This window comes from Clostridium sp. C105KSO13, assembly GCF_001517425.1.
Classification (GTDB): Bacteria; Bacillota; Clostridia; order Lachnospirales; family Lachnospiraceae; genus Muricomes.
Window position 1 is genome coordinate 1 of the sequence record NZ_FBWL01000161.1, and the last position, 84,422, is coordinate 84,422.

73 protein-coding genes, 1 other RNA gene, 2 pseudogenes, 1 CRISPR repeat array and 1 riboswitch are annotated in these 84,422 nt (G+C 44.3%); of the genes and pseudogenes, 12 read left to right on the forward strand and 64 right to left on the reverse strand.

The window, feature by feature from the left end; genetic code table 11:
* Positions 1-349: 349 nt before the first annotated feature.
* From BN3456_RS16460 to BN3456_RS07140, 32 genes are all read right to left on the reverse strand, one after another.
* Entirely contained in the window at positions 350-478 is a 129-nt protein-coding gene (locus BN3456_RS16460) for a hypothetical protein (RefSeq protein WP_255601781.1), read from the reverse strand.
* Positions 479-714: 236 nt separating this feature from the next.
* On the reverse strand, positions 715-894 hold the full coding sequence (locus BN3456_RS06990) for a hypothetical protein (protein WP_002594660.1): 180 nt from the start codon (positions 892-894) through the stop codon (positions 715-717).
* Positions 891-2,276: a zinc-ribbon domain-containing protein gene (locus BN3456_RS06995; protein WP_089983489.1), complete on the reverse strand. Its 1,386-nt coding sequence runs from the start codon at positions 2,274-2,276 to the stop codon at positions 891-893. The genes BN3456_RS06990 and BN3456_RS06995 overlap by 4 nt, the downstream gene beginning before the upstream one ends.
* Positions 2,277-2,450: 174 nt before the next feature.
* Positions 2,451-3,185, reverse strand: a complete 735-nt coding sequence (locus BN3456_RS07000; protein WP_089983427.1) for a MerR family transcriptional regulator — start codon at positions 3,183-3,185, stop codon at positions 2,451-2,453.
* Between the two features lie 295 nt (positions 3,186-3,480).
* Positions 3,481-5,451 carry a lysine--tRNA ligase gene (lysS, locus tag BN3456_RS07005; RefSeq protein ID WP_089983428.1) on the reverse strand — a complete coding sequence of 657 codons (1,971 nt, stop codon included), beginning with the start codon at positions 5,449-5,451 and terminating at the stop codon, positions 3,481-3,483.
* Positions 5,452-5,525: 74 nt separating this feature from the next.
* Entirely contained in the window at positions 5,526-6,011 is a 486-nt protein-coding gene (gene greA / locus BN3456_RS07010; RefSeq protein WP_089983429.1) for a transcription elongation factor GreA, read from the reverse strand.
* A gap of 155 nt (positions 6,012-6,166) precedes the next feature.
* Positions 6,167-7,126, reverse strand: a complete 960-nt coding sequence (gene dusB / locus BN3456_RS07015; protein ID WP_089983430.1) for a tRNA dihydrouridine synthase DusB — start codon at positions 7,124-7,126, stop codon at positions 6,167-6,169.
* 10 nt (positions 7,127-7,136) lie between these two features.
* Complete coding sequence (locus BN3456_RS07020; RefSeq protein WP_089983431.1) at positions 7,137-7,910, reverse strand: type III pantothenate kinase; 774 nt, start codon at positions 7,908-7,910, stop codon at positions 7,137-7,139.
* Entirely contained in the window at positions 7,894-8,235 is a 342-nt protein-coding gene (locus BN3456_RS07025) for a DUF6145 family protein (RefSeq protein ID WP_089983432.1), read from the reverse strand. The genes BN3456_RS07020 and BN3456_RS07025 overlap by 17 nt, the downstream gene beginning before the upstream one ends.
* Before the next feature lie 68 nt (positions 8,236-8,303).
* A complete protein-coding gene (locus BN3456_RS07030) occupies positions 8,304-9,287 on the reverse strand; it encodes a biotin--[acetyl-CoA-carboxylase] ligase (RefSeq protein WP_089983433.1) in 984 nt (327 codons plus the stop codon).
* Between the two features lie 84 nt (positions 9,288-9,371).
* Positions 9,372-10,364 (reverse strand): ornithine carbamoyltransferase, encoded by a 993-nt coding sequence (argF, locus tag BN3456_RS07035; protein WP_089983490.1) that lies wholly within the window; start codon positions 10,362-10,364, stop codon positions 9,372-9,374.
* A 1-nt stretch (position 10,365) separates the two neighbouring features.
* Entirely contained in the window at positions 10,366-11,184 is an 819-nt protein-coding gene (locus tag BN3456_RS07040) for a TrmH family RNA methyltransferase (protein WP_089983434.1), read from the reverse strand.
* A 3-nt stretch (positions 11,185-11,187) separates the two neighbouring features.
* Positions 11,188-11,880: a response regulator transcription factor gene (locus BN3456_RS07045; RefSeq protein WP_089983435.1), complete on the reverse strand. Its 693-nt coding sequence runs from the start codon at positions 11,878-11,880 to the stop codon at positions 11,188-11,190.
* Positions 11,873-12,928, reverse strand: a complete 1,056-nt coding sequence (locus tag BN3456_RS07050; protein ID WP_089983491.1) for a sensor histidine kinase — start codon at positions 12,926-12,928, stop codon at positions 11,873-11,875. Before BN3456_RS07050 ends, BN3456_RS07045 begins: the two co-directional genes overlap by 8 nt.
* A 209-nt stretch (positions 12,929-13,137) precedes the next feature.
* A complete protein-coding gene (gene metK / locus BN3456_RS07055; protein ID WP_089983436.1) occupies positions 13,138-14,325 on the reverse strand; it encodes a methionine adenosyltransferase in 1,188 nt (395 codons plus the stop codon).
* Between the two features lie 140 nt (positions 14,326-14,465).
* Positions 14,466-14,563: riboswitch (SAM riboswitch) on the reverse strand.
* Between the two features lie 145 nt (positions 14,564-14,708).
* Positions 14,709-16,001 (reverse strand): UDP-N-acetylglucosamine 1-carboxyvinyltransferase, encoded by a 1,293-nt coding sequence (locus BN3456_RS07060; RefSeq protein ID WP_089983437.1) that lies wholly within the window; start codon positions 15,999-16,001, stop codon positions 14,709-14,711.
* Positions 16,002-16,132: 131 nt separating this feature from the next.
* Positions 16,133-16,672: a shikimate kinase gene (locus BN3456_RS07065; protein WP_089983438.1), complete on the reverse strand. Its 540-nt coding sequence runs from the start codon at positions 16,670-16,672 to the stop codon at positions 16,133-16,135.
* A gap of 83 nt (positions 16,673-16,755) precedes the next feature.
* Positions 16,756-17,304 carry a hypothetical protein gene (locus tag BN3456_RS07070; protein ID WP_089983439.1) on the reverse strand — a complete coding sequence of 183 codons (549 nt, stop codon included), beginning with the start codon at positions 17,302-17,304 and terminating at the stop codon, positions 16,756-16,758.
* Between the two features lie 147 nt (positions 17,305-17,451).
* A complete protein-coding gene (locus BN3456_RS07075) occupies positions 17,452-18,111 on the reverse strand; it encodes a V-type ATP synthase subunit D (protein WP_089983440.1) in 660 nt (219 codons plus the stop codon).
* A 30-nt stretch (positions 18,112-18,141) separates the two neighbouring features.
* A complete protein-coding gene (locus BN3456_RS07080) occupies positions 18,142-19,515 on the reverse strand; it encodes a V-type ATP synthase subunit B (protein WP_089983441.1) in 1,374 nt (457 codons plus the stop codon).
* On the reverse strand, positions 19,516-21,282 hold the full coding sequence (locus BN3456_RS07085; RefSeq protein WP_089983442.1) for a V-type ATP synthase subunit A: 1,767 nt from the start codon (positions 21,280-21,282) through the stop codon (positions 19,516-19,518). It abuts the gene before it with no gap.
* A gap of 20 nt (positions 21,283-21,302) precedes the next feature.
* Positions 21,303-21,623 (reverse strand): V-type ATP synthase subunit F, encoded by a 321-nt coding sequence (locus BN3456_RS07090; RefSeq protein ID WP_089983443.1) that lies wholly within the window; start codon positions 21,621-21,623, stop codon positions 21,303-21,305.
* Positions 21,616-22,587 carry a V0D/AC39 family V-type ATPase subunit gene (locus BN3456_RS07095; protein WP_089983444.1) on the reverse strand — a complete coding sequence of 324 codons (972 nt, stop codon included), beginning with the start codon at positions 22,585-22,587 and terminating at the stop codon, positions 21,616-21,618. The genes BN3456_RS07090 and BN3456_RS07095 overlap by 8 nt, the downstream gene beginning before the upstream one ends.
* Positions 22,584-23,174, reverse strand: coding sequence for a V-type ATP synthase subunit E (locus tag BN3456_RS07100; RefSeq protein WP_089983445.1), 591 nt, complete (start codon positions 23,172-23,174; stop codon positions 22,584-22,586). The genes BN3456_RS07095 and BN3456_RS07100 overlap by 4 nt, the downstream gene beginning before the upstream one ends.
* Positions 23,175-23,237: 63 nt before the next feature.
* The gene (locus tag BN3456_RS07105) at positions 23,238-23,714 is read right to left on the reverse strand and encodes a V-type ATP synthase subunit K (protein WP_089983446.1); all 477 of its coding nucleotides are present in this window, start codon (positions 23,712-23,714) and stop codon (positions 23,238-23,240) included.
* Positions 23,714-25,729: a V-type ATP synthase subunit I gene (locus tag BN3456_RS07110; RefSeq protein ID WP_089983447.1), complete on the reverse strand. Its 2,016-nt coding sequence runs from the start codon at positions 25,727-25,729 to the stop codon at positions 23,714-23,716. The genes BN3456_RS07105 and BN3456_RS07110 overlap by 1 nt, the downstream gene beginning before the upstream one ends.
* A gap of 24 nt (positions 25,730-25,753) precedes the next feature.
* On the reverse strand, positions 25,754-26,062 hold the full coding sequence (locus BN3456_RS07115) for an ATPase (RefSeq protein WP_089983448.1): 309 nt from the start codon (positions 26,060-26,062) through the stop codon (positions 25,754-25,756).
* A 160-nt stretch (positions 26,063-26,222) separates the two neighbouring features.
* A complete protein-coding gene (locus BN3456_RS07120; protein ID WP_089983449.1) occupies positions 26,223-26,720 on the reverse strand; it encodes a tRNA (cytidine(34)-2'-O)-methyltransferase in 498 nt (165 codons plus the stop codon).
* A gap of 5 nt (positions 26,721-26,725) precedes the next feature.
* Entirely contained in the window at positions 26,726-27,895 is a 1,170-nt protein-coding gene (locus tag BN3456_RS07125) for an aminotransferase class I/II-fold pyridoxal phosphate-dependent enzyme (RefSeq protein WP_089983450.1), read from the reverse strand.
* Entirely contained in the window at positions 27,895-28,377 is a 483-nt protein-coding gene (locus BN3456_RS07130; protein ID WP_347457973.1) for an Lrp/AsnC family transcriptional regulator, read from the reverse strand. Before BN3456_RS07130 ends, BN3456_RS07125 begins: the two co-directional genes overlap by 1 nt.
* Before the next feature lie 31 nt (positions 28,378-28,408).
* Positions 28,409-29,425, reverse strand: a complete 1,017-nt coding sequence (locus BN3456_RS07135; protein ID WP_089983452.1) for an AIR synthase-related protein — start codon at positions 29,423-29,425, stop codon at positions 28,409-28,411.
* A gap of 306 nt (positions 29,426-29,731) precedes the next feature.
* Positions 29,732-31,438 (reverse strand): B12-binding domain-containing radical SAM protein, encoded by a 1,707-nt coding sequence (locus tag BN3456_RS07140; protein ID WP_089983453.1) that lies wholly within the window; start codon positions 31,436-31,438, stop codon positions 29,732-29,734.
* A gap of 56 nt (positions 31,439-31,494) precedes the next feature.
* Between BN3456_RS07140 and ffs the strand changes: the two genes are divergently transcribed.
* Positions 31,495-31,757: signal recognition particle sRNA large type (ffs, locus tag BN3456_RS07145), an RNA gene on the forward strand.
* Positions 31,758-31,764: 7 nt separating this feature from the next.
* On the opposite strand, the gene tadA is transcribed toward ffs, so the two are convergent.
* Complete coding sequence (gene tadA, locus BN3456_RS07150; protein ID WP_089983454.1) at positions 31,765-32,247, reverse strand: tRNA adenosine(34) deaminase TadA; 483 nt, start codon at positions 32,245-32,247, stop codon at positions 31,765-31,767.
* 126 nt (positions 32,248-32,373) lie between these two features.
* Between tadA and BN3456_RS07155 the strand changes: the two genes are divergently transcribed.
* On the forward strand, positions 32,374-34,476 hold the full coding sequence (locus BN3456_RS07155; protein WP_089983455.1) for a hypothetical protein: 2,103 nt from the start codon (positions 32,374-32,376) through the stop codon (positions 34,474-34,476).
* Positions 34,477-34,580: 104 nt separating this feature from the next.
* On the opposite strand, the gene BN3456_RS07160 is transcribed toward BN3456_RS07155, so the two are convergent.
* From BN3456_RS07160 to BN3456_RS07240, 16 genes are all read right to left on the reverse strand, one after another.
* Positions 34,581-34,775 carry a glycine betaine ABC transporter substrate-binding protein gene (locus tag BN3456_RS07160; protein ID WP_089983456.1) on the reverse strand — a complete coding sequence of 65 codons (195 nt, stop codon included), beginning with the start codon at positions 34,773-34,775 and terminating at the stop codon, positions 34,581-34,583.
* A 75-nt stretch (positions 34,776-34,850) separates the two neighbouring features.
* Positions 34,851-36,263 carry a deoxyguanosinetriphosphate triphosphohydrolase gene (locus tag BN3456_RS07165; RefSeq protein WP_089983457.1) on the reverse strand — a complete coding sequence of 471 codons (1,413 nt, stop codon included), beginning with the start codon at positions 36,261-36,263 and terminating at the stop codon, positions 34,851-34,853.
* A 34-nt stretch (positions 36,264-36,297) separates the two neighbouring features.
* Entirely contained in the window at positions 36,298-37,032 is a 735-nt protein-coding gene (locus BN3456_RS07170) for a helix-turn-helix domain-containing protein (RefSeq protein WP_089983458.1), read from the reverse strand.
* Between the two features lie 128 nt (positions 37,033-37,160).
* Positions 37,161-37,967, reverse strand: a complete 807-nt coding sequence (locus BN3456_RS07175; protein ID WP_089983459.1) for a M15 family metallopeptidase — start codon at positions 37,965-37,967, stop codon at positions 37,161-37,163.
* Positions 37,964-38,590: a 4'-phosphopantetheinyl transferase family protein gene (locus BN3456_RS07180; protein WP_089983460.1), complete on the reverse strand. Its 627-nt coding sequence runs from the start codon at positions 38,588-38,590 to the stop codon at positions 37,964-37,966. Before BN3456_RS07180 ends, BN3456_RS07175 begins: the two co-directional genes overlap by 4 nt.
* A gap of 13 nt (positions 38,591-38,603) precedes the next feature.
* The gene (locus tag BN3456_RS07185) at positions 38,604-40,223 is read right to left on the reverse strand and encodes a bifunctional diguanylate cyclase/phosphodiesterase (RefSeq protein ID WP_089983461.1); all 1,620 of its coding nucleotides are present in this window, start codon (positions 40,221-40,223) and stop codon (positions 38,604-38,606) included.
* Positions 40,224-40,430: 207 nt separating this feature from the next.
* On the reverse strand, positions 40,431-40,844 hold the full coding sequence (gene atpC / locus BN3456_RS07190; protein WP_347457958.1) for an ATP synthase F1 subunit epsilon: 414 nt from the start codon (positions 40,842-40,844) through the stop codon (positions 40,431-40,433).
* 6 nt (positions 40,845-40,850) lie between these two features.
* Positions 40,851-42,248 (reverse strand): F0F1 ATP synthase subunit beta, encoded by a 1,398-nt coding sequence (atpD, locus tag BN3456_RS07195; RefSeq protein WP_089983492.1) that lies wholly within the window; start codon positions 42,246-42,248, stop codon positions 40,851-40,853.
* A gap of 64 nt (positions 42,249-42,312) precedes the next feature.
* Positions 42,313-43,203 (reverse strand): ATP synthase F1 subunit gamma, encoded by an 891-nt coding sequence (gene atpG / locus BN3456_RS07200; RefSeq protein WP_089983463.1) that lies wholly within the window; start codon positions 43,201-43,203, stop codon positions 42,313-42,315.
* A gap of 1 nt (position 43,204) precedes the next feature.
* Positions 43,205-44,722, reverse strand: a complete 1,518-nt coding sequence (gene atpA, locus BN3456_RS07205; protein WP_089983464.1) for a F0F1 ATP synthase subunit alpha — start codon at positions 44,720-44,722, stop codon at positions 43,205-43,207.
* Positions 44,719-45,255 (reverse strand): ATP synthase F1 subunit delta, encoded by a 537-nt coding sequence (gene atpH / locus BN3456_RS07210; protein WP_089983465.1) that lies wholly within the window; start codon positions 45,253-45,255, stop codon positions 44,719-44,721. The genes atpA and atpH overlap by 4 nt, the downstream gene beginning before the upstream one ends.
* Positions 45,233-45,739 carry a F0F1 ATP synthase subunit B gene (gene atpF, locus BN3456_RS07215; RefSeq protein ID WP_089983466.1) on the reverse strand — a complete coding sequence of 169 codons (507 nt, stop codon included), beginning with the start codon at positions 45,737-45,739 and terminating at the stop codon, positions 45,233-45,235. Before atpF ends, atpH begins: the two co-directional genes overlap by 23 nt.
* A gap of 32 nt (positions 45,740-45,771) precedes the next feature.
* Positions 45,772-45,990 carry an ATP synthase F0 subunit C gene (atpE, locus tag BN3456_RS07220; protein WP_089983493.1) on the reverse strand — a complete coding sequence of 73 codons (219 nt, stop codon included), beginning with the start codon at positions 45,988-45,990 and terminating at the stop codon, positions 45,772-45,774.
* A gap of 59 nt (positions 45,991-46,049) precedes the next feature.
* Positions 46,050-46,760, reverse strand: a complete 711-nt coding sequence (locus tag BN3456_RS07225) for a F0F1 ATP synthase subunit A (RefSeq protein WP_242862826.1) — start codon at positions 46,758-46,760, stop codon at positions 46,050-46,052.
* Positions 46,761-47,925: 1,165 nt separating this feature from the next.
* Positions 47,926-48,801 carry a hypothetical protein gene (locus tag BN3456_RS07235; protein WP_089983468.1) on the reverse strand — a complete coding sequence of 292 codons (876 nt, stop codon included), beginning with the start codon at positions 48,799-48,801 and terminating at the stop codon, positions 47,926-47,928.
* 45 nt (positions 48,802-48,846) lie between these two features.
* Positions 48,847-49,431 (reverse strand): Maf family protein, encoded by a 585-nt coding sequence (locus BN3456_RS07240; protein WP_089983469.1) that lies wholly within the window; start codon positions 49,429-49,431, stop codon positions 48,847-48,849.
* 492 nt (positions 49,432-49,923) lie between these two features.
* Between BN3456_RS07240 and BN3456_RS07245 the strand changes: the two genes are divergently transcribed.
* Genes BN3456_RS07245 through BN3456_RS07270 form a run of 6 tightly spaced genes read left to right on the forward strand, consistent with a single transcriptional unit; the run spans position 49,924 to position 55,422 of the window.
* Positions 49,924-51,588, forward strand: coding sequence for a propanediol/glycerol family dehydratase large subunit (locus BN3456_RS07245; protein WP_089983470.1), 1,665 nt, complete (start codon positions 49,924-49,926; stop codon positions 51,586-51,588).
* Positions 51,589-51,599: 11 nt separating this feature from the next.
* Positions 51,600-52,286: a propanediol/glycerol family dehydratase medium subunit gene (locus tag BN3456_RS07250; protein ID WP_089983471.1), complete on the forward strand. Its 687-nt coding sequence runs from the start codon at positions 51,600-51,602 to the stop codon at positions 52,284-52,286.
* Entirely contained in the window at positions 52,287-52,679 is a 393-nt protein-coding gene (locus BN3456_RS07255) for a diol dehydratase small subunit (RefSeq protein WP_089983472.1), read from the forward strand.
* Positions 52,676-54,493 carry a diol dehydratase reactivase subunit alpha gene (locus BN3456_RS07260; protein ID WP_089983473.1) on the forward strand — a complete coding sequence of 606 codons (1,818 nt, stop codon included), beginning with the start codon at positions 52,676-52,678 and terminating at the stop codon, positions 54,491-54,493. The genes BN3456_RS07255 and BN3456_RS07260 overlap by 4 nt, the downstream gene beginning before the upstream one ends.
* Positions 54,490-54,822, forward strand: a complete 333-nt coding sequence (locus BN3456_RS07265; RefSeq protein ID WP_089983474.1) for a glycerol dehydratase reactivase beta/small subunit family protein — start codon at positions 54,490-54,492, stop codon at positions 54,820-54,822. Before BN3456_RS07260 ends, BN3456_RS07265 begins: the two co-directional genes overlap by 4 nt.
* Positions 54,823-54,852: 30 nt before the next feature.
* Positions 54,853-55,422 (forward strand): cob(I)yrinic acid a,c-diamide adenosyltransferase, encoded by a 570-nt coding sequence (locus tag BN3456_RS07270; RefSeq protein WP_089983475.1) that lies wholly within the window; start codon positions 54,853-54,855, stop codon positions 55,420-55,422.
* 41 nt (positions 55,423-55,463) lie between these two features.
* On the opposite strand, the gene BN3456_RS07275 is transcribed toward BN3456_RS07270, so the two are convergent.
* The 5 genes from BN3456_RS07275 to BN3456_RS07295 form a co-directional block, all read right to left on the reverse strand.
* Positions 55,464-56,060: a VanZ family protein gene (locus tag BN3456_RS07275; RefSeq protein WP_089983476.1), complete on the reverse strand. Its 597-nt coding sequence runs from the start codon at positions 56,058-56,060 to the stop codon at positions 55,464-55,466.
* An 85-nt stretch (positions 56,061-56,145) separates the two neighbouring features.
* Positions 56,146-60,552, reverse strand: a complete 4,407-nt coding sequence (locus BN3456_RS07280; protein WP_089983477.1) for a hypothetical protein — start codon at positions 60,550-60,552, stop codon at positions 56,146-56,148.
* Positions 60,545-61,261: a DUF6063 family protein gene (locus BN3456_RS07285; RefSeq protein WP_089983478.1), complete on the reverse strand. Its 717-nt coding sequence runs from the start codon at positions 61,259-61,261 to the stop codon at positions 60,545-60,547. The genes BN3456_RS07280 and BN3456_RS07285 overlap by 8 nt, the downstream gene beginning before the upstream one ends.
* Before the next feature lie 21 nt (positions 61,262-61,282).
* Positions 61,283-62,914 (reverse strand): hypothetical protein, encoded by a 1,632-nt coding sequence (locus tag BN3456_RS07290; RefSeq protein WP_089983495.1) that lies wholly within the window; start codon positions 62,912-62,914, stop codon positions 61,283-61,285.
* An 18-nt stretch (positions 62,915-62,932) separates the two neighbouring features.
* Positions 62,933-63,931, reverse strand: coding sequence for a Wadjet anti-phage system protein JetD domain-containing protein (locus BN3456_RS07295; protein WP_089983479.1), 999 nt, complete (start codon positions 63,929-63,931; stop codon positions 62,933-62,935).
* A gap of 231 nt (positions 63,932-64,162) precedes the next feature.
* Here BN3456_RS07295 and BN3456_RS07300 point away from each other — a divergent pair, with 231 nt between their 5' ends.
* Positions 64,163-64,432 (forward strand): FeoA family protein, encoded by a 270-nt coding sequence (locus BN3456_RS07300; RefSeq protein WP_089983496.1) that lies wholly within the window; start codon positions 64,163-64,165, stop codon positions 64,430-64,432.
* A complete protein-coding gene (feoB, locus tag BN3456_RS07305; RefSeq protein ID WP_089983480.1) occupies positions 64,410-66,392 on the forward strand; it encodes a ferrous iron transport protein B in 1,983 nt (660 codons plus the stop codon). The genes BN3456_RS07300 and feoB overlap by 23 nt, the downstream gene beginning before the upstream one ends.
* 15 nt (positions 66,393-66,407) lie before the next feature.
* On the opposite strand, the gene BN3456_RS07310 is transcribed toward feoB, so the two are convergent.
* Positions 66,408-67,757, reverse strand: coding sequence for an MATE family efflux transporter (locus BN3456_RS07310; protein ID WP_089983481.1), 1,350 nt, complete (start codon positions 67,755-67,757; stop codon positions 66,408-66,410).
* Positions 67,758-68,124: 367 nt separating this feature from the next.
* Between BN3456_RS07310 and BN3456_RS07315 the strand changes: the two genes are divergently transcribed.
* Together BN3456_RS07315 and BN3456_RS07320 are read left to right on the forward strand one after the other, a co-directional pair.
* The gene (locus BN3456_RS07315) at positions 68,125-68,493 is read left to right on the forward strand and encodes a demethoxyubiquinone hydroxylase family protein (RefSeq protein WP_089983482.1); all 369 of its coding nucleotides are present in this window, start codon (positions 68,125-68,127) and stop codon (positions 68,491-68,493) included.
* Between the two features lie 36 nt (positions 68,494-68,529).
* The gene (locus BN3456_RS07320; protein WP_089983483.1) at positions 68,530-69,345 is read left to right on the forward strand and encodes a family 1 encapsulin nanocompartment shell protein; all 816 of its coding nucleotides are present in this window, start codon (positions 68,530-68,532) and stop codon (positions 69,343-69,345) included.
* Positions 69,346-69,748: 403 nt separating this feature from the next.
* Here the strand turns inward: BN3456_RS07320 and BN3456_RS07325 are convergent.
* The 9 genes and pseudogenes from BN3456_RS07325 to BN3456_RS07375 form a co-directional block, all read right to left on the reverse strand.
* Positions 69,749-70,345, reverse strand: a pseudogene (locus BN3456_RS07325) (IS256 family transposase); the annotation flags it as partial.
* 170 nt (positions 70,346-70,515) lie between these two features.
* The gene (locus BN3456_RS07330) at positions 70,516-70,839 is read right to left on the reverse strand and encodes a DUF6618 family protein (protein WP_089983484.1); all 324 of its coding nucleotides are present in this window, start codon (positions 70,837-70,839) and stop codon (positions 70,516-70,518) included.
* A 10-nt stretch (positions 70,840-70,849) separates the two neighbouring features.
* Positions 70,850-71,656 (reverse strand): ExeA family protein, encoded by an 807-nt coding sequence (locus BN3456_RS07335; protein WP_242862827.1) that lies wholly within the window; start codon positions 71,654-71,656, stop codon positions 70,850-70,852.
* A complete protein-coding gene (locus tag BN3456_RS07340) occupies positions 71,653-72,186 on the reverse strand; it encodes an integrase core domain-containing protein (protein ID WP_347457969.1) in 534 nt (177 codons plus the stop codon). Before BN3456_RS07340 ends, BN3456_RS07335 begins: the two co-directional genes overlap by 4 nt.
* A gap of 148 nt (positions 72,187-72,334) precedes the next feature.
* Positions 72,335-73,378: a tyrosine-type recombinase/integrase gene (locus tag BN3456_RS07345; protein WP_089983485.1), complete on the reverse strand. Its 1,044-nt coding sequence runs from the start codon at positions 73,376-73,378 to the stop codon at positions 72,335-72,337.
* On the reverse strand, positions 73,368-74,324 hold the full coding sequence (locus BN3456_RS07350; RefSeq protein WP_089983486.1) for a tyrosine-type recombinase/integrase: 957 nt from the start codon (positions 74,322-74,324) through the stop codon (positions 73,368-73,370). The genes BN3456_RS07345 and BN3456_RS07350 overlap by 11 nt, the downstream gene beginning before the upstream one ends.
* Complete coding sequence (locus BN3456_RS07355; RefSeq protein ID WP_089983487.1) at positions 74,317-75,552, reverse strand: tyrosine-type recombinase/integrase; 1,236 nt, start codon at positions 75,550-75,552, stop codon at positions 74,317-74,319. Before BN3456_RS07355 ends, BN3456_RS07350 begins: the two co-directional genes overlap by 8 nt.
* Positions 75,553-75,652: 100 nt before the next feature.
* Positions 75,653-76,375, reverse strand: coding sequence for a helix-turn-helix domain-containing protein (locus BN3456_RS07360; protein ID WP_347457971.1), 723 nt, complete (start codon positions 76,373-76,375; stop codon positions 75,653-75,655).
* Between the two features lie 790 nt (positions 76,376-77,165).
* Positions 77,166-77,797, reverse strand: a pseudogene (locus tag BN3456_RS07375) (transposase); the annotation flags it as partial.
* Between the two features lie 124 nt (positions 77,798-77,921).
* Positions 77,922-84,270: direct repeats of the CRISPR family, unit length 33 nt; unit sequence GTTTCAATCCACTTCCTCCAAGCGGAGGAAGAC.
* The last annotated feature ends 152 nt before the right edge of the window (positions 84,271-84,422 follow it).

An 84,422-nucleotide genomic window follows, 5' to 3' on the forward strand; every position in this document is an offset into this window, starting at 1 on the left:
TGGTATAATCGCCAGAGGATTCACAGTGCACTTGGATATAAAACACCTCAGCAAATGGAGGATGAAGCTATTCAGGTTGCATAAAAAAAGTTCAACTTTTTGTGTCCAATGTATTGACATAGGTCCATTCCGACTCCGCCTTTCTGGTTACATACGGAAATCGTTTTGCAGTTTGACACTTCTTTTTGCCCTCCTTTCTGAAAATTCATAGCCACCGCATTATGGCTATGTACCTGACCGACTCATTTCCTAATCGGTCATAGCAATATTTGTTCTCAACACCCCTTGCCAAGCAAAATGCTTATGGGAAGTCACTAAGGAACAGACTGCTTATCTGTATCATAGGATTCTAACCTCTGCCGGGTACTCCGCCAGCTCCGTAGAGAAGTATCATTATCATTCTGACTGTCATCGCCATATCAGGAGCAACCTGATACTCATAACCGGAGTTCTCGCTATTCTGAAATACAGAAATCACGGCGTACCTGCTAAAGTGGCTATCATCAGAAATAAAGTCTTAGTGAATGACTTATTCAATTTTCAAGCGAAAAGGCTTCCGTTTTTGCTATCCGGAATGAACCCCTTCACTCATTTGGACAAAGGGGTATGAAATGCACACCCAAAATCTCCGCTTTTCCAAAAATTTTTTAAAAAAATTTTTTTGGAATAAAAAAGCCGCCTGCTCCGGTTATGAAACAGACGGCAAAACACGTTCTAAATGTATTCAATTTTCAATTTCTTTTTCTTTGCTTCAAGCACTTTACATAGAACATCATCTACTGCATCGGTGTATCGTCCCTGAGCTGCTAAATTGTTCTTCAGTTCGATGAGCGATTGTATCACTCGGCTTCGTTCTTCTTCATTTAAGTATAGATGATAGGTTTTCTCTCTCATTGGCTGTCCCTCCATCTTTCAAATGTATTTTTGATTATCTCCACATCTTCCTCTGTATCAGAAGAAATAAATATATGTACGCTCTGAAAAGCTTTCTTTAAGCTATTGGCATAATCCAGTTCTGTGCCTTTCATCGGCAACTTAATCAGCCTTATTCCTCTTTGCTTGCACATATATGCTTTCATTATTTCTATATTCTCATCGGTACTTCCTGACTCAATAGCCAACTTTTCTGAAGGTATGTATGTTTCAAGCGGAACTCCAAGCAATCGGTCAGAACCAAGTTCTGCTTTCAAGCCTTTCTTATTAGAATAATAGCTGACAGCCAAAGCAGGAAATAATGACAAATACTCCTGTTCACAAATTCGGCAGCCTTTATTCAATATCGTTCTTTCATTTATTTTCATACTCCACGAATGACCGTGCCTGCATTTCCACCACGCTCTCTTTGCTGAAGTTCGTGATACTTGTGTCGGTTTCAATTTATTCTGTTCATAATCCCATTCGCTGAGAAGCTGACTGTCTGTTGTCGCCAAATCATTATATCCGGCAAGGACTTCTCTCTCTGCACAAACGGGGCATACCGTACCTTTCACACGAGCATTGATAACTGATTTCCACTCGTTACCGCATTTTCTGCACTTCCACCAGACATTTTTCCTCGACTTTGCATTTACTTCATCAGGCTTCAATGGCAAGTTCTTCTCCGACCACTCCGAAGCAATTTCAGGGTGTGTTGTCTGCAAATCGTTAAACCCTTGCAGGAATATGTACCCACTGCAATACGGGCATTTACTGCCACCGGAACGTGTAGAAATAAGGGTGTTCCACTCCCTGCCACAATCCTTACATTTCCACCAAGCCTTACGATTGGCAAAGACCGTAACCTGAGTTGGAAGTATCGGATAATTTCTGTCCGACCACTCGGCAGCTATATCCGGCAGAAGCGTTGCAAGGTCATTAAATCCTGCCAACACTTTATTGTGGGAGCAATACGGGCAACCTGTTTTATTTATTGTCCTGCTCTTAACGGCAGCTTCCCACTCGTGTCCTTTCTCACATCTCCATATCACTTTCTTATGAGAACCAATAGAAACCTCTGTCGGTTTTATCTTATTCTTTCTCGACCACTGCTTTACCAGTAGCGGCTCTAATGTCGCCAAATCGTTAATTCCTGCAATTACTCTTACACCAGAGCATATCGGGCATTTCTCTCCATTGGAACGAGCCTTAACGCTTGTCTTCCATTCGTGACCACAAGCACCTTTCCACCATACTTTTTTATTTGAACCGAAAGTAATGTCATCAGGCGTAAGCGTTAAATTCTTTTCCGACCATTCCATAATAAGCTCAGGGTGTACTTCTGCTAAACTGTTATTCATAGCCAAACCTCAACCTCCTTGTGCTTAGAGTATATGAAGTTTTAGCTTTATCTTGTAGTTTGCGAATATCCGTATAAATAGAAAAAGCCCTTTGAGAAAAGGATTTTCTCCTCTCTCAAAGGGCAAGTTCAAAACTGGATTTATCGTGTACATTACATAAATAAAAATTCAATTTTACTCTGCATTATCACAATATATCTCTATTGCATCTGCTACAAATATTGCTGTACCTTCTCCACCATATGCATCAATATTTGTTGTAAAATCTCCACCTCCTGAATACATTTTTCCTAATCCACGCAAAATCTTATTTGTACAAGTATATAAGTTTTGGGTAATATAATCCTGTAATCTTCTTACAAGATTCTGTGCATCATCAGATGCTGGATTCATATTCTTCATCTCTCCGGCTTCTTTAAAAAAAAGCATAAATCTATCTGCTAAGATTTTCTCATCTTCTTCAGTTCGATTCTTTTGCTTTTCTTCCATCTCCTTATATTCTGGTGTATTACCGTATAATTCCTTTGCCTGTCTGCTATATTCATCTAATTTACTTCTATCAAAAGCCTTAAAATCCATGTGTTTCACTCCTAACAATTTTATTCCAAGAGCAAAGTTCATTAAGTTCTCAATATGTTCCTTTTTAAGCCTAAGCAGCTCTATTTGTTGTTCTAAAGCTTTGCTTCTGTCAAAATCAGGACTATTAACAATCATCTTAATGTCTTTAAGAGGAAACTCCAATTCTCGAAACAGCAGAATATGTTGAAGGCGTTCCAAATCTGCATCGTCATACAATCTGTAACCCGCATCGGTGTATCCCGTCGGATGTAAAAGACCAATCTTGTCATAATATTGTAGAGTGCGTATACTCACTCCGGCAAGCTTACTCACCTCATTTACTGTCATCATCATCATTTCCTCCTCTCTCGATAAATATACTTTAAACCATTACGCAACGTAGGAGTCAACAGTTTTTTCAAAAAATATTTTATACAAATTCCCGATTTGTATTTCTGTTTGTTTTAAAAATGGGCAATCCCGATTGGAATTGCCCACTCACTGCACTAATTATGCGATTTTTTCTTGCTTGCACCGATTTATGCATCAATTGATGTAAGTTTGATGTAAATCGCTGTTTTTTCAGTTTTTTATCAAATGAAGTACGTCCCGTTTATTTTGTAAAACGGTACATCTTTACATCATCTTAATAGAGCTTTGCACCTGCTGGAATGTGGTCATCAACCATCAGAAGATTCAGCCCTTCGTGACCGTCTTCCTCGTGTACTGCTGAAATCAGCATACCCTCGGAATCAATTCCCATCATCTTTCTTGGTGGCAGGTTCACGATAGCAATTGCTGTCTTACCAACCAGTTCTTCCGGCTCGTAATAGTCGTGAATACCGCTTAAAATCACACGGTCTTTGCGTTCTCCGTCATCTAATGTAAACTTCAGAAGCTTCTTTGACTTCGGTACTGCTTCACAAGCTAAAATCTTAACTGCTCTGAAATCAGACTTACTGAATGTATCGAAATCTACCATTTCTTCAAAGATTGGCTCAATCTTCACATTAGAGAAATCAATCTTTTCAGACTCAGTTTTTACATTTTTTTCAGGTGCTTCAGAAGCTGTATTATTTACATCATTTTTCTTATTTACACCATCTAAGGACTTCATTGTCGGGAACAGCAATACATCTCTGATCGCCGCCGAGTCTGTCAGCAGCATGCACATTCTATCTATTCCGAATCCAATTCCCCCGGTAGGCGGCATTGCAATTTCCAGTGCATTCAGGAAATCTTCATCTGTTGTATTGGCCTCTTCATCTCCCTGTGCCAGCAATGCTTCCTGTGCCTTGAATCTTTCTCTCTGATCAATCGGATCGTTCAGCTCTGAGTAGGCATTTGCCATCTCCCAGCCGTTCATAAAGAATTCAAAACGTTCTACATGCTCTGGATTCTCGGGTTTCTTTTTTGTCAGCGGTGATATCTCTATAGGATGATCCATGACAAAGGTAGGCTGAATCAGATGTTCCTCAACATACTCTTCAAAGAGCATACTCAAGATATCTCCCTTCTGATGCCTATCCTCAAATTCGATACCTTTTTCCTTTGCCAGAGCTTTTGCTTCCTCTGTAGTCTTAATTTCATTAAAATCAATTCCTGCGTACTTTTTCAGAGCGTCTACCATTGTGATTCTTTCAAAGGGCTTACCCAAATCCATTGCGACTCCGTTGTACTCAATGGTTGTGGTTCCCAGCACTTCCTGTGCCACATAGCGGTACAGGTTCTCTGTCAGATCCATCATGCCATGATAATCTGTATATGCCTGGTACAGCTCCATCAATGTGAATTCCGGATTGTGTCTTGTGTCCAGACCCTCATTGCGGAATACCCGGCCGATTTCGTACACGCGCTCCATACCTCCCACAATCAGTCTCTTCAGATATAACTCCAGAGAAATACGGAGTTTAAAGTCTTCGTCCAAAGCATTAAAGTGTGTCTCAAATGGTCTTGCAGCAGCACCGCCTGCATTGTTCACCAGCATGGGAGTCTCTACTTCCATGAAGCCTTCGCCGTCCAAGTATCTTCTGATAGCGCTTAAAATTCTGGAGCGTTTGATAAATGTATCTTTTACTTCGGGATTCATGATTAAGTCCACATATCTCTGGCGGTAACGGATATCTGTGTTTGTAAGACCGTGGAATTTCTCAGGCAGAATCTGAAGGCTCTTGGAAAGCAGTGTGACAGATGCCGCATGGACAGATATCTCACCTGTCTTTGTCTTAAATACTTCACCTGTGATTCCTACTATATCACCCACATCCATTTTCTTAAATGCTTTGTAGGCCTCTTCTCCGATGCTGTCTCTGGCCACATAGGACTGGATGTTTCCTGCCAGATCCTGTACGTTGCAAAAGGATGCCTTCCCCATGACACGCTTAGACATCATGCGGCCCGCAACGGATACTTCTTTCCCCTCCAGTTCCTCAAAATTATCCTTCAATTCCTGGCTGTGGTGGGTCTGATTATATTTTGTAATAACAAATGGATCCTTTCCATTTGCCTGTAAATCTGCCAGCTTTTCACGGCGGACCTTTCTCAACTGGTTCAGGTCAGGCTCCTGTGCATTTTTCTGCTGCTGGTTTTTCTGATTATTTTTCTGCTGTTCGGACAATATTTTCTCCTCCCTTTATATGCGAATTCAGACCCCTGGTAAATAAGGGGTCTGGACGATGCTTTAATTTTCTGTTACATGGAACGGCTGATTTCAAGTACTTTATACTGAATCTGACCGGCTTGTGTTTCTACGTCTACCAGCTCTCCGGCCTTCTTGCCGAGCAAAGCCTGCCCTACCGGTGATTCATTGGAAATCTTGCCTTCTAAGCTATTTGCCTCTGTGGAGCCAACAATTTTGAATTCCATTTCCTCATCATACGTTACATCAAATACTTTGACTTTACATCCTACGTTAATTTTGTCAAAATCTACTTCATCTTCAACTACTACTTCTGCATTCTTAAGGATGCCTTCCAATTCTTCGATGCGAGCCTCAATATCGCGCTGCTCATCTTTCGCTGCATCATATTCTGCATTCTCAGACAGGTCCCCCTGTTCTCTTGCTTCCTTAATCTTTGCAGCGACTTCCTTACGTTTGACGACCTTCAGATTCTCCAGTTCGTCTTCCAGCGCCTTGAGGCCTGCATAAGTAAGTAATCTTTTCTTTGCTTCTGCCATTGTTATTTGCTCCCTTTCTTTTCTGTTTCTTCTCCGTATTTTAATCTCTTTATACTAGCACAGCAGGCTGCTCCTTTTTGATGACAGTATGCCTCAGCCTTAATACACGTCCTGTTTAAATTTATATTTCACAATTTCAATATTATAACCAATACCTATAGTGATGTCAAGATATTTTCAAGGCCTTCATAAGTCTCTGCCTTATTTATTTCATCTCTCAGTCTTGCAGCACCATGAAGGCCCTTCACATACCATGCCACATGCTTTCTCATCTCACGGATCCCTAAATACTCTCCCTTATATTGAAGCTGGAGTCTTGCATGCCGCAGCATAGTATTCTTGATTTCATCTTTCGTTGGTCTGGGGGCCAGCTTTCCTGTTTGCTCATACATTGTCAGTTCAGAAAAAATCCATGGATTCCCCTGAGCGCCCCGGGCTATCATGATTCCGTTACAGCCGGTTTGTTCTTTCATGGCAATTGCCTTTTCGCATGATGTTACATCACCATTACCGATGACGGGAATGGATACTGCTTCTTTTACCTGACGGATAATGTCCCAGTCCGCTTTGCCGGAATAATACTGTTCTCTCGTTCTCCCATGAACCGCCACAGCTGCGGCACCGGCACTTTCAATGATTTTAGCTATCTCCACTGCATTGACATGCCCGTCATCAAAACCTTTTCTGATTTTTACAGTCACCGGATTTTCAATAGCCTTTACAACAGCACTTACAAGCTCATACACCAGCTTCGGATTCTTCATAAGTGCCGAACCTTCGCCATTTTTCACCACTTTAGGAACCGGGCATCCCATGTTGATATCCAGAAATGTAAAGGGGCGTTCTTCTATTCTTTTAGCCATTTCGCTCATGATCTCCGGATCGGAGCCAAAAAGCTGCAGGGATACGGGAAGCTCTTCTGGGTGAATTGTCAGAAGGCTCTCTGTATTTTTATTGTGATACATAATAGCCTTGGCACTTACCATTTCCATACATACAACCCCGGCACCCTGCTCCTTGCAGAGAAAGCGAAATGGCAGGTCTGTTACTCCTGCCATGGGACCCAGTATATAAGAGTTTTTAAGTTCAATATTCCCAATTCTCAGATGTTTCATGTCTATTATCTCACCGTTTTTTATTTTTATTATAAATCAGACGGAGTCCGTTCAAAGTTAAATCTGATTTATAAATATCGATACTGTCCGTCTCCCGGGCAATGATTTTCCCTAGGCCTCCCGTGGCCACTACAGTCAGATTTTCGTATCCGGATTCTTCTTTTATCTTGTTGACAATATACTCTGTCTGCCCAATAGCACCGTACACAAGCCCGGCCTGCATACTGGATATTGTCTCTTTTGCCAGTATGGACTTAGGTCTCTTAATTTCAATTGCCGGGAGCATAGCAGCTCCGCCCCAGAGAGAACGTGCAGCAGTTTCAATACCCGGAGCGGTGATGCCCGCTTCAAAGGTTCCTCCCGGGCCGATCAAATCATATGTGGTTGCGGTTCCGAAATCTACTACAACGACAGGCCCTCCATAAAGTTCATATCCTGCCACTGCATCCACAATACGGTCCGGGCCGATTTCCTTGGGATTCTCAGTCACAATCCGGATACCTGTTTTCGTACCCGCAGATACCACCAGAGGACTCACACTTAAGTATTTAATAATCCCGTTTACCAACGAATGCATGATATCCGGCACTACAGAAGCTATAATAACCGCATCCACATCACGGGCATGTATATCCCGATGCTGCAGGATGTCGCAGATTGAAAACCCATACTCATCTGAAGTTCTCGGCTGTTTCGTAGTCATACGAAAAGTTCCTGTCAGTTTGTCGTTATTGAACACTCCCAGCGTTATGTTTGTATTCCCAACATCAATCGTCAGTAACATCTACGTCCTCCCCTAAATAAAATACCCTGTAGAACATTTCCAGGGCCTCAAACAATTCTGCCTTTGTCTGTTGAAGTTCCTTTATCTTCAGGACACTTCCAATCTCATCAAATGTAAAATCATCTTCCTGATGTTCCACGCGCAGCTCCAGATTTCCTGCATCATCATATATTACTAGCAGTACACCGCCCACGTCCTCTGTAAACAATACACACATAATCTGCAGCTCCTGCCTGATGTTCTCCGGCAGCATCTCAAACGCAGGATTCAAGTAAAACTTCCGCTCATAATGACTGGCGGCACAAAGTACAACTTCCTCTTCCATCTATAATCCTTTCTAAAAAGGGGTCTGACCCTTTTGCGTTTCGTTTTCTGAATATTCTGAATACTTGGCTACACGTAACCGCATATCCCTCGGACGGAAACTTCGCCGCTAGAGACTGTTTCCACTGCACCATCACTTTTACGCACCATCAGCTCTCCCTTTTCGTTGATGCCCAGTGCATATCCACCATACTCCTCCCGGGTGCCTATTATCCGTACCTCTTTTTCCCGAGTTATCAGTAAATTATTATATTTTTCCTGTAACTGTCCCAAATCTTTGTTTTCCATAAATATCTGATAATTTTTTTCAAATTTCTTCATTATAATGGCTATTATTTCGCTTCGCCTCATAAACCGTCCGGTCTCCAGGCGAAGTGAGGTTGCCTTTTCAGCTACCTCCGCCGGCAGCTGCTTCATATTTACATTAATGCCTGTTCCTATAACAATGTAATTGATGAAATCCACTTCTGTGCTCATTTCTGTCAGAATACCGGCCAGCTTTTTTCCCTCGAGGATGATATCATTGGGCCATTTTATCTGAATATCCAGACTTGTGTATTCCCGCAGACCTTCGGCAGTGCTTAGCCCCATTACCAAGGTGAGCATAGGTGCCTTTACCGGTGGTATATCCTCCGGTCTGAGGAGTATGGACATATATATGTTGCTGCCGATCGGCGATTTCCATGCCCTGCCGCGTCTGCCGCGTCCTGCACTCTGCTCTTCAGCAACAACTATCGTTCCATGTAAAGCCCCCTCCTCCCCCAGCTGCTTCGCACGAGTATTGGTAGAGTCTATCTCATCAAAATAATATATCTTTTTGCCCGCCCATTGTGCATCCATTGTACTGCTAAGCTCTTCTCCTGTCAGGATATCCGGGCTGTCCACTATATGATAACCACGGTTTCGAACAGCTTCGACCTGATATCCCTCTTCTTTCAGCTGATTGACAGCTTTCCATACAGCTGTCCTGGATACTCCCAGCACCTCACACAACTGCTGACCGGATACAAAGCCGCCACTCTCACGCAGCATTCTTAATATTTGCGCTTTCAATTCTTCACCTCTAGTCCGAAAAAGCGTTCGAAGGAAACTACCCAAAGGGGACTGACCCTTTTGGGAGCCGTTTTCTGAATATTCTTAAAATTCACCCAGTGTCGCGGCCATCACTGCCTTAATCGTATGCATCCGGTTCTCTGCTTCATCAAATACTTTTGACTGCTCGGACTCGAAAACTTCGTCTGTCACTTCCATGTCCGTGATTCCGAATCTTTCTCCCATTTCTTTACCGATTTTTGTTTTTAAATCGTGGAATGCCGGCAGACAGTGCAGGAAAATTGCTTCTTTACCTGCATTGGCCATGATTTCTTTTGTCACTTTATAGGGAGAAAGCTCTTTGATTCGTTTTTCCCACACTTCATCTGGTTCACCCATAGATACCCAGACATCGGTATAAATAACATCTGCATCTTTTGTTCCGGCTTTTACATCTTCTGTCAATGTAATAGTTGCACCGGATTCTTCTGCATATTCTTTGCAGATTTCTACCAGTTCTTTATCCGGAAAATATTTCTCCGTTGTGCACGCCACGAAATGCATTCCCATTTTTGCACATGCTATCATCAGGGAATTACCCATATTAAATCTGGCATCCCCCATATACACCAGCTTGATGTCCTTTACTCTTCCAAACTTTTCCCGGATTGTAAGCATATCTGCCATAACCTGTGTGGGGTGGTACTCATTCGTAAGTCCGTTCCACACGGGAACCCCGGCATTCTTAGCCAGGTCTTCTACTATCCCCTGACCGAAACCGCGGTATTCAATACCGTCATACATTCTGCCCAATACCCTGGCAGTGTCCTCAATGCTTTCCTTCTTTCCAATCTGTGAACCGCTCGGATCCAGATATGTGGTCCCCATCCCCAAATCATGCGCCGCCACTTCAAATGCGCAGCGTGTTCTGGTGCTAGTCTTCTCAAAGATAAGGGCAACATTTTTGCCTTTATAATGATCTACAGGTATCCCCGTTTTTTTCTTTTCTTTCAGCTCGGCAGCTAAATCAAGAAGGTAAGTGATTTCCTCCGGAGTGTAGTCTTTCAGTGTCAAAAAATTTCTTCCTTTTAAGTTCATGTTATTTCCCCTTCCTGCATTCATTATCATGTAATTTACTGCTTCTTTGTCTTCTCTGCCTGCTCGCTTCAAACATCAAAATTCCTGCCGCCATAGCTGCATTCAGCGACTCTGCCTGTCCTGCCATAGGGATACATACCCAGGCATCGGCACACCTGGCAATTTCAGGGTTCAGACCATTACCCTCATTTCCTATTAAAAATGCCGTCCCACGACGGTAGTCTTCCTCATCATAAAAACGTTTGCCTTCCAGATGGGCAGCATAAATCCGAACGCCTTTCTCTTGCAGTATGCGGATTCCCTTCTGAAGGTCATCCATATACAAAAATGGCATCCTATAGATTGCCCCCATAGTGGAACGAATCGTCTTAGGATTATATATGTCCACACAGTCCCTGCCCATCAATATTCCGCTTACCCCGGCGGCCTCCGCAGTTCGGAAAATGGTTCCCAGATTTCCCGGATCCTGCAGATTATCCAGAATCAGTATGTGCGGATTTTGCTTTCCCAGCATGTCCTCCAGTCTATAATTCAACTGCCGTATAACCGCTAATATACCCTGAGGGCTTTTCGTGTCAGAAACGTAGGCAAATACCGGATCTGCCAGTATTTCCGGCTGTTTTTGCATTTTCTGCAATTCTTCTTTGTGCCTGTTATAATAAGTCTCCGACACATACAGCTTAAGCAAAACATCCCGGGGCGTCTCACCGACCATACGGCTGCCTTCTGCTATAAAGACCCTCTCCTGATTCCTTGCCTTGCTCTTTTTTCGAAACTGCAGCAGTTCCTTGATCTTCTGATTGCTTGTGCTTGTAATCATATCTTACACCTTAAATCTGTATCCGACTCCCCAGATTGTCTCAATATACTGTGGATGAGAAGTATCATATTCTACCTTCTCCCGGATTTTCTTAATGTGAACAGTCACCGTTGCAATATCCCCGATAGATTCCATATCCCAAATTTCCCGGAACAGTTCTTCCTTTGTATATACATGATTTGGGTGTCCCGCAAGGAATGTCAGCAGATCAAATTCCTTTGTGGTAAATGATCTTTCCTCTTCATTTACCCACACACGTCTTGCTGTCTTATCTATTTTCAGCCCTCTGATCTCTATAATTTCATTTTCTTCCATATTACTACCAATCAGGCGCTCATACCTCGCCAAATGTGCCTTGACTCGGGCTACAAGCTCACTGGGGCTGAAGGGCTTCGTCATATAGTCATCTGCGCCCAATCCCAGTCCTCTGATTTTATCAATATCATCCTTTTTGGCAGATACCATAATAATCGGTGTATTCTTCTGCCCACGCACCTGACGGCATATTTCAAATCCATCTACTCCCGGAAGCATCAGATCCAGAATAATTAAATCATAATCCTCCTCCATAGCCTTTTTTAGACCAAGTTCTCCGTCATTTGCCACTGAGACAACAAAATCGCTCAGCTCCAGATAATCCTTCTCAAGATCAGCGATGCTCTCCTCATCCTCGACAATCAAGATTTTCTTACTCATCTAATGGTACCTCCTGATATTTTCTGACTACTAAATACATTGTTGTTCCAACCCCTTCTTCACTTGCGGCCCAAATCTTGCCGCCATGCTCTTCCACAATTTTCTTGACAATAGAAAGTCCAATCCCGCTTCCCCCTTTCGAGGAATTTCGGGAGGCATCTGTCCGGTAAAATCTATCAAAAATATTTGGCAGATCCTTTGCGGAGATACCTTTTCCATTATCTCCGAGTTCTACCTGAATAAAATCACCTACATCTTTTAATTTCATTGTAACCTTGCCCTTAGGTTTGTCCATATATTTCAAGGAATTTGTGACAATATTATTAATAACACGCCTGAGCTGTTCCGGATCTACAATGACTTTTGAATCCGTTTCCACATAATTGCGGTATGTGAATTCTACCCCCTTTGCTTCCAGCTCCAAAGATAAATCTTCCGCACAATCTGCAAAATACTGCTTTGCGGATATGGTCGTAAAATTGTAGGGAATACGGTTTGTATCAATTTTAGAATACAGCGTCAGTTCATTAATAAGCAGGTCCATCTCATTAGCCTTATTGTATATTGTTTTGATATATCTGTCCATCTTTTCCGGTGTATCCGCAACACCGTCCATGATTCCTTCTACATAGCCCTTAATGGCAGTAATCGGCGTCTTAAGATCATGAGAGATGTTGCTTATTAGTTCCTTGTTTTCTTTATCATATGCAACTTTCTCCTCTGCATTTGCCTTTAACCGCAGACGCATTTCCTCAAAATCCTGACAGAGCTGTCCAATCTCGTCATCCGTCTCACCTTTTATCTCAAAATCAAGGTTTCCTTCCTTAATATTCCTTGCAGCTCTCTGCAGCTTAGCCAGAGGCACAGACACCGTTCTGTAAATCCAGTAAATCAAAATTGCTGCTGTCATGAAAACAACCAGCAGATAAAGCTGCTGAAACTCTCCGCCCCTAATCCCGCTAAGTGCGTACACTGCTGCTGTAGTAAAAATAGTCGGCAATACCATCACCGTCATAAAAGCAATCACCAGCTTTGTCTTAAGTTTCATAGCATACTCCTTTCGAAAAGGGGGACAGTCCCTTTTGCAGCCCGTTTTCTGAATATTCTGAAAACAGGCAGACACCAACGGTGCCTGCCCTACATTTGCATTAACGCACCTGCCTACTTATATCATATAAGGGTCAATAGGTATTTTGTCCCTTGATACGTAGGGATTGTTACGCACTACGTGCTCCCACAATCCTCGCTTCATTTATATTACAGGTATTTTTTTAATGCGTCAACTTTATCTAACTTTTCCCATGGTAAATTTAAATCATTACGTCCGAAATGGCCGTACGCTGCCGTCTGCTTATAAATAGGACGCCGCAGATCCAGCATCTTTATAATGCCTGCCGGGCGCAGATCGAAGTTTTCACGGATGACCTCCACCAGCTTATCTTCGGAAATCTTTCCTGTCCCAAAGGTATCAACCATAACGGAGGTGGGCTGCGCTACCCCGATAGCATAGGAAAGCTGAATCTCGCACTTTTTGGCCAGACCTGCTGCCACAATATTTTTTGCCGCGTAGCGGGCAGCGTATGCCGCTGAACGGTCTACTTTCGTGCAGTCTTTTCCAGAAAATGCACCGCCGCCGTGGCGTGCCATCCCGCCGTATGTGTCTACAATGATCTTACGTCCTGTAAGTCCACTGTCTCCATGGGGGCCTCCAATCACAAAACGTCCGGTGGGATTGACGAAGAACTTTGTATTATTATCTATCATCTCCGCCGGTATAATTTCGTCAAACACATATTTCCTGATATCTTTGTGAATCTGTTCCTGTGATGTATTTGGGTCATGCTGGGTGGAAAGTACAACTGCATCCAGCTTCTTGGGCTCTCCATTCTCATCATACTCTACCGTTACCTGCGTCTTTCCGTCTGGACGAAGATAAGGAAGTGTGCCATCCTTTCTCACCTTTGTGAGCTGTCTTGCCAGTTTGTGGGCCAGTGATGCAGGATAGGGCATGTATTCCTCCGTCTCATCAGTGGCATATCCGAACATCATCCCCTGATCGCCTGCTCCTATCGCTTCGATCTCATCGTCCTGCATCTTATCTTCCTTGGCTTCCAGCGCTTTATCCACCCCAAGAGCAATATCCGGAGACTGCTCATCAATTGCTGTAATTACACCACATGTATCTGCATCAAAGCCGTATTTACCTCTGGTATAGCCAATCTCGCGCACTGTGTCGCGGACAATTTTCTGAATATCCACATATGCGTTGGTTGTAATCTCGCCCATGACCATCACAAGACCAGTTGTTGTGCATGTCTCACAAGCCACACGGCTCATTGGGTCTTCTGCCATCAGTGCATCCAGAATCGCATCTGATATCTGGTCGCACATCTTATCCGGATGTCCTTCTGTTACTGATTCTGATGTGAATAGTTGTCTTTCCATACTGTCTCTCCTTTAAATGTAAGGATTGCATTTTCAGCAATCCAAATCAGCTCTTTCTCCCCGGAACTGTTTTCCCCCATTTCTTCAGAAAGAAGAAAACAGCCCCTTAAAGTGGACTGTTTATATACTATAAATCAATCCTCTTATTGTTCGATTACTCGCTCAGGTTGGCACCTTCCTGTGCAGGGGTTGCCGCGGTTTCACAGGTCCTTTGTACCTCCACCGCTCTGAATAAGAGAAAGCTTGCTTATTAAATTGTTATCGATTCACATATTACTTTACACCGTATTGCACCAATAGTCAAGAGCCGATAAATGTGGATACCCACAATTACCGGCTCTAAAACTTACAGGGGGGCACTGCTTCTCTTTCCCAAATCTGCTTTACCCGACCTTCAGCTTAAATTTCTGTATTTCTTTCTCACTGGACACCTTCTCAATCATTCCTCCTAAGGTGCGCAGTTTTTCTTCAAATCTTTCATATCCTCTCTGGATATAGACAATATCGTCAATGATAGTAATTCCGTCTGTCGCTAGTCCTGCAAGGCAAAGTGCTGCACCTGCACGTAAATCAGGGGCACTCACTCTCGCACCCGACAACTTTTCCACTCCCTCTATAGTCGCAGAATTTCCTTCAACTTTAATCACTGCGCCCATTCTGGCCAGTTCGTCTAAATATTTAAATCGATTCTCAAAAATGCTTTCTGTAATCGTACTTGTTCCCTCAGCCAATGCAAGAGTTACTCCGATCTGTGGCTGCATGTCAGTGGGGTATCCCGGGTATGGAAGCGTCTTCACCTGTGTGGAATGCAGTCTTCCCTTTGCCACTACACGCACTGCGTCATCAAATTCTTCCACCTCGCAGCCAATATCAACCAGCTTGGATATTGTTGCTTCCAAATGCTTCGGTATAACATTAAGTACCGTCACATCTCCTCTCGTAGCTGCAGCCCCGAACATAAAAGTTCCCGCCTCAATCTGATCAGGGATAATAGAATACTCTGTCTTATGCAGTGACTTCACTCCACGGATTTTTATTACATCTGTTCCTGCACCTTTAATATTGGCACCCATGCTGTTCAAAAAGTTCGCTACATCAACCACATGCGGCTCCTTTGCCACATTCTCCATAATAGTGAGTCCGTCTGCCATGGCGGCGGCCATCATCACATTGATGGTAGCTCCCACGGTCACTACATCAAAATAGAGATGCGTTCCTCTAAGGGCTTCTGCTTCTGCTACAATCTTTCCATGCTCAATGTCCACATCTGCTCCGAGAGAACGGAACCCCTTTAAGTGCTGATCAATCGGCCGGCTGCCGATATTGCACCCGCCCGGTAGAGCCACCTCTGCTTTTCTATACTTGCCAAGGAGAGCTCCAAGTAAATAATAGGATGCTCTGATCTTTTTTATATAGTCATATTCAATACTGAAATCACCTACTGTGCTTCCGTTAATCTTTACCGTATGTCTGCCAATTCTCTGCACAACAGCTCCAATTCCGGCAATAGCTTCCAACATCACGTTGATATCATTTACATCCGGAAGATTATCAACCAGGACAGTTTCATCCGTCATAATGGCTGCCGCTAGAATAGCTAATGCCGCATTCTTTGCCCCGCCTATCTCAACTTCCCCTACAAGCGGACTGCCGCCCTTAATAATATATTGCTCCATTTCGCACCTCAATTATCATTCTGATATATGCTTATGTTTCTTGAAATTTAATTTTATCGTATTGTTTCAAGTCCGGTTTTTAATATACTAGGGTATTATATCACAAAACTGGCATTTGTAAAATCATTTTTTTATATCACCCGGCCATCCGCCTGTTTACTGGCATTTTCTATATTTCTCACCGCCGATAAAACATTTTCGATTGTCTCTTCAATCTGACATCCATCTTCACACACGGTTATATCTGCATACTTTTCAAAAAGCTTTATTCTTTCATTATATAAGTCCTTGAACGACTGTCCCTCTCTGAGAAGTACCCCTCGTTTTTTTGGATTTCGTATTCTTTTTTTTATTACTTGATAAGAAGCCTTTAGATATACAATCGTTCCAATTTCCTTAAAATGGTTCATTGCCTCGTCGCAGTAGACAACACTTCCGCCAGGGGAAATTACTGCATTTTCCACGTCTGCATCCCGGTTAACCTGATTTTCAATTTCCAGAAACCCTTCTTCTCCCTCATCTGCGATGATCTCACACAGAAGCCGTTTTTCCTGTTCTTGAATCAGCAAATCTGTATCAATAAAGCGCAAACCTAACTGCTTTGCGACAACAACACCCACCGTACTTTTGCCGACCCCCGGCATGCCTATAAAAACAAGATTATTCTTCATATGTATATCTGCCCTTCTATATATATCTTTCTAGGCTCGAAACGGCCTCTCAAAGTAAATGTATTATATCATATTTTTTCTGTTTAGTAAAATCTGCGCCCACAGCGGCGGTTATCGCATCTGCGTCTATATAATTCCTGATAAAGAAGTACTTCAATCAAGTCCCTCATCCAATTGGGGTTCCCCTGTGGCGGACGGTTTCCGTGCGGCGGGCGGTTCCCATGTGGCGGGCGGTTCCCATGTGGAGGGCGGTTCCCATGTGGCGGGCGGTTCCCCTGTGGTGGACGCCCCGGTGCATATGCTTCTTGTATCGACGTTTCTGTTTCCTGTGCGGCTGCACTGTCATTAAGCTCTTCCGGCATCAATAGACCCCAAAATTCTTTATCATTCTGAACCTTATCATATACCCGGCTGCCCATCATACGAAGCTGCAGTTTATCCGGATATTCATCGTACATCATACTGCAGTCACACTCCATCCTGTCACATTCATCCTCCACATATGGCAGGAGTTTTTTCGCTACGTCGGGATAAAGGCTCTTCATATACTCAAAGTCTCGGCGATCAATTTTTTCGTCATCATAGGCAAGGGGCATCGGGTACACCATGTAAAACGGTAGTTTTGGATTCATAACTCACACTTCCATTTCAAGACATTATATGATTACTATATGCGGCTGAAGCTGAAGCGTTAACCTGCTGATAGTCATAAAGCGGCCTACTGATATATTTCAGCAAGCCGCCATGTATTAAACCATAAAAATCAACGAGACAATATACTAAGCCCGTTCTTTATAATGGTGTTCTTCTTCTAGCATCATATCCTTCACTTTCATCAGACGAACCTGAGTACTTCTCTCATTTTCATCTAATTTCATGGTAATGTATTTAATATTTTCCTCAGTCTCAGGAATGATAACATGTTCCAGCGCATTTACACGCCTTCTTGTCTTCTCTATTTCTGCCGCCATAAGCTGGCACGCTTTCTCGCATTCCGCGAGCCGTATCATATCCGGCAGTATATCTGCCAGGGATTTAACTGCTCCATCCAAATCACTGGAAGTGAATGCAAAGCCATAGGAATAAATATCATTTTCATCCCCTGTCCTTGTTTCACACTCAAAAGTAGGTACATTCACACTCATGACATTCCTCTCGCCGGGAATCAGACTGATTTCCTGCTTGGGCGCCATAAGAGCCGTGTTGAGTGTCTCCTCGGACATCCCGGCTTTGGCAATAACAAAATTCTTATTGGCTGAGAGGATTCCTTCCTCTACTCTCAAACGCACTTCCATATTTTCCCGCACCAGATCTAAATACTGGCGCATTAGCTCGTCGCGTTTGTCCTTTAGCAGCTTATGGCCTCGGACAGCTGTAATACGCTTCTTTTTTAGCCGGGTCAGCTCCATACGGGTTGGATTTACCTGTGTTGATGCCAAATGTAATCACCTCGCTTTTCCAACTTAGCCTCACTCTTTACCATAATACTGATCCAGGAATTTATCGTCGATACGTTTCAGTTCTGTTCTCGGCAGCATAGAAAGTAATTTCCATCCGATATCCAATGTTTCTTCGATGCTCCGGTCTGTGTTATATCCCTGAGATACATATTCGGTCTCAAACGCATCTGCGAACTTTGCATACATCAAGTCAATTTCCGTCAATGCAGCTTCCCCAAGAATCACCATAAGTTCCTTGGCGTCTTTTCCACGTGCGTATGCCGCAAACAGCTGATTCATTGTATTAGAATGGTCCTCCCTGGTCTTTCCCGAACCGATACCTTTGTCTTTAAGACGGGACAGTGATGGAAGTACATCGATCGGAGGAGTAACACCCTTGCGGTACAAATCACGGCTGAGAATAATCTGCCCCTCTGTGATGTATCCTGTCAAGTCAGGAATCGGATGGGTTTTATCATCCTCAGGCATACTCAGAATCGGTATCATGGTGATACTTCCCTTTTTACCATTCTGACGGCCGGCTCTCTCATACAGTGAAGCAAGGTCCGTGTACATGTATCCCGGATATCCGCGGCGCCCGGGAACTTCCTTGCGGGCTGCTGAGACCTCACGCAGCGCATCTGCGTAGTTTGTTATGTCCGTCAGAATAACCAGAACATGCATATCTTTTTCAAAGGCCAGATATTCTGCTGCTGTCAGTGCCATACGAGGTGTCGCGATACGCTCGATGGCCGGGTCATTTGCCAGGTTTACAAAAAGAACGGTTCTGTCAATAGCTCCTGTTTCTTTGAAACTTTCAATAAAAAAGTTAGATTCCTCAAATGTAATACCCATCGCTGCAAATACAACGGCAAAGTTCTCATCTTTCCCCAATACCTTTGCCTGTCTGGCAATCTGCGCTGCCAGCTGTGCATGTGGCAGACCGGATGCGGAGAAAATAGGCAGCTTCTGACCGCGGACCAGTGTATTCAGACCGTCAATGGCGGAGATACCAGTCTGGATAAATTCTTCAGGATAACTTCTGGCCGCAGGGTTCATAGGAAGCCCATTGGTGTCCATGCGGGCATCCGGCAAAATCTCCGGTCCATCGTCTATAGGACGCCCCAGGCCGTCAAATACACGTCCCAGCATATCTTCGGAAACACCAAGTTCCATGGTCCGTCCCAGAAAACGTACTTTACTGTTAGACAAGTTAACTCCCGTCGCACTTTCAAATAACTGTACCAGGGCATCGCTGCCGTTGATCTCCAGCACTTTGCAGCGACGAATTTCACCGTCTGCAAGCTCTATTTCTCCCAGCTCATCGTAGGCCACATTTTCAACACCGCGCACCAGCATCAAAGGGCCGGCTACTTCCTGTATGGTTCTATATTCTTTTGGCATTTAAAAGCCCTCCTTTCCTAATGCTTTGGTAATATCTGTCTGTAATGCTTTTTCTACTTTTGCATATTCTGCATCTACATGATCTTCCAGCGTATATTTAAAACGGCCGATTTGTTCGCGTACCGGCAGATCTATCAGTTCCTGCAGGGGTGCACCTTTCTCAAGGGCTGCCACAGCCTGTTCGTAATATGCCAGAACCAGATTCATCATCATGTGCTGCTTTTTCAGCGAAGTGTAAGTGTCAATCTCATGGAAAGAGTTCTGATGCAGGAAATCCTCGCGGATAGAGCGTGATGCCTCCATTTTTAGTCTGTCTCCCGGTGAAAGAGCATCCATACCGACCATCTTTACAATTTCTTCCAGTTCTGCCTCTTCCTGCAGAAGATTCATCATCTTCTGGCGGTCTTCCATCCAGTCGGAGGCAACTTCTGCATTAAACCATTTTTCCATATCATCCAAATATAGAGAATAACTGGTCAGCCAGTTGATTGCCGGAAAATGTCTCTTATAAGCAAGGGCAGAGTCCAGCCCCCAGAATACCTTCACAATACGCAGGGTAGCCTGTGAAACCGGCTCGGAAATATCACCGCCCGGAGGCGATACAGCACCGATAACCGACAGCGCCCCTTCTCGCCCTTCTTTACCAAGTGAAATGACCTGCCCTGCACGTTCATAGAACTGAGCCAGTCGGCTACCCAGATACGCAGGGTAACCTTCCTCACCTGGCATTTCCTCCAATCGCCCGGACATCTCCCGGAGTGCCTCTGCCCAGCGTGATGTAGAATCTGCCATTAACGCAACAGAATATCCCATGTCACGGAAGTATTCTGCAATTGTAATGCCTGTATAAATAGATGCCTCACGGGCTGCCACAGGCATATCCGACGTGTTTGCGATTAGTACGGTCCTCTGCATCAGAGACTGTCCTGTCTTGGGATCCTTCAGCTCCGGAAACTCATTGAGAACATCTGTCATTTCATTTCCACGCTCACCGCAGCCTATATAGACCACGATATCTGCTTCTGCCCACTTCGCAAGCTGATGCTGTATGACAGTTTTACCGCTTCCAAAGGGCCCGGGAACTGCTGCCACTCCGCCTCTTGCGATTGGGAAAAATGTGTCAATTACCCTTTGCCCGGTCACAAGGGGTTTTTTAGGAGAAAGCTTTTTCTGATATGGACGCCCCTTACGCACCGGCCATCTCTGCATCAATGTGAGGTTCTGATCACCCTGGTCAGTCTCCAACACCGCAACAGTCTCCTCTATAGTGAATTCGCCTGCTTTTATTTCTTTTATTTTTCCTTTTGTACCGTAAGGTACCATGATTTTTTGCTGTACAACCGGGGTCTCCTGTACAGTACCTATTACATCTCCCGCCTCTACTTCATCTCCGGCAGAAGCTGTAGGAACAAAGTCCCATTTTTTGTCTCTTTTCAAAGACGCAACTTCCACTCCACGTTTCAGGTTATTACCCGAAATCTTCATAATTTCATCCAGCGGTCTCTGAATCCCATCATAGATGCTGGAAATAAGTCCCGGTCCCAATTCCACAGACATGGGAACTTCCATGGATTCCACCGGTTCTCCCGGCCCCAGTCCTGAAGTCTCCTCGTATACCTGTATGGAAGCCTCATCCCCATGTATCTCTATAATTTCGCCAATCAGACGCTGGCTGCTCACACGAACCACATCAAACATGTTCGCATCGCGCATTCCCTCCGCAATAACCAGAGGGCCTGCCACCTTCTTTACTATCCCTGTACTCATTATGATGCATTAACCTCCGTTTATTTTTCTGAAAATAATATATCTGATCCAACTGCCTGCTCCACAGTCTTCTTTACGCCTTCCAAACCTGCACCTGTGTTACCAGACACTCCTGGTATCTGGATAATTGCGGGCAGTATGCGCTCTTTATAATGCTCAATTACATCTGTCAGCTCTGCTGCCAATGCCTCTGTAATATAAATGATTCCGCATTTTTCCTCCGCAAGCTGCCAAAGCTTCTGCTTTGCCTCCTCCAGCGTCCGGACAGGGCAGACAGTAAGGCCAAGCGTAGCAAATCCATAAATACTGTCATAATCGCCGACTACTGCTATTTTATACATACATCTCCCTTATCCTTTCCCTGATCGAGTCCTCTGAGAAGCCATTCTGCTTTGCTGTCAGAATAATGCGAACAGTCTTTATTTCATTTTCTCTGGCAATCACATAGGCTACCAGCGGACCCACAGAAAATGGATTATATTTCTGGGGCCTGATTGTTTCAATCATGCGGTTGTCGCACCACCGTTCAAATGCAGACGGTGATTCCTCCAATGCCGCCGCGCCCCCTGCATAGGTTGTCCCCTGGAGGTAGTCACGGATTACGTCCATACCGGATGCTGCAGCCTTAGATAATTGCTCTATGTTAATGCTTTGGCAGGGTGCCATTGCACGCTTCATGAAATCTATTGATTTTCCTGTCTTTTGAGAACGTACAGCTATCTTAATATCTGCAATTGCCAACGTAGACTCGGCATAATTTCGGATAATCTCGTCATCTGCCTTCTGTCCGGCTTCATAAATAGCCTCCAGTGCAGCCTTATCTATAATAATATCGCACAACTGTCCGTCTCCAGTGTGAAGCAGAGTATCATATGCCTCAGCTGCAGCTGTTCCCATATTCCCGGGAAGTCTATGGAATTCCTTATTCTGCACGATCCGGAGCATTTCCTGTCCGGAGATTGAACAGTCCTCATAGAAAACATTTTCAGTTACTGTTCCTGTGCATGCCTGCTTCACTGCGCTTTTGAGATTATGAAATAATTTAGGGTAACTGAGTACATCAAACACCGTCATATCCGGTGCCACCTCTTTTATCACTTCCCATGCTTTCTCTTCTTCCATTCTCAGCATTGCAGGCACATCCATAGAACCGATTCCGTCTCCCCAGCCCTTTTCCGACAGGAACTGCAGACACTGGTTCTCATCCGGGCATGCAAGCAAGCGCTCAATATCTGCATCGGAAATCAAAGAATTCTCCAGGGCACGAATACGGGCAACCGCATAAGTATACTCTAATTCATTCAAAATAAAACCTCCTGCACTCCATCGGACAATTCATCCCTCTTGGCATCAAATAAAGCTTTGATTGTACAGTTTTCTTCAATCCCTCCATAGACCAGGATAAAGCCGCCGTCAATCTTCTTTGCTTCTTTAGAAACTTCTAATGTACCCCCCCCGGAAATGGCAATTTTCTGAATCTCCGCTTCAAATCCGGCAGGCATGCGATCTAAATCTCTTTTTGAAAAAAAGATTTTTCCTGTTTCCGGAGCCACATATTTGCTCAGCATTCTACGGATCATAGCAAAATACCCCCCTGTTTCCAGGTTTATGGTTCTATCATATGCTTTTTCAAGTGCTTCCGCTATTATGCCCTGTTTCGCACGCAAAACTGCCTGTCTGTGCTGCATATCACAGGAAGATGCTATCCGCTGTGCATATTGTTCGGCATCAGTCTGAGCTTTATTGGAAATTGCCTCAGCTTGGGCTTTGGCCTCGGCTTCTGCCTGCTTTATAATTTCTTCTGCTTTTGCCCTGGCCTCCGCTATTTTCTTGTCCGCCGAGTGGTTCGCCTCATCCAGAATCTGGTTTTTCATTTTGTCCAATCCACTCATTTTATAAATTCTCCCTTTCTTGGTAAATGCAATTTTACACTTTATTCCTGTTTTCTTCGCTTATTAAATCTGAATTGCACTGACTGCCAAAAATGAAATCAGAAGTGCAAGAATTGCATATGTCTCAACCATTGCAGGGAAAAGCATTGCCTTACCGAACTGATCTGGTTTCTTAGCAACTACCCCGATTGCAGCTGCAGATGTCTTTCCCTGAGAAATTCCGGAAAGAAGCCCAACGATTCCGATAGGAAGACAAGCTGCCAATATCATGAGACCAGTCTTTACAGAAATATCGGCAGCGCCACCGCCAAGAAGCCCGATCTTAGACAGAGTAACGAATCCGATGATCAATCCGTAAAGTCCCTGTGTACCGGGGAGAAGCTGCATAATCAATACCTTTGCAAATTTACTCGGATCTTCTGCTACAACTCCCGATGCAGCCTGGCCCGCAATTCCTACGCCCTTTGCTGAACCTGTTCCCGAAAGAAATACTGCTGCTGCCGCACCTAATAGTGCATAAACCATTCCTAACTCTTTCATTACTTTGTTTCCTCCTCAATATCTGTATATTTTGTATTTTCTTTAAATGGATGAAATGCACGCCCTCCGCCGTCATAGAACTTTCCGAAAAACTCTACGAACTGCAGACGGTTTGTGTGCACATAAGCCCCCAAAAGATTAATTGCCATGTTAAATAAATGACCTATGATAAAAGCTAAAACAAATATAATTACGCCTGTTATGCTCTTTCCTCCCATACTTCCCATCTGATTAATTACAGATGCAATAACTCCGGTAGCCAGTCCTAGGGCCAGAAGTCTGGAGTAGGACAAAACGTCACTGAGCCAGCCGGAAATATTGTAAAGGTCATATGCGCCAAGAGCAATTCTAAGACCGAAGTTCTTACGCCCCCGCCCAGACATCAGCAGAATTCCCAGTGCGCCAAGAATTGCCAGCCATTTGCCAAGAGCGTTTACTGCAGCCGGAAATACAATTGTCGTCTGGGCGATGGATGCAAAAAGCTCACTTGGAATCAGCATAATCAACAATCCCACTAACAACATGTACCATAAAACCACATCGCAGAAGAAGTCCACAAACTTCTTATCCTTCAAATACATGTATCCCTTGATTCCCAGACCTACAAACAGGTGGATTACACCAAAGAGCATGCAAAATACCAGCAGCTTCATAGGCTCATCCAAGGGCGTAAACCACAGTGCCGGCACTACGATATCCCGGCCGAAAAACACTTTTGCAATAACAGTAATTGCATCTCCGAAATAGCCGCCAAACATAATTCCCCAGAATAATGTGGAAATGCCGCACCAGAAAAACAACTGCATATTTTGCTTCAAGCCTCTTCCCATTCTTGGAAACTTTAATAATAAGATTCCGCATGCGACAGAAAGAATGACTCCGTATGCTGCATCAGAGAGCATCATGCCAAAGAAGAACACATAGAAAAAGGACATAATCGTGGTCGGGTCTATCTCCCCTTTTCCGGGCAGCCCAAAGGCTTCCACGATCCCCTCCGAAGCGGCCGAGAACTTATTGTTCTTTAAAAGCACGGGAGCTTCCTCTTCTTCCTCCAACTCTTCAACATCTACAACGCAGTCATATTTGTCAGTGAGAGACTTCTGTACCTTCGCGGTTTGCGTCTGAGGTACGTAGCCGCTTACCAGAAATGTTCGTTCCGACTGGGGCAGCTGACCAAGTACTTCATACTTCTCCCTCCGGACTTGATAATAATCAGATAAAATTTTCAGACCTTCTCTGTGCACCGCCAGATCAGATACTTCCCTCTCAATCTCTGAAATTCGAGACTGAAGCTGTGAAATTTCCTTTTCCATATCGGATTTTGCATCTGCGGGCACTTGATTTACCAGATAGGACGGTCTGGCAAGCCCAATACCCCTAAGAGCCTCCGCCATCTGTTCTTCCATCTCTCTGAGGCAAACGACAATCAGGTAAGTAGTGTCCTGTTCTGTGGAGATGATATACACGTCGGCCTCAAGTTCCGGTGCCTGTTCTGCCAATTTTTCATATACCTGCTCCAGGGTAAGCATCCCAGACATGACTCCAGGGATCATTACCGTATATTTTGTACCCTCAAAGTTCAGAGGTACTCCCAGTGAAAGCCAGGGTTTCAGGCTCTCTATGCTGTTTTCAATTTTAAGGATGGCTGCCTTTTGTTCTGCGCTCTCCTTGTCCAGTGTCTGAATTCTTTTTGCCGTCTTTAGCAGAGTGTCTCTCTCTTGCACTACAGTGCCATATCTCTTTCTGTCTACAAGTTCTTTTCCCGCCAAAGACGATAACATGGATTGTTTCTCCGGAACATAGTGCTGCAGTATCTCCAATGCATGATCGGCTGATGCCGCTGCCTTATCAAAACTGCTTTTTGCCTTTGCCGTATCCATCCTGTGAAAGTCTTCATCCTCCTCCAGTATATGGTTCATTTCCATGACCCCCATACTCTGGAGTCTCTCCAGAATCGCCTTTCGGTCTCTCTTTAACGCGCAGATACTCATTCGCTGCATCTGCATTACCGCCATATTCTTGCCCTCCCTTTTCTTTTTCTACACAAGCCGTGACACTGTGAGGCTGATAGCTTCTTCCTCCCTTTTTGAAGCAGTTTCTCTCAGCAGCTTTATCTCATTCTCAATAGACGCTGCTGCAGCCTTCTGAAACTCTTCTCCATTCATGCGGGCAGTCTCCATCACGGCATCTGCTTCCTTTAGGGCTGTGTCCCTTTGCTTTGCTTTCAGCCGTTCGGCTTCTTTATATGCATCTTCCAGCATTTTCCTACACTTTTCATCTGCATCATTCACAATAGCTCCGGCATTTGCCTCTGTTTCTCGTATTGCCTGAATGGTCTCTTCCACCATACATCAGTCACCCCCTTTTTTCATACTTATATTAGCGTACCACAAATATTAGCAATAGTCTACAATTTTATTGCAAGGGCTGTTATGCACGTTGTGTATATTTTTGTTTAAAAAATAACAGAGCACTGCAAATACCCTGTTATTTTATGAACTAGCCTATTTATGCTTCCCAGTTTAACCGATGCAGATGTCCTTCCAGATTCATGCCATTAAATTGATTCTGTCTTAATGCCTCATACAGAATGATTGACACTGAATTGGCCAGGTTCAAGGATCTTATATCTCCCACCATGGGGATTCTCACACAGTTTTCCTTATTCTTCACCAATATTTCCTCCGGTATACCTGCGCTCTCTTTCCCGAACATAATGTAACAATCGGGTTCATACTTTGCCTCTGTATAAACCTTCGATGCCTTGGTGGTGGCCATGTATATCTTCCCCACGGGATTCTTTTCGAGAAAGTCCTGAAAGTCGTTGTAAGTTGTCACATTAAGGCTCGGCCAATAATCCATCCCGGCACGTTTGAGTGCCTTTTCGCTTAGTTTAAATCCCAAGGGCTCAATTAAGTGAAGACGGGTGTCTGTGGCTACACATGTGCGCCCGATATTCCCCGTGTTTGCCGGAATCTCTGGTTCATGCAGTACAATATTCAACATTCTTCTTACCTCTCATTTCTTAGCCGCTGAACAAAATGTCCCAGCCGCCCCAGTGCTTCCTTCAAATCCTCCAGAGAATAGGCATAAGAAATTCTTAAAAAGCCTTCTCCGCAAGCTCCGAACGCAGTCCCCGGAACCACAGCAACCTTCTCTTCCTGCAGCAGACGGTTAGCAAATTCCTCTGATGTCATGCTAAACTCCTGAATACTGGGAAACACGTAGAATGCTCCAAAAGGTTCAAAACATTCGAGCTGCATACGAGCAAACTCGTGCATCAGAAACCGTCTCCGCTGATTATAGGACTTTCTCATTTCCTCTACTTCTTCAGCGCAGTTCTTCAGCCCTTCCACAGCTGCATACTGACTGTTCGTAGGGGCACACATAATTGCAAACTGATGCAGCTTTATCATCTGCTCAATAATTGTTTCCGGCCCACAGCAGTACCCCAGACGCCATCCTGTCATAGCAAATCCTTTAGAAAAACCGTTAATAACAATGGTCCTGTCCCGCATTCCCGGCAGGCTTGCAATCGAAACATGGGCAGACTTATAGGTCAGCTCCGAATAAATCTCATCCGACAAAACATACAGATCATGTTCTTTTACAAACTCTGCCACCGGTTCTAGTTCTTCCTTTGTCATGATAGAGCCGGTAGGGTTATTTGGAAAGGGCATAATCAGAACTTTTGTTTTAGGGGAGGTGTACTTTTCCAGATCTTTTACAGTCAGTTTGAACTCATTGTCATACTGGAGAGGAATTACAACCGGGACTCCGTCCGCCATAACTGCACACGGCAGATAGGAGACATAGCAGGGCTGGGGTATCAGTACCTCATCCCCGGGATCCAGCATGCAGCGCAGGGCCACATCTATCGCCTCGCTCCCCCCCACAGTAACTAATGTTTCCGTACCGGGATTATACTTTACATGTATTTTTCTGTCCAGATAACTACAGATTTCCACCCTTAACTCCTGGAGCCCCGCATTGGAAGTGTAAAAGGTGCGCCCTTTTTCCAACGCATAGATTCCTTCTTCACGTATCCTCCAGGGAGTATCGAAATCGGGTTCTCCGACACCAAGAGATATGGCATCTTCCATCTCGTTTACCAAATCAAAGAACTTGCGTATGCCGGAGGGCTCTATTTCTACTATTTTCTTAGATAATGGATTTCTCATTATGGTGTCACCGGCATCCTTTCTTCCTCTTTCTTTGGAACCATAATTGTCCCGTGATCCTTATACTTCTTGAGAATAAAATAGGTTGCCGTGCCTATAACATCCTGAATTGTAGATAGCCGTTCCGCCACAAAATGTGACACTTCTTTTAGTGTCTTCCCCTCCAGTGACACAAGTAGATCATAGCCCCCGGATATCAGGTATACCGCATGCACCTCATCATAGTTATAAATACGTTGTGCAATCCTGTCAAAACCACGGTTCCGCTGTGGAGTCACTCTTACCTCGATCAGGGCACTCACTGACTCTATTCCTGCCTTGTCCCAATCTATCAGCGTATGATAACCGCAGATAATTTTCTGCTTTTCCATATCCGCAATTTCATTTGCCACTGTTGTTTCATCCACGCCCATCATAGCCGCGAGTTCCCCCAGGTTCACCCTGCTGTGCTTTTCCAGGTACTTTAATATTTCATATCTCAGCTCGTCCATGTCCTCTTCTCCTTATATCATTTCATTCCCGCTCCCACCAGAGCATCAGCTCGTCGGGTGCCGGGCGTTCCAAAAATCGCTGTTCTGTTTTGCTTGTGATCACTCTGGCCGTCTCCTGCCTGATAACCCCAAGCCTGGTGGCTCGTGCACCCACCCCCTCCAAAATCCTTACCAGGGAGCCGCCGTCATCTGCTGTCATAAGTATACATCCCGCAGATGTCAGCTGATACGGATTCAAACCATAATATTCACATATCTCTATGGTTTCCTGTCTCATGGACATCTCGTGCATGTCTACTTCCATTCCAACCCCGGAGGCCTCCCCCAACTCCCACAATGCTGCAAAGATACCACCCTGCCCAACCTGATGCATTGCAGAGACTCCCGCACATCTGGCCGCTGTAATTGCATCCATTGCGGGCAGTTGATTCTCAAGTTCCATTGTCCGGCGGATAAATGCCGGAACAAATCTCTCTGCGAGCTCATCTTCCCTCTCTGAAAGTATCCTCAAGGTGCCCTCCAGACCTGCATATCCGCACAATATAAGATCCTGTCCGGGAAGGGCGTCGGAGGCACGAGTCATACTTTCTGCCTGTATATATCCCACCCCGGCGGCAAAGAGGACTGGGTGGATTACAGCAGGACTCACTTCTGCCTTTATTCCTGTAATGGGGACACCCACAGTTTTACACACTGCCTCCGTACATGAGATCATCTCTTTCAGCCTTGCTTCAGTGACAGAAGACGTCAGAAGAATTCTCAAGGAGACACTAACCGGACATGCCCCGCGGACTGCCAGATCATTCAGTACCCTGTAAACTGCAAAATTCCCGACATTTGCAGCATCTCCAAAAACCTCTGTATTGGTGTATACCCAAACTCCTTTACAGTCCTTTTCTTCCTCCTGCTCTGCAGGAAGGCAAAAAGCGGAACAAGGTTCTTCCAGAGATGGAGGCAAAAGGATTTCGTTTCCCTCTATATATAGTTGTCTGTACACTGACCTGTTCCACACGGTCTGCGATATATTGCCGACTTTCATACTTATCTGCCTTTCCTGTTTCTTAATCTATCCTGCTGCCTGCCCTGTGACTGCCTGAATTACTTTCATAATCTTTGTCTCATCTTGAGTCTGGACTGCACTGTTAATCTTATTCTTATATAAGATAGGGAATAATCATAGTTGCGACCATAGCTACAACAACTACTATAACTATAGTGGAGATAATTCTCCTTATCTTTTTATCGTAAAAATTCATCTTCTTTCACCTTTCTGTTATTCAATATTTCTGGTAATGTTGGATATATTTTATACTCTTTACTGGTTTTTTGCAAGAATCCTATTTATCTAAATATAAAAAACCATTGCCTGATTTGTAAGTAAACTTCTATTTTTGTAATCAAACAACAGAAGTTTATCGTCTATTTTCTCCAAATGGGTCATCTTACGCATCTGGCGTTTGTCATAGGCTTCATAACCTTTGAGATATTTATGATAGGCGGCTTCCTCTTTGTAAAATTTAGCGGCCTCCTCCTTTGTTACAGTAGGATTCCCCGCAAAAGCAGGTCTGTTTTTCACATTATCCCGCAGATATAAATCCACAGTCAATAGCTCCCTGTATCTCTCTTTATTCTTTGCATCCCATTCTGTCGCGAAAGCAAACAGTATCTCATATCTGGCAATCCGCGAGTGATTTACCATGTTAAAATCGTTTTTTTCATAATAATCCTTAAGTTCCTCATACATAGTAAAGGCATCGGTGAAAGCCAGTTCTAATAATTGCAGTGTGTTAGTAAACTGTCCGCTGTTATAATATACTTCCACCATGTCTTCTATCCCTTTTAAACGAATCACATCACTAAAGGGCAGCCATTTTGTGGACAGTACCTCGAAAGGCGGTCTCTCCTGATATTGAAGCTGATATTCCCCACTCATCTCATGCATGCGGGAGCCTTTCAGCACTTTCAAGAACCCCAGTTGAAGCTGGTCGGGTCTTAGGGCATAAACCTCATTGAAAGACCGGCGAAAACTTTGATAATCTTCATATGGAAGGCCTGCTATCAAATCCAGATGCTGGTGCACATTTTTGCCTGCCCGGACACGGCCTACACACTTACTGACCTTATCAAAATCCATCGCGCGTCGGATTTCCCCTATTGTATCCGGATTCGTAGACTGCACTCCTATCTCTAGCTGAATCAACCCCGGACGCATGGATTCTATAAGTTCTAGTTCCTCCTCACTTAGAAGATCTGCCGCCACTTCAAAGTGAAAATTAGTTTTTCCTTTGTCATGCTCTGCAAGATATGACCAGATCTCCACTGCATGTCTGTGATTGCAGTTGAAAGTTCTGTCCACAAATTTCACCTGGGGAACACCTGCGTCTATAAAAAACTGCAGTTCCTTTTTTACTAACTCCAGATTCCGGAAGCGAAGACATTTGTCGATAGAAGAAAGACAATAACTGCATGAAAACGGGCAGCCTCTGCCGGATTCATAATAAATAATCTTATTCTCAAATCTTTCCAGATTACGATAGTATACAAAGGGAAGCTTATCCATATCCATTGCCTGCCTCCAGGGGTTTTCCACAACCACCGGAGAGCTGCTGCTCTCATCTGTCCTGCGGTACACAATCCCATGCACGCTTTGGAGCCCGGTTATCTTTCCGGTAAAATAGTGCATCAGCTCCAGAAAGGTTTCCTCCCCCTCCCCGCGCATCACTCCTTCCACTTGAGGGTGCTTTTTCAAAAAATCCGCCGCATTGTAAGAAACCTCCGGCCCTCCCAGCCAGATGCGGACATGAGGCAGAACTTTCTTTATTTCTGTAATCAGTTGATTCACATAGACAGCATTCCACACATAGCAGGAAAAGCACAGGATCTCCGGTGCCCGTCCATAGATATCCGCCAGGATCTCATCTATCCCCTGATTAATGGTATATTCTGCAATGCTTATATTATCACTGTACTCCGACGCATAGCCTTTCAGACTGTAGACTGCCAGATTAGAATGTATATATTTTGCATTGACCGCTGTTAATAAAACCTTCATAAAATTAAATTCTCCTATCCGTTGACATATGAGCAAAAACAATGTAGAATTAAGTTCCGTGCAGCCGGGGTGCTAGCGGTACCTTGTACCTGCAATCCGCTATAGCAGGGGTGATATTGCGCAGAGGGTGCTGATTTACAAAGCTGCCCTTGGAAAGTGGCGTTGAGATTCGGGTCTTACGCGACGGAAATCTGTGAACCGTGTCAGATCGGGAACGAAGCAGCACTAAGCAGAATCTTCCGGGTGCCGTGAGGGTGCCTGCGTTGAGTTAACTTCCAAGGTAACGTTTGTGGAGACGCATTCGAAGCGTAATGCACGGAATAAAATTAATCTTTGTTCTTTTTCTTCTCTTTTTGTTTTTCCCTGAGCTCTTTAAAAAACTGTTTCATCATATTGCTGCATTCTTTCTCCAGCACTCCCGTTGAAAGTTCTGCCTGATGATTAAATTCCTTCATCTCCAGCATATTCAAAATTGACCCCGCGCAGCCTGCCTTTGGATTCATGCAGCCAACCACTACTCTTTTAATTCTTGATTGAACAATCGCACCGGAACACATCTGGCAAGGCTCCAGTGTAACATACATGGTACACTCCTCCAGGCGCCAGTCATTCATCTTTTTGCTCGCCTTTTTAATTGCCAGAAGTTCTGCATGAGCTAGTGGGTTTTTGTCTGTGGTTCTTCTGTTATATCCCCTTCCAATGATCTTATTCTGATAAACTATGACACAGCCTATAGGCACCTCTTCCAGTGCATATGCCTTCTTCGCCTGTTTAACTGCCTCTTTCATATATTTTATATCCAAATCCATTGTTTCTACCGCCGTAATCTCCTAATATTTTTGATGCCTTTTTATTAATTTACCACAAATCCGGTTCTTTTTCAAAAGATACCTGAATAAGTTAGAAGGAAAGAGAGACAAGACCAGAGGTATAAAATGAACCCCGGAATCTATTATTTGTATGAATATAAAAATCAAGAACGGCTTAGAAATGTAGGTTTTCTCAGAGTTTCACAGAATTATCAAACGATTACTCTGAAAATCAACGCCCGCAGAATCCCTGTCCGGTCCGGTGATATGATTGACCTTTTTGCGTTTTATGAACAGGATCCAGATATTATTGCACGCAAAATTGCTGTGATCCCCTGTGAAGACGAAAGTGTCACGGCAAATCTTTCTATACCGGATTCCGTGTTCCCCGGAAACAGAACACTGGATTCAATAGACGGGTTCTTCTTCCGCACTCCTGAACTGCGCTTTATTGTGGCAGCCACAGAGCAATCAAATTTTGACACGAGAAATATTAGAGAGGAGGTTCCAACCCCAGATGAGGAAGTTCCAACCCCAGATGAGGAAGTTCCAACGCCGGAAGAGGAAGTTCCCACTCCGGAAGAGGAAGTTCCAATCCCGGAAGGGGAAGTTCCAATCCCGGAAGAGGAAGTAACAGAAGGGCAGCCTGCTGCAACAGGACCGGGTCCCGGCATAGATATAGAGGGGACTCCATCCACTGGGACACAACCCAACTTAAATATGGGAGGCACTCCTTTCCCCGTAACCGGGACACCTCCCAATACAACAAATACAGGGGGAATTCCTTCTCCATTCACCAGGACACAGCCTAATACAAATATGAGGGGCACTCCTTCTCCTATGACTGGAACTCAGCCCAATACAAATATGAGGGGCACTCCTTCTCCTATGACTGGAACTCAGCCTAATACAAATATGAGAGGCACCCCTTCTCCTATGACGGGAACTCAGCCCAATACAAATATGAGGGGCACCCCTTCTCCTATGACTGGAACTCAGCCCAATACAAATATGAGAGGCACCCCTTCTCCTATGACTGGAACTCAGCCCAATACAAATATGAGAGGCACCCCTTCTCCTATGACGGGAACTCAGCCCAATACAAATATGAGAGGCACCCCTTCTCCTATAACTGGTACTCAGCCCAATACAAATATGAGAGGCACCCCTTCTCCTATGACGGGAATTCAGCCCAATACAAATATGAGGGGCACCCCTTCTCCTATGACGGGAACTCAGCCCAATACAAATATGAGAGGCACCCCTTCTCCTATGACGGGAACTCAGCCTAATACAAATATGAGAGGCACCCCTTCTCCTATAACTGGAACTCAGCCCAATACAAATATGAGGGGCACCCCTTCTCCTATGACGGGAACTCAGCCCAATACAAACATGAGAGGCACCCCTTCTCCTATGACGGGAACTCAGCCCACTACAAATATGAGAGGCACTCCTTCTACCGTGACCGGAGCACCGCCTAGCACAAATACAGCGGGAACTCCTCCCACTGTGACGGGTACACCTCCTAACACAAATGTATGGGAAATCCCCCCCACCGTAAACGAGCCCCAGCCTAACGCAAATACAGACGGGATTCCGCCCATTGTGACGGGAACGCCACCACTTACCAGGGTGGAAAGGACTCCAATTCCGGGAGCTGGTGTAACACCACCTGCGGGAACGGAAAGAGTATCTGTCCCTCTCACAGAAAGGACTCCTGTTATTGAAAGAGAAATGCAGCCAGCTGTTAATATAGGAAGACAGCCGACCTCAAACGCTGGTGGACAGCCAACTTCGAATGTTGGCGGGCAATCAACCGCGGAAACTCAAGAAGGGCCTGCACCAGTGGAAAACGATGGGATGATTATCGGGACAGAGTCTGAGACACCACAGTCCTCACCTTCTGAATCCCAGGCTCAGGATATAGAAAATGTTCGGAAAATTCAGCGTTCAGACCTTTCCATCCTCCCACGCAAATACTGGAACATTGCCAACAACAGCTTTTTAATGCATGGATATCACAACTATCACCACCTGATGCTGGTGGAATTAGGAGGTCACTACTGGCTTGGAGTTCCAGGCGTCTACAGCCCTCGTGAAGCACAGGCGGCAGAATTGTTCGGGTTCCCACAGTTCACTAAGTCTCAAGTTGAACAAATGACGCTGAACAGCGATGAAAAAGATGACTCCGAGGAATTTGGATACTGGTGCCGTTATATGAGATAACCCGAAATTTTCAGGAAGAGCTTTTTAACTCTTCTTGCAATACAAAAAACCTTATAAGTTAGAGACAGCACATTCGTGCGCTGTCCTGACTTATAAGGCCATTTTTATTTAGGCAATAACCCTTCGTTTTGCAAAAATTCTTTTGCCACTTCCTTTGGAGATCTCTGCAGCTCATCTACTTGGTAATTAAGGTCTGTCATAATCTCATCAGTAAGATGCTCACCAAGTTCTTCCAGCACTTTTAAAGAATACTTTTTGATAAGACCATCTGTTCCATTTGCATCAATGATATCCACCATTCCCCTCAATGCGGATAACACCTGGAGTCGGAAGCATATCAAAATGCCCCGGCTCCAGTTTTATAAATCTATTTTTTAAATCAACCCATTCATTTCCTGATACAGGCGTTTGGCATAGCTGTCTGTCATACCACACACGTAATCTGTCACAAGCATCAGGCGGAGGTATAATTTTTCTGCCTCGCTCTTTCCCTCTGCCTGATGTTTATATGCATTCTTATAGTTGTCAGAGATAAAGGACACAACCCTGCTGTCAATAGGCTCCAGTATTTCCCCTGTGTTGTAGTACAGCACCGCGTGTACCATCTTGTCCATAAGGAAATTTAGTATTACAGATTCCGTAACTTCCATCTTATATATTGCCCTGGAGCTAAATACATAGTGATATGCAATATCGCCCAGAAGGTCCATGAGTCTTCCGCCAAAGCTCCCGTAAAACAAATCGTACTTGAAAGTTCCAGCCATAATCTCCTCATAATGGGATATAAATCCGGAAGTTGCACAGCTGATGAGATATCCCTGTGCCCGCACAATCCAGTTCTTAACAGCATAGGATTCCGGATGGCTTACTTTTTTCTTTATTCCTCGCTCATACAGAGTTTTCAGTTTTTCCAGCGCTGGAAAGCCTGCATCAGGATTTTCTGTCTGCAATTTCTTAAGTTCCCTGCACAACGCATGATATGAAAGAAAACCTTTAACAAATGCATCCTCGATGTCCGCAGTTTTGTAGGCAAGGTCATCTGCCGCTTCCAGAATATAAGTCAATGGATGGCGGTTATTCTTTGCTCCGGTTGCTGCAGAAACCTCTTTAAATATATCCCGGTCGGCATAATAATAGCCCATTTTCTTCTCTTTGATATTCCCTGAATCAGTATTGATTTCCGTGGAAGGGACTGGATATTTAACAATCGTATTCAGAAGTGCATAAGTCAGATTCATACCGTACTCATCCACAAGATAATGTAATTTCGTCACAAGACGCAGTGCCTGGGCATTTCCCTCAAAATGATAAAAGTCTTCCTTCATCTGAAGTGTCAGCATCTTTTCTGCGGACTCACCACGGTAGGTCATGTATGGCAGGTTCTTGATAAACCATTCCCTGATAGTCTCTTCTCCAAAATGTCCGAAGGGTGGATTTCCAATATCATGAATCAATCCCGCACACTGAAGTATATGGCAGATGTCTTCCTTCATCTTAGGAGTAAAATCCGGATCTTTTTTACAATTAACAATGCTCTCCCCTATATTCTGTCCAAGAGATTTTCCCAAAGAAGACACTTCCAGTGAATGTGTGAGCCTGGTTCGGATAAAGTCGCTCTTATCCAGGGGAAATACCTGCGTTTTATCCTGCAGCCGCCTAAAAGAAGCACTGCCGATAATACGATGATAATCCTTTTCAAACTCGCTTCTTAAATCTGTTGTAATTTGCTTTCTGACTCCTGCACCGCCGCGCATGCGCCTTGTACAAAGCAATGTGCTCCATTCCATAATCTGCCTTTCCTTTATACTACGTAGAGTAACATTAGTCTAGATAAATTGGTGGTTCATATTCTTTGCCAAGCAAAGCTTTCTTACGCTCCTGATACCCCAGGAAGGCCCACTCTGTCATATCTGTCCACTTATGACCGGCGCGGTCATATACTTGAACATAGCCTATTCTGGTGGGATGCATGCGGACACTGTTGGTCTGGTATTCCCGTCCTGTATATGGATTCATATCTCCCAGCTCCCTGTCCTCCTCGACATCATCATGCCGGATAACCGGCTCAAAATCATCCTGATCTAGATCATCCGGCTCCACGCCAGGGCTTTCGTCTTCCTGTATATCTGATTCCCCTGCTTCAGTCTTCTCCAGTTCTTCTTTTATATTTTCAATTTGCTTGCCTTCCTGAACATTCTCTTCCAGCTGAGACAATCCCTCATGAATCTTATAAAGTTCACCAATTGTCATATCTCGCTCTTCCATCTTACGGGCATCCGGCTCCTTAGCAGACCTTGCGGCGGCTGCAGTCTCGGCTGTTCTGGCCGCCGGAGCATCTCCCGATAAAATGCTTAAATGAAATGGACAGCCCAGAATCTCTGCAATTTTGCGCATGTCCTGTTCCTGAAAATTATCTCTTCCCAGACGCTGTGTCAGATTCTGCCTTGACATCTTCTGTCCAGTACATTTCTCCATTGTCTCTGCCAGTTCTTTGATAGTCATGCCTCTGCGGCCAAGAATAATTTTGACTTGTTCTCCAAACGTAAGATCTTCCATTCTTTTCCTCCTTATTAAAATGAACTTATACTCGATAGTTAGAAACAATATAGTTTCTTCATAAACCTATCTTTTTCCCCTTTTTCATTCTAACAAAAACATAAAAACACGTCAAGATTGTAACAATTCTACTTCACACCGAGGTATTCCTCGAGAGTGATTCCTTTTTCTGTAATTTCCTTCGCTGCGTCTTTTCCCACATAACGGTAATGCCATGGCTCATAGGTAATGCCAGTAGTCTCTATTTCTTCTGAAGGATACCGAAGAATAAAACCATATTTATAGCAATTCTTCATCAGCCATTTTGTTTCGGGGGTATCAGCCTGCTTTTCATCCAGGCCCTGATAATCCACCGAGGTAATATCCAGAGCCAGACCCAGCGCATGTTCACTGTACCCCGGCACCGCTACAGATTTTTTTGTCTCGTTATAGGCGTCCAGATAACTGTTTCCCTGATTGACCCAATCCTGCATTGTATCATTAAACACTGCCGTCTGGTCGTTATAAGAGCGGTATGCAGAAGTAATATGAACATTAAACCCCACAGCTTTTGCATCTGCCAGCATCTTGTTTGTATCCTCAGCGATTCTGGTATCAACGGAATATCCCGAAGCAATCTCCGTGAGCTCCGGAACATACTTTGTATCCAGGGGATAAGAATCATTTACCAGCACAAGAGCCCAGTCATCCGGCTGTTTCTCTGAAAGTACAGCAGCTGACTCCACTGACTTCTCCCCTTCTGACTGTGTTTCAATCTGAGATTTGAGTTTTTTATTCTCCGCCTGCCATTTCTTTTCTGTCTCGGCCATAACAGTTTTCTTTTGGTCCACTGTCCTGCTTGCCGCAGCGTAAGTAATCACCGTCCCCAGCACTGCACCGCATACTATTCCCAAAATCAATATCTTTTGCATCTTTTTACTAAACTTTGCATTCATAACTTTAACTCCATCCGTATTTTTGAATCTATTTTTTTATCAGTGGAACAAACTGCTATTTTGTACGGTATCCCTGCATCATATTCTCGATAATAGTATTCTTGTGGGTAGCCGTCTGGCCTTTTCAGAAGAGTGGGCGGTTCGGATAACTGGATTTCAAAACCTTTTGTATCCATAGCCATTCCCTGTCGGGTCGCTTTCATAAAGCTTTCTTTAAGCACCCAGAACCTGTAAAACAGATCATCCTGTAGTTCTTTGTTTTCCTCCTCCAGAATCATTTTATACTCCGACGGACAGAAAAACCTTTCAGCAACTTTTAATCTTGCTCTTTTCACCGACTCTATATCGCATCCAACCTGAGGCTCACTGACATAATCCAAAGCAACAGAACACAGCACATAATCTCCCGAGTGAGAGAGATTAAATGCTGCCTCCTCTGCAATCCCATATTCTTTTCGTATTCTGTCCAGCAATGCCCATGCCCCCGCGCTCTGTGCCTTTCCTCTTTGAGACTGAATTTTATCAGCCTTTTCTTTTCTAAATATAGGAAGGGTTTCATAGCATGTCTGATACTTGTCTATTTCATACAGGGGGCGGATATCTGCAATCCAAGTTCTTATCATAGACAGGCTGCCCTTAGCCTTTCATATAGCGCACTTCAAAAGTATCTATTGTAATTGGTTTATTAAACAAAGTTCCCTGTGCATAATCGCATCCAAGTTCTTTCACTACATTTAACTGATCCTGGGTCTCTACCCCTGTGGCTGTTACATGGACTCCAAGCTGTCTGCACATATCAATAACGGCCTTGGCCGTAATCTGGCTTCGTTTGTTGCCCACGATATTGGTAATCAGGCTATGGTCCAGTTTTAAGCCATCGAATTCCATCATAAAAAGAATCGAAAAACTGGAATCCTTTGCACCAAAATGATCTAATATAACACGGATGTTCCCTTTTCTGATCTTATCACTTGTCTCCGCCAGCATTCCCTGGCTCATAGAAGTATATGATTCAGAAACTTCCACCTCAAGATATTCACAGGAAACATGGTGTTTTTCCACAAGAGCCATCATCTTCTCAATAATTCCCTCCTGCACCAGTGTTGTCTCCGAAAAATTAACAGAAACAGGCAGCACGGGCAGATCCTCTGTCTCCCAGTGTCTTAAAGTTTTACAGACCTGTTCAAATACATACATGTCCAGATAATGTGACAGCTTGGTCTCTTCTAAAAGGGTAATATATTTTCCCGGATTCATAATACCAAGGTCTTTATGGTGATAGCGTACGATAGCCTCGGCTCCGACTACCTCTTCGGTTGTGACATCCATTTTGGGAACAAAACACACTATAAAGTTTCCCTGCCTGATATCCTCCAGCAAGTCTTCCTTGATAATCGGTTCATGATGCCCTTTTTTCTGATGCTTATAGTACTTCTGTTTTTCCTCCTGCATCATACTCTCAGCCCTGCCCGCGAGTCTACCCACATTGATATCTTCCTTCTCCCAGGCATATCCCATGGAAACAAGACCGAGACTGATATTATCAAGCTTCTTATGAACTCCGTGGACGTTCTCCATAAAATCCTCATAGGATACATTCTCCATGATTACCTGATATTCGTCGCCGGTCATTCTGAATACCATGGCTCCTTTGAAGTATTCTTCCAGAACTTCTCCCACACGGATCACCACTTCATCTCCGTATTCACGTCCGAATTCTTTATTAAAGTCCTTCAGCCTGTTGATATCCAGCGATACAATTCCCAAAGCTTTCAGTTCGCCCTGTTCCGAGTCTGACAGATACGCAACAAAGCTGTTTCTATTGAGCAGCCCTGTCAGGTCGTCATGATAGCTCAGATATTCCTGCTGCTTCTGTACCTTCTGCAGAGAAATGGACTGTGAAATATACGGGATAATCGCACGCATAAGAGAAATATCACACCCTCCTCTGTGTACGCCAACCGCTGCCAGTATAGCTACCTCACCGTCGCTTAGAGGGCTGAACACGCTGTAATCATCTTCCCTGGTATCAGTAATCTCCTGTTTCATCCACTTTGGCAGCTGTTCCACATCCAGCATCTTGAGACGATCTCTCTGCCATGGTACATCTTCTGCGCACCACTCGTAAATTGTAAGGATATCCTCATCGTCTTTTTCTATATAATAAGCATATTCAGAGTCATAATAGTCGCGTATTGTACCTAATATTTCATTCATAATCTCTATAATTGGACGTTGTCGAATTCTTTCTCCCATGAATTTGTCTCTCCTGAGTTTTGATAGGTTTATTGTAGTATAATCTTATTTAAATTGCAAGACGCAAAAAAGAGTCTGGCTTGCCAGACTCTCGCGCCGAAGCGCGATCGCTTTAACGACCTATTTCCTCTTGCGCGTAATGCGCATCTCCCGGAGGGATTTTTATGTGATAGGAAATGAAGTTTTCTATCACATAAAAACATATGTCTATTTCTTTCTCTGAGATATCTTAAGCCGGTTCATGGCCCGCGCCAGGGCGGCCTGGGTTTGATAATATTCCTGTGTACTTTGTTTCTGCCTCAGACGTTCTTCTGCACGTTCTTTTGCTTCTTCCGCCCTGTGTATGTCAATCTCATCCGGGCGTTCAGCAGTACTCACCAGGACAGTCACACGATTATTTATGACTTCAGCAAAGCCTTCACCTAACGCGATCTCCATCCACTGGTCCTCTTTATATTCCAGCCGTGCATCTCCGACTCCCAGGGCAATTACTGCATTCTCATGGTTTGCCAGAATCCCTATTTCTCCGTCGGGGGCAGGCAGAATCAGTTTTCTGCAGCGCCCTTCATAAAAAACTTTATCACTTGCTATTATTTTCAGCCCAAATGTATCCATATGCATACACCTCTATTCTGCGGCACTTTCTGCCTTTGCTTTTTCGATGACATCATCGATTGTTCCCACATTAAAGAAAGCTGACTCTGGATACTGATCCATATCTCCATTAATTATCATTTTAAAACCACGAATTGTTTCTTTTAGCGGCACATATTTCCCCGGAGTACCAGTGAAGGTTTCCGCAACAAAGAATGGCTGGGATAAAAATCTTTGGATTTTTCTTGCACGCAGGACAACTGCCTTATCTTCATCTGACAGTTCCTCCATACCAAGGATTGCTATAATATCTTGCAGTTCTTTATATTTCTGCAAAATTTCTGTAACCTGGTTTGCTATTTCATAGTGCTCTTCACCTACAATATCTGCCTCCAAAATACGGGAGTTGGATTCCAGCGGATCTACTGCCGGATAAATTCCCTGCTCTACAATCTTTCTCGATAGTACGGTTGTTGCATCCAGATGAGCAAATGTGGTTGCCGGCGCAGGGTCAGTCAGGTCATCAGCCGGTACATAAACAGCCTGTACCGATGTAACAGATCCGTTTTTTGTAGATGCAATACGCTCCTGCAGTTCCCCCATCTCTGTGGCCAGCGTAGGCTGGTAACCTACGGCAGAAGGCATACGTCCAAGAAGTGCTGATACTTCCGAACCTGCCTGGGTAAAACGGAAAATATTATCAATGAACAGAAGCACATCCTGATGCTCCACGTCTCTGAAGTATTCTGCCATAGTTAGTCCGGTTTCCGCCACACGCATACGGGCTCCAGGCGGCTCGTTCATTTGTCCGAACACCAGGGCTGTCTTTGCCAGTACCCCGGATTCCCCCATCTCTGTCCACAAGTCATTTCCCTCACGGGAACGCTCACCGACACCTGTAAAAATTGAATATCCGCCATGCTCTGTGGCTATATTGCGGATCAGTTCCTGAATCAGCACAGTTTTTCCGACTCCGGCACCACCAAACAAACCAATTTTACCACCTTTGGCATACGGGGCAAGAAGATCAATAACCTTAATCCCCGTCTCCAGTATCTCAACAACCGGGCTCTGATCCTCAAAACTGGGAGGATCTCTGTGTATTACCCACTTTTCTTCCTCCGTCAGGGCCTCTCCGTCATCGATAGTCTCTCCCAAAACATTAAATAATCTACCAAGTGTCTGATCTCCGACCGGGACTTTAATTCCCGCACCGGTAGCAGTCACCTCCATGTCCTTATGCAGCCCCTCACTGGCAGCAAGCATCAGACAGCGCACCTCATTATTTCCCAGGTGCTGGGCAACCTCCATGATACATTTCTTTCCGTTGTTTTCAACTTCCAGTGCATCTTTAATAAAAGGAAGATTGCCGTCCTCAAACACTACGTCAATGACAGGTCCCATGACCTGTACAATTCGTCCTTTATTCATATCAGTTCTCACTTCCTTACTGCAAAGGGGACTGTCCCTTTTGCGCTCCATTTTCAGAATTGTTTTACTTTTTCCTCTTCTGCGCATTCGCACCGCCGCAGACCTCTGTTATTTCCTGAGTGATTGCAGCCTGCCTTGCCCGATTATATTGGATAGACAGTTCTTTTATAATGCTCTCTGCGCTGTCTGTCGCTGACTTCATCGCTGTCATCCGGGCATTATGCTCACTGGCATAGGCCTCTACCAGACAGCCATATATCATACCTGTCACATAATGTGGCACTATAACATCCATGACACTTTTTGCGGAAGGATAAAACACGATTTCCTCTCTGTACATATTCAATGGTAAAGTCCTAGGGTTGAAGAATTCCCGCTCCAAAGGCAAAAGCTTTACTTTCTCAGCCTCAACCAGCATAGAATTCTCCATACGGGTATACAAAATATAGACTTCATCCAGTTCACCCGCTTCAAACTGCTCCAAAATTGCAGAGGATATATTTCTAGCCCGATGCATAGTTGGCTTTTGAACTGTATACTGGAACTGAGATGCTATCTCCACATCTCTTTTGGAAAAATAATGCCGCCCAAGTTCACCGACAATAAACAATTTGTGTATTCCCGGTTGCTTTAACAGTTCTTCTTCCAGCTTTATGATATTGTGGTTATATGCACCGGCAAGTCCTTTGTCAGCTGTAACGACAATAGAGCCTATCTTCCGTTCATCCGGCGGTATACCTTCACGCTCGTCAAAATGAGAATGCTCCAGCTCAGGTACATGACGCAGAATTCTGGCAATCTCTCCCTGCATACCATAAAAGTATGGTTCAGTATCTGCCAGTTTCTTCTTGGCCTGTTTCACCTTGGAAGAGGAAATCATGTACATCGCATTTGTAATTTTCATCGTGTCCTTGACACTGTTTATACGAGTCTGAATTTCTTTAATATTTGCCATATTAACACCTGCTCTTCTTAAATTCCTTCGCCGTCTCCACAATTTTTTCTGTCAGCTCACCCGTAAGAACTTTTTTGTCTTCAATCTCTTTCCCAATCTCCGGATGGGCCGTGTCGAAGTAATGCAGCATATCCATTTGGCACTGTTTTACCTTTTTCTTCTCAACATCCAAAAATAATTTATGAGTTGCCGCGCACAGAGTAATCACCTGCTCATGCATACTCAAAGGATGACTTAAAGGCTGTTTCAAAAGCTCCATCAGCCCGCTGCCGTACTGCAGCTGTTCTTTCGTTGCTGCATCCAGATCTGAACTGAACTGTGTAAACACCTCCATCTCACGATACTGAGCAAGGTCAATACGAATACTTCCTGCGGCCTTCTTCATGGCTTTTGTCTGAGCGGCTCCACCCACACGGGATACAGAAAGTCCTACGTTGACCGCCGGTCTCATGCCGGAAAAGAACAGATCACTTTCCAGGAATATCTGGCCGTCTGTAATGGATATAACATTAGTCGGAATATAAGCGGATACGTCACCCGCCTGTGTTTCAATAATAGGAAGTGCCGTAATAGAGCCGCCTCCTTTGGCCTCACTTAGACGGCTGGACCTCTCTAAAAGTCTGGAGTGCAGATAAAATACATCTCCAGGATAAGCTTCCCGTCCCGGTGATCTTCCCAGCAGCAAGGACAACGCGCGGTAAGCAACCGCATGTTTAGACAAATCATCATACACAATCAGTACATCTTTCCCCTGATACATAAAATGCTCTGCCAGAGCTGTTCCCGCATAAGGTGCAATATACTGGAGCGGTGCACAATCACTTGCAGTGGAGGAAAGTACTATGGTATAGTCCATAGCACCGTTTGCCGATAAAGTATTGACCACCTTTGCCACTGTAGATGCCTTCTGTCCGATTGCAACATATATGCATATTACATCTTTTCCTTTCTGATTGATAATCGCGTCCAGAGTTATAGACGTCTTACCCGTCTGTCTGTCCCCGATAATCAGCTCTCTTTGTCCGCGTCCTATAGGAAACATGGCATCAATAGACAAAATACCTGTCTCAAGAGGCACGGAAACCGATTTACGGTCGATGATGCCCGGGGCCTCCTCTTCAATCGGCCGGTAATCATCTGCGGGAATTTCACCTTTCCCGTCAATGGGCGCACCCAGAGAGTTCACAACTCTTCCTATATACTTGTCTCCAACCGGAACACCGGCTCTTTTCTTTGTACGGCTTACTTTTGTGCCTTCTTTGATTCCTGTCTCATGTCCAAAAAGGATGCATCCTACAGAGTCCTTGCGGATATCCTGTACCATTCCCTTCAGCCCGTTTTCAAAAGTCACAATTTCCCCGTACATGGCGTGATCAATCCCGTAAACAGTGGCAATGCCGTCCCCTACTGAGATGACAGTTCCAACTTCACTGTTCTTGCTGATTGCATCAAAATTTTCTATCTCATTCTTCAGAATAGAAATAATTTCATCTGAATTGATTGAACTCACCTTGTTCACCTCCAGGTCAATTTTTCTTCTAATCGATTCAGGCGTCCTTTCAGACTCCAATCGTACTCGTCGCCCTTTACATACAGCACAAAACCGCCGAGCAGTTCCTTATCTTCTCTGATTTCAACATCTGCCCTGCGGGCATCATATTTTTTACACAGAAACGCCTGTATTTGTTTTAACTGCACCTCGCTTGGAGGTTCTACACATGTCAGTACCGCTTTCAGAATCTGGTTCTGTTCGTCGCAGTATCTGTCATATGCCGTGAAAATGTCCGTGAGTAGGTTTATCCTCTGATATCTGCACGTCACTTTCAGAAAATTCCTGATTTCTTCAGGGAATACCTTATCTATCACCTTGCGCTTATGTTCTTCCGGGATAGTCGGGTTTAAAAGGGCATCGTGAAGCTGGGGTGCCCTGGCAAAAATTTCCTTTGTTTTTTGTATGTCTTCCTCAGGAACATTCAGCTCATACAGCACACGCGCATATCGCACTGCCGCCTGTGGACAGTACTTATGGTTAGTCGTTGTCCAAGTCTTCATGCGTATCACCTGCTTCTTCCAGAAATTGATTATAAATCCCCTGATTTCCTTGATTCTCTGTCTTTTCACTTACAAGCTTTGCGGCTGCTGCCATAGCAAGACCTGCAATCTCCGACTGCAGCGCTTTCTTTGTCTGCTCCTGCTCCAATTGAATATTAGACTTGGCAGAATCCAACAAGCTTCCGGCTTTTTCATCAGCCTCAGCCACAATTCTGTCATACTCGGCTTTCGCCTGCACCTGTGCTTTTTCCACAATCTTGACAGACTCTTCCTTAGCTCCGGACAGAGCTGTTGTATATTCCCGTTTCATCTGTGCAGCCTCTTCCTGAGCAGCACTGGCGTTATTCAAGCCGTCAGCAATCAGTTTTTCACGCTTTTCCATGATATTAGTAACCGGTTTGATTAAAAACTTTTTCAACAAAAGATAGAAAACAACAAGGTTTATAATGGTAAAGAGAAGGCTGCTCACATTTAATTGTAACACCTGTCCCACCTGCCTTTCTAAGTAACTGTTATTTATTTCAAAAGTAAAATAATCAACAAACCGATAATAAATCCGTAAATAGCTGTTGCCTCAGCCAGCGCACACCCAAGAATAAGATTCTTACTGATCTTGCCCTCTGCCTCCGGCTGTCTTGCGATTGCATCCACTGCTTTTCCTGTTGCCAAGCCAATACCGATACCTGCACCAACACCTGTCAAAACTGCTATAGCTGCTCCAATTGCGATTGTCATAATATTAATCTCCTTTATACTTTTTTTAATCATCTTTAAATTCTTTTTGTTTGTCCCTCTTACTCTTGTTCCTCGTTCATAAACAATGCCGTCAGGAACACAAATACATAGGCCTGTAAAAACCCGTCAAATATATCAAAGTAAAAGCTAAATGGTATGGGCACCAGCACCGGAGCAACCAGCTTTAAGAGCTCCATAATGACAAAGGCTCCCAGCACGTTGCCAAACAGCCGCATACAAAGAGACAACGGACGGATTATAATCTCCAAAATGAGTATAGGCGCCACAACGGGTACCGGCTCTGCAAAATGTTTGACCCAATGCTTCACTCCATTTCTGTGTATTCCTGAATATTCAATCAGGAACATACTCATAATAGCCAGTGCCGCCGTTACATTCAAATCCTTTGTAGGCGGCTTAAAACCAAACAGACCTATAATGTTCGAAATGCCCAGATAGAGAATCACAGTAATCAAATATGGGACATAGCGCTTATTCTCCCTGCCCATAACATCCACAAAGAAGTCCTGTATCCAGCCAATTGCGGATTCCAGCACAAGCTGCTTCTTCCCTGGGTTCTCCACACGAAGATTCCGAACCAAAATGATGGAAAGCAGAATCACAACTGCCATGATAATCCAGGTGACGACAATTGATTCCGACACGCTGATCCCGCCGAAGACAGGAATCGTAAACACAGTTTCCACATTCAACTCTTCCAACAAGTTCTTTGTTAAACTTTCCGTATTGCTCCCTCCCTTTCTTTTCATATTTATTTGTTTAATGGACTGCCGGGGTATTTCTTCATGGTTTTCCGTGTAAATAAAAAAGGAAATTTCGTTCTCGAAATTCCATCCCCGTCCCCCCTTCCAGGGCGCATCATCCCCAAAAGGTGTCTAAAGTTTACACCCAAACTTTTAGCTTGTCAACGATAAAAGATGACAAGTTTCGCATATTTAATGGTAGAAACTTTTTATCAAACTTTCATGCGATTTAATACAAATTTTATAGATTTTCATTAAGTTTTAAACTTAAGCTTTTCTCTTGGATAGAGGGCGCACCCCAAAAGCGTTAATTGACTCCATATGCCGCCCTTAAAGCACCGTTTTTTTCGTTATTTTACCCATAATAATGCCCAAATTTCTATAATACATACAAAATTCCGCATATTTGGAATATACTATTATATATCAAGGGTTCCAAAGTTATGCTTTTTCATGAAAGCATGAAACACATAACCTTTTGACCCTCGTATTAGCTTAATATTTAAAGAGGATTTGTTATGAGTAAATTTAGAGCGAATAGTCTTTACAAGCTTAATATAATTTTTTTTGGGTGCGGTCTTCTGATGACCGGCAGCGAGGTGTGGAAACAATGGTATCTTACCTTTGTCTTGAACGGAGGCCGCTATCAGTGGTGGTTTTTCCCTTTTCAATTATGCAGTGTGCCAATGTATATTCTCCTGATTCTCCCCTGGATCAGGAACTTTCGCGCCCGTAATGCTTTTCTTACTTTTCTTATGTGTTATGGGCTTTTAGGCGGGCTCGCCGTCTTTTCTGATACCAGTGGGCTAAAGTATCCTGTGCTTAGTCTTACATTGCATTCCTATCTGTGGCATATTGTTCTAATTATAGTTGGCACACTAGCCGGTGCTGTCTGTATCAGGGAAAACCGGGATCATATTCTCAGTCCCCGTCTTTTTATAGACGGCACCTTGCTTTATTTTCTTTGCTGCCTTATCGCTTCTTTTATAAATCGTCTTTTTGGCACCTTGGGCACAATCAATATGTTTTATATTAATCCTTATTACAAAATGCAGCAGATTGGTTTCGCTTCCCTTGTGCAATACTGTGGAAATGACCTGGCTATTTTCATTTATATTTTAGCAACAGTTTTCGGAGCCTCCATTCTATTTTCTATCTGGTCGCTCATTTCTCATTTTTCCTGTTCCTCATGATTCTTTGTTTCTGTCTGAATCATTTTTAAGAAATCCCGGTTTTCCTTCTTTTTACTAGGAATAAACCTTTTCACCAGACTGCCCTTTCCTCTATTCTTCACATAAATGTACCCTATTACAGAAAATATAGCTGCTCCGATGAAGTTCACCATAAGATCTTTCATTGTATCTATGAGACCAATATCCAGATAACCGCCCAGTCCCAAATCCTTTCCATGTATCACCACACTGGTGATGTCGCCGATTTCTGCCGGCACATTCCGCCCCTCCGAATTCAGCATAACAGATTTAATCGTATGAATCACCGTATCTTTCTGCATATCATAACCCAGGATGTGGTCCATGCCAAATTCAAAGAATTCCCATATTACCCCAATCGTCATTGAAAAACAGAATGCTACAATCGCCGTAAACAACGGTGAAAGTTGAAATACCAGTTTTTCGCTCCGATTTAATAAGTCCACCATCGAAAACCCTATGGCTGCCGCCAGGAACCCATTGATAGTGTGCAGAATCATGTCCCAGAATGGATATACAAGATAAAATTCACTGATTTCTCCGAGAATTTCCGCAGCAAATATAAAAATAAGAATAATAATTTCCAAAGTGGTAGGCAGTTCTACTTTCATAGTTACCTGCACAAAGCTAGGGATAATCAGAAGCAGCAAGGTCAATATACACAAAAACACATTCTCATAGTTTCTATTAAAAATCTGTAAAACCATAACAGCAATTACAAGCAGTCGCAAAATAAAATACACCAGAAATGAGCTTCTATGCTCCCTCTGTTCCATCTGAAGTGCCTTCCATATAGTTCGGAAACGATGTCTGTTTTTCTTTCTGCTATTTTTCACCTTTTAGCCCCTCTCGTTAAAATGAGAATATTCTGAAAACGGTGCTCAAAAGGGTCTGACCCCTTTTTTCACCTTTTGATATACATAAGAGACCGGAAGTCCCACTACATTATAATAGTTCCCTTCTATCTTATCTATATAGGCTGCAAACTTTCCCTGGATTCCATACGCCCCTGCCTTATCCATGGGTTCTTTACTGCGAATGTATCTTTGGATTTCTTCATCTTCCATCTCATGTACATACACTTTTGTTTCTTCTGCGTGGCTGGTGATCCGGCTGCTGCCGCTGCTGTCATAGTCTAGAATTGCCACTCCGGTAAATACCTGGTGAGCCCTTCCCTGTAAGCTTTTCAGCATGTAATATGCCTCGTTTTCATCCTTGGGTTTTCCTAAAATCTTATTGTCCTGTACCACAATTGTATCTGCACCGATTACTATCATATTTCTTGCGTCCTGCTCTGACGCAACATTCTCTGCTTTCATTAAAGAGAGCTCTTTTACGATTTCTTCCGGCAGGACGCTTTTATAATATTCCTCTTTATGGCTTACTGCAATCTCAAATTTCAGTCCTATTAATTCCAGCAGCTCTTTCCGGCGGGGAGAACCGGAGGCCAGTATAATTCTTTTCATTATTTTTCAAAATCCTTCCAGACTTCTTTCTTTTTGCGGGTCCCAAAGTCATGCTTTTTCATGCAACCATGAAACGCATGACCTTTTGACCCTGGATACCTACGGATTGCTACGCACTTTGTGCTCCCGCAATCCGCAAAACATTCGAAATCCGCCCTGTTCGGGCTACTTTCTCATGTTTTGCGGGTCCCAAAGTCATGCTTTTTCATGCAACCATGAAACGCATGACCTTTTGACCCTGGTATCATATTATAGCATGTTATACTTTACTTAAACACTTTAAATTAGGGAAATATGTGTATTCTCATATGATACTCATCTTATCTCTTGTAACCTTTTTGTAATTTTGGTTGTTGTTTGTTGTGGTTTTCTTTCGCTTTATATGTGGCTTTCTGTATGTTTTATGCAATAATGCATTGCTATTTTCCTGTGGTTGTTGTATAATGAAGTCATCGTAAATCGTGGGTTATTATCCGTTAGGAGAAGAGAGAGATGAAAAGATCAAAACGTATTGAGGCATTGGACAGTCGTCCTGTCAATCTGGATGGTTTTATCAATGAATGGCCTGAGATGGGTTTTGTGGCAATGACAAGTCCATATGACCCTGAACCCTCTATTAAAATAGAAAACGGCAGGATTACAGAACTGGATGGAAAGAAGAGAGAAGATTTTGACTTTATCGACCAGTTTATTGCCGACTATGCAATTAACATCGAACGAGCAGAAAAGTCTATGGCTGTTTCTTCCCTGGACATTGCGCGTATGATTGTGGACATTCATGTATCCAGAAAAGAGATTTTGGAACTTGTCAGTGGTATCACCCCTGCCAAGATGACAGAAGTCATGAACCATTTAAATGTTGTAGAGCTGATGATGGGAATGCAGAAAATCCGGGCCCGCAGAACTCCGGGTAATCAGGCACACATTACCAACCTGAAGGACGATCCGGTGCAGATAGCCGCAGATGCCGCAGAAGGTGCACTCCGCGGGTTTGCAGAGGAAGAGACCACTATGGGTGTTGCCAGATATGCTCCCTTAAGCGCCATAGGTCTTTTAATCGGCTCTCAGGTAGGACGCCCGGGTGTGCTCACACAATGTTCTGCCGAAGAGGCAACTGAACTGGAACTTGGTATCAGAGGACTCACTACATACGCTGAGACACTTTCTGTATATGGCACCGAAAAGGTATTTATAGATGGGGATGACACCCCTTACTCTAAGGCATTTTTGAACTCAGCCTATGCTTCAAGAGGGCTGAAAGTCCGCTTCACCTCTGGCTCCGGTTCCGAGGTTTTAATGGGAAACAGTGAAAAGAAGTCCATGCTTTATCTGGAGTGCCGTTGTCTCTATGCCACAAAAGGCGCCGGCAGCCAGGGAATTCAAAATGGCTCCGTCAGCTGTATCGGAGTGCCCGGTGCAGTGCCGGGAGGTATCCGTGAAGTGATGAGCGAAAACCTGGTGGCTGCACTTTTGGGACTGGAATGTGCTTCTTCCAATGATCAGAGTTTTTCCAACTCCGACATGCGACGGACCGCAAGAACTATGCTTCAGTTTCTACCTGGAACAGATTTTATTTTCTCCGGCTACGCGGGAGAGCCTAACTACGACAATATGTTTGCAGGGTCCAACTTTGACGCCGAAGACTTTGATGATTACAACGTATTACAGAGGGACATGCAGGTGGACGGGGGCCTTCGCCCGGTTACGGAAGAAGAAGTCCTTCATGTCAGGGAAAAAGCCGCAAAAGCTGTGCAGGCAGTATTCAAATATCTTGGATTATCACCAATTTCCGATGAACAGGTAGAGGCTGTTACTTATGCTCACGGAAGCAAGGATACCCTTCCCCGGGATGTCACAGCAGATTTGATGGCCGCAGAAGATGTATTGAAACGGGGAATTACCGGAATCGACGTAGTAAGGGCGCTTGCCGAATCAGGCTTCCAGGATATCGCAGAAAGAGTGTTGAGTATGCTCAAGCAGCGTGTTGTCGGAGATTATATGCAGACATCCGCCATTCTGGATAAAGATTTCCACGTAATGTCCGGGGTGAATACCCCCAACGACTACATGGGCCCCGGAACCGGCTATCGTGTGGAAGGAAAACGCTGGGAAGAAATTAAGAAGATTCCTCACATTATAAACCCACAGGATATATAGGAGGAGAAGACATGCAGATAAATGAAGACTTAGTAAAACAAATAACAAATGCGGTCCTCGCCCAGATGACACCGAAAGTCGGCGAGGCAAAGACAATAGATGCTCCGGCTTCCCCTGAGGTTCCGTCTATGGCAGGTCGTGAAAGAATTAATGCGGTAAAAACCTCCTACGCTTCCTATCCAAAGGCAAAAAAGGGGACGGACCCCAAAGAGGTTGTAATCGGAGTCGGCGCAGCATTTCAGAAAGAAATTCAGAAAACAATCTGCGGCATACCGCTGGCTGATGTACTGAAAAACGTAAAAGCCGGTATTGAAGAGGAAGGCATGATCCCGAGAGTTGTTAAAGTTCTGGATACCTCCGATGTTTGCTTCATGGCTCTGGAATCTGCAAAGCTGTCAGGTTCTGGTATCGGTATAGGGATTCAATCCAAAGGAACTACCGTTATCCACCAGAGAGATTTGTACCCCCTCTCTAACCTGGAACTATTTCCCCAGGCACCTTTGATGACACTGGAAACCTACCGAAAGATTGGCCAGAATGCAGCAAAATATGTGAAGGGCGAGCAGGTCGTGCCTATTCCTTCTGCCAACGACCCCATGACCCGCCCGAAGTATCAGGTAAAGGCCGCATTGATGCATATCGCAGAGACAGAACAGCTGGATCCCGAGACAGGCATTATCGAATGGGAGGGAAAATAAATGCAGTATCCATTAGGCGAACACGAAGAAGAAAAAATCACATCCAGAACTGGTAAAAAATTATCCAACATCACTCTAGATGAAGTCATGAAGAATCATATTGCTCCCGACGATATTAAAATATCAAAAGAGATGCTCAAAGCCCAGGGGCAGGTGGCAAAAGAAGCCGGAAACGACCCTATGGAAAAGAATTTTGCACGTGCTGCGGAATTGGTGGACGTGCCCGACGATGTGATTTTGAAAATGTACGACAAGCTCCGCCCCAACCGCTCTACCAAACTGGAGCTGGTCAAGATGGCCCAGGAACTTTTGGAAAAGTATAATGCAAAAAACTGTGCACGGCTTGTTATGGAAGCCGCAGAAGTGTATGAGAAGAGAGGTATTCTGCTTTGACTTATATTGCCGGAGTTGACATAGGTAATTCTACAACTGAAGTATGCGTCGGGGAAGCTGATCCCAGCGGCAGCATTCATTTCCTGACCAGCTCTTCCTGCCCTACAACAGGAACAAAAGGTACGCTTTCCAATACTCATGGCATCAAAACCGCCTTAAAGCAGGCCATGAGTAAAATAAACCTGGATGTAGAGGAAATATCACTGATCCGCCTCAACGAGGCAGCTCCAGTCATTGGTGATACCGCCATGGAAACCTTGACAGAGACAGTTATTACAGATTCATCCATGATTGGCCACAATCCGTCCACTCCTGCCGGCGCAGGCCAGGCTGTTGGGGAGATTCTGCTTATTGACAAACTCTCCCGGGGCGTTTCCGGGACTGCCTATATTGTGGCGGCACCGTCCTCCTTTTCCTTCGAGAAAGTTGCTGCTCTTCTAAATCAGTCCGCAGACTCTCTGGATATCGTGGGCGTGATTCTCCAGGCTGACGAGGCCGTTCTCGTGGAAAACCGGCTGCATAAAAAAATACCGATTATAGACGAAGTGGCACGAATTGACAAACTCCCCGACAAAGTACCTGCGGCAATCGAAGTTGCTCTGCCCGGGCAGACCATACGCATGCTGTCCAATCCCTATGGAATTGCAACCCTTCTTCACCTGAATGCGGAAGAGACACGCGCAGTCACTCCCATTGCCAAGAGTCTGATTGGAAAGCGCAGTGCGGTTGTCCTGAAAACCCCCGGTGGCAATGTCCGTGAAAATGTACTCCCTGCCGGAGAAATATATCTGGATGCAGAGTACAGCACTTCCATTAACCTGGATGAAGGTGCAGAAAAAATCATGAAGATTCTTTCTTCTGCCGGAAATATCCGGGACATCAGCGGGCAGCCGGAGACGAACGTAGGCAATATGTTCCGCCGGATTAAAAAGGGCATGAGCGAAGTCGATAACACTCCGGACGCAGATATCCACATCACGGATATTCTGGCCGTCGATACAATGGCACCTGTTTTAATTTCCGGTGCCCTGGCAGGGGAAACCTGTCTGGAAAAAGCGGTGGGTATTGCAGCTATGGTAAAAACGCGGCAGCTCCCCATGCAGAAAATAGCCGAAAGTTTAAGATCAGGACTCCGCACAGAAGTAAAAGTGGCCGGAGTTGAGGCCGTTATGGCCGCTCTCGGTGCACTCACCACTCCAGGCACAAAACTTCCCCTTGCCATTTTGGACATGGGCGGAGGATCCACTGATGCAGCTGTAATATCCGAAGAAGGAAAGGTCATCATGACACACCAGGCAGGAGCCGGAGAACTAGTCTCCATGCTGATTGAAACGGAATTAGGCTTGTCGGACCGGCACATGGCGGAACAGATTAAGAAGTATCCCCTTGCAAAAGTGGAAAGTCTTTTTCACATGCGCATGGAAAATGGACAGATGACCTTTGTAGATGAGTCTATTGATCCGCGGTTTTACGGACGTGTGGTTCTTCTAACAGAAGACGGTTTTATCCGCATTGAAGAAGATATCCCCATGGAGAAAATCGTGCAGGTGCGTCAGGATGCAAAGCGCAAGGTATTTGTAACAAATGCATTTCGTGCTCTTCAAAAAGTTGCGCCCGGCCACGATTTGAAAAACATATCAAACGTGGTACTTGTGGGGGGTTCAGCTGAGGACTTCGAGATTCCCGAAATGCTTATGGAGGAATTCTCCAATTATCGTATTGTATGCGGCAGAGGCAATATACGCGGACAGGAAGGTCCCCGAAATGCTGTAGCAACCGGACTTGTGCTATCATATGCAGGAGAGATACAATGATTATTAAAAAACCTTCTATTTTTATATATACAAATGAACCCGATTCCGCTGCCCTAAAGGAAACCTGTGCCGGTATCGAAGAAGAAGGCTTATTTTTTGAATTGAAAGAAATGGAAAAGTCAGCTTTAGATGAACTTGCCTGGCATGCAGCCAATGACTCCATGCTTGGTTCTGGAATCGGTATAAGGGGAAATCATATTGCCTTGCAGATGCGTGGCCTTGATAAAGGGTACAATATTCAGAGCTATCAGAATCCCACTAAAGAGCAATGCAGGAAACTGGGAGCAAACAGCGCAAGAGCTATTAAAAAGCTGGCATTTAAAGAGTAACTGTTTTACATAAAGGAGGAGAGCTTCACAATGAAAATTTATACCAAAGGCGGAGATAAAGGCAAAACCTCTCTCATGAACGGAATCCGGGTTTCCAAATGCGATACCAGAGTGGAACTATTAGGAACCATAGATGAACTAAACAGCCACATAGGGCTTGCAAAGGTGATTGCAGAATCGGAGCTTCGGGACCATCTTTCCAAAATACAGAGGGAATTGATGTTGATTATGGGTGGAATCGCCGATCCCCGTAACCCGGAATATCGTGTCTCCGACGAGCAAATTCAGGTACTAGAGAAAGAAATCGACAGAATGGAAAATTCTTTTCCACGCCCCGAGCTCTTTGTTCTATACGGAGGATGTGAGCAGTCTGCCCGGTTGGATGTAGCAAGAGCTGTGGCAAGACGGGCCGAGCGGAGATTTAATAAAGTCGCCCAAAACTACGGAGCCGATTCCGGGGCCTTAAAATATATTAACCGGTTGTCCGATTTTCTGTACGAAACAGCACGATATGCTGATTATAAAGCTTCCTCTGACTCAAATGATGAAATCATGCAGGAAGTCATTAAAAATGTAATGCAGACATTTAAAAAACAATAACTATAAATCTGTTATGATGCAATTCCCCTATTCTCCTATTATTAATATTCTTCCCATCTTCCGTGTGTGCTCCCCGTTCTTCTATGGCGTGCTCTCTGCTTCCCACGCTGTATCTTCCTTTCTAAACGCCGTTTATCACGTTCCATTATCCTTGCAGGGGCAAGCGCTGTCCAGCAAAGAATACGTACAACCATAATCCCTAGGAAAACACCAATGCTGTCAATACCTACATCTTTGACCGAAGGACCGCGCCCCTCCACAAAGGACTGGTGGTATTCATCCCCACAGGCAAATCCCACACATATCAGACCCGCAACCAGCACCAGTCCAAAGCCTCGGAGTCCATACACGTAAAAAGGAAGCCCTACTGTCATTGCCAGAATAAAATATTCCGTCATATGTGCCGCCTTCCTCACCGGATATTCTATTCTTTGTGCAACTTCATCGATCTCCCAGTCCTCCAGGTTCTTATCTAACACCTCATTGCCGACCTCCAAAAGCTTGTGGCTTACAGTATAGCTCAAGTTCCCGGAGTCCATGCCAGATTGAGCAGAAAAGCTGAAAATCACATACATCATGATAACCGCAGGAAGAAAAGACAACGGCTTTAATATAAACAAAATGAGCTTCTTAAACATCTCATATCACATCCTTTTCTGAAGTAAATATTTTATTCCCGCGAGCAAAGCGCCAAATGGAAATGCCTGCATTTCTATTTGGCGACTAAAATACCAGCTCCTGCTGTTCCATCACCTCTATCTGAGAAACCACCATAGTCTCCGGGTCATCTCCTCTAAGGTGATCTGCTCTCAGGTACTGCATGCCGTTTCTTAAGGATGCAGCCATCAGATTCAGTATATAAATATTGTCAAACCGATTGTAGATAGACTCTCCACCGAGACCCGTCAGGCAGATAAGCTGAGTATTGGTCTTATCTGCCATATCCATCAGCGGTTTCAGCAGATGGGACGCATTTGTCTGGGCAAAGGGATTGTCCATGAGCAGAACTTTTCCCTCATTTCTGTCTGCGAAAATATCGGTGTCGTCCTTTCTCATATAGTACAACAGACTGGACAAGATGACAAATGCAGATAAAAATCCCTCGCCCCCTGAATTCCGCGCCACTTCTGCCCATGTAATTGGAAATTCTCTCTGTTCCTCGATTTTATAAAGCCGAATCTGTATAGTTCCCACTCCGATTACCGCATCGTAGAGATTTCTGGTTGTAATATGGGTTCCAAAATATTCCTGGGCATTTTCGTTTTTCTCAAAAAGCTCAATTCCCTTTTTCGTAACCTCCTCTATAAAGTCCTGCAGACGCATCTGATACAGATTTTCATTTTCCTCCCACTCGGGGAGCTGAATTTTCAGCATCTTTACAGGGCGTTCACGAATTGTAATTGTAGAGTTGTGATCTATTTTTCCCAGATTCTGATGAACCTCTCTGATATATTCCTCCATCAGCTCCACAATCTTTTTCTGTTCCTTTTCCACTAGGGAAATGTCCACTTCCAGTTTCTCCATCAGGCTATCATAGGACTGTAGGGTGGTAGAAAGCTGACGCAGAACCTGACAAGCATCCCCTGTGAGCTCCAGCATGGACTCCAATGGCTTTTTATAAAACTCTTCCTGAAACCGCTCCATACGCACAATTCGGTTTAAAACCTGAATCAATCTTTCTTTTGTCTCCTGTCTCTCTCGTATATCCTGATTATAATCTCGGATTAAAATTCCCTTGAAATTGCGCAGGTTACGGCTGTCCATCTCGGCAAAATTCTGCTCCCACACAACTTCCTCCCCGGGAGGCAGTTCATTATATTCTGCCAGTGCCGTCAGATTCTCATCATAGCTCTGCAGATGGGATTTCAGACAGTCCTCCTGTTTTTGAATCTCTGTTTTCTGATAACGAAGCTGATTTTTTCTGGCATCAAAATCCTGATCCTGTATCTCTGCTCTGGACAGGGGCTCCTCCTCTCCGCATTCACTCTTTATTTGTTTCAGCCTGTCGTCCCTCTGCTGAGAAAGAACAGCAATCTGCTTGTCCTCTTCATTCCAAAGTGTTTTCTTCACTTCCAGCTTCTTTTTTCTATCTTCCAGCAGAACTTCCCTGTGGGTTTCCTCTTTCCGTTCATAGTGGATATCTTCCCAGTCCCCCGGCTTAAGATGATATTTTTCTCTCAGATGCTCCAGTTCATCCTGTGCCTCTTCAAATCTTCTAACGGCCCTTTGCTCCTGATCCTCCAGATCTTGTAGTTCCTGGGACATGCTGGACGTAATAGCCCCATAGCGTGCCTCCGCAGCCGCCACATCCTGCTGGGTCAGGTCTTCTTGTATCTCTGTCTCTTCGTATCTCTGATACTTCTGGCAGCGCTCACCAAGAGCACTGCCTTCTCTCTCCAGCTGATCCTGCTCTGCTTCCAGCTCTCTTTGTCTCTCCTGCTGCCGCTCCAGCTGAACTTGTGCTAATTTCTGATTCTCCTGCTGCCGCTTAATATCCCTGCGGCATTTCTCCAGGGATTCCCGATTCCGTTCATAGCTTTTATATGCTTCACACAGCTGCCTGTAGTCTTCCATTCTCCGGTTTTGATGAAAAATATCCTGCTCCGCCTTTTGAATGGCCTTCTCCAGATGCTCCAGTTCTGCCTTCAGTTCCGCCAGATCAGAAGACACCTTTCTGACATCTTCATCCAGCTTGACCAGCTGCATGCCCAGTTCTTTTATCGCCTCTTCATTTGCTATAAACTTATCCAGACTGACTTGCTGATTTTTAATAGTCTCCCGGCGTTCAAAATATTCCTCATATTCTGATTGACGGATTGCAATTGCCTCTTTCTTCCTCTGGATCTGCTGTTCCTTTTCCAGCACCAGGGAACGCAGCTTTTCTTCATTCAACAGATTTTCATTGAACAGTACATAGAAACTGACATCGGGAAAATGAAGAATACCTGCAGCATCCTTATTCTGCTTCTGTTCCAGATTTTCCCTTACAATAATAGGAATGGGAAATGAAGTATAAACAGCACCCGGGCTTTGAGTCAGTTTTTTCATCTCCTGCTCTGATAAAATTAGAGCATAAGGGAGAAACGGATGACTGCGGACCAGTTCCTGATTCTCTTTTTCTGTGTATCCGTTTTTCTGCAGCCACTCCATACCATAAATCACGTGGATTCCCATGTTTTGAAGCTCTGTTTCAAATTCTTTCGGAAGGTCCAGAACCTTTCCTTGAGTAAGGCTCTGATACTCCTTTTGCAGCACGTCCTCCTCTTTCTCCAGATTTCTCCGCAAAGATGCTATTTCTGTCAGCTTTCTTTCAGAAGTGCGGATGATTTTTTCCGTATCATAGAGTGACTTCTCGTCCAACTCCAGGTAAGTCATAATCACCCTGCGCTTTTCTAGCTCCCGGTTATATTTAGATTGCAGTTTCTCCTCCTGCTCTTTCTCAAGCTTTTTTTCTATCTGCTCTCTCCCCAGATCTGCAAGAGTTCGCTCCAGCCCTCTCTGCTGATTTTGAGAACTCTCGAATTGCCTTTTCTTCCGCAGCTTTTCTCTGTTCTCTTCCTCCAGCGCCTTTTCATATGCTTCACGGCGTATCTCCAGAGTCCCCGGCTCGTAGGTGCCTAAAATATTGCGTACAAGGTCTTCTTTGTAAAGTGTATTATAATGTTCCTCCTGGCTGCCGTAGGACTCCACTTTACTTTGCAGGGCCCCTTCAGCTGCCATTTTCTGCCGAATGTCCTCTTCCAGTTTGAAAATCTTTTCTTTCTCTGTACTGATGTGATCCAAAATCTGTCGGTGATGTGTCTTCTTTTCCTGTCTTAGCTCTTTATTTTTCTCCAGGGCAATCCCATAATAACTCTTCAGCCTGTACCCTAATTGGTTTCTCTCCGGCTCCAGATCTTCATCTTTCTTCCGAGAAACTTCCAGCTTTTGACGCACCAGCAGAAGTTCACTCTCTTCCTCTTTCGTCAGTTCCTGTTGCTTTGCACACAACAGCAAATGGAGATATCTTTCTATCCCTGCTGCCTCCCGTTCAAGCTCTTCCTGCTCCATCTCAATCATATCCCGATTACTGACATGAAAGCTCTGTTCTTCCTCCAGATGATGAACCTCACTGGAAAGTTTCTCGTATTCCACCCGAGAGACTTTGCGGCTCACTTCTTGCAGCTGTTCCCGGACATCTTGGTATGCGGCTTCTGTATCGCTTCGAAGCCCGTTCAGCTCCCGGATAAAATAGGCAATCCTGTTCTCCTGTCCCAACCTTTTTCGGTCAGCTTCGCGGTAGAGTTCAGCCTTTTCCTGAATACGAAGTGCCTCTTCTTTAAATGCCCGAATCGTATCCCGGCGTTTGATTTTGCTCTGATTGTCTTTATACTGACCGACGTATTTCTCTACAATCTTCTGAAATTCTTTCATCCGGTTCTTATCTTTATTCAGCTTGCTTTCCACCGCATCCAGAAACCATTTCTCTACCAGTCCCCGCTCATCTTTACAGTCGGCAAATAAATCTGAAAGACCGGACTCCTTCAGATTCACTTTCTTGATGATGGTCTCCCACTCTTTGTCGTTAATCTGGTATTCTTTCAGCTTCTCAAAATACTGCCTGGATTGAGCCCCATTGTTCATATCATAATAAAAAAAGTTCATAGAGCGGTCTTTTTTATAAGACTCAAACATCTGCCGGCAGGCCGCAAAATTTTTCAGTATGATTTCTTTCTTTCCCTTTTCTACAACCGGCAGATGATGTATATCCTGAAGACAGGGCTCTTGATATTCACTGATAATATTCACCATTTCCAGATTGTCTCCCCTTGTGTCTTCCGCATCCTGGCTCCGCCGTACCATCATTCCGGTAAGCACATAGCCCGCTCCCTGATCCAGAACCCACTCCACCAGAATGAAGGATGGTTTATTTGTTGTGAAATAACTCTCAAAAGGGCGGTCTTTCGCGTCACGGTACCTTTTGTGGACGAAGGGTGCCGTTATCATCTGAACCAGCACAGACTTCCCCCCACCATTTCGCAGGGAAAGCAGAGTGCTCTCTCCGTTTAAATGAAATGTCTCATCACTGATACGGATTGCATTGTTATTGTAATTGATATTAATCAGCCTAACACCGTTTATTTTACTCATTATCCTTTACCCCCAATACCTGCATGATCCTCTGATAATTGTTTTGATTCAGGAGGTTCCAGTCCATGAAATTGTCCAATTTCTTTGTTGTCTTAATCATTTCATCCTGTTCCACATATTCAATCAGGCCCTGCTTCTGTAAAAAAATTAAAATATGATGAAGAAACCCCTCTTTTGTTGTACGGGCACGGGATCCTCTTTCGTCGGAGCGCAGTGCCTCATAGGCTTCAAGCATGTTGGAAAAGGCGATTTCTTCCCGCTCCTCTCCCTCCTCACCTAAATTCTCTGCGCCTTCCTTCAGCCGGCTGGAAATGCAGTTTTGAAGTTCTCCCACGCGAATATACTCCCGGGCCTTGCTGCTGCCCCCCTGCCCATCAAAGAACTCCACAAGAAGCGTGAGTATGGCAAACTGAGACAGGTAATAATCTTTGTCCGTCGCATTCGATTTGCAAAGTGCTGCTTTGAGCTGAGCCTTAGAGAAACCCAGTGTATTGTTTTCTTCATGGGGAATGAGATAAACTACATTTCCATACCGCTCAATGTCGCTCTGGGCAGCCTCCCCCTGAGACTTCACCAGATTTTGAATGGCCTCCTGCTCCGTATAAGCCTTGTAGAGATGGTGTTCCTCTTCCTCCCGCAGCTCATGGTGCTCCAGAAGATAATAAAATATTTCCTGGCTCGTCCTGATTTCTTCTATTTCATATGCCATATTCTTTTTCCTTTCCCTATCCTACAGTACCCTGATCAGCACATTAGAACAGCGAATAGTCTTCCTATCTCCATTTTCATTTAAAACATTCTTAAAAGTAACTGTGCCACCGTCAGGCATACGATATGTTTCAATCCTGCGTACAGCATTTCCGTCGGACAAAGTGATCTCCTTTCTCGGATCATCCTCTATCAACTTCAGCAGCATTTCGTTGAGCTGAAATTCGCCTGGAGTATCTTGTATATATTCACTTCTCTCTTTCTTTAATGCCTCAATATCAATCTCCCGATTCTTAATCAACTCAACCATAACTTCTTTAAACACTTCTACATTCGGTATCAGCCTATCTTTATCACCAGGAATACCTTCCACCTGCCGGCCGATTTCCTCCAGTGAAATTTCTCCGTTTACACATGCACTTTTCAATAAATACCCAAGGCTGTTCTCGTAGCGTTTTAACTTCTCTTTAAGTTTCTGATCCTGCTGAGCCTGCCATGCCTCTGCATCAAAATCCAGTTCTTCCTGTGTATCTTCCTCTTCGCTTTTTCTCATCGGCTTTTGGTACTGAAATGCTTTATTTAAATTATACACCTTCTCTGCATCCTGATTAAATAGTGGACGCAAGAAGTAATCCAGATGTTCCAAAGCTTTAGGATGTTCCAATATTTTATCATACAATTTTGTGCGCAGAGGAAATCGTCTGATGAGAGACATCTGTGTCAGATTTTCCAGTTCCTTTGTGTATAAAGCCTTCAAATCAAAATGATTGTTTAGTATTTTCTGGTGTTCATCTATGGCACGATTCAGGTAACTTTCAATTATACGAAGGTGATTCAGCTTCTCTTCATCTTTCTCACTGAGCCGTTTTACATTGATGTTTTCTTCCTCCAGCTCCCTCGCCCGGCTTCTTACCATTTCCCGATAATTCTGAAACTTCTGCTGTGTGTCTCCGATAGTTTCCAAATTCTCTGTCAGAACTTCCTCATAATCTCGCACTGAGTAATCCAGAGCATTGCGCCGTATCTTTCCCATGGCCTCCTGAATCTTCTGCAGCTGAATCCGCAGCAGATTAAAAACATTTTTAATCTCATCCACTGCTTTATCATAGCTCTGCTTTTCAAGGTGCATTTGAAAGATCATCTCGTGGATGGTCAGTTTCATATTATTCTCAATCTCCAATGTTCCGAGGAGAAGATTGTACCCGTCATCGGTCAGATAATAAGACGTGCGTTTTACTTCTTGTTCTACATAAACAATCTTGTTCGCCACGTAACTGATATGCATGATTTGATATGCATCCTGTTCAAAATTAAATCCGTCAAAATGCATGACCCTTCCGTCATTGGAAAGAATGACATTGACAATAAAGTCCCCCAGCTGCCTGCAGTCCTCATAATTCATATCTTTATGCCAGTACTGCACATTAATCGTATCTATGTAGGCGCCAATATCGTCCATTGTACAATTCTCTTCCTTCAGAGACTGCTCCATAATATACAGCATCACTGCAAATATGAGATTGAGCTGCTCATCCGAGGTTGAAAATCCGTACTGCTTCCAGGTAGTCTTCTGTACACTGTTTTGAATCAGAACCGCATATAGCCCCACATTTTTCATTCTTTTGGGAAAATGTTTTAAAAATTCATACTGCATAACTTTCATGTCCTCTTTTTAAAAGTCCGTAATATTCAAAATCTCCTGGGGAATATACTTACCCTGCTCCAGGATTTTCTTCATTTTCTCCACCTCTTCTGTTGAAAAGTAGGGAAAAAATTTGTTCTGTATATTACGGTTCTGCCTTTCTTTCGTATCGGGAAGCTGTTTCATTGAATCTTCCTTCTTCGCCGCTGCTGATTTTTCCAGCATCGCCCTGTAAGCAGATACAAACGGAATAATCTCCCACCTGTCATGAAACATCTCCGCCAGGCTTTCATAAATACCGATGCCCTCATAATCAAGATCCCCAAAATAGTAAATTTTGTTTTGGTTTTCCTTCATATAAGGTTCCACACAAAGATCAAAGTCTCGGAAGGAACGAAGAATTCCTTTCCCCGCACCATAAATTAAGGTTCCTATCGGGGTGTCCAGTATAGAGTTACTTCCCTCCAGTAAATGCCGCCGCATACTGTAAAAAGTATCTTTGTTCTCCAGAATCAGTAGATTTTGAGGAGTACTTCTGGTGTGTGAGTAATAAGCCAGAGGTTCCGTAGTTCCATATATATTAAGGACCTGCAAATCCAGCCCGCACCGATTTAAAATGTGTCTTCCCTGTTCCCTCGTTAAGAACTTTTCCCGCCTCCAAATTTCAAAGCTTCTCTCGTTGGCCGATTCCTGAACCTTTAGTTTTTCTTTCCAATTCTTCAAATAATCATTGAGCATCAGCACCCAGGGCCTGTCCCGCTCATAAACATCCGGATGAGATAAATAATAATCTACAGAAATCACCGGCAATAACCGGTACTTTAGTTCATCCTCCAGCTCCCCGTAATCCTTCTTCTTTTCCAAAACCCAATACCCGCGGAAGAGAGCCGGCTTCTTGCCATTCGTTCCCGCCGCCTTTAAAGGTTTGATCTTTCCTGTACTTATGAGCTCCATAATATAGCTATACTGTTCATTATAAGACAAATTTTGCTGATGCAAAAGGAGTTTTTCTAGAGAAATACGTTTCATAACCAGTAAACCTTTCTTTATCTAAAGATAAAAAAAGTATAGCATATACAGGTAAAAAGAGCCATCCCTCTATTGAAGTACGACCCAGGAATTTTATATAAACACGGTTATTTTCTGTAACACATTAACTCCGTTTTAATACTATAAAATAAGGGACTCCTGCTGAGAGCCAAACTACAATGGGATTTGCGTCTTTCAGCAAAGAACATCCATAATAGGGAGGCGATACTTATAAAAGAGAATTTCTGTTTAAACGATATACATCCAGGAGAAAAAGCCATTATCAGAGAACTTAAAAATACAGGAAGCATACGCAGGCGTCTTCTTGATATCGGCCTGGTCAAGGGCACAGAGGTGGAATGTGTAGGAAGAAGTCCTGCCGGAGATCCCAGCGCATTTCTTATACGCGGTGCGGTTATTGCCATACGCTCCGAAGACTGCCAGGATATTAAAATTCATATGCCGGAAGGAGTATCAGATGGAAAGCGCAACGGAGCCTAGTTCAGTAGGTATAGTAAATAAAGAGGACTCCTGTGCTATAGCGCGACAACGGATCATCGCTATAGCAGGGAATCCAAATGTTGGAAAGAGTACACTGTTCAATAATCTTACCGGTATGCATCAGCACACCGGTAACTGGCCGGGAAAGACTGTATCAAATGCCGAAGGATATTGCAAAACTAAAAAGTATTCCTACAAAATGGTGGATATTCCGGGAACCTACTCACTGATGGCACATTCTTTAGAGGAGGAAGTAGCCCGTGATTTTCTGCAGTCAGGTAAAGCAGATGCCGTCATAGTAGTCTGTGATGCCGCATGTCTGGAGCGAAACCTGAATCTTGTACTTCAGACAATGGAGATTATGGAGAATGTGATCGTATGCGTAAATATGCTAGATGAGGCTAAAAAGAAAGGAATACAGATCAAACTGGATATTCTGTCTAAAGAACTGGGTATACCTGTCATCGGGATGGTCGCCCGTGACGGAAAAGGTATCCGGCATCTGCTAAATACACTGGATAAAGTAATGGAGGAAGGTATCCGCAGCTATTTCTGCGAAAGCGACTGCGAAATTCCTCATTTAAAAGAAAAGCTGATTCAGTCAAGAAGCCGTTTGGCGAACAGCAGGATGGATGAAATACAACTTGAAGAGGAGGCCGTATCTGCCGTTATGAATACCGCCGAAAAGATATGTGACAATGCAGTGGTACATACAAATGAGCTGGAATACAGTAAAGATAGAAAATTAGACTATATACTCACCAGCAAACGCACAGGCTATCCGATTATGGCCATATTACTGCTGCTGATATTATGGATTACAATAGCAGGGGCAAATTACCCCTCACAAATGCTTGCCGCCGGACTGTTTAAGTTTCAGGACCTTTTGACAAAACTCTTCGAATATGTGAGCGCACCGGACTGGCTCCATGGGCTGCTGGTTATGGGGGCATTCCGGGTGCCGGCCTGGGTAGTATCCGTTATGCTTCCCCCGATGGCCATCTTTTTTCCACTGTTTACATTGCTGGAAGACGCCGGTTATCTGCCGCGCATTGCCTATAACCTGGATAAACCTTTTAAAAAGTGCTGTGCGTGTGGCAAACAGGCCCTCACATTATGTATGGGATTCGGATGTAATGCGGCAGGGGTGACAGGGTGCAGGATAATCGACTCTCCCAGAGAACGACTGATTGCAATACTGACAAACAGCCTTGTTCCCTGCAACGGACGCTTTCCTACTTTGATTGCAATTATAGCCATGTTCTTTGCAGGAACAGCAGGTGGTATAAAATCCTCCTTTTTATCATCTCTGCTTCTGACCGCATTTGTCCTACTGGGAGTCGGAATGACATTCCTTGTATCAGGGTTGTTGTCCAAAACAGTCCTTAAAGGGATGCCCTCCTCCTTTACTCTGGAGATGCCGCCCTACCGCAGGCCACAAATAGGGAGGGTGATCATCCGTTCCATTTTTGACAGAACACTGTTTGTACTGGGGCGGGCTGTTGCGGTGGCAATTCCTGCGGGAATATTCATCTGGGTCACAGCAAATATTTTCATAGGAGACCAGAGCCTGTTGACCCACTTTGCTTCTATTCTGGATCCTTTTGCAAAAATAATGGGGATGGATGGTGTAATTTTGCTTGCATTTATCCTGGGGCTTCCCGCAAATGAACTTGTGGTGCCGCTCATTATAATGATATACCTGGGACAGGGTGTTATTCCCGAGGCTGGAAACTTTGCCGAAATGAAAACCCTGTTCGTAAGTCAAGGCTGGACGTGGGTCACAGCCATCTGCACTATGATTTTTACCCTCATGCACTGGCCCTGCTCCACCACACTTCTCACTATAAAAAAAGAGACCGGAAGCATAAAGTGGACCCTTGCAGCCTTGGCAATTCCCACCGCAGCGGGAATGATTTTATGCTTTGTGGTGGCACAGACAGCTCGGCTATTTATGTGACATTCTATAAATATATTAGCCTACCTCTTTTAAGGTAAAAATTGTTCTCCACTTTCCTGTGCGGTATTGCAAAAAGGAGATAATCCAGTTTACCAGCCAGCCAATGGGGACTGCATACCAGATTACCTGAATTCCAAATCGGGGAGCAAAGCTGACAGAAACAGCTACTCGAATAAAAAGATTTACCAGGTTTGCAATGGTAAACATCTTCATGTCACCTGCTCCCCTCAGCAATCCGTCCACAGTCATTTTGAATCCTATCAGGCAGAAAAACCATCCCATAAAAGTCAGGTAGTTCTCTCCTGTGGACATTGCAACCTCTGTGCCGTCTGCCCCCAGGAATAGAGAAATAATCTGTCTGTTAAAAAGTTCCAGTATCAGACAGATGGCAACAGCACAGGCAATCACCATTTTATTGGACACATGGTAGCCTTCAACCACCCGATCCTCCTTACGGGCACCGATATTCTGCGCTGTATAAGAAGATACCGCATTTCCTATTCCCATCATGGGCACAATACATATTGATTCCACCCGCATAGCCCCAGAGAACCCTGCAAGTGCCTCTGAACCAAAGCTGTTTACAACCGACTGAACCAGCATCATGCCGATAGAAACTGTGGACTGCTGCAAAATAGACGGCAGCGCTATTTTGGTCATAGTCAAAAGTTCTGTCTTATCAAACAACTTCTTATGCCCACACTCCAGTTTTCTTAGTTCTCTTATAAGAACAATACATGACAAAACTACTGAAATGCCCTGTGCAATCAAGGTGGCCCATGCAACCCCGGCAACTCCCATATCGAACTGTGTTACAAATATAACATCCAGCGCTATATTAAAAACAGATGAAAAAATAAGGAAGTACAAAGGTATCCTGGATTTTCCAAGAGCATTGAACATAGCCGACAGTACATTGTACATGAACAAAAAGGGGAGTCCCAGAAAATAGATATTCAAATACACTATTGCCATATCCAGAACATCAGCAGGCGTATTCAAAAGAATCATAATCTTCTTGCTGAACAACAGTCCGAATGCCGCTAAAAGCAGACTAATTAGCAAAAAGGAAATGAAAGATGTAAATACTGCAGTCTTCATTTTGTCATATTGCTTTGCTCCATAATATCTGCTTACAATAACTGATGCACCTATACCCCCACCTATTGCAATACAGATAAATATGTTTGTCAGGGAATAGGAAGCCCCTACTGCAGCCAGTGCCTTTTCACTGACAAACCTTCCTACAACAGCTGAGTCCGCCATTGTATAAGCCTGCTGAAACAAATTTCCTATGATGATAGGCAAAGCAAAAACAAACAATGCACTAAATGGTTTTTTCTGTACTAAGTAATCATTCTCCACGTCTTTCTTCCTCCAATATTTCTAAACTACCTCTTATAATACACCATTATGCAAAAAAAAATAAATGATTCTATTTTTAGGAGGGCAGGCCTGCACATTGAGATGTGAACATTTCTGCCCTCTTAAATAGTCACAATAAGTTTTCAGACATATTTAGATACGATCCTATTTTTACTCTCAAATCGAACGTTGACACGCAAAAATATTGATGATAAAATTAATTTAATTCAAATTGATAATTATTGTCACCTTAATGCGAAAACATTTACATAACAATATTTAATCGTTTGCAATGAATTACAGATAGTTTCCCTCAAATATAAATGAGGAAACCATAGATTATTTTTTATTAAAGGAGGAGAATTATATGCCAGCTTTTGCAAATCCCTTTCAAGGGAATGTTGACCGCAAAATGAACATGGACGAATTAATTCAGGCAATACGCCTGAACATCGCAGGTGAGTTGGAGGCTATCTATCTATACGATGCACATGTACAGGCTACAGACAACGAGATAGCCAAAACAGTCATCGCAGATATCCGTGATGAGGAGAAGGCTCATGTAGGGGAACTGATGACATTACTGAGAACACTCGACCCCAAAGAAGCCGAGTTGTTTGAATCTGGGGAAGAAGAAGTTCGAGAGATGCTGGAAGACCTGGGAATTTCTGTTTCTACAGAAAAAGCTTCCAAGGATGACTCTCCTGCCGAGACAGTCGGCAGTCTGATTGATTAAACCCGATATCGCAAATGCAAAAAGGAGGTTTTAGACATGAGTTATTTATCGAGAGAAGCAGCCCCTTTTTCTGAGGGACTCTGGACACAAATTGATACTGCTGTAGTAAAAACAGCGCGCAATTCACTAGTCGGCAGACGTTTTCTACACGTTTTCGGACCACTCGGGGTGGGCGTACAAACTGTTCCGGTGGACGACGCCGATGCCATTGAAGAAGTAGAAAAAGACGGCTTTGTCACAACAAACGGCAGAAGTTTTACAGAAATCCCTCTTATTTTTGAGGACTTTACGCTGCTGGCCAGAGATCTTGAAAGTACTAAGAAAGCTGGGTTTCCAACAGATCTCTCAAGAGCCAGGAAAGCTGCTGAAGCTTGTGCTCTTAAAGAAGACAAGCTGATTTTCTGGGGAAGTAAAGAGGCAGGATATGAAGGTCTGCTTACAACCCCAGGCACACAAAAAGTAGAGAAGCAGGACTGGAGTTCCGGTGAGAATGCCTTTACCGATATTGCTGCAGGAATCACTGCTCTGACCGAAAAGGGCTTTTATGGTACCTATTCTCTGGCATTAAGCCTTGATCTCTATATGCAGCTGCAGAGAATACAGCCCGGAACCGGCTTGCTTGAAGTTGACCGCATATCAAAAATGTTGGACGGACACATCTACCCGGCCCGTGCTTTGGGACAGGGAAAAGCGGTATTGGTTGCTTCCGATGAGATGAATATGGATCTTGTAGTCGGACAGGACATGGCAGCAGCTTACCTGGAACAGGTAAATTTAAATCACAACATCCGGGTACTGGAGACAGTGCTGCCGCGGTTCAAGAGGAAAGAAGCTATTGTTGTTTTTAAATAATGACAGGAATAGAAAAATAAAATTAAAAAGTGCCTTTGGCACTTCAACTCCCCTGCCCCTCAATCTTGAGGGGTTAGGGGAGGGCGTAAATTTTTCTGTGTCTGGCAAGTCAAGAACTGCCTGATTTGAATTAAATATGTATTGGTTTTGATGTCGATTTAACTCGAAATTCCTTTGTCGAATTATATTTCTATCTATAGTATTACCGCATCTGAAAATTTTATACCTTTTTTCGAAAAAATTTCATAGCAAATAAGACATCTATATTTGTTTTTTCGTGGGCTCTGCCCACACCCGGCCTCAAGTATAAATTATGAGTGCTCTGGGTATACTATAGATGCCGAAAGTATAAAAGTTGCCGGCGGTCCTTTGCAAATATATTAGGCCGCTGGCTCCTCTCTGATTACAGGTACGGTTGAATCCGCTCTGGGTACAAAATCATCAGCTGGCTTAAAACCATATCCCAGTTGCGGTATATTTGGGTCCATTTCTTCATGATATTCTGGGCGGCCATATACAGCATCTTCTCCAGCGATGCATCTGTCGGAAATGCACTCTTGGTTTTGGTTACCTTCCGGAACTGGCGGTTAACAGATTCCACAATGTTCGTCGTATACATTATCCTTCTTATATCATCGCTAAATTCAAAGAATGGCCTTACATTTTCCCAGTTCATCTCCCAATTACTGATTGCGTATGGATATTTCTTTCCCCATGTTTCCTTTACTTCTGCAAGGGCTTGTAACGAGGATTCTTCCGTTGGAGCCTTATATACAGCTTTAAAATCGGCGGCAAATTTCTTGCGATCCTTATAAGACAGGTACTGGAAAGAGTTACGCAGCATATGGATAATGCATCTCTGTACCACTGCCTGCGGATATACGGCTGCAATCGCCTCCTCAAAGCCTGGCAAGCCATCCACACAGAAGAATAGGACGTCCTTCAGCCCTCTGTTCTTCAGGTTGTTAAGCATTCCCAACCAAAATTTTGAGGATTCATTTGCTGTTGTTTTTCAAATTAGATGATGCAGCTTTTTTCAGATTAAATGAAGCAACAGTTGCATAGTTCAAAGAGGGGAATGCAGATTGTAAGGAGTCGATTCATCACTTTATTTCTTCCCCCAAAGTATTCATGCAGATTAAAAGAGAGTGAGAAGCCCCACCCTCTGATTTATGTATAGTCATGTTTGGACAGTTCAACCAGCGCATCTACGATACTTATAGCATCTACCTGAGATATGTCCGGATATACCGTTGTGAGACGCTCAAGATTCCAGAAACGGTCGGACAGTTCAGCAAGTTCCGTACCAATCCCCCAATTAGGGACATAGAGAAATTTACCGTAGCTATGGACACCAATAAGCGTATGAAATGTGCTCCCCCGAGCGCTGATGTTAACTTCAATGTAGGTAGAGCGATTCAGAAAGGTGATTTCACCATTCCAGCTTGATGGATTCATATACTTTGTACCATGACATTTATAAGAAAGACCCATACAAACCCTCCTAACCGAGTTCACAGTCATTGACAGCCTTCATCACAATGTCTGTTGTAATGAGATCTGCCTTATTGCTGTCACCAATGAGCATGCTTGCATTGCAGTACTTGTTTATCAGTCTCGGGGTGCCATCGGCCGCATTTAGGATTGCCTCAATAGCAGCGTCTTCAAAAATAGTCTGATTACAGCCGGCACCCTTCAGCTTTTCTTGGATATAGTAACGTCCTTCCTCTTTCGTAGTGCCCTCAAGGTTATAATTCATCACAATACGTTGCTTAAGTGGTTCGTGTATCCCGAGTCCCAGGGTAGAATTAAGCTTTGGGAGCCCGGCCAGGAGAACAGCTGCGCGGTCACGGGAATCCATTTCAAAGTTAAAAAGAATCTTCAGGTCGTTGAGGATGACATTATTGATATAGTTGGCTTCATCGATGATGATCACAGGGGTCTTACGTTTTTCTATAGAAAGACGGATGATCTCTTCCTGAATGATGCGAAAGTTTGCAGGTTTTTGAAAAGCCGGTTCAGCACCCAGTTCCTGCACCAGATTCCGATAGAAATCATTTGGGATCAAAGTGGAAAGACCGGTATATATGACCCGATACAAAGAAGGATTAAGATTGGAAGCCCAGCTGCGTATGGCGGTAGTCTTACCACGCCCGGGACTGCCTGTAAGGAGCCCAAAGCCTTTGGTTTTAGCAAGATAATCCAACCGAAACAAGGTTTCTGTATATTCAGCTGTGTCAACGAGAATCTCTTTGGAATTCTTTATAAACGGGTTGAATTCCAGACCGTATCTTGTAAAGTAATCCATCATTCTTCACCTCTGCATAAATGTATTTTTTCACGTTTGATGAGCGCGTTTTCGGTTTTATTGAGAAAACGTATAGGGGTAAGGGTTCCATCGGTCTCAACAACGAATATATCCTTGAGGTCAGGCGAGTAACGTAAGCGGATACGCTGCTTGGCAAATCGACAGTCGACTTCATACTCGATCTGATCGATCACTATGACACAGTCAACGGAAACACGTCTGGTGATCTCTAAAAGGAAATTGTGTTCAATCTCTTCCCCAGACAGCCTGCGGATGTGATCTGGTTCCGAAAAGAATCGGTCCTGAGGGGACAATCCGTTTAAGGAAGAGTGCAGGGATTGGTTATAAACTTGGACATATGCAAAAAGGTTTCCTCTCAGTTCATCCAGAGAGTGGAAATCCCGGATATCCAAAGAGGACATCCACTGACTTTTGAGCGTCCTGAACCATCTCTCGATTTTTGCTTTTTGAGTTGGCGTATAGGGTTGGTCATAATGCACCACGGAACCTATGCGGGCAGCCAGGAGTTCCATCTGCTTATTCTTATAAGCAGATCCGTTATCAAAGCTATTCCGATACCGGAATAGCTTTGATTATACCGATGTTTTAACTATACCGAAGTTTTGCGCATAGCCTTGGTTTCACTGGGCTTATGCACAAAAACTTCGGAATAGTCTAGCGTCAGAGTCTGTATATCGTCTTCAGGATTTCTTTATCATTCCATTTCTTTCCCTCTGCGGATGTATTCTTATTTGCGGCATCCATTGATTTTGCAAGTGTATCAAGAGTGGCAAATGCATAGAAACCTGATGTTGTTGACATATCCTCGTGCCCTAATAGCTGCTGGATATGGGAAAGCGGCATGCCATTTTTGTATAGGTCCATGGCCCTGGTCTTCCTTATCATATGGCAGTGTGGTCTGTCTGGCATTTCTACTCCATTTTCCAGACATATATCAGAGTATTTTTTGATCATACCTTCAACTGTATCATTTGATATACGATGCTTCTGACCGTAAGTCGTGGTATAAAATAGTGGCAGTTCATGATTACCTTCAGGATGGAATTCGCTGAAATATCTTTTGAGATGCAGGACGGTCTTTTCCATCAGGGGAATATTTCTGTATTTACGCCCCTTTCCAAAGATTGTCATATAAGGGACATCAGCAGCAAGGTGTATCTGGTTGAAGGTTGCTTCTAAAAGCTCTGATATCCTGGCTGCTGTATCATAATAAAGTACCAGCATCATCTGATTTCTCCGGCCAGTTCTGTTTCTGATCTCAGGAGCCAAAAGCAGAGCTTTCATTTGTTTGTTTTCAAAGTACTTAATAGGTTTATCCCTGACCTTTACTCCTTTTACTGTACATGCTTCAAGATACACTGACATAAGGTCGGTGCTGAATTCATATCCGGCATATTCAAGCAGTGAATGTATTGCCGTGATTCTCAGGTTGCAGGTCTTTTCCGCATATTTTTTTGTGTTGAGCATCCAGTCGAGAAACGATTTGACATTACCCCTGCCGAAATCTCCAAATGTTATATCCTCACGCCTGATCATCTTTTCAGCTTCGAGATAGTCAATATATTTGTTCAGGCTGTCCCTGTATGCAGAAACCGTATTGGGGCTTGCTTTCCTGATGTCAGGAAGCTGGTGTGTTATAAACTCTTTTGCCGTACTCCAGAATACGCTGCTGTCATTCGCCGCATTTTTGTTCTTATTCTTCATCTGGCACCTCCGGGAGTATATCTTCAAGAGATTTTGACATTTCTCTGAAGGTGGGAAAGAACTCAGGAACAAAACGAAAGTAGTACAGGGTCTCGCTTACATTCTGATGTCCCATATAGCGCATGAGATAAGCAAGCATGACATTTATGTCAAGCCCCTCTGCCGCCCATCTGTTCAGATTTGCCCACGCCAGATGATGCCGGAAATCATATGCCCTGGGACGGGTTGTCATATTAAAATCAGGATATGCCTTTTTCCAGAACCTTCTGAAGTTGCCTGATATCATTCCACTGCCATAACAACTGTTCCCATGTGGGAAATAATACTTTCTGTCCGGAAACAGCAAGCTTATTCTGGCATTATATTCATTAAGATATTCCGCTAATTCCTGACTGATGAATATGCGCCGGCACTTAGGCCCTTTTGACTGAAGCACATCTATATAGAGAGCCTCTGAGTGTACGTTGCCACTTTCAAGAGTCCTTGCTTCCTTACATCTGAGTCCACAGCAATAGATGAGCCTGAAAATAGCAGGAAGAACGATTTCCCTGCCCTTAAAGCTGCCATGTGGTTCTACTTCATCAAGCTTCTCAAAAAATGCCGATATCTCGTCCTCCGCGAAAAAATATGGGGCCTCCGGGACAGGCTGGCTGGCTGTTTTAGGTGGGATCACATATGTGTTCTCGTAACCGTGGATGAAAAGATAATTACTAAATTCACGCAGGGTACTTATCATACCATATAAAGTGCCCGGGGCACCCGAAAGGCTGCCAAGATATTTGTCTGTCAAGCACTTTTCGGGATAAATAATATCAGGGCTTACTTTCTCGGCGTAATCAACATACCTGTTCAACAGGTACTGCTGTGAATCATAAACATACCCTGTTGACTTCTTATATACGATAAAATCGTTTGCCAACTGGCGGAGTTTTTTACTGCTATCCATTGTGCCTGCCCCCTTTCGGAAGAGGGAGCGTACACTCAGCTAGCTTCGCATCATCTGTAGTGATATAGATCATTACACTATTCGGGTTTCCATGCCCAAGCACCTCAGAAATCACAGGAAGTGGAACCCCATTTCTAAGCATTCTTGATGCAGCACTGTGCCTTGTTATCCTTGAACCATATATCCGCCCCTTGGATTCTATATCTGCATCATTTACCACGTTGAAAAGAACTTTTCTTATTCCCGCATGGCTCATGAGCGGCGAAAATGGTGCATTGCTTCTCAAAAATACAAAGTCTGACTCTGATGCCGGCCTTTCATTAAGCAGGTAATCAACCAAGGCATTCCCGATTGTTTCAGAAAGTGGTATATTATATACACGGTCTGTCTTTTGCTGAACGATATGAATGGAATCGTGCTCCCAATCGATACTTGAAAGCCTAAGGTTACAGATATCGGCTGCACGCATGCCCGTTTCCAGTGCAATGATGGTAATCGCCTTATTTCTGAAAGAGAGAGCGTCTGCCTTGTCAAGGTACGCAAGAATCTGCCCGTATTCTTCATCGGAATAGATCTGCAGGATATCACGCTTTTTTGGCAGATGCCCTGGCAGCTCACAGAGAAATTTTCTGGTCTCGTCATGCATAGCAAGAAATATCCTGAGCCCAGGCATGTGTGAGCCAAGACTGGTTGCCTGATAACGCTCAGTGCATATGACAGCAATAAAAGTAATAACATTCCCATTCGCCATATCTGACAGTGATGCATACCCTTGATTTTCAAGATATTCGATAAAGTAATAAGTAAAGCGCCTGTACCCATCGACGGTATTAGGCTTAAGCTCCCGATTTCTAAGCTCTTCCAGATATGACTTGAAAGATCCTATAAGCTGTTCGGATTTAATAGGAAACTCAGCCGTTGGTAATGCGGGGGTCCAATCTACCACTCCATCCTTGAGATAGGATTCGATGAACTTAATACACCGTATGTATGCGCATGTCCTTTCATGATGATAGCGTTCTGTGTTTTCGGGTATTATGTGTGAATCATCCTCCATGAATGCCCGTCCAAGCTCCTCTGTGTAGCATTCTTCCCCCCTTCCCTTAGCTATCCGCTTCAATCTGTTGAATAGGACCCCGTAAAATTTTCTTGTTTTTTCTTTGAACCCGGCTGCTTCCATTCCTTTCAGAATTATATCAGTCAGTTCTGTTAACTTAGGCCTTTCCATGACATTTACCTCCTTTTTGAGGTAAGTATGTCAAGTAAAGCCAGATAAGGCAAGAGAAACTATTCCGAAGTTTTTGTGCATAAGCCCAGTGAAACCAAGGCTATGTGCAAAACTTCGGAATAGTTAAAACATCGGTATAATCAAAGTTAAAAATTTGTGGACGTCCATACTTTGCAACGGCAGATTTCATAACGGACATAAGGTTCACGAAGTTGTCGTGAAAGAAAACATCAATGCCTACGATAAAGCGGCTCGCATCATCAATGAGGGCAATGATATAAACCCTGCGTTTTTTTCCGTGCTTTGTTTTGAGGTAAGGTCCGACGCTGGAGTCCCCACACCAGACTTCATTGATGTGGGGGCGCTCATAACGACGCATATCCTGATTGGTAGTGGTCTTCATTTCAATGGAAAGAAGATTGACATAACGATTGATGGTGGATTCAGAGACATCTCCGTGTTTAATGCTGCCATTATCCTGCAGCTGTCTGAAAATGCCTGCGGCAGACATTCTTGGATAATTGCTTTTCAGATAACGTATCTGCTCCTGCAGTTGGTCATCTAACTTTCTTGGTTTTCCAAGGTCTGCCCTTCCCCTGGGCAACAGGGAATCAAAACCTTCCTTTAAATATCCACGGTACCATTTTTCAATGGTGCCTGGGGCGTAATGTTTGATTGTGCCATCTGGGGCAGTTGCCCCCTTAACAGAAGCTGCACGAAAGAAAGCCTCGAGGGAATCATAATCATCCTGAAGGCCTGTGATGAGCGGCGCGATAGTCGAGTAGCGCATCAGAGCAATACTCTGCATTTTTTCCTGATCCATAAATGGGTCCTCCTTAGTTTTTTCTTAAGTATAAGGAGAATTGGAAAGGATGTCGTGTCAGGTTATGTGGTATCTGCAAAAAGAAGATTAGAGATCCTTCTAATCTGCATGAATTGTCTTTTACAGGTTTTAAAGCACTGCGAAACTAATGAGTCAGAAGGGGAAAGCGTAATCCTTTCTGAAAGTAGCTTTTCCTTCCAATAAAGGAGATACTGACGGATGATATACCTGCAGTTGCTTTCGGTAATGGAGTTGTTGGTTTCCATGACGGAGGTTTGTGGCATCTGCGCTTCGTAGGCAGATATGATGTCAACCTGAGCACTTAAGGAGTGCTGAGAGTATGGCACAAACGATGATAAAAGAAGTGCATGAGTGTGTTCACAGGATTCGCAGATCACGCGGCAGATCCGAAAACGGAGCTTATCTTCAGAGACCTTTACATAACGATCATAATAGCCATGGATAGAAAGACAGCCAGCTTGTCCGCAAGGGCAAGTCAAGCGGTGAAATTGAAGTTTAGAAATAAGGTCATTGTAAAAATCTGGAGTTATAGGATTGTATTCTTCAACTTTTAGGGTTATCATAGTGTAGTAAAGAGTTATGGACTTGTCCATGACTGTATTGCAAAAGCAGGAATCCAAACTTTGGTAGGGGAGGTTCCTGCTTTTTATTTTTAGTGACCAGACTATAATAACAAAAGGTATAGGATAAAACAATCTGATGTATGATGTGCCAGATTAATTTATTCTATACCTTTTTCTAATTTGACAAAAAATTAGAAAAACAGAAGCAGATAAAACAACGATTTACAATTTGCACCGACTGTAATGCTCAGGATGTCCTTGGTTCCATCCAACTGAACTCCAAGCGCAACATAGGCAGCCTTCTTTACAATACGTCCCTCATCCCTGCAGGAATAGTGTATGGCATCTAGGAAACAGAAAGTATAAATCGGCTCCAGAGGACGTGTCTGCCATTCCTTTACATTCGGGAGGATTTTATCTGTGATCTTGCTGACCATATCGGCAGAGAGCTGTATTCCATACAGATCCTCGATCTGGTCATGGATATCTCTGGTACTCATGCCACGGGCATATAGGGAAATAATTTTTTTCTCTATCCCGGAAACATCCCGCTGATGCTTCTGAACAATCTGTGGTTCGAATTCTCCATTTCGGTCTCTTGGAATTTCGCCATACTGACTCTTTACCATTTTAGGTGAATAGCCGTTCCGTTTGTTGGTAGTGATGATGTCATCTTTTGCATTTTGGGATAGCCGATGGAAACATCCATTTCTGCTTCCAAAAGCTTTTGCAACATATCCTTGAAACTTTCACGAAATAATTCGTAAACATCAGATACGCTGTTAATGTCATTTTCTGAAATAATTTGTCTTAATTGCTCCCTTGCAATAGCCAGAATAGGCTCCTCTCTGATAAGAATATTCATATTTAATTCTTTCCAGATTGGATCCATTTATTACCGAAGACACAAAATTTATGACACTACCAAACTTGTATCAGCCCATTACTACTGCTAACACAGCCTTTCAATCCACTTCCTCCAAGCGGAGGAAGACATCCTTTTTAGGATCAGTAATTGAATCCAGAATACTTCAATCCACTTCCTCCAAGCGGAGGAAGACCATGCAAAAACCAGGAAGCCACATTATATCATCAGTTTCAATCCACTTCCTCCAAGCGGAGGAAGACCATCGTATACTCGGAAATTCCCTTTGGCATCTGCGTTTCAATCCACTTCCTCCAAGCGGAGGAAGACTATTGACTACCTGCCTAACAATTTTATCAGCATGTTTCAATCCACTTCCTCCAAGCGGAGGAAGACAACAACAGACGCTCTTATGAACCAGGAGGAAAATGTTTCAATCCACTTCCTCCAAGCGGAGGAAGACATTGGTGGTGGTAGACAAGACTTGGGTGGAAGGAGTTTCAATCCACTTCCTCCAAGCGGAGGAAGACATGTACAGATGGTGCGGACTTCCATTTTGCTTACTGTTTCAATCCACTTCCTCCAAGCGGAGGAAGACTATATCCATTATATATTTTTATCCGTACTATGTCGTTTCAATCCACTTCCTCCAAGCGGAGGAAGACGGATTTTCTGTATCACCTGTCCGGGAGAGGGGGCGTTTCAATCCACTTCCTCCAAGCGGAGGAAGACGACAATACAGGCTCCACTACCCCCGAAAGGTCTGTGTTTCAATCCACTTCCTCCAAGCGGAGGAAGACTGCTTTAAGCAGTGGTAATACTGCCATTTTCATTGTTTCAATCCACTTCCTCCAAGCGGAGGAAGACCGTGGAAACGGTGATACAATCAAACTTTTTGAGGTTTCAATCCACTTCCTCCAAGCGGAGGAAGACCATAGATACTGGACAGAGTGCTAACTCCTACATTGTTTCAATCCACTTCCTCCAAGCGGAGGAAGACATCGTTTTGTACCTATCAACCAATAACCAGAAAATGTTTCAATCCACTTCCTCCAAGCGGAGGAGGACCGATAGGAAGCACAAAAATAACAAGTGCTTTAGAGTTTCAATCCACTTCCTCCAAGCGGAGGAAGACACTCCCATGATACAATCAACGGTGGATTTAGCGTAGTTTCAATCCACTTCCTCCAAGCGGAGGAAGACAATCATCTAGTATTTTAAGAGACTTTCCAATTTTGTTTCAATCCACTTCCTCCAAGCGGAGGAAGACGCCAGGCACGGACTTACCCGAGGGATTACGTGCTGTTTCAATCCACTTCCTCCAAGCGGAGGAAGACAACCTTAATTAGTATGTACATAGTGCATAATGGTTTCAATCCACTTCCTCCAAGCGGAGGAAGACTGTTCTTTTCGTCTTCCTTCATGATTGTTCCGAGTTTCAATCCACTTCCTCCAAGCGGAGGAAGACGTTAACAGTTGTGGATAAGTATGGTTTATTTTGGTGTTTCAATCCACTTCCTCCAAGCGGAGGAAGACGTTTATCACATACTCAACTTCTATTACCCTGTTTTCGTTTCAATCCACTTCCTCCAAGCGGAGGAAGACTTTCGCACAAGCTCCATGTTTTCCCCGTCTGTCCGTTTCAATCCACTTCCTCCAAGCGGAGGAAGACGCATGTCTGTGATTACATTTCCTTTGTACGGGTTGTTTCAATCCACTTCCTCCAAGCGGAGGAAGACCCTCCGGGATAAGCGCTCCACCCTCAACGGATGTGTTTCAATCCACTTCCTCCAAGCGGAGGAAGACGTTGTACACAATAGCTCCTCCCCTATATGATTCAGTTTCAATCCACTTCCTCCAAGCGGAGGAAGACTTTACTTGCCATGTGTATGCCCCCTAAAATGCATCGTTTCAATCCACTTCCTCCAAGCGGAGGAAGACGGCGCTTTTCTTATGCCCAGTGCGCGATAATTGTGTGTTTCAATCCACTTCCTCCAAGCGGAGGAAGACTTTCTCGTAGCCTTTCAGTTCCTCATAGCCTGTTCTGTTTCAATCCACTTCCTCCAAGCGGAGGAAGACGGTGGACTATCTGTACAGGTTTCACCACTGCGGGAAGTTTCAATCCACTTCCTCCAAGCGGAGGAAGACGTAGCTCCTCTTCATGTGCATCTTTCTCGGCTGTGTTTCAATCCACTTCCTCCAAGCGGAGGAAGACACAGCGGAATATATCCTCTTCGGGTAGCAACTTTGTTTCAATCCACTTCCTCCAAGCGGAGGAAGACGAGTTCAACCGACTCATTAATCGCTATATCCTTTGTTTCAATCCACTTCCTCCAAGCGGAGGAAGACGGAGTATCCCTGGAGTACCTCACAACGGGGGAAGAGTTTCAATCCACTTCCTCCAAGCGGAGGAAGACGGATACAATCTGCTGCTTTCCATACACCGATTGTGTTTCAATCCACTTCCTCCAAGCGGAGGAAGACACTGCCGAAATGGCTCAAAAAATATTTGAAAACGTTTCAATCCACTTCCTCCAAGCGGAGGAAGACGATATCCTAGGATATCTACTACATCCTTTCCTACGTTTCAATCCACTTCCTCCAAGCGGAGGAAGACAGACCCATCACTTCTTGTGTTTGATTGGCATTGTGTTTCAATCCACTTCCTCCAAGCGGAGGAAGACTTCCTCTGCGGTTAACCCGCATTGCTTGCAGACAGTTTCAATCCACTTCCTCCAAGCGGAGGAAGACCCTCTCAATCGCTTGTCCAAACAGTTCAGTGTCGTTTCAATCCACTTCCTCCAAGCGGAGGAAGACATAATATTCCGGATACTCATATCCTTCACATACCGTTTCAATCCACTTCCTCCAAGCGGAGGAAGACTGCAATTCTTTGTCTTTGGTTTGATATCGTCTTACGTTTCAATCCACTTCCTCCAAGTGGAGGAAGACGTCTACCTCCTAATTCAAATCATAATCACCAAGCGTTTCAATCCACTTCCTCCAAGCGGAGGAAGACTCTGCATCACCGGAATCGCCCTTTAATTCTTGTGTTTCAATCCACTTCCTCCAAGCGGAGGAAGACAGAACGATAAAACCATCGCCCTTATAGACTACAGTTTCAATCCACTTCCTCCAAGCGGAGGAAGACGACGGTGAGTGGTGGGCAACCAACAGGAGTAAGCGTTTCAATCCACTTCCTCCAAGCGGAGGAAGACGGTGGTTAATCCCCCGGCTGTAATCTCTGGTCGGTTTCAATCCACTTCCTCCAAGCGGAGGAAGACGATATCCCCTATTACATCCTTCACCACCGGCAACGTTTCAATCCACTTCCTCCAAGCGGAGGAAGACTGATAGAGCGGTTGAGCTGCTCTTTGACGGGGAAAGTTTCAATCCACTTCCTCCAAGCGGAGGAAGACCCCGGAGTAAAACCACTCCACTAACGTCTCTGCAGTTTCAATCCACTTCCTCCAAGCGGAGGAAGACGTTGACACCGTAAACGAGGACTTGCAGAACTTTGTTTCAATCCACTTCCTCCAAGCGGAGGAAGACGATTCCTTTAAGGGCATCGCCCATTCCAGTCCACGTTTCAATCCACTTCCTCCAAGCGGAGGAAGACTATGTCGGCATATGTTGGGGTATTTCGGGGTATGTGTTTCAATCCACTTCCTCCAAGCGGAGGAAGACGATACCCTGCCTTATTTGCGGCTTTTTCATATTCGTTTCAATCCACTTCCTCCAAGCGGAGGAAGACTTCGATGTTTTGTTCCACGGACTTTTCTCTGGTCGTTTCAATCCACTTCCTCCAAGCGGAGGAAGACAGGATTTTACTATGATGCTGTCCACTGCAAATACGTTTCAATCCACTTCCTCCAAGCGGAGGAAGACAATGTCCGACATAATTTCCTCATGACGTTTCAAGTTTCAATCCACTTCCTCCAAGCGGAGGAAGACTCTACGTCGGTGCGTTCGTGAGCGGCATTAATGAGTTTCAATCCACTTCCTCCAAGCGGAGGAAGACTTTTGATACGAACCAGTCTTACGGACGGATGGCGTTTCAATCCACTTCCTCCAAGCGGAGGAAGACAATTGCTACCCTTTGCCAGACTGACATTTTTGGAGGTTTCAATCCACTTCCTCCAAGCGGAGGAAGACCGCTTTTAACTGTACTTTGTCACAATCGTCAAGGGGTTTCAATCCACTTCCTCCAAGCGGAGGAAGACTCCATAAGCGGTATCTTTTGCTAATTCCGGGTATGTTTCAATCCACTTCCTCCAAGCGGAGGAAGACTCTACCCACATAGTTCATCTTCCTTTCTTTTTTCGCGTTTCAATCCACTTCCTCCAAGCGGAGGAAGACTACCTCCTATTTTTTATTTTCATGGATTCTCTGTGTTTCAATCCACTTCCTCCAAGCGGAGGAAGACCAACTGCTCTCTGTACTGTCCGGGGGAGTTTCTCGTTTCAATCCACTTCCTCCAAGCGGAGGAAGACCTCTTTTTTTGCAATATCTTTTGTGTCTTCGGAGTTTCAATCCACTTCCTCCAAGCGGAGGAAGACGGAATGCAGAGGGATACCAGAAGTTAAAGAAGAGTTTCAATCCACTTCCTCCAAGCGGAGGAAGACTTTCATTTTTATATATATACTTGCCATTTTAACCGTTTCAATCCACTTCCTCCAAGCGGAGGAAGACGTCCACGGTTATCTACATATTTTTGTTTATCGTGTTTCAATCCACTTCCTCCAAGCGGAGGAAGACTTAATGGTTTTCAGCCTGTCCTTGCAATCTTTATGTTTCAATCCACTTCCTCCAAGCGGAGGAAGACACAATACTCAAAAGCGTCAGAGTGGAGATAGTACGTTTCAATCCACTTCCTCCAAGCGGAGGAAGACCCTCAGTCTCGCCCCACAGGTCTACGAAAAACGGTGTTTCAATCCACTTCCTCCAAGCGGAGGAAGACGATACAATCTGCTGCTTTCCATACACCGATTGTGTTTCAATCCACTTCCTCCAAGCGGAGGAAGACGGATTCTCCCACCAGATAACATCCTCCGTCCGACGTTTCAATCCACTTCCTCCAAGCGGAGGAAGACAACCTGACTGCTGGTCACGTTCGTGATGTACTTCTGTTTCAATCCACTTCCTCCAAGCGGAGGAAGACATTTCAGTCCTCCTTATATACCCAGTTCCCGGAGTGTTTCAATCCACTTCCTCCAAGCGGAGGAAGACACTTCCATGATACAATCAACAGCGGATTTAGCGTGTTTCAATCCACTTCCTCCAAGCGGAGGAAGACTTATGAGCTGATAACTGGATACGCAATGGATGTTCGTTTCAATCCACTTCCTCCAAGCGGAGGAAGACGCTATTTACTATGCGTGGCGGTCTTCCAATGTCTGTTTCAATCCACTTCCTCCAAGCGGAGGAAGACAGATAGTATAGCATAGGGATAGGGGTGGAGCAATGTTTCAATCCACTTCCTCCAAGCGGAGGAAGACGCCTTAGCCTCTTCCAGTGCTATTCCGTGGGTATTCGTTTCAATCCACTTCCTCCAAGCGGAGGAAGACTCAGCAAGCATTTCACATGTTTGTCATGGGGAAAGAGTTTCAATCCACTTCCTCCAAGCGGAGGAAGACGCAGTGTATTTGATAACGCAGTGGGATTTATCAAGTTTCAATCCACTTCCTCCAAGCGGAGGAAGACTATCAAGTTCAGCGTACAAAGATGCGGAGATGATGTTTCAATCCACTTCCTCCAAGCGGAGGAAGACCGAGTGCCATATCGTCAAGCATCTGGCAACAACTGTTTCAATCCACTTCCTCCAAGCGGAGGAAGACTGCGGCGGCACGGGGGAAGAACGCGTGTGTAATGCGTTTCAATCCACTTCCTCCAAGCGGAGGAAGACCCTTTCCCCTCCCGGAGACCAGACCGGGAGGACATGTTTCAATCCACTTCCTCCAAGCGGAGGAAGACCGGGGAACATGAACAAGTTTATCTTTACTGGGACTGTTTCAATCCACTTCCTCCAAGCGGAGGAAGACAGTCCAACTTTTTGCGGAACTACAGGACAGAGAGGTTTCAATCCACTTCCTCCAAGCGGAGGAAGACCTAAGAAAATTATACTGATACATCATGTCCGCATGTTTCAATCCACTTCCTCCAAGCGGAGGAAGACATTAACCGAGATTCAATTCTCAATTGACGATAAAGTTTCAATCCACTTCCTCCAAGCGGAGGAAGACGCACAAAATCTTGAACTATGATAATGGGCAAGAGAGTTTCAATCCACTTCCTCCAAGCGGAGGAAGACGGTCCATGCACGCATCCAGAGATACGCATCGGCTCGTTTCAATCCACTTCCTCCAAGCGGAGGAAGACCGGCCATCTTACAGGCAGGCGCCCAGATATTGCTCGTTTCAATCCACTTCCTCCAAGCGGAGGAAGACGCGGTATACGATATAACAAATTATTAGGAGCTTCCTGTATAATTAAAATATAAGGAATTCCAAGAAAGAAGGTTGAGAAAAAAATACCTCGGTGTAAAATAAGATTACTGACTTTGCCGGTTAGTAAAAATCTTATTAAAACAGAGAGGTAT

Bases quoted from the DNA above. Each gene is read 5' to 3' on its own strand.
- BN3456_RS06990 (WP_002594660.1), bottom strand. From the start codon at position 894: ATGAGAGAGAAAACCTATCATCTATACTTAAATGAAGAAGAACGAAGC.
- BN3456_RS06995 (WP_089983489.1), bottom strand. From the start codon at position 2,276: ATGAATAACAGTTTAGCAGAAGTACACCCTGAGCTTATTATGGAATGG.
- BN3456_RS07000 (WP_089983427.1), bottom strand. From the start codon at position 3,185: ATGATGACAGTAAATGAGGTGAGTAAGCTTGCCGGAGTGAGTATACGC.
- greA (WP_089983429.1), bottom strand. From the start codon at position 6,011: ATGGCAGAAGCAAAGAAAAGATTACTTACTTATGCAGGCCTCAAGGCG.
- dusB (WP_089983430.1), bottom strand. From the start codon at position 7,126: ATGAAACATCTGAGAATTGGGAATATTGAACTTAAAAACTCTTATATA.
- BN3456_RS07020 (WP_089983431.1), bottom strand. From the start codon at position 7,910: ATGTTACTGACGATTGATGTTGGGAATACAAACATAACGCTGGGAGTG.
- BN3456_RS07025 (WP_089983432.1), bottom strand. From the start codon at position 8,235: ATGGAAGAGGAAGTTGTACTTTGTGCCGCCAGTCATTATGAGCGGAAG.
- argF (WP_089983490.1), bottom strand. From the start codon at position 10,364: ATGAACTTAAAAGGAAGAAATTTTTTGACACTGAAAGACTACACTCCG.
- BN3456_RS07040 (WP_089983434.1), bottom strand. From the start codon at position 11,184: ATGATTACAAGCACAAGCAATCAGAAGATCAAGGAACTGCTGCAGTTT.
- BN3456_RS07045 (WP_089983435.1), bottom strand. From the start codon at position 11,880: ATGAGTAAGAAAATCTTGATTGTCGAGGATGAGGAGAGCATCGCTGAT.
- BN3456_RS07050 (WP_089983491.1), bottom strand. From the start codon at position 12,928: ATGAAACTTAAGACAAAGCTGGTGATTGCTTTTATGACGGTGATGGTA.
- metK (WP_089983436.1), bottom strand. From the start codon at position 14,325: ATGGAAAGACAACTATTCACATCAGAATCAGTAACAGAAGGACATCCG.
- BN3456_RS07060 (WP_089983437.1), bottom strand. From the start codon at position 16,001: ATGGAGCAATATATTATTAAGGGCGGCAGTCCGCTTGTAGGGGAAGTT.
- BN3456_RS07065 (WP_089983438.1), bottom strand. From the start codon at position 16,672: ATGAAGAATAATCTTGTTTTTATAGGCATGCCGGGGGTCGGCAAAAGT.
- BN3456_RS07070 (WP_089983439.1), bottom strand. From the start codon at position 17,304: ATGAATCCAAAACTACCGTTTTACATGGTGTACCCGATGCCCCTTGCC.
- BN3456_RS07080 (WP_089983441.1), bottom strand. From the start codon at position 19,515: ATGCCAAAAGAATATAGAACCATACAGGAAGTAGCCGGCCCTTTGATG.
- BN3456_RS07085 (WP_089983442.1), bottom strand. From the start codon at position 21,282: ATGAGTACAGGGATAGTAAAGAAGGTGGCAGGCCCTCTGGTTATTGCG.
- BN3456_RS07090 (WP_089983443.1), bottom strand. From the start codon at position 21,623: ATGTATAAAATAGCAGTAGTCGGCGATTATGACAGTATTTATGGATTT.
- BN3456_RS07100 (WP_089983445.1), bottom strand. From the start codon at position 23,174: ATGAGTGGATTGGACAAAATGAAAAACCAGATTCTGGATGAGGCGAAC.
- BN3456_RS07105 (WP_089983446.1), bottom strand. From the start codon at position 23,714: ATGAAAGAGTTAGGAATGGTTTATGCACTATTAGGTGCGGCAGCAGCA.
- BN3456_RS07110 (WP_089983447.1), bottom strand. From the start codon at position 25,729: ATGGCGGTAATGCAGATGCAGCGAATGAGTATCTGCGCGTTAAAGAGA.
- BN3456_RS07115 (WP_089983448.1), bottom strand. From the start codon at position 26,062: ATGGTGGAAGAGACCATTCAGGCAATACGAGAAACAGAGGCAAATGCC.
- BN3456_RS07120 (WP_089983449.1), bottom strand. From the start codon at position 26,720: ATGTTGAATATTGTACTGCATGAACCAGAGATTCCGGCAAACACGGGG.
- BN3456_RS07125 (WP_089983450.1), bottom strand. From the start codon at position 27,895: ATGAGAAATCCATTATCTAAGAAAATAGTAGAAATAGAGCCCTCCGGC.
- BN3456_RS07135 (WP_089983452.1), bottom strand. From the start codon at position 29,425: ATGAAAGTCGGCAATATATCGCAGACCGTGTGGAACAGGTCAGTGTAC.
- BN3456_RS07140 (WP_089983453.1), bottom strand. From the start codon at position 31,438: ATGAAGGTTTTATTAACAGCGGTCAATGCAAAATATATACATTCTAAT.
- tadA (WP_089983454.1), bottom strand. From the start codon at position 32,247: ATGGATTTGGATATAAAATATATGAAAGAGGCAGTTAAACAGGCGAAG.
- BN3456_RS07155 (WP_089983455.1), top strand. From the start codon at position 32,374: ATGAACCCCGGAATCTATTATTTGTATGAATATAAAAATCAAGAACGG.
- BN3456_RS07160 (WP_089983456.1), bottom strand. From the start codon at position 34,775: ATGGTGGATATCATTGATGCAAATGGAACAGATGGTCTTATCAAAAAG.
- BN3456_RS07165 (WP_089983457.1), bottom strand. From the start codon at position 36,263: ATGGAATGGAGCACATTGCTTTGTACAAGGCGCATGCGCGGCGGTGCA.
- BN3456_RS07170 (WP_089983458.1), bottom strand. From the start codon at position 37,032: ATGGAAGATCTTACGTTTGGAGAACAAGTCAAAATTATTCTTGGCCGC.
- BN3456_RS07175 (WP_089983459.1), bottom strand. From the start codon at position 37,967: ATGAATGCAAAGTTTAGTAAAAAGATGCAAAAGATATTGATTTTGGGA.
- BN3456_RS07180 (WP_089983460.1), bottom strand. From the start codon at position 38,590: ATGATAAGAACTTGGATTGCAGATATCCGCCCCCTGTATGAAATAGAC.
- BN3456_RS07185 (WP_089983461.1), bottom strand. From the start codon at position 40,223: ATGGGAGAAAGAATTCGACAACGTCCAATTATAGAGATTATGAATGAA.
- atpC (WP_347457958.1), bottom strand. From the start codon at position 40,844: ATGCATATGGATACATTTGGGCTGAAAATAATAGCAAGTGATAAAGTT.
- atpD (WP_089983492.1), bottom strand. From the start codon at position 42,248: ATGAATAAAGGACGAATTGTACAGGTCATGGGACCTGTCATTGACGTA.
- atpG (WP_089983463.1), bottom strand. From the start codon at position 43,203: ATGGCAAATATTAAAGAAATTCAGACTCGTATAAACAGTGTCAAGGAC.
- atpH (WP_089983465.1), bottom strand. From the start codon at position 45,255: ATGAAGACTTGGACAACGACTAACCATAAGTACTGTCCACAGGCGGCA.
- atpE (WP_089983493.1), bottom strand. From the start codon at position 45,990: ATGACAATCGCAATTGGAGCAGCTATAGCAGTTTTGACAGGTGTTGGT.
- BN3456_RS07225 (WP_242862826.1), bottom strand. From the start codon at position 46,760: ATGAAAAGAAAGGGAGGGAGCAATACGGAAAGTTTAACAAAGAACTTG.
- BN3456_RS07240 (WP_089983469.1), bottom strand. From the start codon at position 49,431: ATGAAAAGAATTATACTGGCCTCCGGTTCTCCCCGCCGGAAAGAGCTG.
- BN3456_RS07245 (WP_089983470.1), top strand. From the start codon at position 49,924: ATGAAAAGATCAAAACGTATTGAGGCATTGGACAGTCGTCCTGTCAAT.
- BN3456_RS07250 (WP_089983471.1), top strand. From the start codon at position 51,600: ATGCAGATAAATGAAGACTTAGTAAAACAAATAACAAATGCGGTCCTC.
- BN3456_RS07255 (WP_089983472.1), top strand. From the start codon at position 52,287: ATGCAGTATCCATTAGGCGAACACGAAGAAGAAAAAATCACATCCAGA.
- BN3456_RS07265 (WP_089983474.1), top strand. From the start codon at position 54,490: ATGATTATTAAAAAACCTTCTATTTTTATATATACAAATGAACCCGAT.
- BN3456_RS07270 (WP_089983475.1), top strand. From the start codon at position 54,853: ATGAAAATTTATACCAAAGGCGGAGATAAAGGCAAAACCTCTCTCATG.
- BN3456_RS07275 (WP_089983476.1), bottom strand. From the start codon at position 56,060: ATGTTTAAGAAGCTCATTTTGTTTATATTAAAGCCGTTGTCTTTTCTT.
- BN3456_RS07280 (WP_089983477.1), bottom strand. From the start codon at position 60,552: ATGAGTAAAATAAACGGTGTTAGGCTGATTAATATCAATTACAATAAC.
- BN3456_RS07285 (WP_089983478.1), bottom strand. From the start codon at position 61,261: ATGGCATATGAAATAGAAGAAATCAGGACGAGCCAGGAAATATTTTAT.
- BN3456_RS07290 (WP_089983495.1), bottom strand. From the start codon at position 62,914: ATGCAGTATGAATTTTTAAAACATTTTCCCAAAAGAATGAAAAATGTG.
- BN3456_RS07295 (WP_089983479.1), bottom strand. From the start codon at position 63,931: ATGAAACGTATTTCTCTAGAAAAACTCCTTTTGCATCAGCAAAATTTG.
- feoB (WP_089983480.1), top strand. From the start codon at position 64,410: ATGGAAAGCGCAACGGAGCCTAGTTCAGTAGGTATAGTAAATAAAGAG.
- BN3456_RS07315 (WP_089983482.1), top strand. From the start codon at position 68,125: ATGCCAGCTTTTGCAAATCCCTTTCAAGGGAATGTTGACCGCAAAATG.
- BN3456_RS07320 (WP_089983483.1), top strand. From the start codon at position 68,530: ATGAGTTATTTATCGAGAGAAGCAGCCCCTTTTTCTGAGGGACTCTGG.
- BN3456_RS07330 (WP_089983484.1), bottom strand. From the start codon at position 70,839: ATGGGTCTTTCTTATAAATGTCATGGTACAAAGTATATGAATCCATCA.
- BN3456_RS07335 (WP_242862827.1), bottom strand. From the start codon at position 71,656: ATGATGGATTACTTTACAAGATACGGTCTGGAATTCAACCCGTTTATA.
- BN3456_RS07340 (WP_347457969.1), bottom strand. From the start codon at position 72,186: ATGGAACTCCTGGCTGCCCGCATAGGTTCCGTGGTGCATTATGACCAA.
- BN3456_RS07345 (WP_089983485.1), bottom strand. From the start codon at position 73,378: ATGAAGAATAAGAACAAAAATGCGGCGAATGACAGCAGCGTATTCTGG.
- BN3456_RS07350 (WP_089983486.1), bottom strand. From the start codon at position 74,324: ATGGATAGCAGTAAAAAACTCCGCCAGTTGGCAAACGATTTTATCGTA.
- BN3456_RS07355 (WP_089983487.1), bottom strand. From the start codon at position 75,552: ATGGAAAGGCCTAAGTTAACAGAACTGACTGATATAATTCTGAAAGGA.
- BN3456_RS07360 (WP_347457971.1), bottom strand. From the start codon at position 76,375: ATGGATCAGGAAAAAATGCAGAGTATTGCTCTGATGCGCTACTCGACT.